Annotated in this window: 115 protein-coding genes, 2 tRNA genes, 2 pseudogenes and 1 riboswitch (2 of these 120 only partly in view); of the genes and pseudogenes, 55 read left to right on the forward strand and 64 right to left on the reverse strand. The window is 62.6% G+C overall.

The window, feature by feature from the left end; genetic code table 11:
* From NIM87_RS15565 to NIM87_RS15585, 5 genes are all read left to right on the forward strand, one after another.
* Positions 1-58, forward strand: the end of a protein-coding gene (locus NIM87_RS15565) for an alpha/beta hydrolase (protein ID WP_254675618.1). 1,652 nt of this gene lie to the left of the window's left edge; the window shows 58 of its 1,710 coding nt (coding positions 1,653-1,710); its start codon lies beyond the left edge, outside the window; it ends in the stop codon at positions 56-58.
* Positions 55-513, forward strand: a complete 459-nt coding sequence (locus NIM87_RS15570) for a nucleoside deaminase (RefSeq protein ID WP_254675619.1) — start codon at positions 55-57, stop codon at positions 511-513. Before NIM87_RS15565 ends, NIM87_RS15570 begins: the two co-directional genes overlap by 4 nt.
* Before the next feature lie 119 nt (positions 514-632).
* Positions 633-1,097 carry a hypothetical protein gene (locus tag NIM87_RS15575; protein WP_254675620.1) on the forward strand — a complete coding sequence of 155 codons (465 nt, stop codon included), beginning with the start codon at positions 633-635 and terminating at the stop codon, positions 1,095-1,097.
* Positions 1,097-1,330 (forward strand): helix-turn-helix transcriptional regulator, encoded by a 234-nt coding sequence (locus NIM87_RS15580; protein ID WP_254675621.1) that lies wholly within the window; start codon positions 1,097-1,099, stop codon positions 1,328-1,330. Before NIM87_RS15575 ends, NIM87_RS15580 begins: the two co-directional genes overlap by 1 nt.
* Positions 1,331-1,341: 11 nt before the next feature.
* A complete protein-coding gene (locus NIM87_RS15585) occupies positions 1,342-2,313 on the forward strand; it encodes an NAD(P)-dependent alcohol dehydrogenase (protein WP_254675622.1) in 972 nt (323 codons plus the stop codon).
* Here the strand turns inward: NIM87_RS15585 and NIM87_RS15590 are convergent, their stop codons facing one another.
* The 4 genes from NIM87_RS15590 to NIM87_RS15605 all read right to left on the reverse strand — a co-directional run bounded on the left by NIM87_RS15590 (position 2,314) and on the right by NIM87_RS15605 (position 6,953).
* The gene (locus NIM87_RS15590; RefSeq protein ID WP_254675623.1) at positions 2,314-3,291 is read right to left on the reverse strand and encodes a patatin-like phospholipase family protein; all 978 of its coding nucleotides are present in this window, start codon (positions 3,289-3,291) and stop codon (positions 2,314-2,316) included.
* Between the two features lie 43 nt (positions 3,292-3,334).
* Positions 3,335-4,606, reverse strand: a complete 1,272-nt coding sequence (gene purD / locus NIM87_RS15595) for a phosphoribosylamine--glycine ligase (RefSeq protein WP_254675624.1) — start codon at positions 4,604-4,606, stop codon at positions 3,335-3,337.
* A gap of 65 nt (positions 4,607-4,671) precedes the next feature.
* Positions 4,672-6,042: a glutamate--cysteine ligase gene (locus tag NIM87_RS15600; RefSeq protein ID WP_254675625.1), complete on the reverse strand. Its 1,371-nt coding sequence runs from the start codon at positions 6,040-6,042 to the stop codon at positions 4,672-4,674.
* A 161-nt stretch (positions 6,043-6,203) separates the two neighbouring features.
* On the reverse strand, positions 6,204-6,953 hold the full coding sequence (locus tag NIM87_RS15605; RefSeq protein WP_254675626.1) for a 16S rRNA (uracil(1498)-N(3))-methyltransferase: 750 nt from the start codon (positions 6,951-6,953) through the stop codon (positions 6,204-6,206).
* Positions 6,954-7,427: 474 nt separating this feature from the next.
* Here NIM87_RS15605 and ubiA point away from each other — a divergent pair, with 474 nt between their 5' ends.
* A complete protein-coding gene (ubiA, locus tag NIM87_RS15610) occupies positions 7,428-8,360 on the forward strand; it encodes a 4-hydroxybenzoate octaprenyltransferase (RefSeq protein WP_254675627.1) in 933 nt (310 codons plus the stop codon).
* Between the two features lie 76 nt (positions 8,361-8,436).
* Here the strand turns inward: ubiA and NIM87_RS15615 are convergent, their stop codons facing one another.
* Positions 8,437-8,952, reverse strand: a complete 516-nt coding sequence (locus tag NIM87_RS15615) for a DUF6101 family protein (protein WP_254675628.1) — start codon at positions 8,950-8,952, stop codon at positions 8,437-8,439.
* Positions 8,953-9,206: 254 nt separating this feature from the next.
* Between NIM87_RS15615 and NIM87_RS15620 the strand changes: the two genes are divergently transcribed.
* Together NIM87_RS15620 and NIM87_RS15625 are read left to right on the forward strand one after the other, a co-directional pair.
* Complete coding sequence (locus tag NIM87_RS15620; RefSeq protein WP_254675629.1) at positions 9,207-10,061, forward strand: 3'(2'),5'-bisphosphate nucleotidase CysQ; 855 nt, start codon at positions 9,207-9,209, stop codon at positions 10,059-10,061.
* Positions 10,062-10,064: 3 nt separating this feature from the next.
* On the forward strand, positions 10,065-10,304 hold the full coding sequence (locus tag NIM87_RS15625) for a DUF4170 domain-containing protein (protein ID WP_254675630.1): 240 nt from the start codon (positions 10,065-10,067) through the stop codon (positions 10,302-10,304).
* Positions 10,305-10,314: 10 nt separating this feature from the next.
* Here NIM87_RS15625 and NIM87_RS15630 read toward each other — a convergent pair whose 3' ends face one another.
* Genes NIM87_RS15630 through NIM87_RS15655 form a run of 6 tightly spaced genes read right to left on the reverse strand, consistent with a single transcriptional unit; the run spans position 10,315 to position 14,934 of the window.
* Positions 10,315-11,469, reverse strand: coding sequence for a glycosyltransferase family protein (locus NIM87_RS15630; RefSeq protein WP_254675631.1), 1,155 nt, complete (start codon positions 11,467-11,469; stop codon positions 10,315-10,317).
* A gap of 2 nt (positions 11,470-11,471) precedes the next feature.
* Positions 11,472-11,693: a DUF2093 domain-containing protein gene (locus tag NIM87_RS15635; RefSeq protein ID WP_254675632.1), complete on the reverse strand. Its 222-nt coding sequence runs from the start codon at positions 11,691-11,693 to the stop codon at positions 11,472-11,474.
* 48 nt (positions 11,694-11,741) lie between these two features.
* Positions 11,742-13,358, reverse strand: coding sequence for an exodeoxyribonuclease VII large subunit (gene xseA / locus NIM87_RS15640; protein ID WP_254675633.1), 1,617 nt, complete (start codon positions 13,356-13,358; stop codon positions 11,742-11,744).
* Between the two features lie 39 nt (positions 13,359-13,397).
* Complete coding sequence (locus NIM87_RS15645) at positions 13,398-13,742, reverse strand: HigA family addiction module antitoxin (RefSeq protein ID WP_254675634.1); 345 nt, start codon at positions 13,740-13,742, stop codon at positions 13,398-13,400.
* On the reverse strand, positions 13,717-13,995 hold the full coding sequence (locus NIM87_RS15650) for a type II toxin-antitoxin system RelE/ParE family toxin (RefSeq protein WP_254675635.1): 279 nt from the start codon (positions 13,993-13,995) through the stop codon (positions 13,717-13,719). Before NIM87_RS15650 ends, NIM87_RS15645 begins: the two co-directional genes overlap by 26 nt.
* Positions 13,996-14,046: 51 nt before the next feature.
* A complete protein-coding gene (locus tag NIM87_RS15655) occupies positions 14,047-14,934 on the reverse strand; it encodes a LysR family transcriptional regulator (RefSeq protein WP_254675636.1) in 888 nt (295 codons plus the stop codon).
* Between the two features lie 159 nt (positions 14,935-15,093).
* On the opposite strand from NIM87_RS15655, the gene NIM87_RS15660 reads away from it, so the two are divergent.
* Complete coding sequence (locus NIM87_RS15660) at positions 15,094-15,357, forward strand: YjiS-like domain-containing protein (RefSeq protein WP_254675637.1); 264 nt, start codon at positions 15,094-15,096, stop codon at positions 15,355-15,357.
* Positions 15,358-15,514: 157 nt separating this feature from the next.
* On the opposite strand, the gene NIM87_RS15665 is transcribed toward NIM87_RS15660, so the two are convergent.
* Entirely contained in the window at positions 15,515-15,760 is a 246-nt protein-coding gene (locus tag NIM87_RS15665) for a PilZ domain-containing protein (protein ID WP_254675638.1), read from the reverse strand.
* Positions 15,761-15,779: 19 nt separating this feature from the next.
* Entirely contained in the window at positions 15,780-16,280 is a 501-nt protein-coding gene (locus NIM87_RS15670) for an invasion associated locus B family protein (RefSeq protein ID WP_408640085.1), read from the reverse strand.
* A gap of 328 nt (positions 16,281-16,608) precedes the next feature.
* Here NIM87_RS15670 and coxB point away from each other — a divergent pair, with 328 nt between their 5' ends.
* From coxB to NIM87_RS15725, 11 genes are all read left to right on the forward strand, one after another.
* On the forward strand, positions 16,609-17,523 hold the full coding sequence (gene coxB, locus NIM87_RS15675; RefSeq protein WP_254675639.1) for a cytochrome c oxidase subunit II: 915 nt from the start codon (positions 16,609-16,611) through the stop codon (positions 17,521-17,523).
* Between the two features lie 21 nt (positions 17,524-17,544).
* Positions 17,545-19,239 (forward strand): cytochrome c oxidase subunit I, encoded by a 1,695-nt coding sequence (ctaD, locus tag NIM87_RS15680; RefSeq protein ID WP_254675640.1) that lies wholly within the window; start codon positions 17,545-17,547, stop codon positions 19,237-19,239.
* 65 nt (positions 19,240-19,304) lie between these two features.
* Positions 19,305-20,234, forward strand: coding sequence for a heme o synthase (locus NIM87_RS15685; RefSeq protein ID WP_254675641.1), 930 nt, complete (start codon positions 19,305-19,307; stop codon positions 20,232-20,234).
* 1 nt (position 20,235) lies between these two features.
* A complete protein-coding gene (locus tag NIM87_RS15690; RefSeq protein ID WP_254675642.1) occupies positions 20,236-20,421 on the forward strand; it encodes a hypothetical protein in 186 nt (61 codons plus the stop codon).
* A complete protein-coding gene (locus NIM87_RS15695; RefSeq protein ID WP_254675643.1) occupies positions 20,421-20,987 on the forward strand; it encodes a cytochrome c oxidase assembly protein in 567 nt (188 codons plus the stop codon). Before NIM87_RS15690 ends, NIM87_RS15695 begins: the two co-directional genes overlap by 1 nt.
* A 2-nt stretch (positions 20,988-20,989) precedes the next feature.
* Positions 20,990-21,826, forward strand: a complete 837-nt coding sequence (locus tag NIM87_RS15700; RefSeq protein ID WP_254675644.1) for a cytochrome c oxidase subunit 3 — start codon at positions 20,990-20,992, stop codon at positions 21,824-21,826.
* 62 nt (positions 21,827-21,888) lie between these two features.
* A complete protein-coding gene (locus tag NIM87_RS15705; RefSeq protein WP_254675645.1) occupies positions 21,889-22,671 on the forward strand; it encodes an SURF1 family protein in 783 nt (260 codons plus the stop codon).
* Between the two features lie 72 nt (positions 22,672-22,743).
* Positions 22,744-24,135 carry a threonine synthase gene (gene thrC, locus NIM87_RS15710; protein WP_254675646.1) on the forward strand — a complete coding sequence of 464 codons (1,392 nt, stop codon included), beginning with the start codon at positions 22,744-22,746 and terminating at the stop codon, positions 24,133-24,135.
* A 51-nt stretch (positions 24,136-24,186) separates the two neighbouring features.
* Complete coding sequence (locus NIM87_RS15715; RefSeq protein ID WP_254675647.1) at positions 24,187-25,449, forward strand: M16 family metallopeptidase; 1,263 nt, start codon at positions 24,187-24,189, stop codon at positions 25,447-25,449.
* A 4-nt stretch (positions 25,450-25,453) separates the two neighbouring features.
* Positions 25,454-26,071 (forward strand): GNAT family N-acetyltransferase, encoded by a 618-nt coding sequence (locus tag NIM87_RS15720; RefSeq protein ID WP_254675648.1) that lies wholly within the window; start codon positions 25,454-25,456, stop codon positions 26,069-26,071.
* 182 nt (positions 26,072-26,253) lie between these two features.
* Positions 26,254-29,133 carry an EAL domain-containing protein gene (locus tag NIM87_RS15725; protein ID WP_254675649.1) on the forward strand — a complete coding sequence of 960 codons (2,880 nt, stop codon included), beginning with the start codon at positions 26,254-26,256 and terminating at the stop codon, positions 29,131-29,133.
* Between the two features lie 189 nt (positions 29,134-29,322).
* Here the strand turns inward: NIM87_RS15725 and NIM87_RS15730 are convergent, their stop codons facing one another.
* Positions 29,323-29,898: a YqgE/AlgH family protein gene (locus NIM87_RS15730; RefSeq protein ID WP_254675760.1), complete on the reverse strand. Its 576-nt coding sequence runs from the start codon at positions 29,896-29,898 to the stop codon at positions 29,323-29,325.
* A gap of 211 nt (positions 29,899-30,109) precedes the next feature.
* On the opposite strand from NIM87_RS15730, the gene NIM87_RS15735 reads away from it, so the two are divergent.
* From NIM87_RS15735 to NIM87_RS15745, 3 genes are all read left to right on the forward strand, one after another.
* Entirely contained in the window at positions 30,110-30,853 is a 744-nt protein-coding gene (locus tag NIM87_RS15735; RefSeq protein ID WP_254675650.1) for a protein-disulfide reductase DsbD domain-containing protein, read from the forward strand.
* A gap of 96 nt (positions 30,854-30,949) precedes the next feature.
* Entirely contained in the window at positions 30,950-31,447 is a 498-nt protein-coding gene (locus NIM87_RS15740; RefSeq protein WP_254675651.1) for a peroxiredoxin, read from the forward strand.
* Between the two features lie 20 nt (positions 31,448-31,467).
* A complete protein-coding gene (locus NIM87_RS15745) occupies positions 31,468-32,052 on the forward strand; it encodes a hypothetical protein (protein ID WP_254675652.1) in 585 nt (194 codons plus the stop codon).
* A 129-nt stretch (positions 32,053-32,181) separates the two neighbouring features.
* Here NIM87_RS15745 and gcvPB read toward each other — a convergent pair whose 3' ends face one another.
* From gcvPB to NIM87_RS15810, 13 genes are all read right to left on the reverse strand, one after another.
* Positions 32,182-33,726 carry an aminomethyl-transferring glycine dehydrogenase subunit GcvPB gene (gene gcvPB, locus NIM87_RS15750; protein ID WP_254675653.1) on the reverse strand — a complete coding sequence of 515 codons (1,545 nt, stop codon included), beginning with the start codon at positions 33,724-33,726 and terminating at the stop codon, positions 32,182-32,184.
* The gene (gene gcvPA, locus NIM87_RS15755; RefSeq protein ID WP_254675654.1) at positions 33,723-35,066 is read right to left on the reverse strand and encodes an aminomethyl-transferring glycine dehydrogenase subunit GcvPA; all 1,344 of its coding nucleotides are present in this window, start codon (positions 35,064-35,066) and stop codon (positions 33,723-33,725) included. Before gcvPA ends, gcvPB begins: the two co-directional genes overlap by 4 nt.
* A gap of 212 nt (positions 35,067-35,278) precedes the next feature.
* Positions 35,279-35,644: a glycine cleavage system protein GcvH gene (gene gcvH / locus NIM87_RS15760; RefSeq protein ID WP_254675655.1), complete on the reverse strand. Its 366-nt coding sequence runs from the start codon at positions 35,642-35,644 to the stop codon at positions 35,279-35,281.
* 9 nt (positions 35,645-35,653) lie between these two features.
* Positions 35,654-36,814, reverse strand: a complete 1,161-nt coding sequence (gene gcvT, locus NIM87_RS15765; RefSeq protein WP_254675656.1) for a glycine cleavage system aminomethyltransferase GcvT — start codon at positions 36,812-36,814, stop codon at positions 35,654-35,656.
* 150 nt (positions 36,815-36,964) lie between these two features.
* Positions 36,965-37,053, reverse strand: a riboswitch (glycine riboswitch).
* A gap of 117 nt (positions 37,054-37,170) precedes the next feature.
* A complete protein-coding gene (locus NIM87_RS15770; protein ID WP_254675657.1) occupies positions 37,171-37,917 on the reverse strand; it encodes a hypothetical protein in 747 nt (248 codons plus the stop codon).
* A gap of 38 nt (positions 37,918-37,955) precedes the next feature.
* The gene (locus tag NIM87_RS15775; RefSeq protein WP_254675658.1) at positions 37,956-38,444 is read right to left on the reverse strand and encodes a F0F1 ATP synthase subunit B family protein; all 489 of its coding nucleotides are present in this window, start codon (positions 38,442-38,444) and stop codon (positions 37,956-37,958) included.
* 5 nt (positions 38,445-38,449) lie between these two features.
* On the reverse strand, positions 38,450-39,100 hold the full coding sequence (locus tag NIM87_RS15780) for a F0F1 ATP synthase subunit B family protein (RefSeq protein WP_254675659.1): 651 nt from the start codon (positions 39,098-39,100) through the stop codon (positions 38,450-38,452).
* Positions 39,101-39,202: 102 nt separating this feature from the next.
* The gene (locus NIM87_RS15785) at positions 39,203-39,430 is read right to left on the reverse strand and encodes a F0F1 ATP synthase subunit C (RefSeq protein ID WP_254675660.1); all 228 of its coding nucleotides are present in this window, start codon (positions 39,428-39,430) and stop codon (positions 39,203-39,205) included.
* Positions 39,431-39,488: 58 nt separating this feature from the next.
* Positions 39,489-40,268: a F0F1 ATP synthase subunit A gene (locus tag NIM87_RS15790; protein WP_254675661.1), complete on the reverse strand. Its 780-nt coding sequence runs from the start codon at positions 40,266-40,268 to the stop codon at positions 39,489-39,491.
* A gap of 18 nt (positions 40,269-40,286) precedes the next feature.
* Positions 40,287-40,682, reverse strand: coding sequence for an AtpZ/AtpI family protein (locus NIM87_RS15795; protein WP_254675662.1), 396 nt, complete (start codon positions 40,680-40,682; stop codon positions 40,287-40,289).
* A gap of 367 nt (positions 40,683-41,049) precedes the next feature.
* Positions 41,050-44,505, reverse strand: coding sequence for an AAA family ATPase (locus NIM87_RS15800; protein ID WP_254675663.1), 3,456 nt, complete (start codon positions 44,503-44,505; stop codon positions 41,050-41,052).
* Positions 44,506-44,529: 24 nt separating this feature from the next.
* Positions 44,530-45,327 (reverse strand): DsbA family protein, encoded by a 798-nt coding sequence (locus NIM87_RS15805; RefSeq protein ID WP_254675664.1) that lies wholly within the window; start codon positions 45,325-45,327, stop codon positions 44,530-44,532.
* A gap of 94 nt (positions 45,328-45,421) precedes the next feature.
* Entirely contained in the window at positions 45,422-45,937 is a 516-nt protein-coding gene (locus NIM87_RS15810) for a DUF721 domain-containing protein (protein ID WP_254675665.1), read from the reverse strand.
* A gap of 166 nt (positions 45,938-46,103) precedes the next feature.
* Here NIM87_RS15810 and mutY point away from each other — a divergent pair, with 166 nt between their 5' ends.
* Positions 46,104-47,192 carry an A/G-specific adenine glycosylase gene (mutY, locus tag NIM87_RS15815; RefSeq protein ID WP_332017533.1) on the forward strand — a complete coding sequence of 363 codons (1,089 nt, stop codon included), beginning with the start codon at positions 46,104-46,106 and terminating at the stop codon, positions 47,190-47,192.
* Here mutY and NIM87_RS15820 read toward each other — a convergent pair.
* The 5 genes from NIM87_RS15820 to NIM87_RS15840 form a co-directional block, all read right to left on the reverse strand.
* A complete protein-coding gene (locus tag NIM87_RS15820) occupies positions 47,185-47,676 on the reverse strand; it encodes a GNAT family N-acetyltransferase (protein ID WP_254675666.1) in 492 nt (163 codons plus the stop codon). The two genes, mutY and NIM87_RS15820, sit on opposite strands and share 8 nt — an antisense overlap.
* 6 nt (positions 47,677-47,682) lie before the next feature.
* Positions 47,683-48,843 carry a GGDEF domain-containing protein gene (locus tag NIM87_RS15825; RefSeq protein WP_254675667.1) on the reverse strand — a complete coding sequence of 387 codons (1,161 nt, stop codon included), beginning with the start codon at positions 48,841-48,843 and terminating at the stop codon, positions 47,683-47,685.
* Between the two features lie 196 nt (positions 48,844-49,039).
* Positions 49,040-50,149, reverse strand: a complete 1,110-nt coding sequence (locus NIM87_RS15830; RefSeq protein ID WP_254675762.1) for a site-specific DNA-methyltransferase — start codon at positions 50,147-50,149, stop codon at positions 49,040-49,042.
* A gap of 109 nt (positions 50,150-50,258) precedes the next feature.
* On the reverse strand, positions 50,259-50,951 hold the full coding sequence (locus tag NIM87_RS15835; protein WP_254675668.1) for a ribonuclease HII: 693 nt from the start codon (positions 50,949-50,951) through the stop codon (positions 50,259-50,261).
* 2 nt (positions 50,952-50,953) lie between these two features.
* Positions 50,954-51,319: a DUF4180 domain-containing protein gene (locus tag NIM87_RS15840; protein ID WP_254675669.1), complete on the reverse strand. Its 366-nt coding sequence runs from the start codon at positions 51,317-51,319 to the stop codon at positions 50,954-50,956.
* Between the two features lie 74 nt (positions 51,320-51,393).
* On the opposite strand from NIM87_RS15840, the gene NIM87_RS15845 reads away from it, so the two are divergent.
* Both NIM87_RS15845 and NIM87_RS15850 read left to right on the forward strand, forming a co-directional pair.
* Positions 51,394-51,975 (forward strand): hypothetical protein, encoded by a 582-nt coding sequence (locus tag NIM87_RS15845; RefSeq protein WP_254675670.1) that lies wholly within the window; start codon positions 51,394-51,396, stop codon positions 51,973-51,975.
* A gap of 9 nt (positions 51,976-51,984) precedes the next feature.
* On the forward strand, positions 51,985-53,028 hold the full coding sequence (locus NIM87_RS15850) for a hypothetical protein (protein ID WP_254675671.1): 1,044 nt from the start codon (positions 51,985-51,987) through the stop codon (positions 53,026-53,028).
* An 8-nt stretch (positions 53,029-53,036) separates the two neighbouring features.
* Here NIM87_RS15850 and NIM87_RS15855 read toward each other — a convergent pair whose 3' ends face one another.
* On the reverse strand, positions 53,037-54,185 hold the full coding sequence (locus tag NIM87_RS15855) for a PA0069 family radical SAM protein (RefSeq protein ID WP_254675672.1): 1,149 nt from the start codon (positions 54,183-54,185) through the stop codon (positions 53,037-53,039).
* A gap of 380 nt (positions 54,186-54,565) precedes the next feature.
* Here NIM87_RS15855 and NIM87_RS15860 point away from each other — a divergent pair, with 380 nt between their 5' ends.
* The gene (locus NIM87_RS15860; RefSeq protein ID WP_254675673.1) at positions 54,566-56,053 is read left to right on the forward strand and encodes an MDR family MFS transporter; all 1,488 of its coding nucleotides are present in this window, start codon (positions 54,566-54,568) and stop codon (positions 56,051-56,053) included.
* Here the strand turns inward: NIM87_RS15860 and NIM87_RS15865 are convergent.
* Together NIM87_RS15865 and NIM87_RS15870 are read right to left on the reverse strand one after the other, a co-directional pair.
* Positions 56,050-56,235, reverse strand: coding sequence for a hypothetical protein (locus NIM87_RS15865; RefSeq protein ID WP_254675674.1), 186 nt, complete (start codon positions 56,233-56,235; stop codon positions 56,050-56,052). The two genes, NIM87_RS15860 and NIM87_RS15865, sit on opposite strands and share 4 nt — an antisense overlap.
* A gap of 100 nt (positions 56,236-56,335) precedes the next feature.
* Entirely contained in the window at positions 56,336-57,238 is a 903-nt protein-coding gene (locus NIM87_RS15870) for a LysR family transcriptional regulator (protein ID WP_254675675.1), read from the reverse strand.
* A 97-nt stretch (positions 57,239-57,335) separates the two neighbouring features.
* On the opposite strand from NIM87_RS15870, the gene NIM87_RS15875 reads away from it, so the two are divergent.
* Complete coding sequence (locus NIM87_RS15875; RefSeq protein WP_254675676.1) at positions 57,336-57,848, forward strand: redoxin domain-containing protein; 513 nt, start codon at positions 57,336-57,338, stop codon at positions 57,846-57,848.
* A complete protein-coding gene (locus NIM87_RS15880; protein ID WP_254675677.1) occupies positions 57,845-58,606 on the forward strand; it encodes an SDR family oxidoreductase in 762 nt (253 codons plus the stop codon). The genes NIM87_RS15875 and NIM87_RS15880 overlap by 4 nt, the downstream gene beginning before the upstream one ends.
* Here the strand turns inward: NIM87_RS15880 and moaB are convergent.
* The 3 genes from moaB to NIM87_RS15895 form a co-directional block, all read right to left on the reverse strand.
* On the reverse strand, positions 58,603-59,139 hold the full coding sequence (gene moaB / locus NIM87_RS15885) for a molybdenum cofactor biosynthesis protein B (protein WP_254675678.1): 537 nt from the start codon (positions 59,137-59,139) through the stop codon (positions 58,603-58,605). The genes NIM87_RS15880 and moaB overlap by 4 nt on opposite strands.
* The gene (locus tag NIM87_RS15890; RefSeq protein ID WP_254675679.1) at positions 59,117-60,439 is read right to left on the reverse strand and encodes an MFS transporter; all 1,323 of its coding nucleotides are present in this window, start codon (positions 60,437-60,439) and stop codon (positions 59,117-59,119) included. Before NIM87_RS15890 ends, moaB begins: the two co-directional genes overlap by 23 nt.
* 173 nt (positions 60,440-60,612) lie before the next feature.
* Complete coding sequence (locus tag NIM87_RS15895; protein ID WP_254675680.1) at positions 60,613-61,419, reverse strand: uracil-DNA glycosylase; 807 nt, start codon at positions 61,417-61,419, stop codon at positions 60,613-60,615.
* 77 nt (positions 61,420-61,496) lie between these two features.
* On the opposite strand from NIM87_RS15895, the gene NIM87_RS15900 reads away from it, so the two are divergent.
* The 3 genes from NIM87_RS15900 to NIM87_RS15910 all read left to right on the forward strand — a co-directional run bounded on the left by NIM87_RS15900 (position 61,497) and on the right by NIM87_RS15910 (position 65,866).
* On the forward strand, positions 61,497-63,149 hold the full coding sequence (locus tag NIM87_RS15900; protein ID WP_254675681.1) for an electron transfer flavoprotein-ubiquinone oxidoreductase: 1,653 nt from the start codon (positions 61,497-61,499) through the stop codon (positions 63,147-63,149).
* A gap of 97 nt (positions 63,150-63,246) precedes the next feature.
* Entirely contained in the window at positions 63,247-64,980 is a 1,734-nt protein-coding gene (locus tag NIM87_RS15905) for a tetratricopeptide repeat protein (protein ID WP_254675682.1), read from the forward strand.
* A 7-nt stretch (positions 64,981-64,987) separates the two neighbouring features.
* Complete coding sequence (locus NIM87_RS15910; RefSeq protein ID WP_254675683.1) at positions 64,988-65,866, forward strand: 4-(cytidine 5'-diphospho)-2-C-methyl-D-erythritol kinase; 879 nt, start codon at positions 64,988-64,990, stop codon at positions 65,864-65,866.
* 99 nt (positions 65,867-65,965) lie between these two features.
* Here NIM87_RS15910 and NIM87_RS15915 read toward each other — a convergent pair whose 3' ends face one another.
* A complete protein-coding gene (locus NIM87_RS15915; RefSeq protein ID WP_254675684.1) occupies positions 65,966-66,220 on the reverse strand; it encodes a hypothetical protein in 255 nt (84 codons plus the stop codon).
* 13 nt (positions 66,221-66,233) lie between these two features.
* On the opposite strand from NIM87_RS15915, the gene NIM87_RS15920 reads away from it, so the two are divergent.
* Positions 66,234-68,369 (forward strand): S8 family peptidase, encoded by a 2,136-nt coding sequence (locus tag NIM87_RS15920; RefSeq protein ID WP_254675685.1) that lies wholly within the window; start codon positions 66,234-66,236, stop codon positions 68,367-68,369.
* 103 nt (positions 68,370-68,472) lie between these two features.
* Here NIM87_RS15920 and NIM87_RS15925 read toward each other — a convergent pair whose 3' ends face one another.
* Positions 68,473-69,537, reverse strand: a complete 1,065-nt coding sequence (locus NIM87_RS15925) for a polyprenyl synthetase family protein (protein ID WP_408640084.1) — start codon at positions 69,535-69,537, stop codon at positions 68,473-68,475.
* Between NIM87_RS15925 and NIM87_RS15930 the strand changes: the two genes are divergently transcribed.
* The 4 genes from NIM87_RS15930 (at position 69,536) to NIM87_RS15945 (ending at position 72,480) form a co-directional block, all read left to right on the forward strand.
* Entirely contained in the window at positions 69,536-70,366 is an 831-nt protein-coding gene (locus tag NIM87_RS15930; protein WP_254675686.1) for a tRNA1(Val) (adenine(37)-N6)-methyltransferase, read from the forward strand. The genes NIM87_RS15925 and NIM87_RS15930 overlap by 2 nt on opposite strands.
* A gap of 46 nt (positions 70,367-70,412) precedes the next feature.
* Positions 70,413-71,255 carry a S49 family peptidase gene (locus tag NIM87_RS15935; protein WP_254675687.1) on the forward strand — a complete coding sequence of 281 codons (843 nt, stop codon included), beginning with the start codon at positions 70,413-70,415 and terminating at the stop codon, positions 71,253-71,255.
* A 12-nt stretch (positions 71,256-71,267) separates the two neighbouring features.
* The gene (locus NIM87_RS15940) at positions 71,268-71,501 is read left to right on the forward strand and encodes a hypothetical protein (protein ID WP_254675688.1); all 234 of its coding nucleotides are present in this window, start codon (positions 71,268-71,270) and stop codon (positions 71,499-71,501) included.
* A 76-nt stretch (positions 71,502-71,577) separates the two neighbouring features.
* Positions 71,578-72,480: a glycine--tRNA ligase subunit alpha gene (locus NIM87_RS15945; RefSeq protein WP_254675764.1), complete on the forward strand. Its 903-nt coding sequence runs from the start codon at positions 71,578-71,580 to the stop codon at positions 72,478-72,480.
* 65 nt (positions 72,481-72,545) lie between these two features.
* On the opposite strand, the gene rnk is transcribed toward NIM87_RS15945, so the two are convergent.
* Positions 72,546-72,953, reverse strand: a complete 408-nt coding sequence (gene rnk / locus NIM87_RS15950; protein WP_254675689.1) for a nucleoside diphosphate kinase regulator — start codon at positions 72,951-72,953, stop codon at positions 72,546-72,548.
* Positions 72,954-73,247: 294 nt separating this feature from the next.
* Here rnk and NIM87_RS15955 point away from each other — a divergent pair, with 294 nt between their 5' ends.
* Entirely contained in the window at positions 73,248-73,805 is a 558-nt protein-coding gene (locus tag NIM87_RS15955) for a LemA family protein (RefSeq protein ID WP_254675690.1), read from the forward strand.
* A 79-nt stretch (positions 73,806-73,884) separates the two neighbouring features.
* On the forward strand, positions 73,885-75,789 hold the full coding sequence (locus tag NIM87_RS15960) for a DUF2207 domain-containing protein (RefSeq protein WP_254675691.1): 1,905 nt from the start codon (positions 73,885-73,887) through the stop codon (positions 75,787-75,789).
* On the opposite strand, the gene NIM87_RS15965 is transcribed toward NIM87_RS15960, so the two are convergent.
* On the reverse strand, positions 75,745-76,338 hold the full coding sequence (locus NIM87_RS15965) for a hypothetical protein (RefSeq protein WP_254675692.1): 594 nt from the start codon (positions 76,336-76,338) through the stop codon (positions 75,745-75,747). The two genes, NIM87_RS15960 and NIM87_RS15965, sit on opposite strands and share 45 nt — an antisense overlap.
* A 130-nt stretch (positions 76,339-76,468) precedes the next feature.
* On the opposite strand from NIM87_RS15965, the gene glyS reads away from it, so the two are divergent.
* Both glyS and NIM87_RS15975 read left to right on the forward strand, forming a co-directional pair.
* The gene (gene glyS, locus NIM87_RS15970; RefSeq protein ID WP_254675693.1) at positions 76,469-78,493 is read left to right on the forward strand and encodes a glycine--tRNA ligase subunit beta; all 2,025 of its coding nucleotides are present in this window, start codon (positions 76,469-76,471) and stop codon (positions 78,491-78,493) included.
* Positions 78,494-78,559: 66 nt separating this feature from the next.
* Complete coding sequence (locus tag NIM87_RS15975; RefSeq protein WP_254675694.1) at positions 78,560-79,546, forward strand: DUF808 domain-containing protein; 987 nt, start codon at positions 78,560-78,562, stop codon at positions 79,544-79,546.
* A gap of 108 nt (positions 79,547-79,654) precedes the next feature.
* Here the strand turns inward: NIM87_RS15975 and rnhA are convergent, their stop codons facing one another.
* From rnhA to ispH, 3 genes are read right to left on the reverse strand one after another with little or no spacing between them, the layout of a single operon-like run.
* Positions 79,655-80,125, reverse strand: a complete 471-nt coding sequence (gene rnhA / locus NIM87_RS15980; protein ID WP_254675695.1) for a ribonuclease HI — start codon at positions 80,123-80,125, stop codon at positions 79,655-79,657.
* On the reverse strand, positions 80,118-80,645 hold the full coding sequence (locus tag NIM87_RS15985; RefSeq protein ID WP_254675696.1) for a GNAT family N-acetyltransferase: 528 nt from the start codon (positions 80,643-80,645) through the stop codon (positions 80,118-80,120). Before NIM87_RS15985 ends, rnhA begins: the two co-directional genes overlap by 8 nt.
* Complete coding sequence (gene ispH / locus NIM87_RS15990; protein ID WP_254675697.1) at positions 80,642-81,613, reverse strand: 4-hydroxy-3-methylbut-2-enyl diphosphate reductase; 972 nt, start codon at positions 81,611-81,613, stop codon at positions 80,642-80,644. The genes NIM87_RS15985 and ispH overlap by 4 nt, the downstream gene beginning before the upstream one ends.
* A 119-nt stretch (positions 81,614-81,732) precedes the next feature.
* Between ispH and NIM87_RS15995 the strand changes: the two genes are divergently transcribed.
* From NIM87_RS15995 to NIM87_RS16010, 4 genes and pseudogenes are all read left to right on the forward strand, one after another.
* Entirely contained in the window at positions 81,733-84,003 is a 2,271-nt protein-coding gene (locus NIM87_RS15995) for a putative PEP-binding protein (protein ID WP_254675698.1), read from the forward strand.
* A gap of 84 nt (positions 84,004-84,087) precedes the next feature.
* Entirely contained in the window at positions 84,088-84,645 is a 558-nt protein-coding gene (locus tag NIM87_RS16000) for a hypothetical protein (RefSeq protein ID WP_254675699.1), read from the forward strand.
* A gap of 840 nt (positions 84,646-85,485) precedes the next feature.
* A pseudogene (locus tag NIM87_RS16005) lies at positions 85,486-85,899 on the forward strand (cell wall hydrolase); the annotation flags it as partial.
* 110 nt (positions 85,900-86,009) lie between these two features.
* Positions 86,010-86,678, forward strand: coding sequence for a DUF2306 domain-containing protein (locus NIM87_RS16010; protein WP_254675700.1), 669 nt, complete (start codon positions 86,010-86,012; stop codon positions 86,676-86,678).
* 7 nt (positions 86,679-86,685) lie between these two features.
* On the opposite strand, the gene NIM87_RS16015 is transcribed toward NIM87_RS16010, so the two are convergent.
* From NIM87_RS16015 to ygfZ, 3 genes are all read right to left on the reverse strand, one after another.
* Positions 86,686-87,141 (reverse strand): hypothetical protein, encoded by a 456-nt coding sequence (locus NIM87_RS16015; RefSeq protein ID WP_254675701.1) that lies wholly within the window; start codon positions 87,139-87,141, stop codon positions 86,686-86,688.
* Between the two features lie 114 nt (positions 87,142-87,255).
* Entirely contained in the window at positions 87,256-87,873 is a 618-nt protein-coding gene (locus tag NIM87_RS16020; RefSeq protein ID WP_254675702.1) for an HD family hydrolase, read from the reverse strand.
* Positions 87,874-87,935: 62 nt separating this feature from the next.
* On the reverse strand, positions 87,936-88,778 hold the full coding sequence (ygfZ, locus tag NIM87_RS16025; protein ID WP_254675703.1) for a CAF17-like 4Fe-4S cluster assembly/insertion protein YgfZ: 843 nt from the start codon (positions 88,776-88,778) through the stop codon (positions 87,936-87,938).
* A 69-nt stretch (positions 88,779-88,847) separates the two neighbouring features.
* On the opposite strand from ygfZ, the gene NIM87_RS16030 reads away from it, so the two are divergent.
* On the forward strand, positions 88,848-90,173 hold the full coding sequence (locus tag NIM87_RS16030; RefSeq protein WP_254675704.1) for a dihydroorotase: 1,326 nt from the start codon (positions 88,848-88,850) through the stop codon (positions 90,171-90,173).
* Positions 90,174-90,198: 25 nt separating this feature from the next.
* Here NIM87_RS16030 and NIM87_RS16035 read toward each other — a convergent pair whose 3' ends face one another.
* The 3 genes from NIM87_RS16035 to NIM87_RS16045 form a co-directional block, all read right to left on the reverse strand.
* Positions 90,199-90,477 (reverse strand): hypothetical protein, encoded by a 279-nt coding sequence (locus NIM87_RS16035; RefSeq protein WP_254675705.1) that lies wholly within the window; start codon positions 90,475-90,477, stop codon positions 90,199-90,201.
* Positions 90,478-90,573: 96 nt separating this feature from the next.
* A complete protein-coding gene (locus NIM87_RS16040; protein WP_254675706.1) occupies positions 90,574-90,939 on the reverse strand; it encodes a TIGR02301 family protein in 366 nt (121 codons plus the stop codon).
* Positions 90,940-90,989: 50 nt separating this feature from the next.
* A complete protein-coding gene (locus NIM87_RS16045) occupies positions 90,990-91,391 on the reverse strand; it encodes an NUDIX hydrolase (protein ID WP_254675707.1) in 402 nt (133 codons plus the stop codon).
* Between the two features lie 75 nt (positions 91,392-91,466).
* Between NIM87_RS16045 and NIM87_RS16050 the strand changes: the two genes are divergently transcribed.
* Positions 91,467-92,207, forward strand: coding sequence for an SOS response-associated peptidase (locus NIM87_RS16050; RefSeq protein ID WP_254675708.1), 741 nt, complete (start codon positions 91,467-91,469; stop codon positions 92,205-92,207).
* A 154-nt stretch (positions 92,208-92,361) separates the two neighbouring features.
* Here NIM87_RS16050 and NIM87_RS16055 read toward each other — a convergent pair whose 3' ends face one another.
* The 3 genes from NIM87_RS16055 to NIM87_RS16065 are packed head-to-tail and all read right to left on the reverse strand — an operon-like array spanning position 92,362 to position 94,947.
* A complete protein-coding gene (locus NIM87_RS16055) occupies positions 92,362-92,922 on the reverse strand; it encodes a hemerythrin domain-containing protein (protein WP_254675709.1) in 561 nt (186 codons plus the stop codon).
* A gap of 55 nt (positions 92,923-92,977) precedes the next feature.
* The gene (locus tag NIM87_RS16060; protein ID WP_254675710.1) at positions 92,978-93,535 is read right to left on the reverse strand and encodes a hypothetical protein; all 558 of its coding nucleotides are present in this window, start codon (positions 93,533-93,535) and stop codon (positions 92,978-92,980) included.
* A complete protein-coding gene (locus NIM87_RS16065; RefSeq protein ID WP_254675711.1) occupies positions 93,532-94,947 on the reverse strand; it encodes an FAD-binding oxidoreductase in 1,416 nt (471 codons plus the stop codon). Before NIM87_RS16065 ends, NIM87_RS16060 begins: the two co-directional genes overlap by 4 nt.
* Before the next feature lie 125 nt (positions 94,948-95,072).
* On the opposite strand from NIM87_RS16065, the gene NIM87_RS16070 reads away from it, so the two are divergent.
* Entirely contained in the window at positions 95,073-95,714 is a 642-nt protein-coding gene (locus tag NIM87_RS16070; RefSeq protein WP_254675712.1) for a histidine phosphatase family protein, read from the forward strand.
* A 49-nt stretch (positions 95,715-95,763) separates the two neighbouring features.
* Positions 95,764-96,879: a chorismate synthase gene (gene aroC, locus NIM87_RS16075; protein WP_254675713.1), complete on the forward strand. Its 1,116-nt coding sequence runs from the start codon at positions 95,764-95,766 to the stop codon at positions 96,877-96,879.
* A 173-nt stretch (positions 96,880-97,052) separates the two neighbouring features.
* On the opposite strand, the gene NIM87_RS16080 is transcribed toward aroC, so the two are convergent.
* Positions 97,053-97,970 (reverse strand): MBL fold metallo-hydrolase, encoded by a 918-nt coding sequence (locus tag NIM87_RS16080; protein WP_254675714.1) that lies wholly within the window; start codon positions 97,968-97,970, stop codon positions 97,053-97,055.
* 94 nt (positions 97,971-98,064) lie between these two features.
* Here NIM87_RS16080 and NIM87_RS16085 point away from each other — a divergent pair, with 94 nt between their 5' ends.
* Positions 98,065-98,679, forward strand: a complete 615-nt coding sequence (locus tag NIM87_RS16085) for a biotin transporter BioY (protein ID WP_254675715.1) — start codon at positions 98,065-98,067, stop codon at positions 98,677-98,679.
* A 114-nt stretch (positions 98,680-98,793) separates the two neighbouring features.
* Here the strand turns inward: NIM87_RS16085 and NIM87_RS16090 are convergent.
* A tRNA-Pro gene (locus NIM87_RS16090) sits at positions 98,794-98,870 on the reverse strand.
* A gap of 172 nt (positions 98,871-99,042) precedes the next feature.
* Between NIM87_RS16090 and NIM87_RS16095 the strand changes: the two genes are divergently transcribed.
* From NIM87_RS16095 to NIM87_RS16100, 3 genes and pseudogenes are all read left to right on the forward strand, one after another.
* A tRNA-Gln gene (locus tag NIM87_RS16095) sits at positions 99,043-99,117 on the forward strand.
* Between the two features lie 121 nt (positions 99,118-99,238).
* A pseudogene (locus NIM87_RS18825) lies at positions 99,239-99,406 on the forward strand (DUF6538 domain-containing protein); the annotation flags it as partial.
* A 12-nt stretch (positions 99,407-99,418) separates the two neighbouring features.
* Complete coding sequence (locus tag NIM87_RS16100) at positions 99,419-101,233, forward strand: site-specific integrase (protein ID WP_254675716.1); 1,815 nt, start codon at positions 99,419-99,421, stop codon at positions 101,231-101,233.
* Between the two features lie 970 nt (positions 101,234-102,203).
* Here the strand turns inward: NIM87_RS16100 and NIM87_RS16105 are convergent.
* Positions 102,204-102,671, reverse strand: a complete 468-nt coding sequence (locus NIM87_RS16105; RefSeq protein WP_254675717.1) for a hypothetical protein — start codon at positions 102,669-102,671, stop codon at positions 102,204-102,206.
* Positions 102,672-102,679: 8 nt separating this feature from the next.
* A complete protein-coding gene (locus tag NIM87_RS16110) occupies positions 102,680-103,102 on the reverse strand; it encodes a helix-turn-helix domain-containing protein (protein WP_254675718.1) in 423 nt (140 codons plus the stop codon).
* Positions 103,103-103,221: 119 nt separating this feature from the next.
* Here NIM87_RS16110 and NIM87_RS16115 point away from each other — a divergent pair, with 119 nt between their 5' ends.
* Both NIM87_RS16115 and NIM87_RS16120 read left to right on the forward strand, forming a co-directional pair.
* Positions 103,222-103,926: a division plane positioning ATPase MipZ gene (locus NIM87_RS16115; RefSeq protein ID WP_254675719.1), complete on the forward strand. Its 705-nt coding sequence runs from the start codon at positions 103,222-103,224 to the stop codon at positions 103,924-103,926.
* Complete coding sequence (locus NIM87_RS16120; protein ID WP_254675720.1) at positions 103,923-104,234, forward strand: hypothetical protein; 312 nt, start codon at positions 103,923-103,925, stop codon at positions 104,232-104,234. Before NIM87_RS16115 ends, NIM87_RS16120 begins: the two co-directional genes overlap by 4 nt.
* A 362-nt stretch (positions 104,235-104,596) precedes the next feature.
* Here the strand turns inward: NIM87_RS16120 and NIM87_RS16125 are convergent, their stop codons facing one another.
* The 6 genes from NIM87_RS16125 to NIM87_RS16150 form a co-directional block, all read right to left on the reverse strand.
* Positions 104,597-105,862: an MFS transporter gene (locus NIM87_RS16125; RefSeq protein ID WP_254675721.1), complete on the reverse strand. Its 1,266-nt coding sequence runs from the start codon at positions 105,860-105,862 to the stop codon at positions 104,597-104,599.
* Between the two features lie 32 nt (positions 105,863-105,894).
* Positions 105,895-106,668, reverse strand: coding sequence for an ectoine/hydroxyectoine ABC transporter ATP-binding protein EhuA (gene ehuA / locus NIM87_RS16130; protein WP_254675722.1), 774 nt, complete (start codon positions 106,666-106,668; stop codon positions 105,895-105,897).
* Positions 106,665-107,357 carry an ectoine/hydroxyectoine ABC transporter permease subunit EhuD gene (gene ehuD, locus NIM87_RS16135; protein WP_254675723.1) on the reverse strand — a complete coding sequence of 231 codons (693 nt, stop codon included), beginning with the start codon at positions 107,355-107,357 and terminating at the stop codon, positions 106,665-106,667. The genes ehuA and ehuD overlap by 4 nt, the downstream gene beginning before the upstream one ends.
* 3 nt (positions 107,358-107,360) lie before the next feature.
* Positions 107,361-108,032: an ectoine/hydroxyectoine ABC transporter permease subunit EhuC gene (ehuC, locus tag NIM87_RS16140; RefSeq protein WP_254675724.1), complete on the reverse strand. Its 672-nt coding sequence runs from the start codon at positions 108,030-108,032 to the stop codon at positions 107,361-107,363.
* Between the two features lie 81 nt (positions 108,033-108,113).
* Complete coding sequence (ehuB, locus tag NIM87_RS16145; RefSeq protein ID WP_254675725.1) at positions 108,114-108,980, reverse strand: ectoine/hydroxyectoine ABC transporter substrate-binding protein EhuB; 867 nt, start codon at positions 108,978-108,980, stop codon at positions 108,114-108,116.
* Between the two features lie 72 nt (positions 108,981-109,052).
* Positions 109,053-110,467 carry the 3' portion of an aspartate kinase gene (locus NIM87_RS16150; protein ID WP_254675726.1) on the reverse strand. It continues 43 nt past the right edge of the window, so the window shows 1,415 of its 1,458 coding nt (coding positions 44-1,458); its start codon lies beyond the right edge, outside the window — the gene reads right to left on this strand; the stop codon is at positions 109,053-109,055.

Genomic DNA, 110,467 nt, shown 5'->3' on the forward strand with positions numbered 1-110,467 from the left:
GCTGGAGGCGCTGAAACTGGCCATCGACCCCGACGACTATGCCGTGATCCGCAAATGACCCCGACCACCTCAGACAAGCCAATGGACCTGGCGCTCTCGCTGGCTGCTGAAGCGGCGGCGCGTGGCGAGGCGCCGGTGGGTGCGGTGATCATGGAGGGCGACCGCGTGCTGGCCGCCGAGGGCAATCGCATGCAGGCGCTGGGCGACCCGACCGCCCATGCCGAAATGCTCGCCATTCGCACGGCGCTCAAAGCGCGCGGAACCGGGCGCCTCGATGGCTGCGATCTCTATGTCACGCTCGAACCCTGCGCCATGTGCGCCGGTGCCATCGCCCATGTGCGGCTGCGGCGCGTCTATTTCGCGGCAGAAGACACCAAGGCCGGAGCGGTCGAAAACGGCGTGCGCCTGTTCGAGCAGCCTACCTGCCACCATCGGCCCGAGGTGATCAGCGGGCTTTCGGCCGGCCGCGCCGAGGCGATGCTGGTGGACTTTTTCAAAAAGCTCCGGGACTAGATCCCCGACCTATCCAGCGCCGGTGTTCGCTCTATATCACGCCATGTAAAAAATCATTGACATAATGTTTGGTGTGATCGATATAGGGGAAACAATATTTTCCATTTGGAGGCTCACACATGACCATGCGCGAAAAAGTGGCCTGGATTTCCGTCGTCGCGTCGCTGGCGACGTTCGGGTGGTATTTCTGGTCGGTGTGGGCGGACTATTCGGTCCGCATGTTCGATGGCGACGCGCTGTTCTGGAGGTTCGTCTGGTGCACTGTCCTCGCCATTGCGATCATGCTGCCCGCAAGCCTGCTGGCGGCCTGGCTGGGCAAGCAACAGTTCGATCCGCCCGCCGACGAGCTGGAAGTCCGCATTGAAGCGTTTTCCAACCGCATCGGACTGGTCCTGCTCGAATTCGCGCTCGTAGGCATCGTGCTCCTGAGCAAGACCATCACCGATATCGCCCGCGCCGACTTCCAGGTTGATCCGGTGGGCGCGACAGCGATCATGCTGGTCAATCTGGTTCTGTTCGCCACCGCCTTTGCCGCAGTGGTGCGCGAGATCACCATCATCATCCAGTATCGCCGGTACGCCTGATGCCGCCCCCACCACCCATTTCAAACACGATACGCCGCCTGCGCTTTGACCATGGCGAAATGACCCAGCAGCAGCTGGCCGACGCCATTGGCATGACCCGCCAGACCGTGGCGGCCATCGAGCAGAACAAATATTCACCCTCCCTCGAAGCCGCCTTCCGCATCGCCGAAGTGTTCGGCGTCGAGATCGGTGCGGTCTTCCAGTGGAAGGCCGACCACAAGCCACAAGCTTAGGAGTGACCCGGATGAAAGCCTGGTTTGCCCGCCATTATGGCGGACCTGAAGTGCTGCGCCTTGAAGAGGCGCAAACGCCATCGCCCAAGCCCCACGAGGTGCTGATCCGCGTTCACGCAACCACGGTCAATTCCGGCGACGTGCGAGTGCGCGGATGTGATTTTCCCTTTGGCATGAAGACGCTTGGCCGGCTGGCGCTGGGCTGGAACGGTCCGCGCCAACCGGTTCTGGGCACAGAATTCGCCGGTGTGGTGGAGACGGTAGGGCAGGGCGTGACGCGGTTCCAGCGCGGCGACGCGGTCTATGCCTTTGTCGGCATCAAGATGGGCGCGCATGCCGAATATGCCCTCGTTTCCGAAACCGGGCCGATGGCGAAGCTGCCCGAGGGCCTGGATTTTCACCAGGCCGCCGCGCTTTGCTTTGGCGGGACGACGGCGCTGCACTACCTGCGCCTGGCAGGTTTGAAGCGCGGTGAAACCATGTTGGTCCTGGGCGCCTCGGGTGCCGTGGGCATGGCGCTGGTGCAACTGGGCAAGCATCAGGGCGCGGTCGTGACGGCGACCACCAGCACGGGCAATCTTGATCTTGTCGCGTCGCAAGGCCCGGATCGCGTCATCGACTACAAGACCACCGATGTCGCCGCGCTCGCTGACCGCTTTGACATTGTCGCCGATGCGGTGGGCGCCATGGATTTCGGCACCGCGCAAAAACTATTGAAACCCGATGGCCGCTATCTCGCCATTGCAGGGGCCATGGCTGAAATGCTGGGCAGCCTGCGCAAGGGGCCCGAGGGTCGGCGGATGATTGCCGGGCCGGCGACGGAGCGGGTGGAGGATGTGGTCGAGTTGGGACGGCTCGCCGCGGCGGGACATTTCCGCCCCCATATCGATCGAGTGTTCTGCTTTGCCGACCTGCCGGCGGCGCATGCCTATGTCGATACCGGTCGCAAGCGCGGCAGTGTGGTCATCGCCGTTGCAGAGTGACTACTTCGGGTTGCTGTCGATGACCGGGATACGGTTCTGGATATAGGCCTCGATCTTGCTCTCCAGCATCCATTTGAACCGGTCTTTTTCCTTGTCGGCATGCCCGATGATTTCGCGCACCCGCCAGAATTCCATGGCGCCGAAACTGGCGACATGGGGCCGGATATAAATATCGGGCGGGTAGGCCGCCATCATGTGCGCCGTCAGCGAGTGCATCATGATCTGGGCTGAACCGAACCAGATATCGATGGCCTTGTGGTCGGTTTTGGTGAGGTTGGCCGAAGGATCGCCGGCCACATCGATGCCAATCAGGAAATCGGTGTCGATGTCGGCCTGGTCGAGCGGCAGCGGATTGACCACGCCGCCATCGACCAGCAGGTGGTTGTCATAAACCACCGGCTTGCAAAAACTCGGGATCGCCAGGGATCCGGCGATGGCCGGTCGCAGGAGACCCGAATTGAACACCACCTGATGCCAGGACTGGAAATCGGTGGCCACGACATAAAGCGGCACCTTGAGCTCGCGGAACTCGAGCGGAAAATTGTCGGGCAGAAAGGCATCGACAATGCTGGTGGCATCAAGCTGCATGGAAATGCCGTTCTTGAGCAGCCCGCCAATGCCCCGCACCTGTGTGGCCCAGAGCTTTGCGGCAATGGTGCGCAGGGTGCCAAGAACCTCGAAGGAATGCTCGCGCAATTCCTTGCCCGACATGCCGGCCGCCCAGCCCGAGCCGATCAGCGCTCCTATGGAGGTGCCCGAAATCACCGATGGCTTGAGCCCCAGTTCATCCATCGCCTCGATGTAGGGAATGTGGGTCAGCCCCCGCGCTGAGCCGCCGCCCAGCGCCACGCCGATCCTTGGTCCACTCGTGGTGTTCATCCTGCCGCGCTCCACACCCTTCATGCGCAGCCGGTCCGCCAGCGCCCGGCCACGCAATTCAAGCGGCGTGGGTGGACGTTGCGGCGGGGCCGCATCCAAGACGGTTCGAAGAGAGCTTAGAGCAGTAAGATTGAAGAATGGTTCAGCTTTCGCGGGCGATTTCACGCCACCCGATGTCGCGTCGGGCAAAGCCTTCTGGCCAAACAATTGCGTCCACGCCTCTGTAAGCACGTTCCTGTGCCTCTTTCACCGATGCCCCGAGCGCGGTCACATTGAGGACGCGCCCACCATTGGCAAGTAAACGTTCGCCCTCGCGCTTCGTTCCGGCGTGGAAGACGGTCAGCGTGTCGCTATCGAGGGTATCGGCGCCGGAAATTTCGCTGCCCTTGCCATAGTCGCCCGGATAACCCTTGGTCGCCATGATGACCGTCAATGCAAACGCGTTTTTCCAGGTCACATCGTGCCCGGCCAGGGTGCCCGTCGCGACGGCATGAAGCAGGGGGACGATGTCGCTTTCCATGCGCAGCATCATCACCTGCGTTTCCGGGTCGCCGAAGCGGGCATTGTATTCGACGAGCTTGGGACCGTTCTCGGTCAGCATCAGCCCGGCATAGAGCACTCCGGCATAGGGCGTGCCGCGCTGGGCCATGCCGCGCACCGTCGGCGCAATGATACGGGCCATGGTCTGATCATAGATGTCGCGGCTCATGATCGGGGCAGGCGAATAGGCGCCCATGCCGCCGGTATTGGGACCCTTGTCACCATCAAAGGCGCGCTTGTGGTCCTGGGCGGTGGTGAGCGGCAAGAGGTCCTTGCCGTCGGTCAGGACGAAAAGACTGACCTCCTCGCCCTCCATGAATTCCTCGATCACCACCGAAGCCCCCGAAGCACCGAACGCGCCGGAAAAGCAATCGATGATCGCTTCTTCGGCTTCTTCGACGCTCATCGCCACGGTGACGCCCTTGCCCGCAGCAAGGCCATCGGCCTTGATCACAATGGGCGCACCCTGGGTGTACAGATAGGCCAGCGCCGAAGCCTCATCCTCGAACCGGCCATAGGCGGCGGTGGGAATATCGAATTCGTCGCACAGCGCCTTGGTGAAGCTTTTCGAGCCTTCCAACTGCCCGGCCTCTTTCGAGGGGCAGAAGCAGGTGATCCCGGCGGCGCGCACATCGTCACCCAACCCCGCCACAACCTGCGCATCAGGCCCGACAACCACGAAGTCCACGCCATTGTCGCGGGCGGCAGCGATCACGGCGGCATGGTCGTTGATGTCCACCGCCAGATTGGTGGCGATCTTTTCGCTGCCGCCATTGCCCGGCGCCACGAACAGCGCCTCAACCAGCGGTGACTGCGCTATCTTCCAGGCCAGCGCATGCTCGCGTCCACCCGAACCGATGACCATTACGCGCATGTGCTGCCTCCGTACCTTGCTGCGCGCGTGATGCACGAGAGCGGCGGGGGAGGCAAGGGGGAAGCCTACATCTCGGCTGCTTTGAAGATCGGCGTGATATCGCCATTCCACTCGCCGTGGAATTTCTCCAGCCAGCGCTCGGCGGGGGACTTGCCGCTGCGGACGGTTTCCTCCAGCGGCGCCAGATAGATGGTTTCGTCCTGGCCCTTGGCATTGAGGCGATTGCGGCGCACGAGGCCGGCTTCGGCAATGCCCACAGCCTGGGCGGCAATATCGAAAATGCTGGAGCGGTCGAACGGGGTGGCGAGGCCGAGGCGCGGAACCTCGCGGCGCAGGTGCTCGCGCTGCTCGTTGGTCCAGTCCTTGACCAGTTCCCAGGCGGCTTCGAGCGAAATCTCGTCGTAGAGCAGGCCCGTCCAGAAGGCCGACAGCGCTACCACATGGGCTTCGTCACCCATGTCGGCGCCGCGCATTTCAAGGAACTGCTTCAGCCGAACTTCCGGGAACAGGGTCGAGAGATGGTCCTCCCAATCCTTGATCGTCGGCTTCTCGCCCGGCAATTGCGGCAGGCGTCCTTCGAGAAACTCGCGAAAACTTTCGCCGGCGACATTGATATATTTGTGGTCGCGAATGACGAAATACATGGGCACATCAAGCGCATGATCGGCATATTGCTCGAAGCCAAAGCCGTGGTCGAAGACGAAGGGCAGCATGCCGGTGCGGTTATCGTCGGTATTGCGCCAGATCTCGCTGCGGAAGCTGAGATAGCCGGTGTCGCGGCCATTGGCGAAGGGCGAATTGGCAAAGAGCGCCGTAGCCACGGGCTGCAAGGCCAGCGACACGCGCAGCTTCTTGACCATGTCGGCTTCGCTTGAAAAATCGAGATTGGTCTGCACCGTGGCCGAGCGATACATCATCGATGTGCCCAGCGTGCCGGTCTCGCCCATATATTTGGTCATGATCGCATAGCGCGACTTGGGCATGGACTTGATCTCGTCCACCGCCCAAAGCGGAGTGACGCCCAGGCCCAGGAAGTGAATGTCGAGCGGCGCCGCGACCTTTTTTGTGACGGCCATATGCTCGGCCAGCTCGGCGGCTGTGCCATGCAGGTCCGCCATGGGCGAACCGCTGAGCTCGAACTGTCCGCCCGGCTCGAGCGAAATGCCACCGGCGATCTCGTTGTTCCTCAGGCCGATTGGATTGTCCCCATCATAGAAGGGGTGCCAGCCGGTCTCCTTTTCGATGCCATCGAGCAGCGCGCGAATTCCCTGCTCGCCCTCATAGGCGACCGGCCGCAGCGGATCGGTGTGGAACACATGCTTTTCGTGCTCGGTGCCGATGCGCCACTGGTCAGCGGGCTTGCAGCCACGGGACATGGCCTCGATCAGGTCTGCCCGCGTTGAGATCTGGGGCGAGTGGGTGTCGGCGCCGGCCATGAAGTCCTCTTGGATGAGGGTTAAGAGCGTTTCCAGAAAAAGTGGCTATCACTTTTTCGGTTCGGAAACGCGACGATCAAAATCGAGGCATTCGCCATTCAGGGGCGGATGCTCCGTTGGGGCGGCAAAATAGCGACAGCAAGGCGGAAAGCAATCGCCTTTTATCGCCAATCACCGATGATCGCCTGAATGAGTGCCATTGCGGCCACCGCAGCGGTGTCGGCCCGCAGGATTCTGGGGCCAAGGCTGATGGGGATAACGAAAGGTTGCGCATGCAGTTTCTCGCGCTCCGCGTCGGAAAATCCGCCTTCAGGACCGATCAACAGGCCAATGCTTTGGCCAGCCAAGCGTTCCAGCGCCGCCACCGGCGATGACGACGCCTCGCCCTCGTCAGCGAATAGAAGCGTGCGGGTGCCGTGCGTTTCCGGCCAGTCCGCCAGCAGCCGGTCGAGGCTGATTTCAGCGGCTATTTCGGGCACGTTGAGCACTTCGCATTGCTCGGCAGCCTCCACGGCATTGGCGCTCAACCGGTCGGGCTTGAGTCGATGCACCTGGGTAAATTGGGTCATCACCGGCTGGATCGTGCCCACGCCCATTTCGACAGCCTTCTGGACAACATAATCCAGCCGCTCGCTTTTGAGCGGCGCAAAGCCATACCAGAAATCGGATTTCGGCGTTTGCGGCGCGATTTGTTCGATGATTTCGAGGGTAACCGATTTCTTGGAATCACCGGTCAACCGGCAGAGCCAGGCGCCGTCACGCCCATTGAACAGCACCACCTCGTCGCCCACGCCCTTGCGCAGGACCGCAGCAAGGTAGAGCGACTGATCCTTCCCCAACGTCAGATTGCCGCCGGCGGCAAGATCGGGTTCGACGAACAGGCGGGCAAGATGGGCATGAGATCGGGGCATGGATATTCGCTGGTTGCTAGTCTGCCCACCATAGTTGCCGTTTTCATACCAGCAACCCCTCATCCGGCGCTGCGCGCACGCCTCTTAATCCTAGCCCGTTTCACGTTTAGCTGAACGCGCTGCCCTCTTTCCTCCCTCCCCCTTGTGGGGAGGGTAGCGACGCTAGGCCGACAGGCCATAGCAGAGCTGGGGTGGGGGTGACGCGACCTCCAAAGGCTCCGAGCAAGAGGACATGCCGACACCCCCACCCTCAGTCCTTCTCTCCTCAAACCTCTCCACCGGAGAGGTTTGCCCTTCGGGACGGGTCGAAGCCCACAAGGGGGAGGGAGGCGATGGAACCGCGTCCGCCTGAGTGTGAAATGATCTAGCCCTCTCGAGGAAAGGGGTGGATCGGCCTTCGGCCGAGACGGGTGAGGGGGTGGCTCCATGAAGCGTCAGGCGCTATGAGGGGCAAAACGCACCAGCAGGTGGACTATGAACACCCCAAATCCCACCGGCACCGTTGCCGACGCGCAGCAGGACAATTGGCTTGATCGTTATGCGCCCGAAGCCGTCAAGCCTTATGGGCGGCTGGCCCGCTGGGACCGGCCGATTGGTTTCTGGCTGCTGTTCTGGCCCTGCGCCTGGGGTGTCGGGCTGGCGGCGGTGGCCGAGCCGCTGTTCGGTTTTGGTTGGGGCGCGGTGCTGCTGATGTTCATCGGCGCCGTATTGATGCGCGGCGCGGGTTGCACCTTTAACGACATTGTCGACCGCGACATCGATATGAAAGTGGCCCGCACTCGCTCGCGGCCCATCCCCTCGGGCCAGGTGAGCGCGGCCGAGGCGACCTATTTCCTTGTGGCGCAGGCGCTGCTGGCCTCTGCGGTATTGTTCCAGTTCAACCGCTTCACGGTCTGGGCGGGGGTGGCGTCGCTGGGGCTTGTGGCCATCTATCCCTTCATGAAGCGCATCACGTGGTGGCCGCAGCTGTTCCTGGGGCTGGCCTTTTCCTATGGCGCGCTGGTGGGTTGGACCAGCCAGACCGGCGCACTGGGCTGGGCGCCGCTGGTGCTCTATGCCGGCACCATCCTCTGGGTTATCGGCTATGACACCATCTATGCACTGCAGGATGTCGAGGATGACGCGCTGGTCGGCGTGAAATCCACGGCTCGCCTGTTTGGCGCTAATGTCCGTCCGGCGGTGGCGACGCTATATGCGGGCGCCTTTGTACTCTGGAACGTGGCCGCGCTGATGGCTGGTGGCGGCATGATCTTCTCGGTCATCTCGCTGGTGGCCGCCGGCCTTCTGGCCTGGCAGCTCTGGACGCTGGACGCCACGGTCCCGGAAAATCCGCTGATCCGCTTCAAGAATAACCATTTCGTCGGTGTGGTGCTGACCCTGGCCCTGCTGGCCGACTGGGTCTGGTAAACAGGCGCCCAAAAGCCAAAAGGGCCAACCGCACCACCGGTTGACCCTTTTAGGGCTTGCTTTGGAGGCAAGTTAATCAGTGCGCGTCGGCCTGGCCGGGCTTGCGGCGATTGAGAAAGCGCGGGCGGCGCGAGGCTTCGGCAGCCAGCTTGCGGCGCGGGGTTGCGCCACCAAACATGACGCCATCGACCTGCTGGCCATAGGGCATATAGGCACCGTCGCCGGCCTTGATGAACAGCGGCAGGCGGAGCTTCTTGCCCCAGTTCTGCCATTCGGCGACGACGTTGTGATTGCCCTCTTCCTCGAACACCTTGTAGTTCAGCTCGGCGTCGGAATGGACCAGCTCGATGGAACTGGTCAGCTGCCCGTCCTCGGAAATGCTGGTGGCCACGGCCACGCCGATAAATTCGGTAACCGGGACCTTGATCTTGACCGCAACGCCGCTGTTTTCCAGCTGCTTGCGAACGGTCACGGTCTTGACCGGATCCTTGGGACCATTGTCGTTGGCCGCGGTAAAGCGGCGCTCGGCCAGAGCCGGGCGGCCGAAGGCCAGAACCACTGACGAACCTTCCATCGCAACGCCATGAACCATTTTTGATGCCTTCCTGTAACTTCGAGAGCTGTTTTTTGCGCTCCGTTTGTATGGGCAATCTAGCGCACCCGCTTACCTGCCCCCTTAATCGGTTCGGTTAAATTTATGTTGTTTTCCCGGAGGGTTAGCAGGGTGTTGCACCTAGTTATGAGCGGTTAACCCAGTCGCTTGGCAGCCTGTTTACCCTGCCATTTTTCCGCCCCGCCCCGCCGCTCTTGTCCAAAGCTCACGCGATGCTCTAAAAGGCGCGCACAATGCCCGCTTACGCTCCACCCTATGATGATGATCTCGAACTGCTCCGCTCTACGGCGGTGGCGGCCGGCATTATCGCATCGAGCTATTTCCGGCGGGATATAAAGAGCTGGACCAAGGAGAACGCTTCGCCCGTGAGCGAGGCCGATATCGTGGTCGACCGGTTCCTGGCCGCCAATTTATTGCAGGCCCGCCCCAGCTATGGCTGGCTGAGCGAAGAAACGGTCGACAATCCCAGCCGCCTGGATTGCGAACGAGTGTTCGTGGTCGATCCCATCGACGGCACGCGGGCGTTTCTCCGTGGCGAGGATTATTGGAGCGTATCGCTGGCGGTGGTCGAAAACGGCGTGCCGGTGGCAGGCGTGGTCTTTGCTCCGGCGCTCGATGAACTCTACGACGCCTATAAGGGCGGTGGCGCCAGGCTCAATGGCAAGCCCTTGACCCGCTCGCGCCGCGCTGGTGATGCGCCATTGATCCCGGCGCCAGGCGCGGTGCATCAGGAATTGCAGGCGTCAGGGCTCGATTATGCCCGCGGACCGGCCTATCCCTCGCTGGCCTATCGCCTTGTGCAGGTCGCCACCGGGCGGCTGGATGCCGCGGTAGCGCGCCGTGGCGCGCAGGATTGGGATATCGCAGGCGCTGCGGTGATCCTCGCCGAATGCGGGCTGGATTTTGCCGATGTCTGCGTCGGGTTCCCTCAATTGAACAAACGAGATGTGCGTCACGGGGCGCTTGCGGCGCTGGGCGACATGAGCCTAAAACCCGTGGTCCATGCGGCACTGCTCAAGGTCTATGGCTGCCCGCCAGCAGACGATGCCGCATTGGCCCAAACCCAATTGCCTCAAACGCGGGACTGACCGATGGCTGACAAGACCGACAAGCAACTGCTGCACCTGGTAATCGGTGGCGAACTTTCGAGCCTGGAAGGTGTGACCTTCGCCGATCTGGACAAGGTCGACATCGTCGGCGTCTATCCCAATTATGCGGCGGCCGAAAAAGTGTGGCGCGCCAAGGCCCAGCAGACGGTGGATAGTGCGCAGACGCGTTATTTCATCGTCCACCTGCACCGCCTGCTCGATCCCGAAAGCGCTGGCGCCTAAGCGTTTGCCTTCAGGCGCTGGATAATCCCAGCGCCCCAAGGATCTCGTCGAGGGCTCCAGGCCCGCCAATGCGCTCGCGGCCAATGGCCCCCAGACGCGCCCGCTCCTCGGCATTGCCGAGGAGATCCCCCAGCGCCATGCTGACATTGCCCGCTTCGGCATCGACCACCACGCGGGCAGCGCCGAACAGCTTTTGCTCATCCTCGAAGCGCGAGCGCCGGTCGCGCGGATTGACGAAAGTAATGACCGGCTTGCCCAGCCCCAGCGACTGAATGCTGGCGGTGCCGGCCTGGCTCAGCACGACATCGGACTGATCAAGCAGATTGCCCATGGCCCGGCCGCGCGCCATGTGGACGACGAGGCCATCCCCGCTCAGCGTGCCCAGGTCATCGGGTTCGCTCGAAAGCATGGGCACGCGCGTGAGGCCCGCGGCTCTCGCCAGCTCCTCGACCCCGACGCTGCCCGCGACCGCCAGGAAAATATCGGGACGCTTTTCGGCCGGCAGGCGCCGCAGGGCCGCGATCTGCAGGGCGAAACTTTCTCCGGTGAGGGCACGGCTGCCGGGCAGGAGCGTTACCGCCAGCGGCTGGCTGCGCCGGCTCGCCGCGTCATAGTCGCCGCGCGGAATGGTATCCATCATCAGGTTGCCAGCGGCCCGGGCGTCGACCCCGCTCTGGCGTAAAGGCACGGTCAGCGCCTCGGCCCGGCAGAACACCAGTGCACAGGCGCGCTTGATGGCCTGCCGCTCCAGCGCCGAATAAAGCCGCGCGGCGCCGGTCTTGTAGACGTCTAGATAGACGAGATCGCGATTGCCGGTGAAAAGGCAGGCGAGCACGCCCACCATATCGCCCACCACGATGATCCGATCATAGCGGCCGCGCATGGCCCGCAGGAACTTCAGGGCCGGTGGGATGGTGCGCAGCCCGCCATTGACCACGTCGCGGCGCAGCGAGCCTTTGACATTGCGCCAGCCTTCGGAAGCCAGGGTCGCGCGCGGCCCGACAATCGGACAGATGCCATCATAGGCCTTGCCGCTGCCGATCATCGGATAGGCTTCGGCGGAAACCTGGGGCGGGAACTGGGCAATCAGCTGGGCTGCAATGGCATCTTCGCCGTGTCCGTTGGAAATGATCAGGAAGCGCTGACGCGACGCAACCTCACTCACCCCTAGTTGCCCCGGCCGAAGCGTTCGAGAGCCTCGTTTGCAACGACCACATCGGCATAGGCCTCCTGCCGATCAACGCTCCAATAGAACAATTCATCAAGTGGGATCGGCTTGCCGGAGATGGCGCAGCGCACGAAGCTACCCGGCTTGAGCACGACATAGTCGCCATCGAGATAGCGTAAACTGGCCTCCGCGGGGGCAAAGCCCTTGTCGAAGATGTTCATGAGCTCACTCCTTGCCTTGGCAATGGGTATAGATGGCTATCGGGCCCATCAAAAGAGACTTTCCTGAGAACCGTTATCCGGGCCTGATCGGCTCGGCTTGCGGCGCAGTGCCGGGGCGCCCGCCACCACAACGCCCACTTCGCCATCGGCAAAAGTCAGGTTCAGCGCATCGCCGGGCCGCGCATTGGCCTGGCTGCTGATCACATTGCCGGCCTCGTCCTGCACCAGCGCATAGCCCCGTGCCAAGACATTGCGATAACTCAGGGTTTCCAGAAGCTTGCCCAATTGCCCCAATTGCTGGCGGCGTCCAAGGGTCAGCTGGCTGCCGGCCTGGCCCAAGCGCTGGTCCAGCGGCGACAACTGGCCCCGGGCATGGCGCAGCTCGGCGCGCAACGGCTGGGCGGAGAGCCGCGGCAACAGCCGGGCGAGGGCAGTCTGCTTGCGTTCCAGCGAGGTTGCGACGGCCCCCGGCAGGCGGCGCGAGGCGGGATCGAAGGTAAGGCGCGCCCGTTCGACGGTTTTGACGAGACCCGACTGCCCCCGGCGCCCCAGATTGATGAGACGCTCGCCCAATTCGGCGTGGCGCTGACGCACCAGGCGCGGCTGCATCGCCGCCGACAGGTTGGAAAAGGCGATGCGGCGGGCCTGGACAAAATGCCGAAGCGCGCCGGAAAGCTCACTCGAGGCAAGGTCAAGGCTCTGGCGCTGCGTCGAGACGAGATCGGCCGGGCGGGGCAGGCCAGCCCCGGCGGCCCGCAAGCGATCCTTGAGCGAAGCGAGGCTCCGCCGCGCCGCCTGGCGCTGGCGGGCGCCCTGGTCATCGACATAGGCGATCAACTCGGCCCGCACCGGCACGGCGGCTTCGGCCGCGGCCGTGGGTGTCGGCGCCCGCATGTCCGAGGCATAATCGATCAGTGTCGTATCGGTCTCGTGACCCACTGCCGAAATGACGGGGATGCCAGAGGCCGCCACGGCCCGCACCACCGCTTCTTCATTAAAGCCCCACAGATCCTCGATCGAGCCGCCACCGCGCGCCACGATCAGCAGATCAGGCCGGGGGATTGGCCCATTGGGCAGGAAGGCGTTGAAGCCCTCTATGGCATTGACCACCTCGGGCGCGCAGGTCTCGCCCTGCACGCGCACCGGCCAGACCAGCACATGGCTGGGGAAGCGGTCGTCGAGACGATGCAGAATATCGCGGATGACGGCGCCAGTGGGCGAGGTGATGACGCCGATGACGCGCGGCAGATAGGGCAGGGCCCGCTTGCGCTCACGCGCGAAAAGACCCTCGGCCAACAGCTTCTTGCGCCGCTCCTCAAGCAACGCCATCAATGCACCGGCGCCGGCCGGCTCGATATTTTCGATGACGATCTGATATTTCGAGGAGCGCGGGAAAGTGGTCAACCGCCCGGTGGCGATCACCTCCAGCCCTTCCTGCGGCTTGAAGGCGAGCTTTGCATAACTGCCCTTCCACACCACCGCGTCGATGGAGGCCGCATCGTCCTTGAGCGTGAAATAGGCGTGACCGGAGGAATGCTGGCCGCGAAACCCCGAGATTTCACCCCGCACCCGCACATGGCCAAACTCATCCTCGACCGCGCGCTTTACCGCCTGGGCGATCTCGGAAACGGTGAACTCGGAGGCATTGGTCAGAAGCTGAGACATGCGTCTCCGGTGCGCCAAAGCGCGGAACGGGTCAAGGCGCTACTCGGCCGCGTCGTTGTGGGTCGGCAGGGTGGGGATCTGGCTCACGTCCACACTGCGCTCAGCATGCCAGGTGTCGTACGCGATTTGCATGCCAACCCAGAGGCGAGGCCCATTGCCAAAAAGTTTCCCCAAGCGCACGGCCATTTCTGCTGATACGGGCTTCTGCTCGGATAGAATGTCATGAAGGTGCTGGCGAGAAATCCCCAGCAACCGAGCTATCTCTGACTTGCTCTTGCCCGTCGCAGGAATGACATCCTCGGCCAACAACTCGCCTGGATGCGGAGGACACCAATCGCCGCGTACAGCCGGAATGGATTCAGTGATATTGTTCGAAGTCGACATCGATCGCATCCTTGTCATCAAATGAAAACGTGATGCACCACGGTCCATTGACGTGAATTGTGTAGCGCACGGGCGGGGCACCGCGCAGGGAGTGAAAGTTGAAACCTGGGACATTGAGGCCCTCGGGGGCAACGGCAATGTCCAGCGCCTGTAGGCGCCGCCGAATGCGGGGCAGCAACTTCTGATCAAGCTTGCCGGACCGGCCACTCTCCCAAAGTTCCGCCAATCCCTTGTGCCGAAAGCTACGGATCATGGATTTGTGTAAGCATTTTGCTTACATCTGTCAACAATCCGCTTACAGTCGCTACTCGGCCGCCTCCGCCTGCTCGGGGCGTTCCAGATTGCCCATGGACTGGACGATGTGATTGGCGAGGGCGTCGTAAATGCCGCCATAGGCGTGGCTGCCGCGCATCAGGGCGATCTGCGCGTCGGCCAGGCGGGGCAGGCCATATTCATCGCCGATCACGCGCATGCCTGGCTGCAGGGCGCTTTCGGGTAAGAACCCGACGGCCAGATCGGACAGCACCGCCGAGGAAATTGCGGTGGCATTGGACGAGGTATAGGCGACGCGATAGTCGAGACCGGTGCGCTCCAGCTGCTCCATGGCGTCCTTGCGCCAGATGCAGCAATTGGGACCGCAGGCAATGGCGAGCGGTTCGCTGGCCAGCGCCCGGCCACCATGGCTCGACACCCAGAACATCTTTTCGGTGCGGAACAGTTCACCGAAATTATGGTCGGTGCCCTGGGTGAAGACGATGAGATCGTAACGCCCGGCGCGCATGCCGGTGAGCAATTCTTCCGACGCCATGCAGGCGACATCCACGGCAATCTTGGGATGGGTGCGCTGGAAGCTTGAGAGGATCACCGGCAGAAGGCGCACGGCATAATCGTCCGGCACGCCGAAGCGGATCGAGCCGGCCAGGTCGCCATCATTGAAATGATCGAGAATTTCCGCATTGGTGCGCAGCATCTTGCGGGCCCGCTCATAGAGCAGATCGCCATGATGGGTCAGGCTGACGCTGCGCCCGTCGCGGGTGAGCAGGGAATGGCCAAGCCGCTCCTCGAGCCGCTTGATCTGCATCGAAACCGCAGACTGGGTCTTGTTCACCCGCCGCGCTGCTTCCGTGAAGCTGCCGCAATCGGCAATGGCGCAGAAGCTTTGCAACTGATCGAGGTCCAACGGGGCTACCATGGTGTCCATCACGCAAATTGATCATTGAGATGAAATCTATTTGTTGGACGAATGGAAGTCCAGCGCGCTATCTCATGATTATCGGTACAACGATGCGCCGATGCTCCGATGCTCCGCCGGTCTCCCTCCGGCGGCTTCCCATGTTTCTGGAGACTTGAAATGGCTCTCTCGCTGTCCGGCGAGCGGTCAGTCGCGGCTGGCTCGCACGTTCATCCCCTTCGTGCCCTGATTGCCTGGTTTGCCCGGGCCAAAGCTGCCCGTGCCCGCCGAACCGCGCTGCGGAACCTGTTGGCCATGGACCCTGCGCGGCTCCGCGATCTTGGCATCACCCATGCCGATATCGCCGACGCCATGTCCGCAGCCAGCGGCCGGACCCCCGGCATGGTGCTGAATGCGGCGCGGGCGCGCAGCGCTCATCCCTGATCCAGATTGCGGCCGTCGTGGCGGCTGCCTCCCCGTTGGGACGAACACTTTTCCCGTGGGCGTCCCATCTCCAGGACCGGTTTTGCCGCCGGTTCCGTTTCCTGACGACTTGCCGGGCCGTGCTGCGCACGCGTCCGGCCTTTTTTTATCTGAAGCTTTAGAGAAAGCGCACGCCGATATCGGTCTCGGTGCGCCAGGCCACTTCGCAGGAGAAGCGGCGACCATCGTGCATGGCCAGCTCGAACCGATTTGGAATCGGCAGCGAACTGGTCACCACCAGCTTGGCGCCGGCTTCCGACATGTTTCGGATGGTGCAGTCAAAGGTGGAGAACCCATCATTGACGACGATCTTGCCGCCCTTGAGGGTGCGATGCCGCTGGCTGTCGCGAGGTTCATCGCTCATTGATTGTCTCCAGCGCTGGTCAGGGCAGGGCGGCAAAGCCTTCGGCAAATCCCTCGAGAGACACCGGGATGCCGACGCCCTCCTCGGGGGTCTTGAACACCACGAAAATGGCGCTGGTCCCCTCGGAGAGCACCTTGATGATGTCCTCGTCCATTTCAACCTCGGCAATGCAGCCATTGGGCAGGCAGCGCACGAAGGCGACGCGGCCCAGGTCGGTGCCATCGACATTGAGCCCCAGGCCATTTGGCAGCAACACCCCGAGCGGCGCCAGCACGCGCAACAGGCGCGCCTCGCGGTCGGCCGTGCGCAAGACGATCACCGAAAGCCCGACATTGGGTTGATCCTCGGCCAGCACATTCTGGATGATGGCGCATTGCTCAAAGCTGGCGCCGGGCGGCGTGTCGCAGCTCATCTGCCAGTCGCCATATTCGGCGCGCACCGTGCCCTGCGCCATGGCCGGAGCCGCCAGCAGGGACATTCCGATCGCACCAAGCACACCAAGCCGCTTTGCCCAGACCATCACTTCTATCATTGCTCCTGCCGAATCGAGCGCTATGCACATGGCTTCGTTTTGTTTCGGACACGTGTCCGACCCTGTCAACCAAAGCCCGGGATTCCGGCAGGTTTTCAAAGGAAACTACGGCACAGGTGAGGCGGTGGCACCCGAAATGGGCACCAATTTGCCGCAGCGTGGAGCGCCAAGGCCGGAATAGACTCAGCCAAAGCAATGTGATTTAGGTCAGGCACGAGTTTTGCGCTCCGAAGTTGAGTCGGGGCGGCGTTCGCTATGCCGCTATAACCCCCTCCAAATTCGGTGCACGCCGCCAGAACATGTCGATAGGGGGTATATGGTGACCGGGCAGTTCTTTAGGAAGATGGGTGCCGTTTCAGCAGCCGCAATGGCGCTGGTGCCGACAATGGCCTCGGCCCAGGACGTTGGTCGCGGCCATCCTGAGCCGGGTCAGTTCCACCTTCAGGAATCGGTGACCCCGATCATGGACTCCATCGTGGCTTTCCATGATGGCGTCTTGATGTGGACGATCACGCTGATCGTCCTGTTCGTACTGGCCCTGATCATCGTCATTGTCGTGCGGTTCAACGCCAAGGCCAATCCGGTGCCGGCGCGCTTCACCCACAATACACTGGTGGAAGTGATCTGGACGGTGGTGCCGATCCTCATCCTGGCGGTTATCGCCATCCCCTCCTTCGGTGTGCTCTCCGACCAGCTGACCGTCCCCGATGGCGAGCGCAAATATCTGGGCGCCAACCTGTTCTCGGCAGAAGTCGAGGTTCCCGAAGCCACTCTGACCGTCAAGGCCTCCGGCGAGCAGTGGTACTGGAACTACGAATATGTGGATCAGGGTGTCGCCTTTGACTCCAACATTCTCTCCGAAGCCGAAATCGCCGAGCTTAAGCCCGGTCAGCCGCGTCTCCTGGCCGTGAACAACGAGCTGGTCGTTCCGGTCGATACCACGGTGCGCATGCAGATCACGGCCAGCCCTTCGGGCGTGATCCACGCCTTCGCGGTCCCGTCCTTCGGCATCAAGATCGACGCCGTGCCCGGCCGCCTCAACGAAACCTGGTTCAACGCCCGCGAAACCGGCCTCTATTATGGCCAGTGCTCGGAGCTGTGCGGCAAGGACCATGCCTTCATGCCCATCGCCGTCCGCGTCGTGAGCGCTGAAGAATTTGCAACCTTCATCGCGGCCTTCGAAGAAAGCCGTGATTACGCCACCGCAGCTGCCTTGCTGCCGGCGCTGTAAGACAGGGTCAGGGGAACAAAAATGGCAAACACTGCAAACCTCGAGGCCCATGCCACCGGGCACGACCACGCCAGTCACGATCACCACACCCCCACGGGTTGGCGGCGCTGGGTCTATTCGACCAACCACAAAGACATCGGGATCATGTACCTGGTGTTTTCGATCATCGCCGGCGTGATCGGCGGCCTGCTCTCGGGCGCCATGCGCCTTGAACTGCAGGAACCCGGCATCCAGATTTTCCACGGCCTTGCGGCCATGGCCTATGGCCTGGAGGGTGACAGCGCCATCGACGCGGGCAAGCACATGTTCAATGTGTTCGTCTCGGCTCATGCGCTGATCATGGTGTTCTTCACCGTGATGCCGGCGACCATGGGTGGCTTTGCCAACTATTTCGCCCCGCTGATGGTGGGCGCGCCCGATACCGCCTTCCCGCGTATCAACAATGTGGCCTTCTGGCTGCTGCCGCCGGCGCTGATCCTGACCGTGCTGTCGATGTTCTTTGAAGGCCCTGCCGGCGCGCTTGGCTTTGGCGGCGGCTGGACCGCTTACCCGCCGCTCTCGACCACCGGCCATCCGGGTCCGGCGACCGACTTTGTGATCTTCTCGCTGCACGTCGCTGGCGTCAGCTCGATCCTGGGTGCGATCAACCTGATCACCACCATCCTCAACATGCGCGCTCCGGGCATGACGCTGCACAAGATGCCGCTGTTCGCCTGGTCCGTGCTGGTGACCGCCTTCCTGCTGCTGCTGGCCCTGCCGGTTCTGGCTGGCGCCATCACCATGATGCTGACCGACCGCAATTTCGGCACCACCTTCTTCAATCCTGAAGGCGGCGGCGATCCGGTGCTCTACCAGCATCTGTTCTGGTTCTTCGGCCACCCCGAAGTGTACATCATGATCCTGCCGGGCTTCGGCATTGTCAGCCACATCGTCTCCACCTTCAGCCGCAAGCCGATCTTTGGCTACATGGCCATGGCCTATGCCATGGTCGCCATCGGCTTCGTCGGTTTCGTCGTGTGGGCGCACCACATGTACACCACCGGCCTGAGCCTTGATGTTCAGCGCTACTTCGTGGCCGCCACCATGGTCATCGCGGTGCCGACGGGCGTGAAGATCTTCTCCTGGATCGCCACCATGTGGGGCGGCTCCATCACTTTCCGCACGCCCATGCTCTGGGCCATCGGCTTCATCTTCCTGTTCACCGTTGGTGGTGTGACGGGCGTGGTGCTTGCCAATGCCGGCGCCGACCGGGCTCTCCACGACACCTATTACGTGGTGGCACACTTCCACTACGTGCTCTCGCTGGGCGCCGTGTTCTCGATCTTTGCCGGCTGGTACTACTGGTATCCCAAGATGTTCGGCTACATGTACAACGAGTTCCTGGGCAAGCTGCACTTCTGGGTCATGTTCGCTGGCGTGAACCTGATCTTCTTCCCGCAGCACTTCCTCGGCCTCGCAGGCATGCCGCGCCGCTACATCGACTACCCCGATGCCTTTGCGCTGTGGAACCGCGTCTCCTCGATTGGCTACTACGTGACCTTCGTGGCGATGATCATCTTCTTCTACGCCACCTGGGAAGCCAGCCGGAAGAAGCGTCCTGCCGGTGACAATCCGTGGGGCGACGGTGCAACGACGCTGGAGTGGACCCTGTCCTCGCCCCCGCCGTTCCACCAGTTCTCGACGCTGCCCAAGATTGACAGCAAGGACGCGCACTAAGCGTCCCGCACACAGACTTCAGCGGATCGCGCTTCGGTGCGGTTCGCTCCTAAAAGGAAAGACCAGTGGCTCTTATTGACGACAGCAGCGAAGTCTCCGCCTATGCAGGCGGTGCGCGGGTCGAGGATTACCTCGCCCTGCTCAAGCCGCGCGTCATGTCGCTGGTGGTCTTTACCGCCCTGGTCGGCATTCTGGTGGCGCCCGGCGGCATCAATCCTCTGATCGGCTTTATCGCCATAGCCTGCATTGCCATCGGCGCCGGGGCCTCGGGCGCGCTCAACATGTGGTACGATGCTGACATCGACGCCATCATGAGCCGCACGCAGAACCGTCCGATCCCGGCAGGTCGCATGACCCCGGGCGAGGCATTGTCCTTCGGGCTGATCCTCTCGGTGTTTTCGGTGACGCTTCTGGGCCTTGCCACCAATTGGGTGGCCGGCGGGTTCCTGGCCTTCACCATCTTCTTTTATGCCGTCGTCTATACGATGTGGCTCAAGCGCTCGACGCCGCAGAACATCGTCATTGGCGGCGCTGCCGGGGCCTTCCCGCCCATGGTCGGCTGGGCCGCGGTCACCGGCACGCTGAGCTGGGAAAGCTTCGCGCTGTTTCTCATCATCTTCCTCTGGACCCCACCCCACTTCTGGGCACTGGCGCTCTACAAGCAGAGCGACTATGGCGCCGCCGGCATCCCGATGATGCCCAATGTCGCCGGCGAAACCTCCACCAAGTGGCAGATTTTCGGCTATTCGGTGGTCCTGGCTGCCGCCAGTCTCCTGCCGAATCTTCTCGGCTTTTCGGGATGGATCTACGGTGTTGTCGCCGCGGTCACCGGCCTCAGCTTTGTCTGGCTGGCGCTACGCCTGCTGCGGGCGCCAAACGATGTGTCCATGCGCCGCACGGCCCGGACTGTTTTCACCTATTCCCTGAGCTATCTGTTCGTCCTGTTCCTGGCGCTCTTTACCGATCACATCGCCATGCGCCTGGGAGTAATCTGAAATGGCTGAACACACTGGCGCCAAGCTGGCCCCCAATGGCATGACCGAAGAACAGGCCGCCGCTTTCCGCAAGCAGCGCCGCCGCCGTTCCATTGCCCTGGCCGCCGCCCTCGCGCTTTTCGCCCTGACCTTTTACGTGCTGACCATTCTCAAGATGGGTCCGGCACTGTTTGACCGGGCAATGTAATGGCTGACGCAACCGCTCCCTTCCACCACCAGCACCAGGGCGCCCGCAACAAGCGGTTGGCGCTGGTTCTGGCCATGGTGGTGGCGGGCATGGTTGGCCTCGCCTTTGCATCGGTCCCGCTCTATCAGCTGTTCTGCCAGGTCACCGGCTTTGGCGGCACCACTCAGGTGGCATCCGACAACCCCAAGGGCGTTATCGCCCGGGAAATGAAGGTGCGGTTCGACGTCAATGTCGATCAGGCACTCGATTGGACCGTGACCCCCGCCGCCTCGATCACCGATCAGATTGGCCGCGTCGATACGGTCAACTACATCGCCACCAATAATTCCGACAAGCCGGTCACCGGCCAGGCGATCTTTAATGTCGTGCCCGAAAAGGCAGGGTATTATTTCAACAAGATCGAATGCTTCTGCTTCACCGAGCAGACGCTGCAGCCCGGTGAAACGGTGGAAATGCCAATCGTGTTTTTTGTCGATCCCGATATCGACGACAACCGCGAGCTCAACACCATCAAAGAGATCACGCTCTCTTATACATTCTACGCTTCAGACAGTGAGGGAAGCTGAACATGTCCGCCATTGAAAAGAACCATGACTACCACATGGTCGAGCCGAGCCCCTGGCCGTTCGTGATGTCTGTCGCGGTCCTGGTCATGATGATCGGCGCCGTCGCCTGGATGCAGGAGTGGACCCCCTGGCTGTTCTTCATCGGCTTTGCCGGCGTCCTCTACAGCTTTTACGCCTGGTGGTCCGATGTCACCAAGGAAGCCAATGACGGCGTGAGCCATACCCCGGTGGTGCAGATGCACCATCGCTACGGCATGATGCTGTTCATCGCTTCCGAAGTGATGTTCTTCGTCGCCTGGTTCTGGGCTTATTTCGATGGCTTCTTCCGTGTCGACGATATCGAGCAATATGCTCGCGTCGGCTTCACCGGGGGACATTGGCCGCCGATGGGCATCGAGCTGTTCGATCCCTTCCACCTGCCGCTGTTCAATACGCTGATCCTGCTCACCTCGGGCACGACGGTCACCTGGGCGCACCATGCCCTGCTTGAAGGCGACCGCCAGGGCGTGAAATACGGCCTCTGGCTGACCGTTGCCCTGGGCATGCTGTTCTCCTTCGTGCAGTTCCTTGAATATTCCCATGCCGGGTTCTCGTTCTCGGGCAACCTCTATGGCGCGACCTTCTTCATGGCGACCGGCTTCCATGGTTTCCACGTGCTGATCGGCACCATCTTCCTGGCCGTGTGTCTGGTCCGCATCTACATGGGTCAGATGACCCCCGAGCGTCACCTGGGCTTTGAATTTGCTGCCTGGTACTGGCACTTCGTGGACGTGGTGTGGCTGTTCCTCTTTGCCTCGGTCTATGTCTGGGGCAGCTGGGGCGTGGCGCTGAGCCACTAGGCCCAGCTCGCAATCGAACAGGGGCGCGGCTTGGCTGCGCCCTTTTTCTTTGGAGACCCTCAATGACCAAGGCTGAAGCGGCGCGCCGATCCCCATTGGGCTGGAGTGACTGGCTGTTCACCGCCCTGATGCTGGCGCTGGCCGTCACCTGCGTGTTTCTCGGCAATTGGCAGATGGCGCGGCTGGAGGACAAGGAAGCCCTGATGCTGGCTGTCGACCAGCGGCTGACCTCCGAGCCGGTGCCGGCGCCCGCCGCGGCCGACTGGACCAGCCTCGATCTCGATGCCTGGAACTTCCAGCCCGTTACCCTCACCGGCGCCTATCGCTACACCCAGACCGTCACCGTCTTCACCAGCCTTTCCAACGCGCGCGGACGCTTTTCCGGGCCGGGCTATTGGGTGGTGACGCCCTTCGTGCTCGACCAGGGCGGCACGGTCTTTGTCAATCGCGGCTTCGTACCCCAGGACTATCAGGAGCAGGCAGCGCTCGGCGACCTGCATGGTGACGATCCCGGCAGCATCACCATCGCCGGCCTGTTCCGTCCGGGCGAGCAGGTCGGCTTCATGGCGCCCGAGCCGAACATGTCCGACCGCGTCGAATGGGTGCGCAACCCCGAACGGCTGGCCGCCATGATCGACCCGGCGCTGGCCCCGGTCGCGCCCTTTTACGTCGATCTGCTGGCCGCTGGCGCGGGCGACATGCCACAGGGCGGAGAAACCGTGGTCAGCTTTTCCAACAACCATTTCGGCTATGCGCTGACATGGTATGGCTTTGCGATTGTCGCGGTGGTCATGCTGGGCGGCTGGCTCTGGCGCCAGTCCCGTCGGGAGCGGACGCATCCGTGATGCTGTCAAAACCTTGCGGCCACGGCACGCTTTGACTAGGTTGCAACAATTCTAAAAGGGCCTTTCCCCTCGATGCAGTTTGTTTCCACGCGCGGCCAGGCGCCTGCGCTCGGCTTCTCTGATGCAGTTTTGGCCGGTCTGGCCGCCGATGGTGGGCTTTATGTGCCCGCATCCTGGCCCCAGGTGAGCGCCGACGAAATCGCCAGCTTTGCCGGCAAGCCCTATGCCGATGTTGCCTATGCGATCATCTCGCGCTTCACCGAGGGTGAAATTCCAGCGGCAAAGCTCAAGTCCATCCTTGAGGAGGCCTATGCCACCTTCCGTCACCCGTCGGTGACGCCGCTGCTGGAGCTGGAGCCGGGCCATTTCGTGCTTGAGCTGTTCCATGGGCCGACGCTGGCCTTCAAGGACGTGGCGATGCAGTTCCTGAGCCGCGTCATGGATCATATCCTGCTCGAACGCGGCCTCAAGGCAACCATCGTCGGCGCCACCTCGGGCGACACCGGCTCGGCGGCAATCGAAGCCTTTCGCGGCCGCGATACCACCGATATTTTCATCCTCCATCCCAAGGGGCGCACCTCCGAAGTGCAGCGCCGGCAGATGACCACGGTGCTGGACGACAATGTCCACAATATCGCGCTCGAGGGCGCGTTTGACGATTGCCAGGACGCGGTGAAGGCCATGTTCAACAACCACGCCTTCCGGGATCGCGTGCGCCTTTCGGGCGTCAATTCGATCAACTGGGGCCGCATTGTCGCGCAGATCGTCTACTACTTCACCGCCGCGGCGGCGCTCGGCTCGCCTCACCGCAAGGTCAGCTTCACCGTGCCCACCGGCAATTTCGGGGACATTTTTGCCGGCTATTGCGCCAAGGCGATGGGCTTGCCCATCGAGCGGCTGGTCATTGCCACCAATGCCAATGACATCCTGCGCCGCACCCTCGACACCGGCCGCTACGAGATGACGGGCGTCGCCCCCACCATCAGCCCATCCATGGATATCCAGATCTCCTCAAATTTCGAGCGGCTGCTGTTTGAAAGTGCCGGTCGCGATGCCGATGCGGTCAATCGCATGATGGCGGGGCTCAAGCAGTCCCGCGGCTTTGACCTGCCGGAAACCTCCATTGCCGCCATTCGTCGCGACTTTGCTGCCGGTACCACCGACGAAGCCGCGACCAGGGCGGTGATTGCACAGACGCACAAGGCCTCGTCCTATCTGCTTGATCCACATACTGCCGTGGGCGTGGGCGTCGCGCGCAGCCAGCCGCATGACGGCACGCCCATGATTACGCTGGCGACAGCGCACCCAGCCAAATTCCCCGCCGCCGTGGCGGAAGCCTCGGGCATTGAGCCGGCTCTGCCGGCCTGGCTCGGCAATCTCTACGAACGACCCGAACGGGTCACGGTTCTGGCCAATGACCAGCGCCTGATTGAGGACTTCATCGTGGCCCGCAGCCGCGCTTGAACGACACGAAAGGGGCCGCGGTCGCAAGGCTAGCGGTTCGGGAGGACCAGTGTGAGCGTAAGATCAACGACCCTTGAGAATGGCATGGTGGTCCTCACCGATGACATGCCGCATCTCGAAAGCGCTTCGCTTGGTGTTTGGGTAAAGGCCGGCGCACGCTCCGAGCGCAAGTCCGAACATGGTGTTTCGCACCTGCTTGAACACATGGCCTTCAAGGGCACCAGCACCCGCTCCGCGCTGCAGATCGCCGAGGCCATCGAAAATGTCGGTGGTGATCTCAACGCCGCCACCTCCATCGAACACACGGGGTATTTCGCCCGCGTGCTCAAGGAAGACGTGGCCCTGGCCGCCGACATCCTGGCCGATATCCTGCAGAATTCGACCTTCGAGGACGATGAGCTGGCGCGCGAAAAACAGGTGATCGTCCAGGAAATTGGCGCCGCCCGCGACAATCCTGATGATCACGTTTTCGATCTGTTTCAGGAAGCGGCCTACCCCAGCCAGCCCATCGGCCGCACCATTCTGGGAACCGTGGATTCGGTGCGCGCCTTTACGCCCGAGACGGTGCGCAAATACATGCGCCGCAACTATGTGGGCGACCATATGGTCATCGCCGCCGCCGGCCATGTCGATCACGATAATCTGGTACAAGTGGCGCGCGAGCGCTACGCTGACCTTGCGCCCAATGGCGCCCCCGATCCGCAGCGCGCCGAATATCGGGGCGGGCAGGAGCGGCTGATCTCCGATCACGAGCAGGCCCACATTGTCCTCGGCTTCGAGGGCAGGGCCTATAACTCTGATGGCTTTTACGCGGCCCAGGTGCTGGCCTCGATCCTTGGCGGCGGCATGAGCTCGCGCCTGTTCCAGGAAATCCGAGAAAAGCGCGGCCTCTGCTATTCGGTCTATTCCTTCCATTGGGCCTTTGCCGACAGCGGCGTCTTTGGCGTTGCGGCGGCGACCGGCGAGGACGAAGTGAGCGAACTGGTGCCCGTGGTGCTCGACGAACTGCGCCGGGCCACCGAGACCATCACCGATGAGGAAGTGGTGCGCGTGCGCAACCAGATCCGCGCCGGCCTGTTGATGTCGCTTGAAAGCCCCTCGGCCCGTGCCGGCCAGTTGGCCCGCCAGCAAATCCTCTGGGGCCGCCCGATCCACATGGCCGAGACGGTCGAACGCATCAACCGCATCACCGCCCAGCGCGTGCGCGATGTGGCCGAGCAGATTTTCACCTCCGGCACGCCAAGCCTGGCGGGCATCGGTCCGATCAGCCGCCTTGCCGATGTGGAAAGCATCGGCGAGACCCTCAAGCGCTGACCTCATGCTCTGGCCCTGGTCGTCGCCGGCGCCATTGGTAACCCTTAAAGGGCAGCGCGTGACGCTGCGCCTGCCGCAGATGCACGACTATCCGGCCTGGTACAGCCTCCGGCGTGCCAGCCAGGATTTTCTGCGGCCCTTCGAGCCACGCTGGACCGAACTCGACCTGGCCCGCCGCGTCTATGCCATGCGCGTGCGCCGCGCCCGCCAGGAAGTCGAGGAGGGCTCGGACTATACCTTTTTCATTTTCTTGACTGTCGGCGGGCGCGAGGAGCTGGTGGGCGGCATCACCCTTTCGAACATCCGCCGCCGCGCCGCCCAGCATGTCAATCTGGGCTATTGGATGGGCCAGATGCACGCCGGCAAGGGCCTGATGAGCGAGGCCGTGGGGGTGACGCTGCCCTTCGTGTTCCAGACGCTGGACCTGCACAGGGTGCATGCCGCCTTTCTGCCCACCAATATCGCCTCGCGCCGGGTGCTGGAAAAGAACGGCTTTATCGAAGAAGGATTTGCCGAGCGCTACCTGCAGATCAACGGCCGCTGGGAGGACCATGTGCTCATGGGCCTGACCGAGGAACGCTGGTCGGTAAACCGGCTCGCCGGCCGATCACGGATCGCTTGAACGGGCAATTGTCTGTGTGTTGCACACCGGCAACAGCCCACAGCGCTTGTCGCAAGCGTCAATCTCCCGTACCAGTTTAGCGCTCCGCTGGAGGATCAAGACGACAAAGGCTTGTCCGGGCTTCGCGCATGTACCGAGACTGCCGCCATAATGAAGCCTAGCGCAGGATTTAACTGCCCCCGATGCGTCACTTGTTTGCACTCGCGATCTGTCTTGCGTTCGCGCTGTCCGGCCTCGCGCCCGCCCAGGGTTTTGAGGTCATTTCGGTCCCCGAAGATGTCAACGCCGTCAACCTGTCCGAGGTGGTCGAGGTTGTGCCGGGCCAGGATGGCCGCGTGCAATTGTCCACCGCGCCTGACGCCGACGGCATCATCCGCCGCATCGAAGTGCTGGCCAGCGACACCGAGACCAACCCCGCCTTCGCGCTGATTGCGCTGCGCAATGACAGCGACCAGCAGATCCAGCGCCTGCTTGTTGCGCCCTTTTTCCGGCTGCCCGGCTCCGGGGTGTTCCAGCCTGACCTTGGCGAAAACCGCATCACCGCCGTCACCCCCAGCGCCGGCATCCGCCCGGTTCGCCTGACCGACCCCGAGGCCGATGTATTCGAGGTCACCCTCGACCCCGGCGCCACCATGACCGTGATCGCTGAATTGGCGACCGCCGATCTGGCCGAACTCTACCTTTGGGAGCCAAGCGCCTATCGCGACTATGTCAACTCCTTCACCCTGTTCCGCGGCGTGGTGCTGGGCGTTGCCTCGCTGGCAGCGGTGTTTCTCACCATCATGTTCGTGGTCAAGGGGCGCGGCGTATTCCCGGCTACGGCGGCTTTTGCCTGGGCGGTGCTGGCTTACCTGCTGATCGATTTCGGATTGCTCGGCCGCATCCTCGGCCTCTCGGCCAGCGGCATGCAGCCCTGGCGAGCGGCGGCTGAAGCGGGCATAGCAACGACCCTTGCCGGGTTCCTGTTCATCTATCTCAACCTCCACCGCTGGCACCTGCGCTTCATCCACCTCGCGCTTGGCCTGGCCGCGCTGTTCCTGGCGCTGTTCCTGTTTGCCTTCTTCGAACCCGCCATTGCCGCCACCATCGCGCGGCTGGTGCTGGCGCTGCTCGGCGTTTCCGGTTTCTTCCTGATCCTTTTGCTGGCGCTGCGCGGCTATGACCGCGCCGTGTTGCTGGTGCCCACCTGGATCATCTTCATCGCCTGGCTGTTCTATTCCTGGCTGGTGATTTCGGGGCAGGTGACCAATGACGTAGCCCAGCCCGCAGTGGGCGGGGGCCTCGTGCTCATTGTCATGCTGCTGGGCTTCACTGCGGTGCAGCACGCCTTTTCCGAAGGACAGGTCTCCATCGGTACGCTCAGCGAAGTCGAGCGCCGGGCGCTGGCTCTCACCGGCTCGGGCGATTTCGTCTTCGACTGGAATATCGAACGCGACCGCGTGACGGTGAGCGATGAACTGGCGACCCGCCTCGGGGAAAAGCGCGGGGCTCTGCGCGGCGCCATCAAGCGCTGGCTCGACCGCGTCCATCCCGACGACCGCGACCGTTTCCGCACCGCCTTCGATACCCTGGTCGAACTGCGTCGCGGCAAGGTCTCGGCCGATATGCGGGTCTCCGGCCACGACGGCAATTTCCGCACCTTCCGCATGCGGGTGAAGCCCGTGCTGGGTGGCGACGGTCAGGTCAACCGCATCGTCGGTACCCTGCAGGACGTCACCGAAGACCGGGCGGCGCGCGAGCGGCTGCTGCATGATGCCGTGCACGACAGTCTCACCGGCCTGCCCAATCGGCAATTGTTCCTCGACCGGCTGGAGCGCGCCCTGGTGCGCGCCCGCACCCCCGGCGGCACCAAGCCGGCCGTGTTTCTCATCGACATCGACCGGTTCATGGAGCTCGAGGAGCGCATCGGCCACTCTGCCGCCGATTCGGTCCTGCTGGCGATCTCCCGCCGCATTTCGCGCATCATGCGTCCGCTCGACACGGTGGCCCGTATCACCGGCGACCAATTTGCGGTGATCCTGTCGTCCGAACAGGCGGCTGCGAAAATCGCCGAAACCGCCGAACAGATCCGCAAGGCGCTCAAGGCCCCGTTCAATTTCGGTGATCGCGACCTGGTGCTGACCGCCTCCATCGGGGTCACCATCTATGACAGCAATCCCTCTCCCGCCACCGATGTGCTGCGCGACGCGGAACTGGCCATGTACTACGCCAAGCGCTTGGGTGGCGACCGCATCGAGGCCTATCGCGCCTCGGCACGCTCCATCGCCTCCTACAACAAGGCCAGCGAGGAAGACCTCGAACGTGGCCTCAAGCAGGGCGAGTTGCATGTGCAGTTCCAGCCGGTGATGGACATCCATTCCGGTCAGATCGCGGGGGCCGAGGCGCTGATGCGCTGGACCCATCCGACGCGCGGCATGGTCACGCCCGACGAATTCGTGCCGCTGGCCGAACGCTCGGGTCAGATCGAGAAGCTCGGACGCCTGGCCTTTGAACAGGCCGCCGCCCAGGCCAAGGACTGGATGGCCACCATCGGCCTGCCCGAGGGGTTTTTCATCTCGGTCAATCTTTCGCCCAGCCAGCTGGCGACCGAAACCCTGCTCAACGACATGCGCAACCTGGTCTCGCAGGACAGCGCACTGGCCGGGCACCTCAAGCTCGAAATCACCGAAAGCCAGGTGATGACCAATCCCGAGCATTCCGCCTATATGCTCGAGGCCTTGCGCAATATGGGTCTGGGACTGGCGCTGGACGATTTCGGCACCGGCCATTCATCGCTGAGCTATCTGCACCGCTTCCCCTTCGACACCATCAAGATCCCGGCGCCCTTCGTGCGGCTGGGCACCGAAAGCGGCATTGCCCATACCCAGGCGCCGATCATCCGCGCCATTGTGGCGCTGGCCAATGATCTCGACCTGATGGTGATCGCTGAAGGCGTCGAAAACCTCGACGAAATCGAGCGCCTGCGCCAGCTCAACTGCCGCTACGCCCAGGGCTTCGCCTTCGGCGCGGCCATGGTCGGTTCTGAACTGGGCAAGAAACTCGCCGCGCAGATGGGCAAGTAATCTTCTGGCCTGACGGGGCCGTCGGCGCCTGCGCCCCCTCGCCCCTCAGGGGAGAGGGTTGGGGTGAGGGTGCGACCCACTGGTGGGGCCCAATGCTGAACCCCTCATCTGGCCCTATCGGGGCACCTTCTCCCCTCAGGGGAGAAGGGAGCTCTGTGCCTGGGCAAGTTTGCTGACTGTGTCGCTGCGTTATCCGTGCCCGGCCTCGGTGCTGAGGCTGGCGCGGGTGATCTTGAGGACGGCAAGGGCCTCGTCGTATCGGCGCTCCACGGGGATATCGAACAGCAATTCATGGCTGAACGGGATGGTCAGCCAGCCATTGGCGCTGATCTCGTTTTCCAGCTGCCCCGGCGACCAGCCGCAGCAGCCCAGCGCAAAAAGTGCCGCCCGCGGCGCCGGCCCGAAGGCCATGGCCTTGAGTACGTCCAGCGTGGCGGTCAGGCCGATATCCTCGGTGACCTTATAGGTATTGCCGCTGTGATAATCGCCCGAATGCAGGACAAAGCCGCGTCCCTTTTCCACCGGCCCGCCACGCATGACGGCGCGGTCGCGGATGGCATCGGGCAGGCGGATGACCGCATCAGGATCGCCCAGGTCCAACTCGTCGAGAATGTCCGCGAAACGGAGATTGGCCAGCTCGTGATTGACCACCAGGCCCATGGCGCCCTCATCGCCATGGCCAACAATCAGGATCACGCTTTCGGCAAAGCGTTCATCCGCCATGTCCGGCATGGCCACCAGGAATTGTCCTTCGAGACTATTCATGGCCCAATTGTAGGCGGCAGGGGACGGCCTGCCAAGCGGCGCCGGCGCACCCACGTTCACGAAGGCCTGAAGGGGTGCTATATGGTCGTTCATCAATTGCTGCGTTAATGCCCTTGTCATGCGTATCCTGCCGATCCTAGCCCTATCCTTGCTTGCCCCCGTCTCATCCGCTTTGGCGGGCGAAACCGCGTGGCAGGAGGTCGCCCCCGGCGTGTCGATCCGGTTGATCAGCGCCGGTGCGCCCGATGCCGCCGGCAAGGCGCTGTTCGCGCTTGAAATCGACATGCCCGAAGACACCAAGACCTATTGGCGGGTGCCCGGCGAAACCGGCCTGCCCACCGAGCTGGATTTTTCGGCGTCCACCGGCATTCGCGGGCACGATCAGCTCTGGCCCTTTCCGCTGCGCGAGTTCAGCGGGGGCTATCTCGACTATGTCTATTTCGGCCACACCGTGCTGCCCATCGAGCTGAACATTACCGACCCCGCTGGCACGGTGGACCTCGAGGCGACGCTGGGCATCTGTTCGGACATCTGCGTGCCGGCGCAGGCGCGGCTGACCCTGCCGGCATCCGAAGACCATCCCGATGCCGTCAATGCGCTGCGCATCAGGCAGGCATTGGCCGATGTCCCCCTCGCCTGGGACGAGGGCAGCGAGCCGGCTGGCACGGTGCGCCTGCTTAACGATGGGTCGGCCATTGCGGTCGAAATCGACAGCACGCGGCTTGATCCCGCCAGCCTGATCGTCGCCGGAGGGGCCGACGGTCCTGTGTTTGGGGCGCCGCAAAAAAGCCCTCAAGCCAACCTAGTGCTGCTTCCCATCATGGGTAAAACCGACAATAGTGCGCTTGATGGCATGGAGGTCGAACTGTCCTTCATGACCCCGATGGGTGCCTTTGAGGTGAGCCGGACTATAGAAGCCGGTACCGATGCGACTGTGGATGCGCTGGGCCAATAAGTCCGCGGACTTGTGCCTTTTGGAAAAGCCGCATATCGCAGAGACAGAGTTTTGGAGTAGGCGGCCAGGCCGTCGAGAATGGGGCAATTTCCAATAATGATCGAACGCGGCAATCCGGTCCCATCCGTCGGGATCAAGCTGGTGACTGCGGCCGGTGTCGAGGACACCACGAGCCAGGCAGCGCTGGGGCAGGGCACCGTTGTGCTGTTTTCAGTGCCCGGCGCCTTCACGCCCACCTGTCATGTCAATCACTTGCCCGGTTTCGTGGCCAATGCCGCCAGGCTCCGCGCTGCCGGGGTTGACCGGATCGTCTGCGTGGCGACCAATGATCACCACGTGATGAAGGCCTGGGCCGAAACCACCCAGTCGCTCGACGATGTCGAGTTTCTGGCCGATGGCAATGGTGCGCTGGCCGAGGCCATGGGCCTTGCCAAGGATTTTACCGCCTCCGGCATGGGCATGCGCTATGCACGCAGCGCCATGATCATCCGTGATGGCGTGGTCGATGCGCTGTTCGTCGAAGACGCACCGGGTGTCCATGCCAGCGGTGCCCCCGCCATTCTGATGGCTCTTGAAGCCAGTGTTGCCGCTTGATCGCCAGGAGCCAATCGCACATGACCCTGTCCCTGACGCCAATCCTTCGCCTTTCCGCCCTCAGCGGGCTTGCCGTGTTGCTGGCAGGCTGTTCCATGGGCTCGATGTTCGGCGGCGGCACCAGCGCCAATGCTGACCTCCAGAACGCCACCGCGACACCCCAGGCGGTCGCCCAGGCCCAGACCAATGCCCTGCCGGTGATTGCCACGGAATGCCCGCCCATCAAGGTGCGGCTCGGTGGCGAGGCCATGTATTATTACGGCAATGGCCGCGTGGGCGATCCCAAGGCCCTGCAATACCAGGGCGTGATCGACGAGACCTCGCGCAACTGCGTGGTCTCCAATGGCCAGATTACCGTCAATATGGGCGTGACTGGTCGGGTCTTGCTCGGCCCGGCTGGTACCCAGACCACCGTCAATGCCCCGATCCGCTTTGCCGTGGAACGCGACGGCCAGGCGATCTTTTCGGAAAAATACACCCTGGCCGTGGCTGTCACCCCGCCGGCCCAGACAACCGAATTCGTCAAGGTCGTCGAGAACGTCACCGTGCCCTATCTCGGCGGCGAGAGCATCACCATTTGGGTCGGCTTCGACACCAGGGGCTGAGAGCGTCGCCGGCGGTCCGCACCGCGGATGAATGGCTCCGGTGGAGCCATTCAGGCCAAGAAGGCCATGAGAGCTATGCTCGAATGGCGGAGTACTGAAAAAGGCCCGGAGCTTCCTCCGGGCCTTTTCTTATTCAGCCGCCTTGGGGGTTTCCACGGGCATTTCCCACTTGAGAATGGGCAGGCGGGCGGCGCGGGTTTCGTCCAGCCGGCGACGCGGCGCCTTCATCGGGGCGCTGGTGAAGCGCTCGGCATTGCCAGACTTTGCCTCGGTCGCCAGTTCCGCCATCACATCGCAGAAATGGTCGAGCGTCTGCTTGCTCTCGCTTTCGGTCGGCTCGATCAGCATGGCGCCATGCACAACCAGCGGGAAATACATGGTCATGGGGTGGAAGCCCTCGTCGATGAGCGCCTTGGCAAAATCGAGCGTCGAGACATCCGTGCCCTTGAGGAAGCTGTCGTCAAACAGCGCCTCGTGCATGGTCGGATAGTCGGGGAAGGGCACGCTGAACACATGCTCGAGCCGCGCCTTGACGTAATTGGCGTTCAGCACGGCGTCTTGCGCGGCCTGCGCCAGCCCGTCGGCACCGTGGCTGAGCATATAGGTCAGTGCGCGCACATACATGCCCATTTGGCCGTGGAAAGCGGTGACGCGCCCAAGGGCCTCGGCTTCGACATGCTCGACCAGTTCGAGGCCATTGCTCCCCTGGCGCACGAAGGGCACCGGCGCGAAGGGCGCCAACGCCGCAGAGAGCACCACCGGACCCGCGCCCGGCCCACCACCGCCATGCGGGGTGGAGAAGGTTTTATGCAGGTTGATGTGCATGGCGTCGATGCCAAGGTCGCCCGGCCGCACCACGCCCATGATGGCGTTGAAATTGGCGCCATCGCAGTAGAAGAACGCTCCGGCGTCATGCACGGCCTTGGCAATCTCGATGACTTGGGGCTCGAACAGGCCACAGGTATTGGGATTGGTCAGCATGATCGCGGCGACCTCGGGCGACAGCGCGTCCTTGACCGCCTGCACGTCCACGGTGCCGTCAGTGCGTGCCGGGATCGGCTTGACGCTATAGCCCAGGAATGCAGCGGTCGCCGGATTGGTGCCATGGGCGCTTTCGGGCACCAGCACGATCTTGCGATGGCTCTGCCCTGCGGCGTCCTGCGCGGCCTTGATCGCCATCATGCCGAGCAGTTCGCCATGCGCGCCTGCCTTGGGCGACAGCGCCACGGCAGCGGTATTGGTCAGCGTCATCAGCCAGTGCGACAGCTGGTTCATCAGCTCCAGCGCCCCCTGCACGGTCGAAACCGGCTGCAGTGGATGAATGTCGGCAAAGCCGGGCAGGCGCGCCATTTTCTCATTCAGGCGCGGGTTGTGCTTCATCGTGCACGAGCCGAGCGGATACATGCCGCTATCAATCGAGTGGTTGAGCCGTGACAGACGCACATAGTGGCGCATCGCCTCAGGTTCGGTCAGCCCCGCCAGGTCGAGCTTGCTCTTGCGCCCGAAGCCGCCAAGACGGTCGGCCGAAAGTGTCACATCGGGCAGGTCGACGCCCGAATGCTCGGTATCGCCGATCTCGAACAGCAACGGTTCATCGGGCAGTAGCGCCGAGCCGGAAGCCGAGGTGCCGGTGGTGCCCACGCCGGTGGGGCGGCCTTGGGTATTCATGCTCATGCCAGTTCCTCCGTCAGCGCTGCGGTGAGGGCGGCAATGTCGCCATCGGTGGTGAGTTCGGTGGCCGCCAGAATGATGAGATGGTCGACATCGGGATCGCCCGGCAGCAGGCGGCTCGCGGGAACACCGGCGAGAATGCCACGCCTTGCCAGTCGCTCGACCAGGCTGACTGCCGGCTGGGTGACGCGAATGGTCATTTCGTTGAAGAACGTCTTGTTGAGCACTTCAACACCCGGAACGCTGTCCAGCGCATCGGCGAGCTTGATCGCGGTCGCATGGTTGAGGCGGGCGAGGCGAGTGAACCCGGCTTCCCCTAATAGGCCCATGTGAATGGAGAAGGCGAGCGCGCAGAGCCCCGAATTGGTGCAGATATTGCTCGTCGCCTTTTCGCGGCGGATATGCTGCTCGCGGGTCGAAAGTGTCAGCACGAAGCCGCGATTGCCGTCGGCATCCACCGTTTCGCCGCAGAGCCGCCCTGGCATCTGGCGGATGAATTCCTTGCGGGTCGCCATAAGGCCCAGATAGGGCCCGCCGAAATTGAGCGCATTGCCAATCGACTGGCCCTCGGCCACCACGATGTCTGCGCCCAACGCGCCCGGCGCTTCGAGAAGACCCAGCGACACCACTTCGGTGATCACCACGATCAGCAGCGCGCCCTGCGCATGGGCTGCCTCGGCGGCGCCCTTGAGGTTGCGCAGATGGCCGTAGAAATCGGGGGTCTGGATAACGATGGCGGCGGTATTGCCGTCGATATGGTCGAGAATGTCGCCCTGGCCCTGGGGGGAGGGGGAAAGGCACACCAGGTCCGCATCGTCCTTGAGGTAGGACTTCACCACATCGCGATAATGCGGGTGAAGGCCACCCGACAGCACGATCTTGTTGCGGCGGGTCAGGCGGCGCGCCATCAGCACGGCTTCGGCGGTACCGGTGGAGCCGTCATAAAGCGAGGCATTGGCCACGTCCATGCCGGTGATCTTGGCCACCTGGGTCTGGAATTCGAACAGCATCTGCAGGGTGCCCTGCGAGATTTCAGGCTGATAGGGCGTATAGGCCGTCAGCCATTCCGAGCGCTGGATCAGATGATGGACCGTAGCCGGCACATGGTGACGATAGGCGCCTGCGCCGACAAAGAACGGGCCATTGCCGGCCGCGTGGTTCTTGTTGGACAGCGCCCGCAGATGCGCCTCGACCAGGAATTCCGGGCTATGCGCCGGCAGGTCGAGCGTGAAGGACTTAAGCGCCGATTTCGGCACCGCGCTGAACAGCGCATCGATATTGGCAGCGCCGATGACGCCCAGCATCTCGGCGCGTTCATGGTCTGAATGGGGAAGGTAGCGCATGGATGGGAGGTTCCAGTTTGCTGTGAAATCAGGTGCCCGGAGGCAGGAGCGATAATCGGGTTGTCGCCCCCTCGCCCCTCAGCGGGGGAGGGTTGGGTGAGGGGGTGAAGACCGTTCGGCAAAACCGCGACGCCGAACCCCTCATCCGGCCTATCGGCCACCGTCTCCCCTCAGGGGAGACGGGAGAGCGGCGCGCGACAGGTTTTGGCCAACTAGACGGTGAGCTCCGCATAGGCCGCGTCGTCGAGCAGGGTGTCGATTTCGCCAGCGTCGCTGATGGCGATCTTGTAGATCCAGCCGCCGGCTGTCGGGTCGGTATTGATCAGGCCCGGCTCACCCGAGAGCGCGTCGTTGACTTCGGTGACGGTGCCCGAGACCGGGGCATAGATCTCGGAGGCGGCCTTGACCGATTCCACCACGGCGGCTTCGTCGCCCTTCTTGAGGGCCTTGCCGACGCTGGGGAGTTCGACAAACACGATGTCGCCCAGCTGTTCCTGGGCATAATTGGTGATGCCAACCACGCCGGTGGTGCCTTCGACGCGGATATATTCGTGATCAGGGGTGAATTTGGTGGTCATGAGTGGGCCTCAGGCTGACTTGCGGAAATAACGGTGTGGGACGAAAGGCGTGGGCACGATCTCGGCGGATTGGGCGCGGCCGCGCACCGAAACCTGCAGTTTCGCGCCGATGACGGCATGCTCCGGCGGCACAAAGCCCATGGCGATGGCCTTGCCCAACGAGGGCGCAAACCCGCCGCTGGTGACAACGCCAATGGGCGCGCCCGAAGCATCAAGAATTTCCGCGCCTTCGCGCGCCGGGGCGCCTTCAACGACAAGGCCGACGCGCTTGCGCGTGAGCTGGCCTTCGCGCTCGGCGAGAATGCGCTTGGCACCGGGAAAGTCGGCGGCCTCGCGGCGACGCTTGGAAACGGCAAAGCCCAGGTCCGCCTCGATGGGCGACACGCTTTCGTCCAGGTCATGGCCATAGAGCGGCAGCCCGGCTTCGAGCCGCAGGCTGTCGCGCGCCCCAAGGCCGATGGGCTTGACGCGCGGATCGACAAGCAGTTCGTCCCAGAGCGCCACCGCCATATGGGCGGGCACGAGAATTTCAAAGCCATCCTCGCCGGTATAGCCGGAGCGCGAAATGATGAGCGGCACGCCGTTCCAGTCGAATTCCTGCACCTGCATGAAGCCGAGCTGTGTGGCCTGGGGCACCAGAGTGGCCATGATGTCGACCGCCTCGGGACCTTGCAGGGCAAGCAACCCCCCACTGTCAGCGCGCCGCAGGACGGCCTTGTCGCCAGCAGCTGCCGCGATCAGTGCAAAGTCATTTTCCTTGGTGCCGGCATTGACCACGACATAGAGCGATCCGGCGCGGTCGGCCTGGCGCCCTACCATCAAATCGTCAATGGTGCCGCCCTCGGCATTGAGCAACAGCGTGTAGCGCATCTGCCCCGGCTTTAGCCCGGCAATGTCACCGCAGACCAGCGGTTCGATGATGGCGGCGATAGCGGCGTGGTCGGTTTCTGCGTCACCGCTTGGGCTGGTGAGCATGAGAAAGCTCGGACCCATGTGGCTGACGTCGAACAGGCCTGCCTGTTCGCGCGTCCATTTATGCTCGGCCATGATGCCGCTCGGATACTGCACCGGCAGGGCATAGCCGCCGAACGGCACGATGCGTCCACCGGCAATGCCATGGCGCTCGAAAAGCGGGGTCTGCTTGAGGTCTTGGGAGCTGGCTTCGGCCATGGGCAATCCTGGGGTTCAAAGGCGACACGACAAGGCACCGCCTTGCGGCGGGTATGCGTGCCCCCTCTGTCCTTGCCCTGAGAGATTTCCCAGCTGAGCGCCGGTTGCTCCTTCGGAGAGGCCGTTGCCAGCCTGCTTTCCAGAGTGTTTGACCCGACTGCGGTCCGTTGGCCTGAGAGTTTCCGGGGCGGTTGCTCCTTCGGCGCTGGCGCATGGCCAGTCTCTCCCGCAGTCCCCGGCACCATGGTGGAGTTTCCGGGGGGCGTCAATTAGCCATGATGCTTGTTGCACAACCAGCAATAGATGTTCTTAGCCTGCGGGCGTTCTCGACGACCTATCCTTCAAAGGCCGCGCCGCTATCCCCAGCGGGCGGCGGGTGTCCAATCTGGGTCGCGGGACGAGAAGACAATTGTTAGCCTAGTTTCGTTTCCCCATCCGTCGGGATTTGATAGTTCAACGGGATCCAACCCGGCAACCTGTAGCGCCACCCTTACCTTGGCGAGAAATTCCCGCTTGGTTGCTTCCCAGAAGACCAGCGTTACGCCGCTGTTGGGTGGGTTCTTTATTCCCAAAATAGTATTGCTTTCTACTTCCAAACCGGCCGCGCGAAAGATGCTTATTGTTTGTCGATAGAGTCTGTCGGCGTCAGAAGAGTCCCCATGCCTTACGATCTTCACGGCTCCAGACAATCCGGCCAAAGTCGCTTTCATGCGTTCCTGAGACTCGCTGGACAGCCCGTAGGTCGCAAGAGCATTTATCTCCTCGCGAAGTTTCGCAATTTGCGCCTGAGCCTCGTCCGGCGACTTGCCGTTTAATTTGTCTTTGTAGTCGGCGACCCGCTCCTCAGCGAGCTTAATGCGTTGGTCCTTGGTGTCATGGGAGCCGGCCCCAAGCAGCACAGCAAACCCAAACCCTACAGCTCCGGAAAGAATCATTAATCCAATTACGGTTGGCCACGCATCCTTGAGCGTGGGTAGTGATGCAATGAATTCATTCCATATTTGCTCTAGTCCCATGAGTTCTTCATAGCAGTAAGAATCCTCTTTGAGGAACGGTTTGTGATTGAGCGAACAAGAGTATGTAAAAACAAAAAAGGCGGGCATCGCTGCCCGCCTTCATATTTCGTCAGACCGGAAAGGCCCTAGTTCAGCTTGCTGCTCACATCGGCGATGGCGGCGTCGATGACCTTGCCACCCTGCTTGCCCATCTGGTCTGCCAGCACCACGCGGGCCGCTTCGATGGCGATGTCCGCGGAGCGGGCCCGCACCTCGGCGACGGCCTGAGCTTCGGCCTGGGCGATTTTGTCTTCCACGGCCTTGGTGCGGCGGGCAACCAGATCAGCCAGCGACACCTGGGCTTCCGCAGTCAGGCGCTCGGCCTCTTCCTTGGCAGCCGCGACAATGCCTTCGGCTTCCTTTTCAGCGGCCACGCGCTTCTGCTCGTATTCGACCAGCAGGGCGGCAGCCTCATTGCGCAGGCGCTTGGCCTCGGCAATGTCGGTCTCGATCTGCTTGATCTTGCCGTCGAGCATCTTGGCGATGATCCGGGGCACGCCGAAATACAGCATCAGGCCCAGGAAGATCACCAGGCCGACCATGGCGAAGAAGCTGTTATCCAACCATTCTGGCATGGCGCTTACCCCTTAACCTTGGCAACGGCAGCGCGAACGCTGTCGGCCGGAACGTCACCGACGAGCTGGCCAACCACGGCCTGGGCCGTTTCGGCAGCAATCTCGTCGACATGGGTGAGAGCCTCGGCCTTGGTCTGGGCAATGCGGGCTTCCGCAGCGCTGACCTTCGAGCTGAGATCGGCTTCGGCGGCGGAGCGCTTGGAAGCCAGATCGGCCTGGATGGCCTCACGGTTCTGGTTGGCGATGCCCTGTGCCTTGGCCTTGGCTTCCGCCAGGGCCGCTTCATAGGCAGCAATGGCAGCGTCGGTTTTCTGGCGATCCGCGTCGGCCGCAGCCAGATCGGCATCGATCAGGGTCTTGCGGTTTTCAAGGATGCCACCAATGCGGGGCAGGGCCAGCTTGCTCATCAGGATGTAGAGCGCGCCAAAGGAAATGGCGAGCCACAGCAGCTGGCTGGGGAAAGTTGCCGGGTCGAAAGGCGGAAACACGTCCGAATGGGCTTCATCGCCATGGGCTTCGGTCGTGGCATGCGTGTCGGCGGTCGGATCGGCGTGAACGCCTTCCTCGACATGCATTGCATCGGCGGCGCCCGCGGCTTCTGTGCCGTGGTCGTCTGCCGGGAGTTCCGCTTCTTGAGCGTAGGCTTGCGTTACCATCTGGTCGAGGTCCCGTTAAATCCGATCATCCAGCCGATAGGGCCAGAGAATAGATCGCAGCCGGGAAGATCCCGGCTGCGGCATATCTGTGCAGGTCGCGAATTAGGCGACGAACAGCAGGATCAGGGCAACCAGGAACGAGAAGATGCCCAGAGCTTCGGTCACGGCGAAACCAAAGATCAGGTTACCGAACTGGCTCGGCGCAGCCGACGGGTTGCGCAGGGCACCCGAGAGGAAGTTGCCGAAGATGTTGGCCACGCCAATGGCGGCGCCAGCCATACCGAAGGTTGCGATACCGGCACCGATGAACTTTGCGGCTTCAGCTTCCATTTTAATGTCCTTTCAAGCGACTATTAGGTTCCGGCGGGCCATCCGCCGAGATTGGTGGTTAGTGAGACGGGTGGATCGCGTCGTTGAGATACATGCAGGTCAGGACCGCGAAGACATAGGCCTGGACTGCACCGACGAGAAACTCGAGACCGGTCAGGGCGATTGCCATCAGGATGGGCAGGATGGCAGCGGCCCAGCCGAAAGCGCCAAGGGCCGCAATCATCATCACGGCAAAGCCGGTGAAGACCTTGAGGGTGATGTGACCGGCAAGGATATTGCCGAACAGACGGACCGAGAGGCTGATCGGGCGCGAGAGGAAGGAAATGACCTCGATCGGCGTCACGATGGGAAGGATATAGCCCGGCACACCGGCAGGAACGAAGAGCTTGAGGAACTTCGGGCCGTTCTTGACGAAGCCGTAGACAATGACCGTGATGAACACCAGCATCGACAGCGCGAAGGTGACGATGATGTGGCTGGTAACGGTGAAGAAATAGGGCACCATGCCAAACATGTTGGCAAACAGGATGAAGGTGAAGAGGCTGAACACCAGCGGGAAGAACTTCATGCCGGCCGTGCCGGCGGAGCTTCGCACCATCCCCGCGACAAACTCATAGAGCAGTTCGGCGGTGAGCTGGGCGCGGGTGGGGATGAGCTTCTTGCCCGAGGTCGAGAGCAGCAGGAAACCGGCAATGGTCGCCACCGTCAGCACCATGAACAGGGCCGAATTGGTGAAGGCGAACGTGGTGCCCGACCCTTCGGTGCCGTCGCCGCCAAGGGTGAACAGCTCGAAGATGTCAGTGATGACAAACTGGTGGATCGGGTCAGTACCGGCCATGGAGCCCTCTAAGCGTCATCAATTCTCTGTCCGCTCATCGTCTTCCGCTTCGGGTCCGAGATCGGCACCCTTGGGGGCAGGCGAGGCGGCATTCATTTCCGCCACCACTCGGATGACGTTCAGGATTCCAGCGGCAAAGCCCATCAACAAAAGGATGAGCAAGCCCCAGGGGCTGGTTCCCAGGCCAAGGTCGATGAGATAGCCGATACCGGCGCCCACCAGAACCGCGGCGATGAATTCGGTGCCGATGCGCAAGCCGCGCGCCATACCGGTCATCTCCGGGGAAGCATCCCGGTCGGATCTGTTGTCCTCCCGCTCGCGCTCCCGCTTGGCAGAGGCAATACGCGATGCAAGATCGTGCGTCACCCCCTTGGCGCTATTTGGCTGGCCCTGGTCGTCTGGCGAACTGGTCATCCGCTGCTCCCTTGTGGCCGGCCAATTTCCCCCGTTGGAGGGCGCCCTTTTTAGTCGCGCGCAACATAGTGGTGGCCCTATTTGGTGTCAAGGCAGGCGCGGGCTGCGTAAGGTATTGTAATAAAATGAAAATCCGCTCCGCGGCAGGGGTGCGGCATGCTGTCCACATGCCGAGCGCCACAGAGTCAGGGCAGGGGCGGGGGATTCTGTGGTTTCCTCAGATGCCGCGCCAAGCTCGGAACCGTCCTCGGCGCTCTGGCGGAGGGTGTGGATAAAGGCTCGCGGGACGGGCCCAAGGGCTGCATGGCGTGCTTGGACTTGGATTAACGGCTAAAGCAGACTTCGCCGGGGACGGAATGGCGACAGGCTAAACGGCTTCCCGGAAGCTCTCCGCCGTGGTCAGGTCCACCGACACCAGCTGGCTAACGCCGCGCTCGGCCATGGTGACGCCGAACAGGCGATCCACCCGGCTCATGGTGATCGGATTGTGGGTGATGACCATGAAGCGCGTATTGGTCCGCTGCCGCATCGAATCGAGCAGATTGCAGAAGCGCTCGACATTGGCGTCATCGAGCGGCGCATCGACTTCATCGAGCACGCAGATCGGTGCCGGATTGGTCAGGAACACCGCAAAGATCAGGCTCATCGCCGTCAGCGCCTGTTCGCCACCCGAGAGCAGCGTCATCGTCTGCGGCTTCTTGCCGGGCGGCCGGGCGATGATTTCGAGGCCCGCCTCGAGCGGATCATCGCTTTCCACAAAGGTCAGTTCGGCGGTGCCGCCACCAAAAAGGGTCGTGAACAGCTCCTGGAAATGCGCATTGACCTTGCCGAATGCCTCGTTGAGGCGGGCGCGCCCTTCGCGGTTGAGCGAGGCGATGCCGCCGCGCAGCTTGGCGATGGCTTCGATGATGTCGTCGCGGTCGCGCACCATGGTGTCGCGCTTTTCCTGGACCTCTTCGGCTTCCTTTTCGGCAGACAGGTTGACCCCACCAAGCCGTTCCCGCTCCGCTTTCAGGCGATCCAGCTTTTGCTCGGTCGCGTGCTCGGGCGGCAGCGCTTCCTCGGGGCGAATGCCGGAGGCTTCGAGCGTTTTGCTGGCGGGGATGCCGAGCGATTCTTCGATCTGGCGTTCGATCTGCTGGCGCTGGACGATCACGCCTTTGAGGCGTTCCTCGATGCGCGTCAACTCGATACGGATACCATTGAGCGCATCGCCGGCGGCCTTGAGCGCCCGGTCGGCTTCGCGCCAGGCTGTCTGCGCCTGGTTGAGGCGGTCGCCCGAGGCCTGATGGTCGATCCGGGCCATATCGATCTGCTCGTCAAGCTGGGCTTTGCGGCTCTTAAAGCCCTCGGGGGCTTCAGCCAGATTGCCAAGCTGCGCTTTGACCTCGGCCATGCGCTGATCGAGCGTTGCCAACTGGCCCTGAGCCCCATCGCGGCGGCGTTGCCAGGCGGCGCTGTCGCGGCTCAGCTGATCGAGCCGGGCGCTGCGCATGCGCGCCGCCGATTCCACCGTGCTCAATTTGAGGCGCGCCTGATCAGCCTTGTCGCGCAGGGCGGCGAGGTGCTGCTGCGCCGCGCTGGCCGCTGCCGCCATTTCGGTTTCTTCGCCCGCCGCGCCCAGCGCGGTCTCGGCGTCGCTGCGCATGGCGTCTGCTTCAACAAGGCTCGCGGCCAGCCGGGTCTGTGCCTCTTCGAGGGTCGAGCGCCGGGTGGCGAGATCGCCCATGGCGCGGGTGGCCTTGTCGAGCTCGGTCTGAGCGGCGCCAATGGCGTGCTGGGCTTTACGCCACTCCTCGCGCCGGGTCCGTTCGGCGTGCCGGGCGGCATCGAGGGTCGCCGTCAGCGCCTCGACATCGCGTTTCCAGCCATTGCGCTCGCCCTTGGCGCGCAGGATTTCCTCATCCAGTTCAGCCAGCCGGTTGCGCTGGGCGAGGCGCTGCGCGGCAGCGCTCGGCGCATCGGCCGCCGCCACAAACCCATCCCAACGCCAAAGCGCGCCCTCCAGCGTCACCAGCCTTTGGCCGGGCTTGAGGGCCTTCATCAGCGCCGGACCATCGACCGCATCGACCAACCCGATCTGGTCAAGCCGGCGCTTCAGGAGCGGCGTGCCGGTGACATGGCGCGACAGCGGTTCTGCGCCCTGCGGCAGGGCCGGATCATCATAGCCATCAATGGCCACCGACCAGTGCATGGGCGCGCCTGCATCCGATGAGGCCTCAAGATCATCGCCAAGCGCTGCACCCAGCGCCGTCTCGAACCCCGGCTCGACCGAGAGCTCATCGACTACGGCAGGCCAGAGACTAGCGCCGGTATTGAGCATTTTTCCCAGCGTCGACGCCTCCGCCTCAAGCCGGGTCACCAGCGCATCAAGCTCGGCAAGACGCGGCCGCGCGTCGTCGAGCTTGCCTTGGGCGGCGCTGGCCTCTTCCTCAGCGGCAAAGGCCGCAGTCTCGGCGGCGCCAGCCTGGGTCTGGGCGGTCTCAAGCGCTGCGCGGCGGGCCGTCAGGGTTTCGTCGGCGTCGAGCGCCGCGATCACGCGGGCTCTGTCGGCCTCCACTTCGGCCAATTGCTGGGCGAGCCGCTCGCGGCGGGTGCGGGCATCGGCCAGGTTCCGCTCCGCCTGCATGCGGCGGGCCCGCAATTGCGCCAGGGCATCTGCGGCTTGCCTGGCTGTCTCGTCGGCCTCGCCCACGGCGGCGCGCGCGGCGTCAGCCTCACGCCGCGCGGCGTCGAACTCGGCCTGGGCGGCATCCTGTTCGGCGCTGAGCTGGGCCTGTTCCTCCCCATAGGCCGCAAGCGTTGCCTCGGCCTCGCCCACCAATTCGCGCTCGCGACTGCCATCGGCAGCGATCTGGCGCAAACGATCTTCCAGCTCCGTGCGGCGCTGGGCCATGCGGCGCGCTTCTTCGGCCAGCTGTTCGGCAAGAATTGTATAGCGCTGCAACACCGCCCCGGTGACGGCCTCGCGTTCCCGCAAAGGCGTTAGCGCGGCTTCGCTGGTCTCGACCGTCTTTTGCGCCACCAGTTCGGCATGGGTGGCATCGGCCAGCTGGCGGATGAGTACAGCCTGCGCCGCTTCGGTTTCCTTTTCCGCCACGCGCGTTGCGACCCAGCGAATGTGGAACAGCGTGGCCTCGGCGCGGCGGATTTCGCCCGACAGGCCGCGATAGCGGGTGGCGAGGCGCGCCTGCCGCCTGAGCGTTTCGAGCTGGCTTTCGACCTGGGCGATGACATCGTCAACGCGCTCGAGATTGCCTTCGGCAGCCCGCAGGCGCAGTTCGGCCTCATGGCGGCGGGAATGCAGCCCGGAAATGCCGGCGGCTTCTTCGAGAAGGGCCCGGCGGGCTGTGGGCTTGGCGGCAATCAGCTCGCCGATCTGCCCCTGGCGCACCATGGCGGGCGAATGCGCGCCGGTCGAAGCATCGGCGAACAGCAATTGCACGTCGCGAGCGCGCACTTCCTTGCCATTGACACGATAGACCGAGCCGGCCTCGCGCTCGATCCGGCGGGTGACCTCGAGCACATCGGCGGTGTTGAGTGCTGCGGGTGCCGTGCGGTCGGAATTGTCGAGAACGAGGGTAACTTCGGCGGTATTGCGCGCCGGGCGATTGCCGGAGCCCGAAAAGATCACATCGTCCATGCCCGAGGCGCGCATGGCCTTGTACGAGCTTTCGCCCATGACCCAGCGCATGGCTTCCACGAGATTGGACTTGCCGCACCCATTGGGCCCGACAATGCCGGTCAGTCCCGGCTCCATGACCAGCACAGTTTCATCGGAGAACGATTTGAAGCCGTGCAACTTCAGGCGGGAGAACTTCATGCGTTCACCCGCCTGGAGGCTGTATTAGTTGGCAGGGGCCATCGCGTCGGTTGCCGGAGCCATTGCGTCCGCAGCCGGGGCCATAGCGTCAGTCGCAGGTGCCATTGCATCGGTCGCAGGCGCCATGGCGTCGGTGGCAGGCACTTCGGTAGTTGCTGCGGGAGAGACGAAATCGGCAGGCACGAGCGGGTCGATTTCGGCAGCGAGCTGCTCCAATGTCTTGCCCCCCGAAAGCGTCTTGCCATTGACATAGAATGTCGGTGTCCCCGTCAGGCCGAACTCGTCGAGGGCCTGGTCGCGCTGAGCTTCAATCGCGGCGAACACCTCCTGATTCGTCAAGGCCGCCGAGAAGCTTTCCTCGGTAAAACCGAGCTGCTGGGCCACCGTAAACAGCGCATCGCGCGGTTTGTCGGACATGCCCCACTCGTTCTGGGTCTTGAAATAGGTGGCAACGACATTGTGGTAGTTTTCTTCGCCGGCCGCTTCAGCCAACAGGAAGATCGCGGCATCAAGGGCATTGCGCGCGAAGGGGCGGACGATGAACTTGACCTTGCCGGTTTCCACATAGGCTTCCTTGAACGGTTCATAGACCGTGTTGTGGAAGACCGCGCAGTGCGGGCAGGTGGGCGAGGCATATTCGATAACGGTGACCGGTGCGTCGGCATTGCCTTCGACCTTGTCGACAAGGCTACCGGCGGGCGCCATCAGCTTGGCCACATCGATCATGTCGCCTTCGGCAGCCTGTGCGCTCGAAAGGCCCGAGAGGCTCACTGCCGAAGCGGCAGCAGCCAGGATGATTGTCTCGCGGCGGTTGAACTTCACGTCTGACGCTCCTGAATTTATAAAATGCTGCGCGACACTACACATGGCGATGATGTCGGCAAGTGGGCATGGCCATCACTTGGGGGTGAACGGTCTATTCGGCCTTTGGTTTCGACCTGCCGGACAGCGCCAGCCCCAGGGCTTGCAACGCTTCCCGCAGATCGTCGTCTTCGACCATTTCGGTCGCCTTGCCGACCTTTGCGATTTCGCTCTGGCTCGGTTGACGTGGTTTTTGCATCCGCTGGCCTGAACCGGGGGTGAATGGCTCTGCCGACAATCTGACATCATTGACCAGCAGATAGCCAAAATAGCGATTGACTGCCGCGGCAATAGCGGGGGCCTCATGCTGGGCAAAAAGCGCCTGTCCCGGCGCACACCGCAGATAAAGCGTCGCCCCTTCGGCGCTGCGCTCAGCGCGCGGCCAGCTCAATTTGTCGGGCTGCGTGGTGGCGTCAAACGGCGGCGGTGCAATGGAACGCCAATGGGTGATGATGTCCCGCCCGGCAAAGCCGCGCTTCTTGAGCACCGGATCAAGCGCCCCCGCCAACGCGTCGGCAACCGACAGCGTCTTGTTCCGGCGTTTTGGTTCGGGCAGGTCGTCCTTGGCCATGAGGCTGGAGTAGCGCTGTGGGGGAGCGGGGGCAAGAAGATTGAAAAGAGACCCCCACCTAGCCTCCCCCTGAAGGAGGGGCAGGGACCGATCGAGTTTGCGACGATGGCCGAGCGCACCCGGTGCGCTCTCCCCCTCTTCAGGGGGAGGTCGGGTGGGGTGCCCCTTGTCGCCCAAGGGAATAAGACGCTATCCCTCCCCCATGCTACTCGCCCATCCCCATCCCATCGACGCCCCGGCCGTGCTCGCCTGGTACGACCGCCACGCCCGGGACCTGCCCTGGCGGGTGTCCCCTGCGGATCGCCGCGCCGGGGTGCGGCCCGACCCCTATCGGGTGTGGCTGAGCGAAGTCATGCTCCAGCAGACCACAGTGGCGGCAGTCAAAGCCTACTTCCTGCGCTTCACCAGCCTTTGGCCGACAGTTGACGACCTTGCGGCGGCGCCGCTCGATGCCGTGCTGCGCGAGTGGGCAGGGCTTGGCTATTACGCGCGCGCGCGAAACCTCCATGCCTGCGCTGTCGCCGTCGTGCGTGACCATGGCAGCACCTTTCCAGACACATCGGCCGCCCTGCAAATGCTGCCCGGCATCGGCGCCTATACCAGTGCTGCCATCGCCGCCATTTGCTTTGACGAGCGCATTGCCGTGCTCGACGGCAACCTCGACCGCGTCCTGGCGCGCTACTACGCCCTCGAGGTGCCGGTGCGCGACGCCAAGGATGCGTTGCGCGGCGCCTTGCAGATCGCAGTCCCGGAACGGGCTGGCGATTTTGCCCAGGCGATGATGGACCTTGGCGCCACCATCTGCGCCCCCCGCGCGGCGGCGTGTCTCGTCTGTCCGCTGCAATCGGACTGCTTCGCCACAAAGCAGGGCGATCCCACGCGCTACCCCGTCAAACCGACCAAGCCCGAGCGCCCTGTGCGCAAGGGCCATGCCTTTGTCATGCAGGACGCTTCAGGCGATGTGTTCCTGCGCAGCCGCCCCGCCAAGGGGCTGCTCGCCGGCATGAGCGAAGTGCCGACCTCGGACTGGGCCGCCACCCTCGCCGACCCCGAGTTTCCATTGGCTGCCGAATGGCGTCATCGCGGCCAGGTGGTGCATGTGTTCACCCATTTCCGGCTCGAACTGGAGGTGTGGACAGCCGCGGTCCTTCCCGACGATTTCGATGGGGGCTGGTGGTGCGAACCCTCAGCGCTGGCCGGCGAAGCGCTGCCGACGCTGTTCCGCAAGGTGCTGGCCACAGCCGGTCTTAGCTGAACAACAGCCCCATCATCACGATATCCTCGTGGCGCCCATCACGATGGAGCGCGGCGCGCCGCCGGCCTTCATGCACAAAGCCCGCCTTTTCGTAGAGCGCAATCGCGGCAATGTTGGAGGCATAGACATCCAGCTCGACACGGTGAAATCGGCCGCGGGCGGCATCGAGCGTTGCTGCAAGCAGATTGGCACCCAGCCCACGGCCGCGATGGCTGGCCAAAAGCCCCATGCCCAGCGATCCACAATGCTCCGAACCGGCCTCGCCGCTTTGGCAAATGTCGCACCAGCCGACGAGCATGTTGCCATCCAGTGCCACGAACTGCGGATTGCCCGTGGCAATATTGCTGGCGATGAAATCGTAGGTGCGCTCAATCGCCGGCGCCTCGGTCAGCCGCAAAAAACGCCGCTCCCGCGCCACGCTGTCGAGCGCGGCGTGAAAGGCTTCGGCATCGTTCAGGGCAATCGGGCGAATGGTGATCGGCATGGACGCTCAGGCAACCTGGCGCGGCGTCTGGGCATCCGGTGTGGCCGGGGGATGCTCGGCTTCCACCCGGTTTCTGCCATTGCGCTTGGCCTTGTAGAGGGCCCGATCGGCAGCAGCAAAGGCGGTTTGTGGTGTTGCATCGCCGGTGAACGCCGCGACGCCGAAGCTGGCGCTGACCCGAGTGTCGTCGTCAAGCGCTGCATGCGTGGTGTCCTTGAAGCGGGCGCGGAACATTTCGGCCAGATCCAGTCCCTCGCGCAGGGACCCATCGGGCACGAGAATGGCAAATTCCTCACCCCCGATGCGGCCGGCCGGATAGCCGGTCTTGCCAATGATGCCCGCCAGCGAACAGATCACGTCATCGCCCGCCTGATGCCCGAAGCGATCATTGATCTGCTTGAAATGGTCGATGTCGCAAAAAATCACGACACCGCCCTCCAGCGCCGGCGTGCCGGCGAGAATGTCAAAGGCGCGGCGGTTGAGCAGTCCCGTCAGGCCGTCGCGTTCCGACTGGTGCCGGAAGGTCGCGATGGTTTCAGCAATGATGGCAGCGATCACGAGGGTGATGATGCCCAGGGTAAGAAGACTTTCCCCCGCCAGCAATGCGAGTTCGAGGGACGAGCCGTTGAACTCGGGAAAGGTCAGCTCAGGCCCGAAATACCAGATCAGCAGCGGAATGCGTGCAGCCCTGAGGAGGGCCAGAACAATCACTGAGATCAGCAGGGACGCGTCGAGCAGCCGCCATTTCACGCCGCTGACAATACGCATGGCCGCATCGAGCATGGCCAGCGTGCAGGCCATCTGAACGAACAGGACCTGATAAAAGAACGGCGCGCCCACTGCAAAAAGCACAATGGCCACCGCACACAAGCCGCCGAAAGCGACGCCGAATTGCCGCCGCCAGCGTTTCTCGGCCATGAGCGAATGGATGGCATTGTTGGCGAGCCAGAATCCCAGCGGCGCCATCGCCATGGCCGAGATGAATTCCAGGACGCTGCCCTGGGCATAGGTGACGATCAGCGTCTGCATAGTCCCGACGGCCAGCCCGCCCGCCAGCCAGGCGAGCGGCACATTGCGCCGCAGGCTGAGGCTGGCAATGGCGCAAAGCAGCGCCATCAGTCCCAGCGCAACAGCGATGACAATATTGAGCCCCACAGTGGCCGTCACGGCAGCAGTCCCTCGGCTGTCTATTTGGGAATGCTGGACCGGGGCGGGTTAATATCGCGCTTCCAGCCGCTTAACATTTCGATCGCATGAGATCATCGTTAAGGGAGCCTTGGCGCCGGAGCCGCATACAAAAAGGCCGCCGGGGCAAACCGGCGGCCAGTGGTCTAAGAGCCTGAAGTGAGATTGGAGGTCAGGATCAGGCAGAAAGCAAATCAAGTTTTTGACGAATATCGGCCCGAAGCACATCGATCGGTTCGACACGTCCTGATTGTTCGTGGTGCCAGAAAGTCCACCCGTTGCATGACTCGGACCCCTGAACCAATGCGCCGACCTTGTGGATCGACCCCTGGTGTGGACCCGAGACGAGCGAGCCGTCTGCACGAACCATGGCCGAGTAACGTTTGCTCGCGTCGAAAAGTTGCGTGCCCACGTCCAGAACGCCCTGTTCAACCAGCGAGCCGAAGGGAATGCGGGTTTCCTTGCGCTTCGGCGTTACCGATTGCAGGGCCTCAAAAACCCCCGGACGGATCGAGGCGATACGTTCGCGCGCCCCGGCAATATAATTGGCTTCGCGCTCGATGCCGATGAAGTGACGCCCCAGCTTGCGCGCCACCGCACCGGTAGTGCCGGTGCCGAAGAACGGGTCGAGCACGATGTCGCCCGGCTTGGTTGTCGCATTAAGAATGCGGAACAGCAGCGCTTCGGGCTTCTGCGTCGGGTGCAGCTTGCCGTCGTCCTCGTCCTTGAGGCGTTCCGAGCCGGTGCAGATGGGAAACAGCCAGTCGCTGCGCATCTGCGTATCGTCATTGGCCAGCTTCATGGCTTCATAATTGAAGGTGACGCGGCTCTTCTGACTTTTCGCGGCCCAGATCAGCGTTTCATGCGCATTGGTAAAGCGGGTGCCCCGGAAGTTCGGCATCGGATTGGCCTTGCGCCAGACGACGTCATTGAGCATCCAGAAATCGAGGTCCTGCAGCGCCGTGCCGACCCGGAAAATATTGTGATAGGAGCCGATGACCCAGATGGCGCCATCCGGTTTCAGCAGTCGCCGCGCGGCCTTGAGCCAGCCGCGGGTGAAAGCGTCGTAATGGGCAAAGCTGTCGAACTTGTCCCAATCGTCGTCCACCGCATCGACCTTGGATTGGTCGGGACGGGTCAGACCCTGTTCCAGCTGCAGATTATACGGGGGATCTGCGAAAATGAGATCGATGGAGCCGGCCGGCAAACTATTCATGTGGTCGATGCAATCGCCCACAAGGATAGTATCGATCGGAAGGCGTGTGCCTTCCCTTTCCGCATCGGCCATACGGGCCGTACGCGCGGTACGCAACATACACTTAACCCTAACGCAGTACTAACAAGACCGTTATAGCGGTGGCAGGTTAATGGAGCGTTCGTAAGGGGTTAGCGAGGAGTTAACCGGCCACTTTAATGCTGGTGCGGCGCAACAGCAGCGCGGCCACCGGGGCAAATTCATTGCGGTGATGGCGGCATGGGCCATGCAGATCCAGCGCCATGAGATGGGCCGCGGTGCCGTAGCCTTTGTGCCCCGAAAAGCCGAAATGAGGCGCGTCGCAATCCATGATTTCGCACATCCGGTCGCGCGTGACCTTGGCAATGATGGAGGCGGCAGCGATCGAAAGGCTCCGCCCGTCTCCGCCGATCAGCGCAATGCCGGGGCAGGGCAGGCCGGGCGGCACATCGCGCCCATCCACCAGCACCCGGTCAACCTCATGGGGCAGGGCCTGCACAGCCCGCGCCATGGCGGCCAGCGTCGCGCCCCGGATATTGCGCAGCACGATTTCATCGGGGGGTGCCGAAACCACCGCCACCTCGGCACTGGCCATGATCGCATCATACAGCGCATCACGCCGTTCGGCCGTCAGCTTCTTGCTGTCATTGAGGCCCTGGGGGATGTTCTTGGGGTCAAGCCGCACCGCCGCAACTACCACCGGCCCGGCAAGGGGACCGCGCCCGGCCTCGTCGACACCTGCCACCCGGCGAGCGCCCCGCGCCAGCAGCATGGCTTCATGGCTGAAATCGGGGACACTGGCCTCCGGCGCGAAGAGCTCGCCAACAGCCGGATCTGATTTGACCCTGCGCGCCACGGCTAATCCTTCCGCCCCAGGCCGGCTGCCAGCGCCGCCCGGTCACTGGCGAACAGGTGATGCCCAATCCGATTGGTTTCGCCCACGAAGTCGCGCAATGCCTTGCTGGCCGCCAGTGGCGCCGAAATATCGCCCAGAATGGCCAGCCGCATCTGGTAGTTCTGCAATTTCTGGAAGAAATGCCCGGCCAGGCGTGTGCTGAGATCGAAAAATTCCGGCGCAAAGCGCTCGACCGGCACCACGATCATGTCCGTCGTTGTGCCATAGGTTTCGCCCAATAGATCAAGCGCATCCTGTTCGCTGCAAAGGCTTGGGCCCTGTGCAGCGACAAAATACACATTGATCCCATTGAGCGGTTCTATGCTCATGCCGACCTGATTTCCTTGTTCCTCCCGTGCTGATACAAGAGTCTGGCCGGGGGGCAAAGGCGAGAGAGACTTTGATGCGAAAAGCAACCAGCCTTGTGGCTTTTCTGCTGCTGTCCGGCCCAGCCATGGCCGAACCCTTCCACCACCCCTTTGGCGAATGGCGCGAATACAATCGCGATTGGCTTGCGGCCTGCCCCGATGCCATTGTCGAAGGGTCTGGCGATTTTTATGGCTATTCCTGCTTTGCCAGCACCGGAAGCCAGGAACTGAACGGCGCCAACCTGCCAGCTTACAAGCTGACCCTCATCCGCAACCGGCTCGATGGCACGCTCGACCTCGCCATCACGGTATCGCCCGAAACCGGCGAATACGATCCGGCCCGGCCGATAACACTAAGCTTTGGCGGCGAGCCGCCGGTGAACCTGGCAATGGGCACGGACATCGAAACCCGGCACAATACCATCAACCAGTTCTTCATCGCCGACGCCGAGCAACTCGCCGCGATCATCGACACCATGAAAGACCGCAATGCGGTTACCCTAAGCGTGCCTCTGGTCGGCCAGGATGAGCCGGTCGAAACCTGGCTATCGCTCCGCGGCGTCCTCGCCTCGCTCGATTTCATGGAAACCTATGCCCGCAAGGTGGCGCAGTATTAGCAGTGCGGCATGGTCAAGGGAGCGACATCCTCAACCATGGCAGCGGTGCTGACCTCGGCCCCGCTTGACACGCCGCGAGAGCGGGACGGTAATGCCGCCTATGGTGGGGAGGTTGCCATGGCTATTGCCACACTGATCCTGCGTCTTGTCGTGCTGCTTTTGGCTTTGGCGCCCGCTGGCCAGGTTTTGGCGCAGGAGGCCGAAACCGAATTTCTCCACTACAAGTTTGACCCGCCACTGGGAACCGACATCATCCAGTCCGTGGAGACTGCGAGTGTGCTGACCACGCCTGACGCCAAACGCATGGAGAACTGGACCCATGAAGTGGTGATCCGCCTGGAACGGCGCGATGGAGACGAGTTCGCCGGAACCTTCCAACTGCGCAATGTCGTCAACCTCCAAAATGCCGAGGATGATGTCTACTATCTGATCGCCAAGGCCCTGGAGGACCAGATCTATTCCCTGCGCATGGCCGATATTGGCCTGGCAATCGAGGTAGATTGGTCAGCGATCCGTCCGCGCATCGAAGAGCAGTTGCCGCGCCTCACCGATCCTGCCAAGGCCGCCGCCGTCAAAGCGGTCCTGTCCGCTTTCAGTGATCACACCCAGGCCGTTCTCCGGCCCATCAATGCCGCAGCACAGTCCTATTTCCTGCCATTCCGTCGCGACGGTGGGCTCAGCGAAAGAGATGATTTCGGCCCGGCCACATATTTCGCACTGGACCCGGCAAAGGTGGAGGTCGTCGGCGGCCTCGACCAGGAGGCGAATGCCTTGATCCTCGACTGGCTGGTGACGTCCACTCCTGAGGTCGCAACTGCGGCGCTCGGCACACAGATGCGCTCGATCGTCTCGCTTGCGGACCCTCAAAGCACCACCGGCGGCTCGAACATCATCGAGGCGGCCATCGCCGAGGGGGTGGAAGCCGCCGAGGATGGTTACGCCATCTACGAGCCCGAAAAAGGGATGATGCGCGAAGTGAGCATCAACGCCGTCATGGTTGCCGGCGATTTCGCCCATGTCACCGCATACAAGCTGATGCGCCTGTCGCCATAAGGCTTCTGTCAGAAAAGACTCATCTGCGGGCTGTCCACCTTGGGCGCCTCGAAGAGGTCGGCCCGAAGCGGCGGCAGTTTTGCCTCGAGGCCATAGCGCTCGCGCGCTTTCTCGAAGCGCTGGCGCAGCAGCGTCGCGTATGGGCCCTCGCCGGTCATGCGCGTACCCCAGCGCGAGTCGTAGTCCTTGCCGCCGCGCGTATCGCGCACCAGCGAAAGCACATGGCGGACCCGGTCGGGGAAATGCCGCAATAGCCATTCGCGGAACACGTCGCGCACCTCGCCCGGCAGGCGCAGAAGGATCATTGAGGCGCTGACCGCGCCCTGCGCCTTGCCGGCGTCGAGGATGCGTTCAAGTTCCATGTCATTGATTGCCGGGATCATTGGCGAGGCAAAAATGGCTGTCGGGATGCCGGCTTCTGACAGAAGCCGGATCGCTTCGAGCCGCCGTGCCGGCGAGGATGCGCGCGGCTCCATCTTGCGGCTCAGCTTGTGATCCATCGAGGTCACCGAGATCGCCACCTTGACCAGGCCCAGCTTAGCCAGTTCGGTCAGCAGGTCGAGGTCGCGCAGGATCAGCGCCGATTTGGTTGTGATCATCACCGGATGCCGGGTTTCCAGCATGACTTCGAGAATACCGCGCGTCAGCTTGTGCGTGCGTTCCGCCGGCTGGTAGGGGTCGGTATTGGTGCCCATGGCGATGGGCTTGGGCCGGTAGTTCTTCGCCGACAGTTCGGCCCGCAGGGCCTCGACCGCATTGGCCTTCACATAGATGTCGCGCTCGAAATCGATCCCTGCCGAATGCCCCAGATAGGCATGGGTGGGCCGCGCGAAACAATAGGAGCAGCCGTGCTCGCAACCGCGATAGGCATTGATCGAGCGCTCGAAGCCGATGTCGGGACTGTCATTGGTGGTGATGATGGATTTGGCGCGCTCGATATGCTCGATCGTCTCGAGCACCGGCATCGGCTCGACGCTCCCCCAACCATCGTCGAAGCTGTCGCGCTGGTGCGGCTCGAACCGGCCCACGCGATTGCTTTGGGCGCCGCGTCCGCGAATGCGGTCGGGCTGCATCAGCTCGCGCCGCGCCAGATCGGCGTCGCGGCTGCGGCTCAGGCGTTCAAGGGCTTCAAAAGAGGGGGCCTGATAGGGGGCCATGGTCCTGTCTCCTGGCTGCGCGCCGGACGGAATCGACTTTCCTCCAACGCCTCGGAATGCTATCAGGTTGCCGAGAACAGAACAAGAACACAACTACGCTATTCGCTCTTGTTGACCCCGATATCGGCATGGCGCCCATGCATTACAAGACTTTACGGCGCGCCCCTTCGGGCGTAGACAACCGCGCCCCGCCCGGCTCATTCAGCCTATTGCACATCGCGCTCCCGGCCTCGTCTCCAGCACCCGAGCGGCCCGCGCGCCAGACTATTTATTCGCTGCTGACAGTGCCTGTCGCAGAAAATTCGGACACCAGATGTCGAAACGCGGCGGCCCGACCCGTCGCATGGTCGACACGCTATTCGTGATTGAGGGAATTGAAGATGACAATGGAAGCCACCATGGATGCCGTGCCCGACACCGCACCGCACCATCCTGCCAACGCCGCGCGCAACAAGCTGGTGATCGCCATTTTGCTGGTGTCCACCTTCGTGGTGTTTCTCAACGAAACCATCATGAGCGTAGCCATTCCCCATCTGATGAAGGACCTGGGGGTCACTGCCAGCGCCGCTCAGTGGCTGACCACGGCATTCCTTCTGACCATGGCCGTGGTGATCCCGATCACCGGCTTCCTGCTGCAGCGCCTCAATACGAGGCCCATCTTCCTCCTGGCCATTTCCATCTTCACGCTGGGCACGCTGATCTGCGCGCTGGCGCCGGGGCTGGAGCTGTTGGTGGCCGGTCGCGTCGTTCAGGCCGTCGGCACCGCCATCATGATGCCGCTTCTCATGACCACCGTCATGACCCTGGTGCCGCCGGAGTCGCGCGGCAAGACCATGGGCAATATCTCCATCGTCATGTCGGTGGCCCCGGCCATCGGCCCGACCATTGGCGGGTTTATCCTCGCCAATTTTGACTGGCGCTTCATGTTCTATTTTACCCTGCCGATTGCCCTTGGCGCGCTGCTGCTGGGCGCCACCCGCATTCGCAATGTGTCGACTCCGCGCTATGCACCGCTCGATTATCTCTCGGTCGTGCTCTCGGCGCTGGCTTTTGGCGGCCTTGTCTATGGGCTTTCCGGCCTTGGCGAGAGCTTCGTCCATGTCGGCGAACCCAGCGCGGTGCCGGTCTGGGCGCCAATTGTGGTGGGCGTCGTCGCCATGGCCATTTTCGTCTGGCGCCAGTTCGTGCTGCAGCGTGACGACAAGGCGTTGCTCGACCTGCGCGTCTTCGCCTCGCGCAATTACACTGTCTCGGTCTCGATGATGCTGATCGCCATGATGGCGCTGTTTGGCACGGTCATTCTCCTGCCCATCTATACCCAGAACGTTGTCGGCCTTGACACGCTGCAAACCGGCCTGCTGCTGCTGCCCGGTGGCCTTATCATGGGTCTGCTCGGTCCCGTGGTCGGTCGCCTGTTCGACCGCGTCGGCCCGACCGTGCTGGCCGTGCCGGGCGCCATTCTGGTCTCGGCCGTGCTTTGGGCGCTGACCACCGTGGGGCAGGACACCTCGCCCTGGGCGCTGCTGGCCGGCCATGTCGTGCTCAGCGTCGGCCTGGCGCTGATCTTCACGCCAGTCTTCACCTCGTCCATGGGCTCGGTGCGCGCCGAACTCTATTCTCATGCCTCCGCCGTGCTCGGTTCGGTACAGCAATTGGCGGGTGCGGCGGGCATCGCCCTCTTCATCGCGCTGATGACCATCCGCACCGCGGCACTCAGCGCAGAGGGGATTGATCCGGTCGAGGCTCTCGCCGGCGGCATTCGCCTCGCCTTCCTCGTCGGCGCCATCATCTCGCTGTTCGCCATTGTTGCGGCTTTCTTCATCCGCAAGCCCGAAGGCGGCATGCCGGGGCACGGCGGCGGGCACTAACCAGCCGGCAATTCAATGATCAGGGCGCCGGAGCCATCCGGCGCCCTTTTTTTGGCGGCCTGGCCCCGGCCAACAATTTGCATTGACGTCTCGTGCTTGCCTTCCGGCGCGATCGCCGTGACGCCGGCGTGCTGATGATCAATATCCATGTCTTCAAGCGGGCCAACGACACCCATTGCCATGCCAAGCGCTTTTACGAAGCCAAGCCCAGCGGCTGGTGGTCGTCGCCGATGCCCCCCGCGAATCGGTATCCATGGCGGCTTAGGACCATTCTTCAGCGGGTCACGAATGGGCGCCAAGCGCATGGCGAATGAACTCGATTGTGGCGCGCACACGCCTGGGTTGGTAGGCACGGGCCGGATAGACCAGCCATGCCGCGCTTGCCGTTGGGCCGGGCGACAGGCGGTGCTGGGGCAACAGGCTCGCAAGCCGTCCCTTCTCGATGTCCGCATCGACCAGCCAATCGGCGAGCAGGGCGATGCCCGCACCGGCAAGGCAGGCGCCGCGCACGGCCAAGGGCGAACTGAGGGACAGCGGGGCGGCAATCGTGAATGCCCTGGCGGGCGCATTGGGCAGCACTTCGTACCAGCGCCGGGTGAGGTCAGGCAGGGAATAGCTGATGCAGGGCATGGTGGTCAGCTCGTCGACGCTCGCTGGTGCTCCGTGCCGCCTGACAAATTCTGGCGCGGCGCAGACCCGATAATGCGTGGGGTGCAGCCGCGCAGCCACGACATCACTCTCAATTTCAGGACCATGCCGAATGGCAAGATCAATGGCTTCGGCAACCAGATCGAGCCTGGCATCGGTAAGGATCAGATCCAGCTCAAGTCCGGGGAACTGCTCTCGAAACAACCCGAGCAGAGGGGCAATCCTGCGCTCTCCATAGGCCACTGAAGCGGACATTCGCAGGCGCCCGACAAGCGCGGTTGTGGCCGCTCCGGCTGCATCCTTCATGACCTCCAGTTCTGCGAGAACCTGCCTTGCATGTCCAAGAATCTGATGGCCGACTTCGGTCAGTGCGACGCTGCGTGTGCTGCGCTGGAACAGACGGGCGCCCAGTTGCCGCTCCAGCGCAGCAATCTGGCGCGACACTGTCGAGGGATCCGTATCGTGGTCTTCAGCGGCGGCGGCAAAGCTCAGCCGTTCCGCCACGGTCACAAAAAGCTCAAGAGACTGCACATTCATTGCTGTAAATCTCGCAATAGTGTGGTTCCTTTTCAGTCATTTATACCAAAAATCGCATGAAATATACACGGGGCCTCAACCTTCGGAGCCTCATTTCATGTCCCACATTCCACTTCTCCCCGGCCAAATCCCGCCCGCCATTACGCTGGCCCTGAATGGAGGCGGTCAGGTTTCGTTCGCCGCGCCGGGGTGGCGATTGTTTGTCGTCTATCGGGGCGCCCATTGTCCGATGTGCCGTGCCTACCTTGCGCAGGCCGAGTCGTTTCGCGCCCACTTCGCTGCCGCTGGCATAGAACTGGTTCTTGCATCCGCCGATACTGCAGAGCAGACCACCGCCCTGATGGCGGAAACGGGTTATGCCGGCCCTGTTGCGATCAATCTCGCGCCTGAACATATGGCCATGCTCGGCCTGTTCATAACCGACGCTGGCGTGGCGGGCGCGCCCCGGCAATTTGCTGAGCCTGCGGCCTTCGCCGTAGACGGGGACGGGCGGCTTCACGCGATTCAGATCAGCAACGCACCCTATGCTCGACCCGATCTGCAGGCCTTGCTGTCCGGTCTCGTTTATGACCGGGACAACGGTGTGGCCGCACGCGGTGCCATGCGATGAGCACTGCGGCGGCGGGGAGTTTTGCTGGCAGGGTGGTGCTGATCACCGGAGCCAACAGGGGCATAGGGCACGCAACTGGGCGACGGTTCCACGACAGTGGCGCCAAGGTCGTGCTGCTCAATCGGAGTGCAAGCGTGCCTGCGATGGTCCTCGATGGAGCAGTCGAGTTGATCTGCGACGTGGCGGATTGGGTCGCTGTCGATCGGGCAATGACCCAGGTCGCGGAGCAGTTCGGGAGGTTGGATGTCGTCGTCAACAACGCCGGGACCATCGAGCCCATCGCCAGGATCGAGCAAAGCGATCCCGCGCTCTGGGCGCGCGTCATAGCGACAAACCTGGTGGGTGCCTACAATGTGGCGCGCGCTGCAATACCCATCATGCTGGACGGTGGCGGCGGAACCATTGTCAACATCAGCTCAGGTGCGGCGACCAGTCCATTGGAGGGCTGGAGCCATTATTGCGCGAGCAAGGCCGGGCTGCGCGCCCTTACGGCCTGTCTCGATCTGGAGTTGCGCGGCAAAGGCATCCGAGCGCTTGGCCTCAGCCCAGGAACGGTGGCAACCGATATGCAGGTCACCATCCGGCAATCGGGAATCAACCCGGTGAGCCGTCTGGCGCCGGACAGTCACATTCCGCCCGAGTGGGTTGCCCAGTCGATTGCCTGGCTGACCACCAGGGCGGCTGATCCGTTCCTTGGAACAGATTTCTCGCTCAAGACGGCAGAAGGGCGCGCCACGGTTGGATTGCCGGCGGTTTAGCGTTCTGCCAGGCGCGGCATCAGCTCGACGAAATTGCACGGCTTGTGCCGGTAGTCGAGCTGGTGGGTGAGAATGCCTTCCCAGGCGTCGCGACAGGCGCCGCGCGAGCCGGGCAGGCAGAAGACGAACGTCGTCCCGATCAGCCCGGCCGTGGCCCGCGATTGCAACGACGACGTGCCCACGGTGGTCGCCGAATATTGGTGGAACAGGACCGAAAAGCCTTCCATCCGCTTGTCGAACAGCGGCTCGACAGCTTCTGGCGTAACGTCACGTCCCGAAAAACCGGTGCCGCCGGTGGTGAGGATCACATCGACCCCAGGATTGGCCACCAGGGCCTGCACCGCAGCGCGAATGAGTTGAATGTCGTCACGCACCACCTGCCGCTCGAAACAGCTGTGACCATCGGCCTCCAGCAGCGATTTCAGCAGCGCGCCACCGGTATCGGTTTCAAGCGTGCGCGTGTCGGAAACGGCGATGACGGCGATGGAAAGCGGCTTGAATGCCCGGTCCTCAAAGCTTGCCGTCTTGAACATCGCCGTGGTCCTCACTTGTTTCGATCAGCTCATCCGGCACCGGCGCTTCGCCGCCAATGGGATAGTCCTCGGCTTCACTATCAGCGCGCGGGTCCAGAGCAAAGCTCTCCGGCGTCGGCTGCTTGTCGCTCATGGGCTGGAAGGGTGCCTTGGTCGTATCGGGGCTCTTGCGCACGCGCATGCGCAGATATGCCGTGCCGCCCAGCGCGCCATGGAAGGTGGCAGTGACCACGAACAGGCCCACCGGCTGCCAGGCGCCCATGATCAGCGACGCGACGGCCGGACCAATGGCGAGGCCAAGCCCCAGGATCAGCAGCATGCCCCCGGCGATCTTGGCAAAATCGCCATCGCGGGCAAAGTCATTGGCGTGGGCCACGGCCACTGCATAGATGGGGTTGGCGGCAAAGCCATAGGCTGCGAACAGCACATACATGCCCCAACCGGCCTCAGGATTGATGATGGCGATCAGCGCCCCCACCACAGCGGCAAAGCCGGAGAGCCCGATCAGCACCAGCCGCCGGTCTATGCGGTCGGAGAGGCGCCCGAACGGCACCTGTGCCACCGCGCCCAATATGGCGGCAACGGCAAACAGCAGCGCAATGCCGCTGGCGTCCAGCCCCCGTTGATATCCATAAACCGGCGCCAGGGTGCCAAAGGCGCCATTGGCCATGCCGCAGGAAAAGGCCGCAATCGCTGCCACCGGCGAGGTGCGATAGAGTAGGCCCAGATCAAGCTTGGCCGATTGCAGCGGTCGCGGCTGCGGGCTGGACGTCAGCGCCGTCGGCAGCACCGCGCAGATGAAGCTGATGGCCCCCAAAACGAACGGCAGATAGCCGGCTGTTCCAGTGACCGACATGGCGATCTGCCCCAGCGTCGAAGCGGCCATATTGATGGTCACATAGATCGAAAAGACCGTGCCGCGGCTTTTGTTATCGGCCACTTCATTGAGCCAGCTCTCGACAATCATGGCGGCGCCGGCAAAGCAGAAGCCGGACAAGGCGCGCAGCACGATCCAGCTGACATCGTTGATCCATAAAAGGTTGAGCAGGATCGTAATGGTGCCGATGGCCGCCATGACCGAAAAAGCCCTGATATGCCCCACTTTGCGCACCACGAGGGGCACCGTCAGCGATCCCGCCACGAAGCCCACCGACCAGCCGGTGCCGATCAGACCCAGGGCCAGCAGCGAAAATTCCTCCTCGGCGCCGCGCACGGAGAGCAACAGACCCTGAAGTCCCCCACCGAACATGAGCAGGGCGGAACCGAGAAACAGGGCATAAATCTTGATGACGGAAGCCATGACGCAATGGGCCTTCGCTGCAGCATGCCTCCCGAAAAGGATCGCCGGTTTCGGGACAGAGACATGGTATAAAACAGGACCTGAAACGCGTGCGCTTCAGGGGTCGAACAGATGCAAATCACTCGAACGCGACCATAGCGCGTGAAGTTGCGCTGGATAGCCACCAATTCGCATCAACCCAGCCCCAGGCTCTCCATCTTGACCCGAAAGCTCAGCAGATCCTTCCAGGCCTGCTGCTTGGCGGCAGGGGTGCGGAGCAAATAGGCCGGGTGGAGGGTGGGAAGCGCCTCGAACGCGTGGCTGCCGATGGTCAATTCCTGCCACTTGCCACGCATCTTGATGATGCCATTGCTCGATTTGAACACGGTCTGCATGGCCGGACCGCCCAGCGTCAGCACCAGTTTTGGCGCCACCAGTTCCACCTGCCGGTGCAGGAAGGGCAGGCACAGCTCCATTTCTTCGGGCGTCGGGGTGCGATTGCCCGGTGGCCGCCAGGGCACCGTGTTGACGATATAGACCGAGGTGCGATCAAGGCCGATGGCGCCCAGCATGCGGTCGAGTAATTGCCCCGAGCGGCCCACGAACGGCTTGCCCTGCCGATCCTCCTCGGCGCCCGGCGCTTCCCCGATCAGCATGATCTTGGCCTCGGGATTGCCATCGGCAAACACCAATTGGGTGGCGCGGAATTTCAGCCCGCAGCCATCATATGCTTCGAGCATGCCGCGCAACTCATCGAGCGATTGCGCCGACGCGGCCAGCTGTCGCGCCTCGGCCGGATCGCCGCCAATGGGCCCGGTCGGTTGCGGCACGGGCGCAACAGGCGCGGCGCTGGCCCGCTGCACCATGGCAGCGGCGGCGGGCGGCTTTTGCGCAAAGCGATCCACCGGCTCGTCCAGCACGGCCAGATCAACCCCGGCAGCGCGATACCAGTCGAGCACCGATACCAGTTCGGCATTGTTGAGCGGGCGATCTTGAGACATTGCCCCCGTTATGTCACACCGCGTTTGAGGCGACCAGTCGCCATTCCCGAAGCCTTCGCTCCAAAGGTCAGTTATCCATGGCAGATGCCGGCAATCGTGAAACGCTCGCCACCGATGTGCTGATCGTCGGCGCTGGTCCTTCGGGCCTGGCCGCCGCCATCCGCCTCAAGCAGCGTCATCCCGAGCTGGCCGTCACTGTGGTGGAAAAGGCGGCCGAGGTGGGTGGACACATCCTGTCCGGCGCCGTCATGGACCCGGTGGGCCTCGATGCGCTCATCCCCGACTGGCGGCTGAAGGGCGCGCCGGTCGGCCCTGATGTCACCCGCGACAGCTATCATTTCCTGACGCAAAAGGCCGACTTCGTCTTTCCTCATGCGCTGCTGCCCCCGCAGATGCGCACGCAGAACGGCGTCATCGTCAGCCTCGGCGATCTCGTGCGCTGGCTGGGCGAACAGGCCGCTGAACTGGGCGTCGATATTTTCCCGATGACGGCGGCGGTTGACGTGCTGCGCACTGGCGACGGCCCGGTGCGCGGCATTATCACCGGCGATCTCGGCCTTGATGCCCAGGGCAATCCCAAGCCCGGCCATGCCGAAGGCATTGCGCTCGAAGCCAAATATACGCTGATCGGCGAAGGCGCGCGGGGCTCACTGGCCAGGAAGATCATCGGCGACTTCGATCTCGCCAGGAACGCCAGCCCCCAGAAATACGGCCTTGGCATCAAGGAAGTCTGGGAAATTCCGGCCGAACGGCACCAGCCTGGCAAGGTCGACCACTATCTCGGCTTTCCGCTCGACAACGCCACCGGCGGCGGTGGCTTCGCCTATCATGCCGAAAACCGGAAGCTCTATCTCGGCCTGGTCGTCCACCTCGATTATGCCGATCCCACGCTCTCGCCCTTTGGCGAGTTTCAGCGCTTCAAGACCCATCCCGCCATTGCCCCGCTGCTCGAAGGCGCGACCCGCCTCAGCTATGGCGCACGGGCGCTGACGGCGGGCGGCCTCCAGGCAATCCCCGACCTGGCCTTTGCGGGCGGCGGGCTGATCGGCTGCGCCGCCGGGTTCATGAACGCGCCGCGCCTGAAGGCCATCCACAATGCCATCCTCTCAGGGATCGGCGCCGCTGACGCCGTGGGTGAGGCCATAGCCGCCGGCCGCCAGCACGACCGGATCGAGAATTTCGGCCAGCACGTGCTCTCCACCGGCATCGGAAAGGAACTGAGCGGCGTCCGCAATCTCAAGCCACTCTGGAGCCGCTTCGGCACGCTGCTCGGTGCCTTGCTTGGCGGTGTGGACATGTGGTGCCAGACCGTCCTCGGCTTCTCGCCCTTCGGCACGCAGCGCTGGTCAACGCCCGATCGTTCCAAGCTCAGGCCGCTTGCTGAGGTGACCCCGCGCCAATACGCCCGCCCCGACGGCAAGGTGACGTTTGATCGCTCCTCCTCGGTGTTCCTCGCCAATCTGGCGCATGACGAAGACCAGCCGGTCCATCTCCGCCTGACCGATCCGGCCGTCCCCATCCGCGAAAACCTGCCGCGCTATGGCGAACCGGCGCCGCTCTATTGCCCAGCTGGGGTCTATGAGGTCGCCGAGGAGGGCGGGGCGCCAGTCTTCCGCATCCACGCCGCTAACTGCGTGCATTGCAAGACCTGCGATATCAAGGACCCGGCGGGCAACATCACCTGGGTCCCACCTGAAGGGGGCAGCGGCCCCAACTACAGCGGAATGTGACCCGCCTGCAGGTTGCCCGACCTTGCGGCGCAGTCGCAAAACGGACAATCTTTGCCGCCAAACGCTGCCGGTATCGGCAAAGGGAGAAATTGAGCACGTGACCCTGCTTTCCAATCGTCGGACATGGCGCCTGACCATGGCCGCTCTGCTTGCCCTGCTGGCAACGCCGCTGGCCGCCCAGACCGGCGCCAGTCTTTCCGTCCAGCAGGTGGCGCAGGACATGCTCAAGCTGTTCCGTCCCAGTGTTACCGGCGCCTATATGGCCGGCCAGCAGGCCCTCAAGGATCTGCGCACTGACGAAGCCGCGCGCTATTTTGCCGATGCCGCCCAGGCCGATTGGGACAATCCGTTGCTGGTCGAACGCGCCTTCGTCGCGCTTGCCGCCGATGGTCAGATCGGCAAGGCGGCCTCCACCGCCCGCCGCATGCTCGAGCTGGACAGCACCAATGAGCTGGCCGAGCTGGTGGTCGCCACCGAAGCGCTCAAGGAACGCCGCTACGGCGCTGCCTCGCGTCAATTGGGCAAGGTTTCCCAGGACAGCTTCAGCGGCATTACCGCCGGCATTCTGCGCGCCTGGGCCAAGGTTGGCGACAATCGTGGCGAGGAGGCCCAGGCGCTCATGGAGGAGCTGGGCGCCAATGGGCTGGATCAATTCCTGGTGTTTCACCGGGCGCTGATGGCCGAGGCCGCGGGCGATACCGAACTTGCCTTGGAACTGGGGGCCCGCGCCTTCGAGGCCGAGCCCTATGTGGCGCGCATGGCCGAAGTCTATGCCCGCATGCTTGCCAATGCCGGCGACTTCGACGCGGCGCGCGATGTGCTCGACGCCTTTGAGTCCGAGGGCCTTACCCACCCAATCATTGAAACCGTCCGCGAAATGGTGGAAGCCGAACGCCGCCCTGGCGTCTTTGCGTCCAATGTGCAGGTCGGCGCCGCCGAAATGTTCCACGGCATTGGCGTTGCCTTGTCGCGTGATGGCAGCGCCGATCTCGCGCTCGTGTTCCTGCGCCTCGGCATCTATCTCGATCCGGGCGCCGATGTGATTTCCATGGCGCTGGGGCAATTGCTCGATCAGGCCAGCCAGCACGATGCGGCCAACCAGATTTACGACGCCATTCCCGCCAATTCGGCGCTGAAACCCATGGCCGTCGTCCGCATCGCGCAGAACCTTGACGCCACCGGCGATCGTGCCGAGGCCATCCGGCGGCTGCGCAATATTGTTGCCACCCGTCCCGACGACCTCGACGCGGTCTCGGTGCTGGGCGATCTGCTGCGCTATGACGAGGACTACCTTGGGGCCGCCGATGCCTATAGCCGGGCGCTGGCCATTTCTGGCGGCGACGCGCCGGCCGATTGGCGCTTCTACTATGTGCGCGGCATCGCCAATGAGCGGGCCAAGCTGTGGCCCCAGGCCGAGGCTGATTTCCTCAGGGCGCTCGAACTCAATCCCGACCAGCCGCAGGTGCTCAACTATCTCGGCTATAGCTGGATCGACCAGGACATGCACCTCGAGCGGGCGCTTGGAATGATCGAAAAGGCCGTCGAGGCGCAGCCCCAGGATGGCTACATCATCGATTCGCTCGGCTGGGCCTTCTACAAGCTCGACCGTATGGAAGAGGCGGTCGAAACCCTTGAGCGCGCGGTCATGCTCCTGCCCAACGATCCAGAGATCAACGATCACCTGGGCGATGCCTATTGGAAGGTCGGGCGCAAGCTTGAAGCGCGCTTCCAGTGGAACATTGCCCGTTCGGTCGATGATATTGGCACCGTGGCCGAACGCGTTGGGCCAAAGCTGGCCGACGGCCTGACCCCGGCAACCGAGACCAAATAATCGGGGCATGGGCGACGCCATTACCCAGACCGCACCGGCCAAGATCAATCTGGCCCTGCATGTGACGCATCGGCGCGAGGACGGTTATCACGACCTCGAAAGCCTCATCGTCTTTGCCGATATTTTTGACGACCTTGAAGCCGAACCGGCGCAAGAGGACAGCCTGACGATATCGGGGCCCTTTTCGTTCGGCCTGGGGGCAGGGCCGACCAACCTGGTGTTGCGGGCAGTCGCTGCCTTCCGCGCCCGCTGGCCCGACTGGGCGCCGCCCGGCTTGAAACTCCATCTGGTCAAGAACCTGCCGGTCGCCGCCGGCATTGGTGGCGGTTCTGCCGACGCCGCCGCCGCCCTCCGCATCATGGCGGCCTTGGCCCCCGAGCCGGTGCCGGTGCCCGAATTGGCCGATCTGGCCGCAGCCCTTGGCGCCGACGTGCCCGCCTGTCTGCTGTCCCGCCCGTTGGTGGCCCGCGGCGTCGGCGAAATCCTGTCTCCACTGCGTGAATTTCCGCCGCTCTATGTCACCCTCGTCAATCCCGGCGTAGCCGTGGCCACCGCCGATGTGTTCCGGCGGCTGCGGGCGCATGACAACTACCCGCTGCCCGCGCTGCCCGAACCGCTCACCCGCCCCGCCCAACTGGGTCTTTGGTTGGGCGAAACCCGCAACGACCTGCAACCGCCCGCGGTCAAGCTGGTGCCCGAGATTGGCGTGCTGATCGACGAGCTGGCCGAAATTCCCGGCTGCATGCTCTCCCGCATGTCCGGTTCCGGCGCCACGACCTTTGGCCTCTTTGGCTCCGAAGGTCAGGCCCATGATGCAGCCAGCCAGATGCGTCGCCTCCACCCTGATTACTGGGTCGGCGCCGCACCACTGTTGGGGGTGGGCTAACCTTCGGCCTCGACTGGCCTTTCCGAAAAGTGATCGCGAACGGATTTGGTGACGTTGGTCATGCCGGTGTGATTCTGCTACTTCGTTCGGGGGGTGCACTTAATTGGAATCGGCGCGGCGATGGGTTTCGCCGAACCACAGGTTGTGAGCCTCTTTTACTTTGCCAAATTTTCGATGCTTGAAGGCCTCGGCGGCTGTCGCGCTGACGCTGCTGGTGGCTGCCTGTTCAAGCGGCGGCTCGTCCTCTTCCGGGGGTGGATCGAGCGCGTCCAGCGACAGTGGAGCCAGCGCGTCTGCACCGGTTAGCGTTTTTACGCCGGCACCGAGCGCGACATGGTCTGCCCGCAGCGTCACCTTTGACGCAGCCTTGGCCGCAACATATGCCGCCTCCGCCGAATTCCGCTCCGCGGACGCCAGCTGCGCAAGCGTTGGCTGTGGGGTCGTCGCAACCGGCACCCAATCGAGCCCGTTTCAACTGCACAATGTGCATTGGGCCCATTCGGCAGGACTGACCGGCGCTGGCACAGTGGTGGCCATCGTCGATGATGGCTTCCGCCTGACCCATCGCGAGTTTTCGGGCAAAACGATCAGCCAGACCGGCACGCTGCCGCTCGAGGGGCATGGAACGTTCGTCGCCTCGCTTGCCACGGGCAACAAGGATGGTCTTGGAATGCACGGCGTCGCCCCGGACGCCGATCTGCACCTGACCTCCTTCCAGCCGACCGGCGCCGGCTTCAGCATTGCCAATGTCACCACTGGAACACTGGCGGCCGCTGGGCTTGACGCGGTGGCTCAGAATAACTCCTGGGGTTTCGACGTCTCGGCCAAAAATCTGGAAGCCTATCTGGCCACCAACACAGGCGCCTCTGTTGCCCAGGGCCTCGATGCCCTGCTCGGCTATGGCTCTGGAAATTGGCAAAGCTATATCAATGCGCTGGATACCTTCCAGGACACGGGCGTCGTCGTCTGGGCACTCTCGAACAACGAGAACTTGGCCAACGGCGATGTCTTGGCTGCCCTGCCGCACTTTGAATCCCGGCTTTCTGAAGCCTGGATTGCTGCGGCGAATGGCTACTTCCAGGTCAATAGCAGCGGCGATATCACGCGCGCCGTCAGGCTCTCGGCCGCCTGCGGGCTCGCGGCCCAGTTCTGTATCGCGGGCGATGGCATCGCCACCGGCGCGTGGAGCAATAGCGACACAAGCTATGCCAGCGGCTATGGCACGTCCTTCGTGGCGCCACAGGTTGCGGGCGCCGTCGCGCTTCTGGCCGAGGCCTTCCCGGACATGACACCCTCGGAATGGGCCCAGCGCCTGCTCGCCAGCGCCGACAACAGCTGGTTCGCCAGCCAGGGAGTGCCGCTCGCTGGCACGATTGATTATGGCAATGGGGTATCGCATGCCTATTCAACCGAATGGGGCCACGGCGTCATGGATATCAAGGCCGCGCTCAGCCCCATTGGCTCCGTGTCGGTACTGAGCGGCGACAGCGTCACCACCGCTGAAAGGCATAGCCTTGCGCAAAGCACCATCGTTGCGCCGGCCAGTTTTGGCGACTCGCTGACGCTTGCACTGGCTCCGCAACAGATGGCGGTATTCGATGCCCTCAATCGCTCCTACTCGGTGTCGCCCGTATCGGCTGTTGCCACTGCACCAGCAGCTGTAATGCCGACAATGCCCGGACAGGCCAGTCTCGATCAGGCCGGGGACGGGCTGAACCTTCTCTACACCGGCGATCTCGCGAGTGCCGTTGGCGGATTTTCAGGACGTGGGGGGCGGTCTTCGGTCCTGTCCATGGCGGGCGAAAGCCTCCTTATCGCCTCCAATGCGCCCGTAGGGTCCGTGGCCGAACTAACCACCTTTGGTTTTGCCGCCGAGCATGGTGCCGTTGACAATGGCCATTTGGCAGGGGGCGGGGTCGCACTGACATTACCCGCCGGCAACGGCAACGTTCGATTTGGGGCGACCCTTGCAAGCGAACAGGGCGGCGTCATGGGCCTTGATGGCGGGACGGCGTTCGATTTTGGCGGGGGCAGTACAATCGGGGCCGTCAACCTCGGCCTGGAGCAAAACCTGGCTCCGGGCCTGTCCCTGTTCGGCCAGATCGAATATGGCGCGGCCGCCAGGCAAGGAAGTACCAGCGGGCTCGTGGCGGATATTTCCGGCTTGACCTTTTCAGGCATGGAAATCGGCGCCAGTTTTGCCGACACTTTGGTCGCAGGGGACCGGTTGAGCCTCTTCGTCTCCCAACCCCTGCGCATCGAGACAGGCACCGTGGAACTCAACCGGCCCGTGGCGCGGCTCCAGGACGGGAGCCTGGTCAACGAGACATCGAGCGCGGACCTCAACTCCACTGGCAGGCAGATCGATCTGGGATTGGCCTATCAAGCGAGCTTGCCCAATGCGGCTTCATTGAGCCTGGGCGTCAAGCATGCCGTCAGCGCCGGTCATGTCGCGGGCCAAAGCGGCACGGGCGTAATGCTCGGCTACCGTCAGGGCTTCTAGAGCGCTTCTAGTAAAAGTGACCACGGCTTGTGGTTCGGAAGCGCGGCAAAACAAAGACTTAGATAGCTTCATGGTTTCAACGAAACGGTGAAGGTATACAGGTTTAGCTCGCCCGGCTGACGCTATGTACGACGACATCGGCGAGGATCGATTTCATCTCGCTCCCGGGCAGTTCGGCCAGTGCCGCAATGGCGGATTTGGCATGGTCCTGCGCCTTGGCCAGGGTCTTGCCCAGGGTGTCGTAGCGATTAAAGATCGCCACCACCTGGTGCACTTCGAGATCGCTCGCTTCGGCATTGCCCAGCGCCGAGGCGATGATGGCGCGTTCGCTATCGGTCGCTGACTGCAGCGCCAGAATGACGGGCAGCGTCATCTTGCCCTCGCGCAGGTCGTCGCCGACATTCTTGCCCAGCGTGCCGGCCTCGCCGCCATAGTCGAGCGCGTCATCGACCAGTTGGAAGGCATTGCCCAGTTCCATGCCATAAAGCGCCAGCGCCTTGCGACCGGCCGCATCGGCACCTCCCGACATGGCGCCCACCTCGCAGGCTGCCTCGAACAGCACGGCCGTCTTGGCGCGGATCACTTCGGCATAATCGGCCTCGGTGGTATCCAGGTCGCCGGTCTTGGAAAGCTGGAACACCTCGCCTTCGGCCATCACTGCCGATGCCGACGACAGGACGCCCAGCGCATCCACGTCGCGGGTTTCCACCATCATCATGAAGGCCTGGCCGAGCAGGAAGTCGCCCACGAGAATGGACGCCTTGTTGCCCCACACCATGCGGGCCGCCGGCTTGCCCCGGCGCATGTCGCTCTCATCCACGACGTCGTCGTGCAGGAGCGTGGCATTGTGCATGAACTCGACCGCCGCAGCGAAATTGATGGCGCTGCCCTGGCCCTTGCCGAACAGGATCGCCGCAGCCACCGTCAACATGGGCCGCAAGCGCTTGCCGCCGCTGTCGATGAGATAGCGGGCCAGTTCTGGCACCATGTCGACATGGCTATTGGCGCGATTAAGGATCAGCGCATTGACGCGAGCCATGTCCTCAGCCGTGGCGGCCATCAGCCGCTCGACCGGGTTCATCGCTGGCGCTTCCTTGATCTGGGGCAGAACTGACACCGCCGTAAAGTCCTTGTTGCCTGAGCTGGCAAATCGGGTTGAGACCGCCATGCGACCCCATGTAAGGTCGCACGAAACCAGCCATCCGGGTGCGATGTCCCTAGACCAGCCTGTCCGCTTTGTAAAACACCAAACCGTCACACGCGATGCCTTTTTGGGCGGGCGGCTCACTCTGTCGCAGCCCCGCACCGGCTTTCGTGCCGGTCTCGACAGCGTGTTGCTCGGCGCGGCGGTGCGCGCGGGCACCAGCCGCCTGCTCGACCTGGGCGCCGGCGTCGGCACCGCGGGCCTTGTGGCACTGGCGCTGGGGCTGGCGGAACAGGCCGATCTGGTTGAGCGCGACCCACCAACACTCGACCTCGCCAGGGCCAATATCGAGGCCAATGGCTTTGCCCGAAGCGCCAACGCCCTGGGCCTCGACATTGCCGCCAAGGCCGCCGAGCGCCGGGCCGCCGGACTGGCCGACAATGCCTATGACGTTGTGATCGCCAATCCCCCGTTTTTCGGCGCCGGGCAGGGCACGCTGGCGCCCGAAGCCAGCCGCGCCGCCGCCCGGCACATGGGCCTCAGCGAGCTCGACCTTTGGGTGCGCCGCGCGGCGGGATCGGCAAGGGCCGGCGGCACGGCGATCTTTGTCTACCCCGCCCATGGCCTTGCGACGCTGCTGGGCGCCTTCGAGCAGCGCTTCGGCGCCATCGTCATCCTGCCGCTCTCGCCGCGTCCGGGCGAAGTCGCCAGCCGTATTCTTGTGCGCGGGATCAAGGGTTCACGCGCGCCACTGACGCTTTTGGCAAGCCGGGCCATGCACGGGACCGAGGGACATGGCTTTGCCCCCGATTTCGACGCCATCTTCCGCGGCGCGGCGGTCCTCGACTGGTAATCCTTGTCCCCACTGCCTAAATGCACCGATGAACAACGGAGTGGACATGACAGAAACGCCCGCCCCCAGGCGCAATTGGCTGAGCCGCGTCATGCGCCGCCCGCCGACCATCCCCGTCGTGCGCCTCCATGGCGTCATTGCCGCCGAGCAACGTCCGGGGCGGCTCAATATCGCTTCGGTCGAGCCGCTGCTGGCCAGGGCCTTCGCGATGAAATCGGCGCCCGTTGTGGCCATCGTCATCAATTCGCCCGGCGGCTCGCCCGTCCAGAGCCGCCTGATTTCCAAGCGCATTCGTGACCTGGCCGATCAGCACCGCAAACCCGTCCTCGTCTTTGTCGAGGATGCGGCTGCCTCCGGCGGCTATTTCATAGCCGTAGCCGGCGACGAAATTCTGGTCGATCCATCCTCCATCGTCGGGTCCATTGGCGTCATCATGGCGACGTTCGGGTTTGTCGGCGCATTGGATAAGCTCGGCATCGAGCGGCGCGTGCATACGGCCGGTCGCAACAAGTCCACGCTCGATCCCTTCCTGCCCGAAAAGGCCGAGGATGTGGACCGCATCAAGCGCTTCGAGCTCGACATCCACCAGGTCTTTATCGATCACGTCAAAGCCGCCCGGGGCAACCGCCTCAAGGCCGATGACGACACCCTGTTCACCGGCGAGTGGTGGACCGGCCTGCGCGGCGTTGAACTCGGCCTCGTCGATGGCATCGGCGATCTCCACGCCACCTTGCGCCAGCGTTTCGGGCCCGACGTGGTACTCAAGACCATCGCGCCAAAGCGCCCGTTCTTTGCCTTGCCCCGGCTGGGATTTTCCGCCCAAGGCGTGGTAGATGACGTCTCCAATTCCCTCGAAGACCGCGCCTGGTGGGCGCGTCTCGGCCTCTAACCCGGATCTGACATGCTGCTGCGCATTCTGATTTTCATTGTCCTCGGCCTGCTGATCTATTTCGGCGTTCGCCGCATCTGGAAGGACTGGTCCGGCAAGTTCAATGCCGACGCCGAAGAGGCAAAGCGCCTCGCCCGCGAGCGCGATCGCGCGGAGCGTCAGCGCCCCGACGTCATCGAATTGAAGCGCGACGACGATGGCACGTTCCGGCCCCGCGACAAGGACGATGCCGACAAGCGGCATTGACCCTTTGGGTCCACCTCTCTAGAGGTTTGACCGCCTTCATACCCAGGACTGTCTGATGACCGCTCGCCCCGCCCATATGGACCCGAAGAACTCGTTCCAGGGTCTGATCCTGACGCTGCAGCAATTCTGGGCCGAGCAGGGCTGTGTCATTCTGCAGCCCTATGACATGCAGATGGGCGCGGGGACCTTTCACACGGCCACAACCCTGCGCGCGCTTGGTCCCAAGCACTGGAAGGCCGCTTATGTGCAGCCCAGCCGTCGCCCGACGGACGGACGCTATGGCGAGAACCCCAATCGGCTGCAGCACTACTACCAGTTCCAGGTGATCCTGAAGCCGTCGCCGGACAATATTCAGCAGCTCTATCTGGATTCGCTGGCCGCCATCGGTCTCGACCAGTCGGTGCACGATATCCGTTTTGTGGAAGATGATTGGGAAAGCCCGACGCTGGGCGCCTGGGGCCTCGGGTGGGAGTGCTGGTGCGACGGCATGGAAGTGAGCCAGTTCACCTATTTCCAGCAGGTCGCCGGCTTTGAATGTTCGCCGGTGCCGGGTGAGATCACCTATGGCCTCGAACGCCTCGCCATGTATGTACAGGGCGTCGAAAACGTCTATGACCTCAACTTCAACGGCCGCGAAGGCGCCGAGCGGGTGAGCTATGGCGACGTGTTCCTGCAGAACGAGCAGGAGCAGTCCAAGTACAATTTCGAGGCCGCTGACACCGAAATCCTGTTTCGCCATTTCGCCGATGCCGAAAAGGAATGCCGCGCCATTCTCGAAAAAGGCGCCGAGGCCAATCGTCAGACCATGGCCATGCCGGCCTATGAACAGGTCATCAAGGCCTCGCACAATTTCAATATGCTCGACGCCCGCGGTGTGATCTCGGTCACCGAGCGGCAGAGCTATATCCTGCGCATCCGCGAATTGGCCAAGGCCTGCGGCGAAGCCTGGCTCCAGACCGCCGGCGGCGGCGCGGAGTAATCTGCCGCCAAGGTCCTTCTGCCTCCCTCCCCACCATGGGGAGGGAGGCGATGGAACTGATCCATCTACACGCTGACTGAGGCGTCCACCTTCACAATGGTCAGCTTGTGGCGCTTGTCGGCGCGGTCGTGCCAGGTAATCGACTGACCGGCCTTGAGCCCGATCAAGGCCGCGCCGATGGGCGTCATCACCGAGATACGCCCTTCAGCAATATCGGCGTCCACTGGATAAACCAGCGTCACAGTCTGCTCCTGCCCCGAATTGGTCTGGTAGGTAACGCGGGCGCCCATGCGCACCACGCCCTCGGGCAGCTTGGCGTCATCAACCACCTTGGCGCGATCAAGCTCCGTCAGCAGAATTTCGGCCAGGTTGGCATTGCGGTCCAGTCCTGCCTCGGCCAGCGCGGTCAGCTTGGCGTGATCGTTCTTGCCCAGGGTCAGGGGTGGGGTGAGGTCGCGACGGATTTCGGTCATTCTTTTTGTCCTTGATGGCGTCCGGCGCGCGCAAACATGCGGCGCTCGTGGATGGTCATGCGATAATGTGGAAATGGGCGCCGACGAAGCACGTGAGCCCTAAACAGGCTCCGGCGTGAGCATGCCTAGGGCGTCTATCCTTCGGGGAGGATGATGCAGCGATGGCTGGGGCGCATATTCATGCTTGAAAGCTAGGGATTGGCTGGCCGAAGTCAAGTGCTTGCCCTCTCCGGCGTTGCAAACAACGGGCCAAACTGCCAGTCTCCGGGCCGAAATCGCTTGAGGGAGCGCACAATGTTCGGTTGGGTCATTCTTGCCCTGGTGGTCGGCATCGCCGGCTATGCCATCGTCATCTACAACAGCCTGGTTTCGAACCGGCAAATGGTGCGCGAGGGCTGGTCGGGCATCGACGTGCAATTGAAGCGCCGCACCGACCTCATCCCCAATCTCATGGAGACGGTGAAGGGCTATATGGTCCATGAGCGCGAAACGCTCGACGCCGTGGTCAATGCCCGCGCCAAGGCCACGAGCGCTGCTTCATCTGGTCCCGCCGCGCGCGCCCAGGCGGAAGGCGAGCTGTCCTCGGCGCTGGGGCGCCTCCTGGCGGTGGCAGAGGCCTATCCCGACCTCAAGGCCAACACCACCTTCCTTGAATTCCAGTCGGCCCTGCAGGGCGTCGAGGACGAAATCCAGATGTCTCGCCGCTACTACAATGGCGCGGTGCGCAACCTCAACATTCAGGTGGAAAGCTTCCCCTCCAACGTCGTCGCCAATGCTTTCAAATTCGAGCAGGCCGAATATTTCGAGCTCGAGAACGAAGCCGACCGCGCCGTGCCGCAGGTGAAGTTTTAGCATTCCGACGGCCATGTCCATCGGCGGTCACCCCGACCAAGGGGCGGGGTGACATCGAGTGTGGGGACGCAAACCAGACATGATCATCACGGGTTTCACGCGGTTACTCGCCATTGTCGTCGCCTCGCTCGCCCTCGCGCTGCCCACCGTGGCGCGCGAGGAAATCCGCGCCTTCGCCAGTGATGTCGAGCTGCGCACCGATGGCTCGGTGGCGGTGCTCGAAACAATTGACGTCAATGCAGAGGGCAGTCAGATCCGGCGCGGCATCTACCGCGATATTCCGGTGACCATGCAGGGCGCCAGCGGCAACAAGATCCGCATCGACCTCGACGTCCAGGCGGTGACCCGCGCTGGCCAGGCCGAAATGTTCCGGGTCGAGCGCATGGGCGATTTCCAGCGCATCTGGATTGGCGATCCCGACGTTCTGATCGGGTTTGGCGTGCATCGCTACACCATCAGCTACACCATGGATCGCATGGCCCGGCCCACCAAGAAGGGCGACGAACTCTATTGGAACGCCACCGGCAATTATTGGGATTTTCCCATTCTGACCTCGGTGGCGCGCGTGCGCCTGCCCGGGGGGGCGGTGCTCAAGGATATTGCCGCCTACACTGGCGTTGTCGGCTCGACCGAAAGGGACGTGGCCATTACCCGCGAAAGCGACACGACCGCCATCTTCCGCACCCAGCGCCCGCTGGCTTCGGGCGAGGGCATGAGTTTTGCAGTCTCGTTCCAGAAGGGCGTCGTTGCCTATCCCGAGGGCATGGCCGCCCTGTTGCAGGCCGCTTCCGACCTGCGCGAAGTCTGGCTACCGGTTCTCGCGGTCATTTTGCTGCTGGTCTACAGCTTTGCCGCCTGGATGCGTGTGGGGCGCGATCCGCCAAAGGGCACGATCATCCCGCTGTTCCATCCGCCGCGCGATTTCTCGCCGGCCCTGACCCACTATGTCAATAAATGGGGCTTTGCCAATTCCGGTTGGACCGCAATGACGGCGGCAATTTTCAATCTCGGGGTCAAGGGCCTCGTCACCATTCGCAATCCCGACAAGACCCTCACCGTCGCCACGACCGGCAGGAAGCCGGACACCAAGCTGCCGGTCGGCGAGCAGGTTCTGTACGGCTATTTCAGCAGCCGCGGCGCGGTCACCTTTGACAAAGCCAATGGCAGGGACCTCGACTCCAAGCGTACTGAGTTTGTCGGCGCCATCGAAAGTGAAAACCGCAAGGTCTGGTTCAACCACAACTGGGGCTTTGCCGGCTTCGGCTTCGTCCTTGCCGCACTGATGATCCTTGGCATGGTGGTGCTCGACGTCCTCGAACCGATCTGGCTGTTCGTGGCCCTGTTCGGCGGGGTTTTTGTGGGCGTCGTCGCCGGGGTGCTGTTCAGCACCATCAAGTCGGGCGGGCTGTTCCAGCGCTTCATGACGATCATCTTTATTGGCGTTTTCGCCTTCAATATGGGCGGCGGGCTGCTGGAAACCTTCACCGGCGTCACCATCAATTCCGCCGCCTTGGCCGCCGGTTCCATGGTGGTGATCTGCGTGATCTTCACCGTGCTCATGCGCGCCCCCACCGTGCAGGGCCGCAAGGTGATGGACGAGATCGACGGTTTCCGGCTCTACCTCGAAACCGCCGAGAAAAACCGGCTCAACATCGTCGATGAGCCACCCATGACCATCGCGCGCTTCGAGCGCATCCTGCCCTATGCCATCGCGCTCGAAGTGGAAAAACCCTGGGCCGAACACTTCGAGGCTGAACTGAAGCGCAATGCCGTCAGCGACGAGCAGGCGAGCTATTCGCCGAGCTGGTATTCGGGCAGCCGCAATTTTTCCTCGGGTGGAATTTCCCGGGCCGTGGCTACCGCTTCGTCCGGCATGGCCGCCGCCATGGTCGCGGCGCAACCGGTGCAGGCCAGCTCTTCCGGCTCAGGCGGCGGTGGTTCATCGGGCGGCGGCGGTGGCGGTGGTGGTGGTGGCGGCTGGTAAGGTCCGTTCCACAATTGTCACAGGCATGCCTGAAATGGCCTTGAGCACGCGCAGATATTGGCGGAATGGCCGCGAGTCGTAGAGCAGCAGCTCGATTGGCCGCCACAGGGCAACCCAGCCGGCAATGATCAGGCCCTCACTGAAAAGGCGCTGGACGAACGCTGGCAGCCAGGCAGTTGCCGAAAACATGCTCGACAGCGCCATGCAGCAGGCCAGAAAACCCAGGCCAAGCCATAGGGCATCGCGTCCGGCATGTAGGGTGCGCCCCAGGGAGCGGGTGACCTCCGTGATGCGCGCCTGGGTGTATCCGGCCAGTGCGTCACCGATACGCTGGCTCAGCTCCGCATGTTCGGGCTGCGGGGGCACTGTAATAGTGATCCGCGCCTGCGCCCGGTCCTGCGGCGGCAGCATCCTGGTCAGCTGTTCAATCCTGTGGACGCCTGAGCTGGTTTCAAACCGGCCGGCCAGCGGATCAGCAAGCGGCGGCGTAAAGAGCTCATCGAGGGTCTCAAGCTCTATCGCAATGGTCGGCGCACCCGCGGTTGACATGGCATCCCCATATGGTTGGGCTTCACAATAGATCGCAGGCGCTCATCTGGCGACTCCGCGCGCCAGCCCCATGGACTTTGGGCCGTTCGGTTGCTAGGCAAACGACGCCTGAAAAGAACCGGTTACCACCATGCCCGAACTGCTGCTTGAACTCTTCTCCGAGGAAATCCCCGCCCGCTTTCAGCGCCGTGCGGCCGAGGACCTCAAGAAGGCTGTCACCAATGCTCTGGTTGATGCAGGTCTGGTCTATGAGGGCGCCAAGGCCTTTGTGACCCCGCGCCGCCTGGCGCTGTCGGTGTCCGGCCTGCCGGCGCGCTCTCCCGATACGCGCGAAGAGAAAAAAGGCCCCAAGCTTGGTGCGCCACAGCCGGCCATCGATGGTTTCCTGCGCGCCGCGGGCCTCTCGTCCATCGACCAGGCCAAGGTGGAAAGCGATCCCAAGAAGGGCGACTTCTATGTGGCAGTGATTGAAAAGCCGGGCGCCGATGCGGTCGACCTGCTTTCGGACATCCTGCCAAAGGTGATGACCGATTTCGGCTGGGCCAAGTCGATGCGCTGGGGCTCGGGGAGCTTCAATTGGGTGCGCCCGCTGCGCGCCATTACCGCCACCTTCGGCACCGAGAACGACGAACCTGTTCAGATTCCGTTCATGATCGCAGGCCTGGAGGCCGGCCAGACAACGTTCGGGCATCGGTTCCTTGCGCCAGACGCCATCCGCGTCAAGCGTTTCGACGACTACCAGATCGCGCTCGAGCGCGCCAAAGTGGTGCTCGACATCGACCGCCGCAAGGATATCATTCGCACCGACGCCGATAATCTCGCGTTCGCCCAAGGACTTAGCGTTATCCATGACGAGGGCCTGCTGGAAGAAGTTGCGGGCCTGGTCGAGTGGCCCAATGTGATGATGGGTTCGTTCGATCCCGAATTCCTCAAGCTGCCCGAGGAAGTCATCATCGCCACCATCCGCGCCAACCAAAAGTGCTTCTGCCTCCGCGATGGCTCCGGGAAGTTGGCTCCCAATTTTATTATCACTGCCAACACTATACCCGCCGACGGCGGTGCCGTTGTAGTAGCTGGCAATGAGCGCGTTATTCGTGCGCGTTTGTCTGATGCGGCCTTTTTCTATCAGGGTGACCTTGCTATTCCGCTGGAGCACGGCCTTCCCAAGCTCGAAGACATGGTGTTCCACGCCAAGCTGGGCACTCAGTTCGCCATGGTCGAACGCCTGGTGCACCTGGCAGCCGAAATCGCCCCCCAGGTGGGCGCCGATGTCGAGATGACCCGCCGCGCCGCCATGCTCGCCAAGGCCGATCTCGTCACCGGCATGGTCGGCGAATTCCCCGAATTGCAAGGCCTCATGGGACGCTACTACGCAACCGCTCAGAAGGAACCGGCGGCCATCGCCCATGCCCTCGAAATGCACTACAAGCCAGTCGGCCCTTCCGACCGCGTGCCGACGGAGCCAGTGTCGATTGCCGTGGCGTTGGCCGACAAGCTCAATGTACTCTCTGGTTTCTGGTCGATCGACGAAAAGCCCACCGGCTCGCGCGACCCATTCGCTCTGCGCCGCGCGGCTCTCGGCGTCATCCGTATCATCACCGAGAATGGGCTGAAATTCCCGCTCAAGGTCGAGCCTGATCTGCTGGCCTTCTTCCATGACCGCCTCAAGGTGACCTTGCGCGACGCCGGCGCCCGCCACGATCTGGTGGACGCGGTTATCGCTTCGGACAGCAACGATATGCTGCAGATCACCCAGCGCGCCGAAGCCCTGTCGAGCCTGCTTGCCAGTGATGATGGCGCCAATCTTTTGGCTGGTTACAAGCGCGCCGCCAATATCCTGGCGGCCGAGGAAAAGAAGGACGGCAAGACCTTTGCCGGCGCTGTCGATCAGGTCGCGCTCAAGCTGCCCGAAGAAACCGCGCTGGCCTTTGCCGTTGACGCCGTCCATGCGGCTGTGGCTGCACATGTCGCCAAGGATGACTACAAGGGCGCCATGGCCGAGCTGGCAACGCTGCGCGCGCCGGTCGATGCCTTTTTCACCGCGGTGCTGGTCAATGACGCCGACCCGGCAGTCCGCGCCAACCGCCTCAATCTGCTGGCGCGCCTGCGCGACACCATGCATCTGGTGGCCGATTTCGGAAAGGTCGCTGGATAAACGAGAGACCTGCCTGCAGCGCCTGCGGGTCTCGCTGTCGTTTCCTGTTCAATCCTGGGGTTCAGCATGAGCGTAGGCCTAATCGCCCTTCTCGACGATGTCGCGGGCCTTGTGAAAGTGGCCGCTGCGTCCCTGGACGACGTTGCGGGCCAGGCGGCCAAGGCGGGGGCCAAGGCTGCCGGCGCGGTTATCGACGATGCCGCTGTGACACCGAATTACGTCCATGGCTTTTCGGCCGAGCGCGAACTGCCCATTGTCGCCAAGATCGCCCGGGGCTCGATCCGCAACAAACTGCTGTTCCTGTTGCCCGCTGCGCTGCTCCTCTCGATATTCGCCCCATGGCTGATTACGCCCCTGCTCATGATCGGCGGGGCCTATCTCTGTTACGAAGGGGCGGAAAAGGTATTTCATCTCGTCGCGCCTCACCAGGCCGAGGTTCATGAAGCCGCGCTCGAGCATACCGCCATCGCGCCCGCTTCGCTTGAGGAGCAGAAGGTTGCCGGCGCCATCAAGACCGATTTCATTCTCTCGGCCGAGATCATGACCATTATCCTGGCTGCGGTGGAGGCTCCCGATTTCTGGACGCGCGCCGCCGTGCTGGCCATGGCGGGCATCGGCATTACCATCCTCGTCTATGGGGCCGTGGCGCTGATCGTCAAAGGCGACGATTTCGGCGTCTGGCTGGCCCGCAATGCGCGCACTAGTGCGGGCCGCGCCACCGGCCGGGGTATTGTCGTTGCCATGCCTGTCCTGATGCAGGCGCTCAGCCTTATCGGCACTGCCGCCATGACCTGGGTCGGCGGCAGCATTGTCGTGCATGGTCTCTACGAATTTGGCCTCGATTGGCCTGAGCATCTCATCGAAGCCGCAGCCCACTGGGCGGAAAGCGCCTTCCCGGCCATCGCTGGCTTTGCCGGATGGTTTGCCACGGCAGGCTTCGATTTCCTCTTCGGCCTGGCGCTCGGCGCTCTGCTCATTCCTGTCGTGGGCTATGTCGTGACGCCGGTATGGAAAGTGATCAAGTCGGCGCTACCGATGCGGCGTGCGGCCTAAACTCGTCACGCTCGAAACGTCGGCTCCAGCGGCCGCTCGCGCTTCGGGCGAGGGGCGTGGCGAGCGTGCAGGTCTCTCAAAGGAACAGATGGCGATCCTGGGTCCCTGTCAGACAGGTGGCGTCAGCCCGGCGACCTTCTTGCCTTTGAACGGCGCCATACCTTCGCGCGCCAATTCGTCGGCGCGCTCATTCAATTCGTCCCCGGCGTGGCCTTTGACCCAATGCCAGGAAATCTCGTGACGTTTCGTCGCCTCATCCAGCGCCTGCCATAGCTCGACATTTTTCACCGGCTTCTTGTCGGCGGTGCGCCAGCCGTTGCGCTTCCAGCCATGAATCCAGCTCTGGACGCCGTTTTTGACATATTGGCTGTCGGTGTGCAGATCCACCGCGCAGGCGCGGGTCAGGGCGTTAAGCGCCTCGATGGCCGCGGTCAATTCCATGCGGTTGTTGGTGGTTAGCGCCTCGCCGCCCTTCAGTTCCTTGCGGTGCGCCCCAAACTGCAGGATAGCCCCCCAGCCGCCCGGACCCGGATTTCCCGAACAGGCGCCGTCGGTGTGGATTGTGACTGAGTCAGACATGGACGGGTAGCCGATAGATATGGAACTGGCATGTGAGCCCGAGATGGTCGACCTCGACATGGGTTTTTTCCATGCCGATTTTCTCGAGGATCGCGAGGGAAGGGGCGTTGCGGACATCGGCCATGCCGATGAAGTGCTCGCCTTTGTTATTGGCGAAGAACCAGTCACGCAATCCCAATGCCGCTTCCTTGGCATAGCCTGCCCCGTGATAGCCCTCGAACAGGGCGTATCCTAGTTCCGGTTCACCGGTGGGGGGATAAATGCCGAAGCCGGCCCGGCCAACAAAGGCGCCGTCGGATTTGCGGGTGAGCCGCAACTTGCCCAATTGCCGGGTCTCGAATAGGTCGATCCAATGGGCGACGGACTTTTCTGCCTGCTCTCGGGTCCATGGGGCGCCGCTCACCGTCAGGTAGCGCGCGACATTGGGGCTGCCGTGCAACGCCACCAGATCATCGAGCTGATCCATGCGCCAGCCTGAGAGAACGAGGCGCTCGGTCTCGAAAAGCTCGAGACCGCTCATCGGGCAGAGTTCGCTTCCAGGTCGCGCAAGACGCGGGGGATGTTGAAGGCAATGTTCTCTTCGGCTGTGGTCTTGGTTTCGACCGTGACCGTATAGCGCTCGGCAAAGGCGTCGATTACCTCCTCCACCAGGCTTTCCGGCGCCGATGCGCCCGCGCTGACGCCCAGCGAGGTGAGGTTGCCATAGAGTGACCAATCAATGTCGCTGGCCCGGTCCACCAGGGTCGCGACCTTGCAGCCACTCCGCAGGGCCACTTCCACCAGCCGCTGTGAATTGGATGAATGGGGCGAGCCCACCACAATCATCGCATCGACCAGCGGCGCCACCGCCTTGATTGATTCCTGCCGATTAGTGGTTGCGTAGCAGATGTCTTCCTTGTGTGGGCCATTGATGGCGGGGAAGCGGGCACGCAGGGCAGCCACGATTTCGCGCGTGTCGTCGACCGACAGTGTTGTCTGGGTCACGAAGGCCAGCGTTTCTGGATCTTTTGGGTTGAACGCATTGGCGTCAGCCACTGTCTCGATCAGTGTCACCGCGCCCACCGGTAGCTGGCCCATGGTGCCGATCACTTCGGGGTGACCGGCATGACCGATCAGCACGATTTCATGGCCTTCCTCGAAATGGCGCGAGGCTTCCACATGGACCTTTGAGACCAGTGGGCAGGTCGCATCGAGGAAAAACATGTTGCGGCTCTTGGCATCGGCCGGCACGCTTTTGGGCACGCCATGGGCAGAGAACACAACGGGCGCCTCGGTCTCGGGGATTTCGTCGAGTTCTTCAACAAACACGGCGCCCTTGGCCTTGAGCCCTTCCACCACATATTTGTTATGCACGATGGCGTGGCGCACATAGACCGGCGCGCCATATTTCTGGAGCGCCAGCTCCACGATCTGTATCGCGCGGTCAACGCCAGCGCAGAATCCGCGCGGTGCGCAGAGCAGAATGTCGAGATGCGGCCTTTTTTCCATGCAGATCAGATGCTTTCGTCGCCCCTGCAAGTCAAGTCCTGTTGCAGCCGGGGCAGGGCATGGGCAATATGCAAGTGATAGTATGACCAGGACGGTTCCAGGTGAGTTTGGCGCAGGAAATGTTTGCGATTGCCCCAGCCATGGGGAAGGCGAACCTGAGCGCTGGCCAATTGAAGCTGCTTACCGGCAAGGCGCGATGGATCTTTCGAGTCGGCGAAGCTGGTTTCCCGACAGTGCCGACTATCGCCATCACCCGCGCCGCCTGGGAGGAGTTGCAGTCGGAACGGTCGCGGCAGGACACGCGATTGCGCACCCATTGGGTGGCCTGCCTCTATAAGCTCGTCGCCAAGGACGGCAATCCGCCTCAACTGGTCGTGCGCACCTCCGCATCGGCGCACAATAGTGGTCTGGCACCAGCGCGGCTGGGTATTGCTGCTCCCACCGCCCCCGAAGACGCGGTCGACCCCAGCCGCCCGCTGGCCAAGGCGATCAAGCAGGCCTTTGAGAGTTATGGCTTTTTCGGGCGCGGCTGGACCGGCCCGCGCCACGAGGACGACCGCGGTCGCCAGATTGTGCTAGTACAGGCGCGCATGGACGGCGAAATTGAGCAGTTCCTGACGCGCAATGCGACCACCGGGAGTTTGGGGCCGGCGCCCCTCAATGGCAGCCCTTTGCCGCGCCTGCCCGAGGGTGTCGGCGCACTGATCGAATTGCTCGATGCCAAGGCCGGACGGCACATGGCTTGCCTCGTCGCGATCAACAAGAAACAGGTGACCTTCCTCTCCGCGCGCCCCGTGCAGGCCGGCGCCGGGGCCGAGTTGGAAGCGGCCGTGGACCGCGTCGAGCGCAAGATATGGACGCCGCACAATGCGGTCAGTCGCGTCGATGCCAGCCGGTTGGCGTTGATGCTGCATCCGCGGCTGAAGTCCCCCGAGGAGGTGACGCCGATAGCCATGGGGCTCGGAGTCTCGCCGGGCGCTGCCAGCGGCATCATCACCTTCAGCGCCGACGACGCGGCGCGGCTGCGCGCCCGGGGCAAGCATTGCATTCTCGTGGTCAACGAAACCGGCCCCGCCGATATCGAGGGCATGAAGGCGGCCACGGGCATTCTCACCGCACGGGGCGGCATGTCGAGCCACGCGGGCGTCATCGCCCGCATCACCGGCAAGCCCTGTGTCGCCGGCGTGCGTAGCCTGACTGTGGATACGCTGGAAATGGTGTGCCGCATCGGTGATCGCGAGTTCCGCGCCGGCGATCGGTTGACCATCGATGGCACCGATGGCGCGGTGTATCTGGGCAATCTGCCGTTGGCGCAGCCGCAGATCGGCGGTGCCATCAGCAAGCTCCTGAGCTGGTCTGATGCCAGCCGCAGAATTGCCGTGCGCACAAATGTGGAGACGGTCGAATCGGCGCAGACGGCACTGAGTTTTGGAGCCGAGGGCATTGGCCTGGCGCGCTCCGAACACATGTTCTTTTCGCCCGAGCGCATGGTGGCGCTGCGGCGCATGATCCTCTCCGAGGACGAGGATGCGCGCTCCCGGGCGTTGGCCGGGTTGGTGGACTTCCAAACCGGCGACTATTCGGCGCTGTTCTCGGCCATGCGGGGATTGCCGGTCACGGTACGCCTGTTCGATCCCCCCCTGCACGAATTCCTGCCACGCACCGACGAGGAAATCGAAGATACCGCAGCGTCGCTCGGCGTCGCCGTGAGGGCGCTTCGCCTGCGACTTGAACGCATTGCCGAGATCAATCCCATGCTTGGGCACCGCGGCGTGCGCCTTGCCATCACCTATCCCGAAATCCTGCAGATGCAGATGCAGGCGGTGCTTGCCGGTGCCCGCGCCGCCAGTGAGCGGCAGGCCGAACCAGTCGTTATTGAGGTCATGGTGCCTTTCGTTTCGACGGCAACGGAAGTCTCCTGGGTCCGCGAGCGGGTATTTGCCATGCTCGAGAATTCCGGGCTCACTCGTTCGGACCGTGTGCGGTTCTCCTTCGGCACCATGATTGAATTGCCACGCGCCTGCCTGCGCGCTGGGGACATTGCCTCGATGGTGGATTTCATCTCGTTTGGCACAAATGATCTGACCCAGACCACCTTTGGTATTTCGCGAGACGACGCGCCTGCATTCCTCGCCGCCTACCATCGCAAGGGCGTCTATGAGCGCGATCCCTTCGTCACCATCGACGAGAAGGGCGTGGGCGAAATGATCACCATTGCCATCGCACGGGGCAAGGCAGCCAATCCCCGCCTCAAGATCGGCATTTGCGGCGAACATGCCGGCGATCCTACCTCGCTGCAGTTCTTTGCCGGCCTGGGCGTCGACTATGTCAGCTGCTCACCCTATCGTGTTCCGGTTGCCCGGCTGACCTTGGCCCAGGCGTCCGCTTAAATAGATGGCGTTCCGTACCTATATCGGAATGGCGGAAGAACCAGCCGGCAAGAAGCCGGGACCTTGGGAAGGGGCATTGCGTTCGTGAAAAGACTTATTTTCCTCCTGGCATTGCCTGTGCTCCTCGTGTTGGGTTTGCCGGCCGCCGCGCAATCGGGCGCACAATGCGCCACCATCGACGATGATACCGAGCGCCTGACCTGCTACGACGACCTGTTCAGAACCGGCACTCCGGTGGGCACTGAAGGACCCAGTGTCGTCCTCCAGTCCGAGCAGCTCATCCCGGCGCGTCCCAGCGGCAGGGCGCCGGCGACCATCACGGTCTATTGTGAGGCCGACATGCTCAAGGTCGCTTTCGGCTTTGCCGGCAATTCGATGTCGGCGCTGGGCCGAGATACCGGCATAACCCTGCAATATGACCTGGCACGGGCCCGAAGCTCCACCTTGCCCGTCAATGAGGATAATACGGCCATTCTCATCGACAATACGGCCGACGCACGGACCTTTCTCGATGGGCTGATCGGGGCCACCAATCTGACGGTGCGCGTCACCCCGGCCAGCACGCGGTCGCTGTCGGTCCGCTTCCGGGTCGCATCCTTTGCCGATGAAGTGGCTCCAGTGATCGCCGCCTGCGGGCAGTAGAACACTGCGTCCACCTGCCGCACCGCGGCTGTGGAACCGCCCCAACCCCGCCACATCCGCGCCTTTTGGGCGCCCTGAAGCCCATTTACCCAGCGCTAACCTTAATAACCGATCATCATGACCGTCGGCATTTGAGCGTCACATTTGCCGAGCGTAGTTCGTGTTGCGTAGCGTTGAGTATTATTTATGGTCCTTTCCCACCGGCCAGTGGTGCGTTCGCGCCCGGTCAGAGCGGTTAGCCGAGGCATTGTCCTCGCCAGGACGCTGGCGATGGCAATCGTGGCTCCCCTTGCCTATGTCGGCCTTGCCGGCGCGGCTTTCGGTCCCGGCTCGGCCCCCTTGGGGACGATGGGCCTGCCTGGCAGCCAGGTTCAGCCCGTTGCAATCGCCCAGGCGAACCTGAGCTATTCAGGCATCGACCCGGTCATTACCGGCAATGTCGATCATCTCTTCGACAGCGTTAGCTTCACCGGTCCCAATCGCGCCGCCAAGACCGACCGTGTGCGTCCGGCGGTGGATGCGCTGGCCATTTCCAAAAGCTTCGAAGAAGCGCGGCTGCAGATCGCGGCTCTGCGCGCTCCCGCGGATCCGGCGGCACTGGGTCAATCGAGCTTCGCCCAGGCGGATGCGGCCCCCAATGAGGCCGGCCCGCGCATGTCGGTTGCCGCACTGCATCCCAATGCGGCAGCGGCACTGGATGCTATTGCCGGCATTGCGCCCAAATCCGACGAGACACTTTCGGGCGTGACTCTGCCCGAGGCCGTCCCCGAGCAACTCGCCTACGCTCGCGCCACTACGCCTGCAATCGGCAGTGCCGCCAGGGGCGACGCGATGGAAGTGTCCGACAAGGAACTGTGGTGCCTGGCAACCGCAATCTATTTCGAGGCGCGCGGCGAGACCTATCGCGGTCAGGTGGGTGTGGCGCAGGTCGTGCTCAACCGGGTCAAGGATCATCGCTATCCCGACACGATCTGCGGCGTAGTGTTCCAGAACCAGAACCGTCGCAACTCCTGCCAGTTCTCATTCGCCTGCGACGGCATTCCCGAAACTGTCACCGAGCGAGAGCCTTGGGTCCAGGCCGAGGAAATCGCTTCAAAGGTGACAGCCGGCGAGCTTTATCTGACGGAAGTGGGCGAAGCGACGCATTATCACGCTACTTATGTGCGGCCCGCCTGGGCACCGCGCATGACCAAGCTCACCCAGATCGGGCTGCATGTTTTCTACAAGTTCAAGTCGGGCTGGCTGTTCGGATAACCCGTTTGCAGTCCGATAGTGCATTTGTGCATATGACTTCGTCGGCTTTCTGCAATTTCGTTTGAATTGGTTTCGTGGTCTTTTTAGGCGAGAAGACCACGGAGACCTTCATGTCGAGTAGCACCAGCACCACCGGGAATCGGCTTTCCCTGGCTGCATTGATTGTCCTCGGGCTTTTGCCACTCCTGCCGGCAATCGGACGCATGGTGCTACGCTTTGCCGATGTGGAAGTGCCGCCCGAAGTGGTTGCCGATACGGCCCGCTTTTTCACCATGCCCGTGCCGGTGGTGCTGCATATCGTCGGCGGTTGCCTGTTCAGCCTGCTTGGTGCACTGCAATTCTCGCCCGCGCTGCGGCGGCACTCCTGGCACCGGATGTCCGGACGGATTCTGGTGGTGTCGGGGTTGGTTGCGGCGCTGTCGGCCCTTTGGCTCACCCAGTTCTATCAGCATCCGCCCAGCGAAGGCCCGTTGCTCTACTGGTTCCGCATCCTTGCCGGGTCTGCAATGGTGTTCTTTCTGCTGCGCGGCTTCCTGGCGGCAAGGGCGCGGCGGTTTGATCGGCATATGGCCCATATGACGCGCGCCTACGCAGTTGGACTGGGCGCCAGCACACAGATGCTAATCGGCATACCCTGGCTGCTGCTTTTCGGCGAGCCATCTCCCATTGTGGGCGATTTGCTCCTGGCCATGGGCTGGGTCATCAACCTGGCAGTGGCGCAATGGGCGCTGGGGCGGCGCCAAGGGCATCGCCTCCGGGCGCTACCGGCCACCGCCTGAGTTGAACTCAGTAGCCGACGGTGCGCCCGGTCAATCTCAGGACTGAATTGCCGGAACGGCTCGAAAAGTTGAACCAGCTGCCGTTGCTCCAGAACCGCATCCAATTGGCGCGATTTGGAGCGACTTCGGTGACGTCGACGCCTGGATAGAGAACGTGTTTTGAGGTGAGGCCATCGGTGGAATAGGTGCCGGTTGCAGTGGTGGAGATGCTGACATAGCTCACCCTGCCGCCTTCGATCTTCTTGACCGTGGCGCTGGACAGCGGGTCCGTAGAGACCCAGTCCGCATAGTCGACCTCGTAGTCGCGTCCTTCGAACTTGACGAGCTTATCGGTGTCGAAGCCGGCCGGCATCTCGTCGGCGATGGCTTGAAGCACGAAGCCGGGTCCAATGGCAGCGATGGTAGTCGCGCAAACGGCGCCAAGGGTCATGCCCATCAGCATATGGCGAGTCGGCAGGTTCATGGCGGACGTCCCGTTCTGTTCCAATTCGGCACAGGTGCCTTAACGGATCAGTAACCATGATTGTTCGATTGCGGAACGGCTAAATCACCTTAGGGTTAATCTGCACAGGCGTTCTCAGGCGTGCGGGATGGAGCCGCTAATGGTTTCAAACGCTTCGATAAAACGCTCATGCGCCTGCTGCGTGGGCCAAGGACGGATGAGCCGGTCAAAAGCATCGACGTCAAACGCTGACTGTCCCGGTTCGCCAAATAGGCGTCGCGCTTCGCTCGGATCAAAACCGGCCAGATGCGTCGCCTCGAAAAAAGCGGCCTCGCGGTCGGCTTTCTTGATCAGCTTGGCCAGTGCCGCCGTCATCGTGGCCGGCAGCGAAAAGCGCAGGAAAATGGCCGACAGCAGGCGGTTCTCGACATCCTTGTAATTGCCGCCCATTGCCGCCTTGAACGGGGAGATGATGTCGCCCATCACATATTCGGGGGCGTCGTGGAGCAACGCCTGTAGCCGGGCCGCCGCGCTGGCGTCGGGGTTGGACGCGCGAAACAGCTCAAGCACCAGCACAGAATGTTGGGCCACCGAGAACGGATAGTCGCCCTGCGTCTGCCCGTTCCAGCGAGCAACGCGCGCCAGCCCATGGGCGATGTCGGACAGCTCCACATCGACGGGGGACGGATCAAGAATATCAAGACGGCGACCAGACAGCATACGCTGCCAGGCGCGGGCACTTTGGCGGGACATCGGCAATCAGACGGGCTAGCGAACTGTTGTCACCAGCAATAGTCCGATTCGAGACAGTTCAGTCACTCGTCTTCTGCAATCACTTCGCCCAGACGGTATGTCGCCCAAACAGGCAAAGCGATATCGACCGGCTTGCCACCGACTGTCACCGCCGCCGGATCCGTGATCCGGTCAAGGCGCACGCTGGCAAGCGCAGTTCCGTCTACCACCTGTCCGACGATACCGGCCTCGCGCCCGCCGGCCATCACAGCACTACCCGCAGGCGCGTCAATGCCGGAGAGGATCACCGGGCGTCGGCGGGCCGTACCGCGATGCTTCATGCGCGAGACGACTTCCTGTCCCACATAGCAACCCTTGGCAAAATCGATGCCCTCGAGAATGTCTAGGCCAATATCATGGGCGAAAGCATCATTGGCCGGGAAGTCGTTGCCCTGATGCATAATGCCCGCGCCAATGCGTTCGCGATGGTATGGCGCGTCGTCCTGAACCCATTCGTCAGTTGCGTCCACCGGCGATATCGCCCGCCATCCCATGTTGATTGGCCCCAACCGATCTGCGTGGCGAATACCATCGGGTTCCGCATCCTGCGCAAAACCGACACGATGGGACTCACGCAAATCGTCGATCACCACCTGCGCTCGCAGGCGATACATCTTCATCCGCTTGAAGAAATCGTCGGCCACCGATTGGTGCACGTCGAGCCAGAGCGCGCCTTCTGCATGTCCCGCCAAGCCCTCGGCCAGAATCTTGCCTTGCGGCGATAGAAGAGCCCAAGCGGCAGCCTTTTCCCCATCGCCGTTTCCGGCGCTGGGAATTTCGCCCGTGACCACATCGTTGAGCAGGCGGTGCGCATCGGGACCGGAAAACCGGAACAGCGCGCGGTCGGGGCGCAGATGAATGGTCATGGTGGCTTGCCTCGTCGGACGCCCATGCTAAACCGGCCATGAGAGATGACCAGCAGCGGGACCCGAGACATGGCGCAGTATGATACGATTTTCAAGAACGCCACCGTGGTCAATCAGGACGGCGAAGGTCTCGCAGACATTGCGGTGACCGGAGGCAAGATCGTCGCGCTGGGCCGAATCGACGGTAGTGCAGCCGAAGTCGTCGATTGCAAAGGCCTGCACATCCTGCCCGGCGTCATCGACACCCAGGTGCATTTCCGCGAGCCGGGCCTGACCCACAAGGAAGACCTCGAGAGCGGTTCGCTCGGCGCAGTCATGGGCGGCGTTACGGGTGTGTTTGAAATGCCAAATACCAATCCGCTGACCACCACCCGCGAAACCTTTGAGGCCAAAATCGCCGCGGGCACCAACCGCATGCACTGCGATTTCGCCTTCTATATCGGCGGAACCCACGAGAATGTGGACGAGCTGCCTATGCTCGAAAAGCTGCCCGGTTGTGCGGGCGTAAAGGTGTTCATGGGCTCGTCCACCGGCTCGCTGCTGGTGCAGGACGACGCCGGCGTGGAAGCCATTCTTCGGGCCATTTCCCGACGCGCTGCATTCCACTCCGAGGACGAATATATGCTCGAGGAGCGCAAGCATCTGCGCGTTCCCGGCGATCCGTCCAGCCACCCAGTCTGGCGCTCGCCGGAAGTGGCGATGAGTTGTACCACGCGGCTGGTCAACCTCGCGCGCAAGACCGGCAAGCGCATCCACGTGCTGCATATCTCGACCAAGGAAGAGATCGTCTATCTCGCCGATCACAAGGATGTAGCCAGCGTCGAGGTGACGCCACATCACCTGACACTCGACGAAACGGCCTATACCCGCCTGGGCACCTATGCCCAGATGAACCCGCCAGTGCGCGACAAGTCGCACCGGGAAGGTATCTGGAAGGGCGTGGCCAATGGTGTCGCCGATATCCTCGGCTCAGACCACGCGCCCCATACGCGGGAGGAAAAGGACCATGCCTATCCGGCCAGTCATTCAGGCATGACCGGGGTGCAGACGCTGGTGCCGACCATGCTCGACCACGTCAATGCCGGGAACCTGTCGCTGCAGCGCTTTGTCGATATGACCAGCCACGGCCCCAATCGCCTGTTCGGGATTGCAGGCAAGGGCCGTATCGCCGTCGGTTATGATGCCGACCTCACCATTGTCGATATGAAACGGCGCGAGACCATTACCAATGAGTGGATCAGGAGCCGCGCCGGCTGGACGCCCTATGATGGCGTGACCGTCACTGGCTGGCCGGTTGGCACCATTGTGCGCGGCAACACGGTAATGTGGCAGGGCGAACTGGTGACCCCGAGCCAGGGTCAGCCGATGCGCTTCCTGGAATCGCTGGCGGGGTAGGGGCAGGCAGCGAACCGCGGGCTGGCTACTGCAAGATCCGGTCGAGATTGTATTCGCCGTTGCGGATGCGCTCGGGGAGCTGTTCGATCAGATCGGCCGTGGCCTCGTCGCCATGCATCTTGACGAAGGTGGCGAGCGCCGCAAACAGCGAGGCATGCGCTAACGACGCGGATTCGAGACCGTCTTCCTCGGCGCTGTTCCAGGCTTCCGCCAGATATTCGAGGGCCAGCTGCCGCTCCGACTGGTTGCGGTCGAACGGGCCGATCCCCGACGCGGGCGAAAAAAGGGATTTGGTCGTGCTCATGGGTCCGGGCATAGCATGCCCCGGTCTCCGCTCAATGGAGGAAGTAAGCCGAAGGTTAACGGCGGGTAGGCAATTGCATGGACTGACCCGCGTCGCCTATTCGGCAAACCGCGTATGAATGTCCCGCGCCAGCCGCTGTGCCTCGCTCAAAAGCCGCGCCAGCGCCTCCTGTGAAGCCGGGGTGCAATGGCGGTGAAACCTGGAAAATGCGGTGTATCCGGTGTTAAATGCGCCGGCCAGGCGCTGCCGCCGATCCTCGTCAGGTTCATCGAGATCGATCAGCTCGGCGGCCTGTGCGCGCCAGTCCTCATCGCCGGCCTCGCATAGCGGCTGCAGGAAGTAGAGGCTCCCCATGATCTCGGCCAGCCGCTCCATCTGCCGCTGATAAGGCGGGTCGACGGCGAGGGCGGGATTGGCCAGGGACAGGGCCAGGACCGCCAAGATGAACGCGCGTTTCAGCATTTAAAGGGAACCTGAACGGGTCTGTGAGGTGGAACCATCATGCCCACTTCCTACCAGCTTAGCCCCAGGACTTTGAAGCACTCTCTGATCACGTCATCGAGGCGAGACGTGGTGCGCAACGCCAGGAGCATGCCGGGGTCGGCCCATTTGTGGTCGCTGATTTCGTCGGACGGCCGGATCGTGCCGGAAAAATCGGTGGTGGCAAACACGGCCAGCCGATAGGTGCCGTCACGCCCCAGCGCCTGCACCAGGGCCTGCTTGGGGTTACGGATGGCAAGGCCCAGCTCCTCCTGCACCTCGCGGATCGCGCATTGCTCCACCGTTTCGCCGGGGTCCATGCGCCCGCCCGGGAAGGTCCACAGGTTTTGATAGGGCGCATAGGCGCGCTTGATCAGCAGAACCTTGCTGTCACGGACAAGCGCGACGCTGGCGGCATTGGGAAGTTCGGTCATGGCCGGGAACGGTTCGACTGGTTTGCGATTCGGGTAATCTGAGACTACCTCTGCACTGGTAAAGGAGACACGCCCATGTGTGGACGCTATGCCTCGACCCTGCCACCCGAAATGATGGAAGAGCTGTTCAAACTTCTGAACAGCGTCGAGATCGTGCCGCGCTACAATATTGCGCCGACCCAGCCCATCGTGGCCATATGGGAGGCCGAGGGACGGCGCGAGGCCCATTTTGCACGCTGGGGCTTCGTGCCCGGATGGGTCAAGGACCCGCGCGAGTTTCCGCTATTGGTCAATGCACGCGCAGAGAGCATGGCTGAAAAGCCGGCTTTCCGCGACCGGGTGAAACACGGCCGCTGCATCGTGCCGGCCAGCGGTTATTACGAATGGCACACCGGTCCTGACAAGAAAAAGCAGCCCTATTACATCACCCGTGCCGATGGGCAGCCGATGGCGCTGGCGGGGCTCTATTCAACCTGGATGGGGCCCAATGGCGAGGAGATCGACAGTGTTGCCACCATTACTGTCGCCGCCAACCCGCAGCTGTCAGTAATTCACGACCGCATGCCGGCCATTCTGATGGGCGAAAATCAACAGGACGACTGGCTCAATGTGCGCGACATCCGTAGTGCCGAGGCGGCCCAGATGGCGCTGCCGCTGGAGGATGGGGTGCTGAAATTCCATCCCGTTTCAACACGGGTCAATTCGGCCCGAGATGACGATCCGGGGCTGATCGAGCCAGTATCGCTGGACAAGCCGGAGCGCCCGGCGGCGAAGCCGAAAAAGGTGGCCGGCGGCGGGCAGATGGATTTGTTCTGAGGCAAAGTGCCATTCCTCTCCCCCTCGGGGAGAGGTGGCCGGAGCCAAGCGCAGGTCGGTGGGGGGTAACGCTCCATATTCGCTGAAGCATCCCCCTCATCTGGCGCTGCGCGCCACCTTCTCCCCGATGGGGGAAGAATAGAGGGGTGTCCCCTCACATGATCTCGTAATAGCCCAGCGCGTCGCCGATGGCGTCTTCTTCGTAGTGGAGATGGCTGAGCAGCACCTTTTCGAGCGCCCGAAACACGGTGACCGCGGTCTCAAAATTGTCAGCCCCCGGCGCATCAGCCAGGGCAACGAGCGCGTCGATCAGCTTTTCGAGGAGGGTGTGAACCACCACATGCTCGGCCTGCAATCGGTCGGCAATGGCCTTGAAGGCCGGGCCTTGCGCGGCAATGGCGGGGAACACCGCCTGATCCTCGATAGAGTGGTGGCCATGGACGAACTGGCAATATTGTCCGCAGAGCGTTCCGAAGCGGCGATAGTTCGAGACCATGACGAGGTCAGCGGTTTCCGCTTTTACCTCTTCGGCCGTTGCCTTGCCTTCGGAGGCGCGGGCGATCAGGCGCCCGAGCACCACCATATTGTCGCGCAGATGATCATGGATCTGCTTGAGGTGTTCGCCCGGCGCTTTCTGCGCATCGGTCAGGCCCTCAAGTCGGGGGATCGGAGGACGCGTGGCGTCGTCAAGAAATTGAATGTCTTTGAGCAGCATGCAGGAACAGATGGGCTGTGTTTGAAACCGGTGCAAGAAGGCACACAGGAGTGACCTAAAACTCACCCAGGAAAATCTTGTGCTCCGCTGCTGCTTCTTGGGATGCGTCGAGTATCTCGTCTAAGGCCAAACATAAATCTCTCAGGTCGCAAAACGACATTGGGCCCCTATCGGACTTAAAGAATAATACCGGCTTAAGCCTGTAGAGCTCCCTGTTTGTGATCATTTCAAGGGTGGAGGTGAAGTCAATATTGTCCTTCATCTGATATGAAAAGCTAAAAATCTCGATGAATGACGAGTGGATGACTTTGTTCAATGTATCGTGCAAAGTCTGATCTTCGGGCTTGGTCTTTTCGTCTGCCCATAAGGTGTCTGGAGAAAGAGCCGATACGCGCCGTGTCAGCGAGAGGTTCCGGAGCGACAAGGAGTCAATCAGTCGCCTGCATGCGATCGCGACATTTAGGACATCGTCTGTAGCAAGCTGTGCTTGTCTAAATGTCACTTCGTACGAGTATCCTCCAACCTCTCCGGTCTCTGCGAAGCAGGCGAGTCTCGCAAGGCGCACCGCGGTTTGCTCATAGGCATGTCGAACGATGGTCTCTTTTGGAGTCATCCAAGCATCTTCCCCGGGTTCAAAATCCCGTGCGGATCAAGTGCAGTCTTGATGGCGCGCATCATTTCCAGCGCCACCGGGTCCTTCACCTGTTTGAGCAGGTCCACCTTGAGCTGCCCGATGCCGTGTTCGGCCGAGACCGAACCACCATGGCGCAAGACGACCTCATAGATTGCCGCGTGCATGGCCTCGTCATATTGCGCCATGAAGGCCTTGGGATCAGCGCCCACGGGCATGGAGAAGTTGAAGTGGATATTGCCGTCGCCCATGTGCCCAAACGGCACCGGGCGGATGCCGGGCGCGATCTTTTCGGCAGCGGCCGTGCCTTCGGCAATCAGCGCCGGCACCGCAGCGATGGGCACTGAAACGTCATGCTTGATCGAGGCCCCCTCGCGGCTTTGGCACTCGCTCATCTGTTCGCGGAAGGCCCACATGCGGGTGCGCTCGGCCAGGGCCTCGGCGATGGTTGCGTCGGCTATCAGCTCTTCGTCGAAAGCCGCTTCCAGCGCCGCTTGGAGGGAACCTGGCTCGGTGCCGGCCATGCGGGTCAAGTCGATCAACGCGTACCAGGGCGAGGCGCTGGCGGTGGGATCGGCATCGAGCATGCCGTGGCGCAACTGGATGTCGAGGCCGATATGCGGGATCAGCTCGAAGGCGTTGAGCCGCGATCCGACGCGCTGGCGCATCAGTTGGAACAGGTCGAGCGCCGCTTCGGGCGAGGCGACATTGACCAGGGCCGTCTCATAGTCTTCGGGCAGGGGATAGAGTTTGAGACTGGCCGCCGTGATGATGCCCAGCGTGCCCTCGGCGCCAACAAGCAGGTCCTTGAGGTCATAGCCGGTATTGTCTTTTTTGAGGGCATTGAGGCCGTTGTAGAGCCGCCCATCGGCCAGCACCGCCTCGACCCCCATGGTCAGCTCGCGCGCATTGCCATAGGCCAGCACATTGACGCCCCCGGCATTGGATGAGAGCACGCCGCCTATGCGCGCCGACCCCTGCGAGGCCAGCCAGAGCGGAAACATGGCGCCCGCGGCCTCTGCGGCCCTGTGGGCGTTCTCGAGGATGACACCGGCCTCCGCCGTCATCACCCCGGCGGCTGTGTCCACCGAGCGGATGCGGTCGAGCTTGTGGAGGCTGAGGATGACTTCATTGCCCAGAAGCGGCACCTGCGCGCCGACCAGCCCGGTATTGCCGCCTTGGGGGATGATGCCGACGCGATTTTCGTTCGCCCAGCCCATCACCGACTGCACAGCCTCCACGCTGGGCGGCGTTACCACCGCGGCGGCGCCTTGATGGAAGCGCTTGCGTGGTTCGTTGAGATAGGCGCCCATTTTGCCGGCATCCGTCACCACCGCATCGCTGCCCACGCGGTCAACAAGGGCGGCGGCGATTTGAGCGGCGGTCAGGGGCATGGCAACAATCCAGAACAGATCAGCATTGAGTGTGATGCGCTTGCTCGCGCGACCTCCCATGTGCCACAAGCGGAGCGACGACTCCAGACTTGCAAAGGCCGCGCCTTGCCTGCGCGGATGTGACCATGACCACCCCCGACTGGCCTGATTTCTATTTTGCGCGCCACGGTGAAACCGACTGGAACCGCGAGCAACGCTATCAGGGCAGCCGAGATATCCCGCTCAACCGCACCGGCCAGTTGCAGGCAGACGCCAATGGCGTGCTGTTGCGGCAGCTCCTGGAGCGCGACGGCGTCGATCCGACCTCGCTCAACTGGTTTGCCTCGCCGCTGAGCCGTGCTTCGGAAACCATGGACCGCATGCGCGCTGCCTTCGATGTCGCGCTGCCACCGGTCATCCACGACAAGCGCCTGATCGAGATTTCCTTCGGTACATTCGAAGGACGCCTGCATGCGGAAATCGCCAGCCAACATGCGGCGCTGGCGCCCGGTGAACGCGACGAAAGCTATTGGAAGTTCCGGCCCCAGGACGGCGAGAACTATGAAGACGTCGCCGAGCGCCTCGTCGACTTTGCCCACGCCCTGACCCATCACGCCGTGGTCGTCGCCCATGGCGGCGTCTTGCGGGTGCTGCGGCACCTGGTGGAAGGCGCTCCACGCAGCGACGTGCTCAACTGGCCACCGCCACAGGGCGCAATCGCCCATTTCGTCGGTGGCCGGATGACGCTCCACTCCGCGACCAACACCTGGGATGCCGAGGTCGATTGACCTGGCGCCCAGCCCTGCCTAGAAAGCCCTCAACCCAAGGGGCTGCGCTATGTCTTTCAATACGTTCGGGCATCTCTTCCGTTTCACCACCTGGGGCGAAAGCCATGGTCCGGCGCTGGGCGTGGTGGTGGACGGTTGTCCGCCCGGCCTGACGCTGACGCCTGAGATGATCCAGCGTGATCTGGATCGTCGCAAGCCTGGTCAGAGCAAGTTCACGACGCAGCGCCGCGAGGCCGACGCGGTGAAAATCCTCTCCGGCGTCTTCGAGGACGAACGTACCGACGGGCCGCGCACCACCGGCACACCGATTTCGCTGTTGATCGAAAACACCGACCAGCGCTCGAAAGACTATTCGGAAATCCGCGACAAATATCGTCCGGGCCACGCCGACTATACCTATGACCAGAAATACGGCATCCGCGACTATCGTGGCGGCGGCCGCACCTCGGCGCGCGAAACCGCGGCCCGCGTTGCGGCAGGCGCTGTGGCCCGCCAGGTGCTCGCTGGCGTGACCATCCGCGCCAGTCTCGTGCAGATGGGACCGCACAAGATCGATTATGCCAATTTCGATTGGGAGACGGTCGGAACGAACCCATTCTTCTGCGCCGACGCGAAAGCAGCCGTTCTGTGGGCCGATTATCTCGATGCGCTTCGCAAGGAAGGCAATTCGGTGGGTGCTGTCATCGAGGTTGTCGCCGAAGGTGTGCCCGCAGGTTGGGGCGCGCCCATCTATGGCAAGTTGAGCGCCGATCTGGCCTCCGCCATGATGAGCATCAATGCAGTCAAGGCGGTCGAAATCGGGGCGGGGTTCGAGGCGGCAGGCCTCACGGGTGTCGAAAACGCCGACCAGATGCGGGCGGGCGAGGGCAAACCCTATTTCCTCTCCAACCACGCCGGCGGCATTCTGGGCGGTGTGTCCAATGGCGATCCGGTTGTGTGCCGCTTCGCGGTCAAGCCGACCTCATCCATCCTCACCCCGCGCCAGACGGTCACCACGGCCAATGAGGATACCGACATCATCACCAAGGGCCGGCACGACCCCTGTGTCGGCATTCGCGCCGTGCCGGTGGGCGAAGCCATGATGGCGCTGGTGCTGGCCGACCACATGCTGCGCCACCGCGGCCAGACGGGCCGCGAAGGGGCGGTTGGGTTTCAAAGGAATTAAGTCTAGCAACCAAGCCCGCGTTCATCGCCTCCCTCCCCTTGATGGGGAGGGAATGAGGGTGGGGTGTCACACGCACACGGGCCCCTGAACGAGGCCACCCCAACCAGCTTTGCTACGGTCCTGCGGACCGAGCGACGCTACCCTCCCCATCAAGGGGAGGGAGGGGCCAGAGTTCAAGCGAGCTCCAACCGCACTCCGAATAGTCCGCGCTTCACGCGCAGGAGCGCCAGCCCTTCCAAATATTCCACATGCGCCATGATCGTCATGCGCGCCGCGATGCGCACCTTTACCGGTTGGGTCGGATAGATCGCATCGGCTACCGCGCCGATCCTGTGCGCACCATGCCTGACCGCTGCGAGCACCTGTTTATTCCGCATCTGCCGGTGCGCCCACAACGCCCTGGCATGCGCCTTGCCATCGGCAATGGGGCCGCCATGGGCGGGCAGATAGCGCGAATAGGGCAGGGCGATGACCTTGTCGAGCGAAGCCAGATAATCCGCCATGGAGCCATCCGGCACCGAGACAAGCGTCGAATTCCAGCCCATCACATGGTCTCCCGAGAGCAGGTTGTCGGTGCCGACAATCCCGAAGGCAAGGTGATTGGCGCAGTGTCCGGGCGTTGCATGCACGGAAAGCTCGAGATCGCCCGCAGCGATGATTTCGCCATCAAGCAGCGTGCGGTCCGGCACCAGGTCCCAGTCGCAGGATTTGCGAATCGGGTTGCGCTCAAAACGGCGCAGCGGCCGCGACAGCCGGTGGGGGCCACCAAACCAGAGTGGTGCCCCCAGCCTGTCCCCCAGACGGCGCGCCGAGGCGCTGTGATCGCGATGGGTGTGGGTGAGCAGGATTGCCGTCACCGCGCGCCCGTCCATGGCGGCCAGCAGCGCCGTTTCATGGGCCGCATCCAGTGGTCCGGGATCGACCAGCGCCAGCCGATCATGCCCCACAAGGAAGGTGTTGGTGCCCGTAAACGTATAGGCCGAGGCATTGGGTGCCGTGACCCGCACAACGCCAGGCAATTGCGCGATTGGCTCGCCCGTTTGCGGCAAAAAATCGGTGTCGTAGTGCGGGGTCGGGGAGGTGGTTGCCATTGCGCTGCTGGTAACGAGAAAGTAAGAAGCTGGGGTCGGAACAGCGCTCGCCATGAGGGACGACGCGGTTCACTTCAAGCATGGAAGGTATGAAATGGCTGTGACTTTGACCACGCCCAACACGCTGCTCGGTGCATTCCAGCCCAAGAGCGACGTTGCCAAGCTGGCAACCAATGCTGCAATCGTGCTGCTGGGCACGATGCTGATCGCCGCTGCCGCCAAGGTCAACGTGCCGGTCTGGCCCGTGCCGGTGACGCTGCAGAGCTTTGCCATCGCCGCCCTTGCCGCTGCCTTTGGCATGCGCATCGGCGTTGCTACCGTTGCCGCCTACCTGCTTGAGGGCGCAATGGGCTTGCCGGTCTTCGCCACTGGCGGCGGGCTTGCCTATCTCGTCGGCCCCACCGGCGGCTTCCTGATCGGCTTCCTCGCCCAGGCCGCTATCATCGGCTACGCCGCCGACCGTGGCGCCTCCAACCGCCCCTTCACCCTGTTCGGCGCCATGATGGTGGCCACGATTGTGCTCTATGCCTTCGGCTTTGCCTGGCTGGTGGCCATGGCCGGTCAGGCCGCCTGGGTTGACCAGACCAACGTCGTCGCTTCGGCCTTCGCCAAGGCCGTCCAGCCCTTCCTCGTCTGGGACACGCTGAAGATGGCCTTCGCGGCCCTTTCGGTGACCGGGCTGTGGGGCCTGATCGGCTCCAAGCGCTAAGCGCGACCCGCAGATTGTGAAAAGGGCCGGTGGAAACGCCGGCCCTTTTTTCATGCTGGCATGCCGACCGTGTCGGCATAAAAAACCCCGACCTCGCGAGAGGCCGGGGTTGATTGGTCGGAGTAGAGTGATTCGAACACTCGACCCCCTGCTCCCGAAGCAGGTGCGCTACCAGGCTGCGCTATACTCCGTCAGGGTCGCGACATGTCGGGAAAACCTGGGCGGTCAGAAATCCGCCCCCGTCACGATGTGGCGGCTTTATAGCTGCGGTCCGGGCGCTGTTCAAGCGGTTCCCACAACCTTTTCTCTGGCCTCAGATCGAGTTGCGCAGTGCCGCCGAACGGTGTAGGAACCGCGCCAAGTTGGGGCGTCGCCAAGCGGTAAGGCACCGGTTTTTGGTACCGGCATTCCCAGGTTCGAATCCTGGCGCCCCAGCCAGATTTCTCGCTCCCGCCCCGTTGCCCCTGCGTTTCAAGCTTTTGCGTCCTATTGGCGCGCCAAGCCGAAACTTGGATTCGCAGTAACTGGGGTACAGGCCTGCACTACTAAGGCAGGTATCATGGGTCGTGGACCACACCTTTGTCGTCGGGGCGCTGTCTACTACTGGCAGCGCCGGTTGCCGACTCATCTCGCAAACCGCTTGCGAATCTCTCATGTCAAGGTGAACCTCAGAACCAAGGACGTCGCCATTGCGCGCCGGCTGGTCCCGCCACTCGACGCGCTGGCGATGGAGGTTTTCATGAATGAGACGCAGCAGTTGAGCCGCGAACAGATGGCCGACATCTTCAAGGCCGCGCTCACCGAGCATCAGGCCAAGCTTGGCCTTCTGGCGGATATCGAACGGGCGAACCCCACCGCCGAGCGATCGGTGCTGCTCGAGGACGAAGTCGCGCAGGGTATTGCCTATACGCTTCTGGCCGAACAGGGCGCGAGCGCGCGGTTTCCACTGCCCGAGCAGCAGAAATGGATCAAAAACGGCCACGATACCGGTTTCCTCGTCAAGGTCTTCGAACACCTCGAGCGCCTGCGGGACGACAGGGGCATTAAGATTTCGCGGCAGCGTCTTGCCGGTCATGTGATGAACGCCGGTGCTGAGGCTAACGCCGTCAACCTGACACGGGCCCAGCCGATCTATCTGCGCGCCTTGGGGGCCGCTCTGCTCGCCGCCGGGGATCGATATGGCGACGCGGTCGCATCCGAACTGGATTTCGCCGCGCTGATCGAGGAGGTTCGGAACGCCGGTTCCGATGGTGCGGTTGGTCCGGCGGACCCGCCAATACCATCGCTGGATCATGCGCAGTTGCAAGGAGCCCTTGCAGCGGGCGTGCCACCGGAGGGAACTCCGTCGGCGAACGTAGAGGCAACCGTTGAAGCTGCTGCGGTTGGTACCTCAAGCACCATTGCCTTCGTGTCGGCCGCGCTCGAAAGCAAGCGCCGGCAGGATAGTGAGTGGGACGACAAGACCTGCCGCCAGGCGCGGTTCATCTTCACGCTTTTCGACCGCTATCTCCGTGAGGTCCATGGCCTTGACGACTTATGTCTGGTGCGCCAGCCGCATCTGGCTGGGTTCGATAGCTTTCTGCGCGGGCTGCATGCGAATTTCGGGAAAAGCATCAGGGACACCGAGCGCTCGATCACGGAAATCCGGTCGCTTGCAGGAGCGCAAGTGCCAAAACACGGCGCCCTCCAGGGCGCCACGCGCAACCGCCATCTGACCTTCTTGGGCCAGTTGATCGTCTATGCGCGCACCGGCCTGGGTCTTGCCATCGATCCATCGCTGTCGACGACGGCCTTCCGCGCGCGCAGGAACAAGCGCGGCCGCGACCAGCGTGCAGTCCCAGACAAGGCGGCAGTCGAAAAGCTGTTTCTGCGGCCGATATTCACGGGATGCGCAAGCTGGGACGATATTAATACGCCCGGCCCTGAGTTCTTTCACCGGGCGGAATTCTTCTGCTCGCTGCTGGCCACCTACGCGGGGGCGCGGCGCGAGGAATATTGCGGTTTGGCTGTCGACGATGTCATCACCGACAATGGCGACATTCCTTATATCCACATCGCGCCCAACGATTTCCGCCGCATCAAGAATTTGCAATCGGTGCGCAATCTGGCGCTCCATCCCGAGATCGTTCGGCTTGGTTTTCTCGACTATGTAGAGGCAATCAAGGCGCTCGGTTACCGGCGTCTGTTTCCTGACCTCTTCTCGCCGTCTACGAAAAGCCCCTTGGGCGACCGGCTTTACGACCAGATGCTGCCGTCCTTGCGTGCTGTTGGATTTACGCCGCATCAGATCCGTCATTTCTTTGGAGACGAGCTGAAGCAGGGGGAAGTGCTGAAAGAATTCCGGGCGGACTTACTTGGTCATGGCGGTGAATCGGAAACGACAGAGCGCTACTGTAATCCTCTGAGCATCAAGGGGCAGATGCCCCATCTTCTCAAGCTGCCCATGGTGTCCGCCCACATTGAGCGTCGCCCAATCCGGTTGTTGCCTTGGATCCTAACTCGGGACATCGCGCCGTGGTCCAGGGCAGCGAAGACCGGGAGCGGAAACCCGTAAACGGCCTTTTGTGGCCCTTTTCGCGCCGATGTTCGCAGAAATCGAAAGAACCAATTTTAGTGAATTGCAGGTGGATCGGCACATGACGCAGTGCATTGCCGGTCTTGTAGCCACGCGTACCGTCTTCTTGGTTCGCATCCTCCGCCAACTCCAATACCAGGGTCGGGCGACCGCATCAGTCCTGTAGCTGACCGAATTCGAGAAGACCGATCTCGGTCACCCACATGCCAGTATGAACTGTGGCAAGCGGCGCCCAATAGGGGTGATCATCGGCAAAGATCTTTTTTCCGACGAGTAGCGATGGTGTCGACTGGCGCTGCCACTTTAGACCGGCAGGAGGTGATAGCGGTGATCTCGGCGTCGTCGAATGGCGACAGCGCAAGCTGACTTTTCGTTCGTTTCGGGGCTTCTTCATCTAGACCTGTCACGATGCGCATATCGATCCATACACCATCTTGAAGACGATTGGTCGCGACGAACGCACCGAGGTTAAGATCTCAAAGGTTCATCGCGGCTATCTGCGCAAGGACCGGACTCGCGACGAGGTCGGCGGATCGACAAGGTCGTCTTGCCGATCGGACCGTCATGGCGGTTAAGAACCGGTTGAAGAGCCAGGGCCGAGTGCGTTCGGCCGATGTGCCATCTGCGGGTTGCTTGGTCGCTCCAAGTTTGTCCGGCGAAGAACGATCAGACCATCGACGCCGGTGTAGCGCGTCAATCGGGAGCGACCATCACGCCGAGCTAGTGCCTATTCCGCGTGTGTTCAGACCGTTCTTTCCGACTCGGGAGCCCGCGATCTTGGTTCTGCCGCCTCGCATGTGCCGCCTCCTTCTCCGATGCCTTCGCATCCACCATGCTGGCTTCGGCAATCCCTCCGGCTGTCGATATTGCGCACCCGGTGACATTTTCTTTTCGACACCCCCGTTACCTCCTCGCACCCGGTGATCGCACCGGGCGCGATGGCAACGCGTTACTGATTCAGTTCCCGCAGCTGTTTTACGACCGCTCGGCTGAGCTTTTGACGGGTCCGGAGATACCAGGCAGCGCGAAGGTCTTCTAGCTCGTCCATGAGTCGCTGGAACGCTATGTGGCCCTCCGCTTCGTCGTAGCCCGCCTCCAATAGTTCCCTGATTGACAAGGCACGAAGGATGGCGGCGGCGTCCCCCTTGTCGCGGACCAGAGTCAACAAAACATTGGACGCGGCAATTCGGACCGCTTCGCTATCGGGTGCGAGCTGCAACGCCTGGGTCTGCTTATAGTGGGCAGTGCGGGCATTATGTTTTTCTCGAGCCTCGTCCCGGGCGGGTTGATTGGGCAAGTCTAGATCGACATAGGCGAGGGCATCATCCCCCAACAAGACCTTTAGACGTTTTCGAAGCTCGGTCGGATCGTGCTTGCCGGGTTTGCGGTCGGAGCCTGAGTTCGCAGTATTTGTCATTTCTGTCCTCAAGCCTCCGCCGATCTGGGCTGGCCGATAGTCTGGACGATCTCGGGTGCCAGGACGAGGTCGAGTTCGTAGAGTAGGTTCTTGCCCCGCTCGGAAACGGCGACGTATCGGTTACGTCGATCCTTGGGATCGCTCTGCTTTTCAAGCAAGCGCAGCCCCGGGCGGCTTTCAGTGCCATCGCAAAGCTGATCGATCTGTCTGGCTATCGTCGGATACTTCTGACCGGGAGCATGAGCCACGACGTCCGAGACGGAGACAAACTGCCCTTCCCTGTCCGGAACCAGCCCCACACGCAATAGCGTGGATAGCTGCCCCAGGCTCATGGTCGGATAGCGGAGTTGAACAATGTGGAGCGCGTGCGCGACGTTTTCCAGTTGGGGACTGTCGAATGGCTCGCGGGCGCCGAGAAACAAGAAGAACATGATCGCGCTTGACTCCTATATGTGCTTGCTTAATCTTATATCGATTAAGAATAATATCAAGAGGTGCCTTTGTGCGTCGACCCATCTTGTCCCAATTGGCTTTCGGGACCGGTCTGCCCATGGCGCCCGGCCATCGGGCCGTTGACATCATCAACGCCCGGCGCAAGGCCGGCTCCATCGTCGCCGTCATCGCAAATGGGAAGGGTGGGTGCGGGAAGTCGACCCTCACAATCAACATGGCGATCGGTTATGGGCTACGGAAGCAGCGGGTGCTTGTCGTGGATGCAGATATCGAACAGAAGACGGTAAGCAAGTGGCCGAGACCTGCAGGGCTCATGGGTCCGAAGGTGGTGACCTGGCCGACGGTCGAAATTCTCGACAAGCTGGCTGAGGTCATCGGACAGTATGATGTCGTGCTCATTGACATGGCGGGACGCGATGACCGTGCCGCAGCACCCGTGATGGCCATCGCGGACATGCTGATTTCTCCAGCCAAGCCTTCACATCAGGATTTGTCGGAACTGGATCGTTTCGTGAGGGTCGCGAAGGTAAGGAATATTTCGCATCTCGTGGTTTTCAACGAAGCTACCCGTGAGATGACAGGTGAACTCGGCCAACTCGTAAAAGAGTTTGCGCGGTTCAAACCCTTCCTGCCGACCGCGATTCAGCAGTTGGCAGGCTATCGCCGCGCCTATGCCTTTGGGCGCGGTGTGCTCGAGTATAAGGGCGCTCATCCGGCCAAGGAGAATTTTGACCGCGTGTTTCGGCAGATCGACATGGCGATCCAACAGGCCCGCGCAAAATCGGGATTGGTACAGCCATGACGCGAGAACCCAAGACAGAAACAGATCAGCCAAGCCTGTTCAAGATGCTGAAGGCAGCCATGGACGCCGAAGTCGACATCGTTCCGGCTGCCATCGATGACGATGCCATCGCCCGGACCAGTTGCCGCATTCCCCGTGCGGTCCTGGCAGAAGTGGCGGCATTGGCCCAGGCCAATCGGATGAGCGTGAGCCTGCTCATCAATCTCTTGCTCGACACTTATCTTGTGGGGCAGGGACGTCCGGGTTATGCGGTGCTGGCGCCGGAATATCCAGACTTCGTACTGCGCAAAAAGACGCGGACAGACTAAGCATTTTTAGTAAATCCTATTGACGCGGCAGGGCGAAGCGCCAACCCTTCGATGCCGCGATGCCGCGATGCCGCGATGCCGCGATGCCGCGATGCCGCGATGCCGAATAGAACGCGTCTTTCTTGCGAAGACTGCTACCAACACTGTTATGAGCGGACCCGAGGTGGAGCTGAAATTGCTTGGCGAGCCTGAAGCCCACACCATAGGCCTCGATACTGGCGACTAAGTTCAACGCGCAGCTTTGGTCTCAACTCACGGCGTTGGTGGCGCCTGCTACAGCACCAAACGCTCTAAAAATCCTAGAATTTTTCGCCATTTGGACGGACGACGACTTGCTCGTGCTACTTTGCACGAAGTCAAAATCAGTTCGGCTCATGCACGACGAGATCACTGAGGTGCACAGCGTCCTCATCACCGACAACGGACACGGCGGCGCTCGTGCCAAGGTCGAACGTCTGTTTTTCCTCGATGCGAAGCCCTTCTCGGCGACTGAGCCTGAAGCCGACATACCCCATCAGCACGATCTGGATTACCGCATTGGCCATGAAAAACCCTGGGTTGCCTAGAAGTTCCATGCTGGCCGAGGACAGCAGTGGGCCGATAGTTGAACCTATGCCATTGAGCAGCAGCAGACCCGCAGAGATTTCGACGTAATCGGATCGATCTGCGAAATCAAAAACGTGGGCAGCCGCAATGGCATAGCTCGGCAGGAGACCGGCTCCAAAAGCTGCCGCCAATGCAAACCAGGCGAGCTTGGTGCCTGACGTGAGCCAGAGCGCAGCCCCCACTGTGACGCAAAGTAGCGCGAGGCCGATAAGGACTTTGCGGCGATCCACGTGGTCGGATATTCGGCCGGCCGGCAGCTGCGCTATCGCGCCGCCCAGGACAGCCGCACTCATGAACCAGGCTGCGTCGCTGATGTCGCCGCTGACAGTGCTAGCATAGGCTGGGGCCAAGGCCCAAAACGAACCCGTTGCCAGTCCGATAATGAAAATTGCGACAGTTCCTGTTGGCGATAGACGAAACATCTGCATCGGACGAAAACGAACCACGGTAACTGGAGGCGGCTGGCTTGATCGGGTCATGACAATGGGCACCGCGGCGAGCGAGACCAGAACCGAAGCGATGGAGAATAGGATAAATGAGGAGGGAAGGAACAACGTGACCATCATCTGCCCGATGGTGATGACCGTGAAATTTACCGTCACGTAGGTTGAGATAAGACCCCCGCGTGTTTCATTGGTGGCCTGGTCGTTGAGCCAGCTTTCAACCACTAGGTAGAGGCCGGCTAAACAGAAGCCGGTGATCAGCCGAAGGATGATCCAGACAATCGCCTCGACCGCCATCGGATAGCCCAGTGCAGCCGCAGACGCGATTGCCACCAGTGCCGCGAAGGTGCGGATATGACCCACCCGCATGATCATGCGGGGCGTGAAGGCGCAACCGAGCACAAATCCAAAGAAGTAGCCCGATCCAAGCAGGCCGATCTGGAGAGCGCTGAATCCCTCCAAGCCGCCGCGAATGGGCAGGAGCATCAGTTGCAAACCATTACCCATAATTAGAAAAGCGACGCTCAGCAGGATCGAAAAAGCCGCCAGTACCGGCGCTGGCCTGACGATGGATTCCATGGCAGTTCGCTCCTGTCCCTATACTGCTTGCATCAACTCAGCACAGCCTTGAGAAACTCGCGCGTGCGCTCTTCATTGGGATCGGTAAACAGATCTTCGGGGGCGCCTTCTTCGCGGATGCGGCCTTGGTCAAAAAAGCAGACCCGGTCAGAGATTTCGCGGGCGAAGCGCATTTCATGTGTCACCAGCAGGATGGTCAGGTCGTGCTCCTCGGCGAGTTTGCCGATGACATTGAGCACTTCACCCACCAATTCCGGATCGAGCGCCGAAGTTGGCTCGTCAAACAGGAGGACATTTGGGCGCATTGCCAGAGCCCGGGCAATACCGACGCGCTGCTGCTGCCCGCCCGAGAGCTGGTGCGGATATTTCTGCGCCTGGTCGGCAAGGCCAACCAGCTCCAGCAATTCCTCGGCGCGATCTTTTGCGTCCTTCTTTGACAGGCCGAGCACCTTGGTCGGCGCCTCGGTGATGTTGCGCAGCACGGTCATGTGCGGGAACAGATTGAACTGCTGAAACACCATGCCCAGCTGTGCCCGCATCTTGCGCAGATGCGCCTCGCTCGCGGGGACCAGCGACCCGTCTGGCCCTCTTTCATGCCAGAGCGGTTCGCCGGCCACGGTGACCACACCGCCATTGATGCTTTCGAGCGTCATCAGAATGCGCAGCACGGTTGACTTGCCGGAGCCCGATGGTCCGATGATCGAAACCTTCTCGCCGCGATTGACTTCGAAATTGAGCTTGTCGAGCACGGTCAGCTCGCCAAAGCGTTTGACGACATTATCGAATTTGATGATCGGATCGGTCATTTCAAGGGAATCCCCTGTTTGGGCAGCCAGGTGTCGAGCAGACGTACACCGGTCGAGGCAACCAAGGTCATGATGAGATAGAGCGCGCCGACCATGGAAAGCGGCACCAGATAGTCAAAGGTGCGGTCGCCGACGATCTTGGCGACGTTGAGCATTTCGAGCACCGTAACCACCGAGAGCACGGGCACGTCCTTCATGATCGAGACGAGGTAATTGCCCATGGCCGGCACGATGCGCGGCGCCGCCTGCGGCACGACGATATGGGTGAAGGTGCGGGCCGAAGAGAGGTTGAGCGCCCGCGCCGCTTCGCGTTGGTCAGTGCCGACGGCTTCAAGGCCCGCCCGGTACACTTCCGACGTATAGGCGCTGTACTGGATGCCCAGAGCCAGGGCACCGGTCATGAAAGCGGGCAGCACGATGCCGTATTCGGGCAGCACGTAATAGAGAAAGAACAGCTGCACCAGGAGCGGCGTATCGCGGATGAACTCGGTGACGACCTTGGCCGGCCAGGAGATGAAGCGCGACGGCGCCGCTTTGAGGACGGCCCAGACAAGCCCCAGGACCAGCGCGACCAGAAAGCCGAGCACTGTAGCCTGGATGGTCACGACCATGCCGGTAAGCAGGATCGGCAGGATGGAAACTGCAAAGGCGAGGGGACTGGAAAGGTCCCATTGATATCCAAACAGCATGGGTCAACTCCTCGCCGTGCGCCAGCGGCTCACATAGGTTTCGAGCCCGCGCATCACGGCGGTCAGCACCAATGCCATGCCGAAATAGGTAACCAGCAGCATCGAATAGATGGTGGTGCTGTCTTGGGTGAAGTTGCGGATCTGTTCGGCACGGAAGGTGAGGTCGCCCAGGCTGATTAGTGAGACCAGCGCGGTGTCCTTGAGATTCTGTACGGCCAGATTGCCGAAGGACGGCATCATTTCGGGCACGGCCTGTGGAATGGTGACGTTCCACAGGGTCTGGCGCGGAGTGAAGTTGAGGGCCCGCGCCGCCTCGTGCTGGTCGGTATGCACCGACTGAATCGCGCCGCGCACCACTTCGGCCCCATAGGCGCCGATATTGAGCCCCAGAGCCAGAACCCCGGCAAGCACCGGCGGCAACCTGAGGTCGATACCGATGGCTATGCCGGCCAACGGCAGCGCAAAATAGAGCCAGAACAGCTGCACCAGCAGGGACGTTCCGCGGAATACCTCGATATAGGCAACCGAAACACCCTTGATGGCCCAGTTGGATGACAGCTTGCCGATGCCGAAGACAAAGGCCAGCGCAGCACCCAGAATGGTCGAATAGACCGTGAGCTGTATGGTGACCCACGCCCCCTCCATCAGGGGCGGGAAATATTCAGTCCAATGCATGCTTGGTTTCCGTGCAGTGGTTGAAACGCGCTGAGGGCGGGCGCCGGAGCACCCGCCCAGATACGCGCTGAAAAGGCCGGATTATTCGGCCGCGCAAAGCTCTTCGGTGGTCCGCTGATCCGAGCCGTCGACGTCCGACTGGGTGAACCCGTAACCCATCAGGGTCTCGGACCATTCGGGGGTCTGCTTGAACTCGGCGAGGGCCTCGTTCACGGCGTCGCGCAGGTCCTCGTTGCCCGAAGCGAAGGTGAAACCACCCCAGCTACGCACTTCCTCGCCATCAATGACGGGGTCGGTGAACTCACCGGCCACTTCCACACCATCGTTCTGGCCTGCAAGACCGCTGGCGGTGAGGCTGGTGGCTGCATAGGCGTCGGCACGACCGGTGGAAACAGTCGAAATAGCATCCGCATTGGCGGCTATGGTGACGAGATTGGCTTCGTCAACGCCCAGCTTCTGCATCATTTCGAGCTGGTCAGCGCCAGCCATGATGGCGACCTTGAGGTCGGGGTTTTCTACGAAATCCGAATAGGCATGGATGTCCTTGGGATTGCCGGCAGCAACCAGCAGGCCTTCACCATAGGACGTGTTGGGCTCGGAAAAGAGCACCTGCTGGCAGCGGTCCGGCAGGATGGCCATTTCGGCGGCAACCATGTCGAAGCGATCAGCCTGCAGGCCCGGGATCAGCGAGGAGAAATTGGTGGTGACCCACTCGATGTTCTCGACGCCCAGCTTTTCCATGATGGCCTTGGCCACGTCTGGACCCGCACCCATGGCTTCGCCATTGGGATCGACATAGCCGTAGGGAATCTCGTTCGCCACGGCGATGCGGATGGAACCGGTATCCTGGATTTCGGCCAGCGTTGCAGCGCTGACAGCGGTGGAGGCAAGAGCCGAAGCGGCAATGGCCGACAGTGCCATGACTGCGGTTTTTCCGATTTTGGTCATGTGTGTTCTCCTGTTTCTTGGTCTTCGGGCGATTGAAGCCGACGGCTGCCCATCCCTGCTGCCGGCCATGGATCAGGCCGCCGCGTGCAATCTCTGTTGCGGCGCGACATCCCAGTCTTCGATCAGGCCCTTGTGCAGGGCCGCGATTGTGGCTTCGAACTGCTCGGGTTCGACGATGACCTGCAGGTCGACCTTGCGAAGCAGGTCGTGCACGCCGAGCGGCTCGATGCCGGCATCGGACAGGGCACGCATGGCTTGGGCGAGTACCCGGGTCGAGCCCAGGTCGCGGCCAATGGCCGAGACCAGCGCGATCTTGCGCAGCGAAATTTCGGCGCTCTGAAAGACCGACGACAGGTCGGCCTCGACCCGCTTGATCGCCTTCATCGAGCCCTTGAGAAAGTGAGTGATGGTATTGGCGTTCGAGGTCTTGGCTATGATCCAGACCATGTGGCGCTTGAGCGCCTCGAGGATTTCGACGTCATAGCCTTTCACTCCGACCATGTTCTGGTCGTAGAATTCGAACGCATAGACATTGGACAGGCCGGTGACGATCTCCACCTGCGGCGCCTGCGCGTCGAGATCGGAACGGATGACGGTGCCCGGATGCTCGGGCTCGAAGGCATTCTTGACCCGCAGCGGTATGCCGGCCTGTCGGAGGCTCTTGGCGGCCCAGGGATGGATGGCCTCCATCCCCATGTTGGAAAGCTGGTCGGCCACGTCGTAATTGGTCTCGCCGATGACGCGCACCGCGTCGGGAGATACCAGACGCGGATCGGCGCTCGAAAGGTGAAACTCCTTGTGGATGATCGCCTCCCGGGCCCCGGTAACCACTGTCAACCGCGACAGCGTCACTTCGCTGTAACCCCGGTCATAGGTGCCCATCAGTGCCTCGCGGCATTGGGTATAGCCGGTGACGATCGGTAGCTCAGCGCTGAGGTCGACATCCGCCAGTGCGCGCTCGATGGTCTCGTCGAGTGTGTATTGGGCCTCGTCGCGCCAGCCGGTGAGATCGATCATGCGGGCCCGCACGCCGTTGAGGTTGAGCAGCAGGCTGGTGTTGAAGGCCGATTGGGCCTCCCCTAGCGAGGCGAGCATTTCGCGCACCGTCAACAAATGCTGCTGCAGCTGGAAGTGCCCGAAGGAGCACAACCGCGACAGGTCGATAAGGCAGGAGCGAACCCCCTCGATCCGCTCGCGCGCGAAACGGTTGGCCGACTGCCGCGCGCCTTCGTCCGAAAAGATGCACTCATTTTGGGCATACATCTTGTCGGCAACAGCGGTCAGCGCGTCGCCCCAGGCCCAGCCACTTTCGGCGCTGGCAAAAAGCGCGTAGACGCCGGGTTCGCCCGATTTCTTGTGCTCAAGCAGATCGTCCGTCATTCCGGCATAGGCCGAAACAACGAAGATGCGCTGATAGAGATCCGCGCCTTTGCGGTCGCCAATCAGAACTGTCTCAAGCAGTTCCTTGGTCCGGGACATCGACGTGC

The sequence above is a fragment of the Devosia ureilytica genome (genome assembly GCF_024273195.1).
In the GTDB taxonomy this organism is placed as follows: domain Bacteria; phylum Pseudomonadota; class Alphaproteobacteria; order Rhizobiales; family Devosiaceae; genus Devosia; species Devosia ureilytica.

Coding starts and splice junctions, on each gene's coding strand:
- NIM87_RS15570 (WP_254675619.1), top strand. CDS start 55: ATGACCCCGACCACCTCAGACAAGCCAATGGACCTGGCGCTCTCGCTG.
- NIM87_RS15575 (WP_254675620.1), top strand. CDS start 633: ATGACCATGCGCGAAAAAGTGGCCTGGATTTCCGTCGTCGCGTCGCTG.
- NIM87_RS15580 (WP_254675621.1), top strand. CDS start 1,097: ATGCCGCCCCCACCACCCATTTCAAACACGATACGCCGCCTGCGCTTT.
- NIM87_RS15585 (WP_254675622.1), top strand. CDS start 1,342: ATGAAAGCCTGGTTTGCCCGCCATTATGGCGGACCTGAAGTGCTGCGC.
- purD (WP_254675624.1), bottom strand. CDS start 4,606: ATGCGCGTAATGGTCATCGGTTCGGGTGGACGCGAGCATGCGCTGGCC.
- NIM87_RS15600 (WP_254675625.1), bottom strand. CDS start 6,042: ATGGCCGGCGCCGACACCCACTCGCCCCAGATCTCAACGCGGGCAGAC.
- NIM87_RS15605 (WP_254675626.1), bottom strand. CDS start 6,953: ATGCCCCGATCTCATGCCCATCTTGCCCGCCTGTTCGTCGAACCCGAT.
- ubiA (WP_254675627.1), top strand. CDS start 7,428: ATGAACACCCCAAATCCCACCGGCACCGTTGCCGACGCGCAGCAGGAC.
- NIM87_RS15615 (WP_254675628.1), bottom strand. CDS start 8,952: ATGGTTCATGGCGTTGCGATGGAAGGTTCGTCAGTGGTTCTGGCCTTC.
- NIM87_RS15620 (WP_254675629.1), top strand. CDS start 9,207: ATGCCCGCTTACGCTCCACCCTATGATGATGATCTCGAACTGCTCCGC.
- NIM87_RS15625 (WP_254675630.1), top strand. CDS start 10,065: ATGGCTGACAAGACCGACAAGCAACTGCTGCACCTGGTAATCGGTGGC.
- NIM87_RS15635 (WP_254675632.1), bottom strand. CDS start 11,693: ATGAACATCTTCGACAAGGGCTTTGCCCCCGCGGAGGCCAGTTTACGC.
- xseA (WP_254675633.1), bottom strand. CDS start 13,358: ATGTCTCAGCTTCTGACCAATGCCTCCGAGTTCACCGTTTCCGAGATC.
- NIM87_RS15645 (WP_254675634.1), bottom strand. CDS start 13,742: ATGTCGACTTCGAACAATATCACTGAATCCATTCCGGCTGTACGCGGC.
- NIM87_RS15650 (WP_254675635.1), bottom strand. CDS start 13,995: ATGATCCGTAGCTTTCGGCACAAGGGATTGGCGGAACTTTGGGAGAGT.
- NIM87_RS15655 (WP_254675636.1), bottom strand. CDS start 14,934: ATGGTAGCCCCGTTGGACCTCGATCAGTTGCAAAGCTTCTGCGCCATT.
- NIM87_RS15660 (WP_254675637.1), top strand. CDS start 15,094: ATGGCTCTCTCGCTGTCCGGCGAGCGGTCAGTCGCGGCTGGCTCGCAC.
- NIM87_RS15665 (WP_254675638.1), bottom strand. CDS start 15,760: ATGAGCGATGAACCTCGCGACAGCCAGCGGCATCGCACCCTCAAGGGC.
- NIM87_RS15670 (WP_408640085.1), bottom strand. CDS start 16,280: ATGGTCTGGGCAAAGCGGCTTGGTGTGCTTGGTGCGATCGGAATGTCC.
- coxB (WP_254675639.1), top strand. CDS start 16,609: ATGGTGACCGGGCAGTTCTTTAGGAAGATGGGTGCCGTTTCAGCAGCC.
- ctaD (WP_254675640.1), top strand. CDS start 17,545: ATGGCAAACACTGCAAACCTCGAGGCCCATGCCACCGGGCACGACCAC.
- NIM87_RS15690 (WP_254675642.1), top strand. CDS start 20,236: ATGGCTGAACACACTGGCGCCAAGCTGGCCCCCAATGGCATGACCGAA.
- NIM87_RS15695 (WP_254675643.1), top strand. CDS start 20,421: ATGGCTGACGCAACCGCTCCCTTCCACCACCAGCACCAGGGCGCCCGC.
- NIM87_RS15700 (WP_254675644.1), top strand. CDS start 20,990: ATGTCCGCCATTGAAAAGAACCATGACTACCACATGGTCGAGCCGAGC.
- NIM87_RS15705 (WP_254675645.1), top strand. CDS start 21,889: ATGACCAAGGCTGAAGCGGCGCGCCGATCCCCATTGGGCTGGAGTGAC.
- thrC (WP_254675646.1), top strand. CDS start 22,744: ATGCAGTTTGTTTCCACGCGCGGCCAGGCGCCTGCGCTCGGCTTCTCT.
- NIM87_RS15720 (WP_254675648.1), top strand. CDS start 25,454: ATGCTCTGGCCCTGGTCGTCGCCGGCGCCATTGGTAACCCTTAAAGGG.
- NIM87_RS15725 (WP_254675649.1), top strand. CDS start 26,254: ATGCGTCACTTGTTTGCACTCGCGATCTGTCTTGCGTTCGCGCTGTCC.
- NIM87_RS15730 (WP_254675760.1), bottom strand. CDS start 29,898: ATGAATAGTCTCGAAGGACAATTCCTGGTGGCCATGCCGGACATGGCG.
- NIM87_RS15740 (WP_254675651.1), top strand. CDS start 30,950: ATGATCGAACGCGGCAATCCGGTCCCATCCGTCGGGATCAAGCTGGTG.
- NIM87_RS15745 (WP_254675652.1), top strand. CDS start 31,468: ATGACCCTGTCCCTGACGCCAATCCTTCGCCTTTCCGCCCTCAGCGGG.
- gcvPB (WP_254675653.1), bottom strand. CDS start 33,726: ATGAGCATGAATACCCAAGGCCGCCCCACCGGCGTGGGCACCACCGGC.
- gcvPA (WP_254675654.1), bottom strand. CDS start 35,066: ATGCGCTACCTTCCCCATTCAGACCATGAACGCGCCGAGATGCTGGGC.
- gcvH (WP_254675655.1), bottom strand. CDS start 35,644: ATGACCACCAAATTCACCCCTGATCACGAATATATCCGCGTCGAAGGC.
- gcvT (WP_254675656.1), bottom strand. CDS start 36,814: ATGGCCGAAGCCAGCTCCCAAGACCTCAAGCAGACCCCGCTTTTCGAG.
- NIM87_RS15770 (WP_254675657.1), bottom strand. CDS start 37,917: ATGCCCGCCTTTTTTGTTTTTACATACTCTTGTTCGCTCAATCACAAA.
- NIM87_RS15775 (WP_254675658.1), bottom strand. CDS start 38,444: ATGCCAGAATGGTTGGATAACAGCTTCTTCGCCATGGTCGGCCTGGTG.
- NIM87_RS15780 (WP_254675659.1), bottom strand. CDS start 39,100: ATGGTAACGCAAGCCTACGCTCAAGAAGCGGAACTCCCGGCAGACGAC.
- NIM87_RS15785 (WP_254675660.1), bottom strand. CDS start 39,430: ATGGAAGCTGAAGCCGCAAAGTTCATCGGTGCCGGTATCGCAACCTTC.
- NIM87_RS15790 (WP_254675661.1), bottom strand. CDS start 40,268: ATGGCCGGTACTGACCCGATCCACCAGTTTGTCATCACTGACATCTTC.
- NIM87_RS15795 (WP_254675662.1), bottom strand. CDS start 40,682: ATGACCAGTTCGCCAGACGACCAGGGCCAGCCAAATAGCGCCAAGGGG.
- NIM87_RS15800 (WP_254675663.1), bottom strand. CDS start 44,505: ATGAAGTTCTCCCGCCTGAAGTTGCACGGCTTCAAATCGTTCTCCGAT.
- NIM87_RS15810 (WP_254675665.1), bottom strand. CDS start 45,937: ATGGCCAAGGACGACCTGCCCGAACCAAAACGCCGGAACAAGACGCTG.
- NIM87_RS15820 (WP_254675666.1), bottom strand. CDS start 47,676: ATGCCGATCACCATTCGCCCGATTGCCCTGAACGATGCCGAAGCCTTT.
- NIM87_RS15830 (WP_254675762.1), bottom strand. CDS start 50,149: ATGGCCGATGCGGAAAGGGAAGGCACACGCCTTCCGATCGATACTATC.
- NIM87_RS15840 (WP_254675669.1), bottom strand. CDS start 51,319: ATGAGCATAGAACCGCTCAATGGGATCAATGTGTATTTTGTCGCTGCA.
- NIM87_RS15845 (WP_254675670.1), top strand. CDS start 51,394: ATGCGAAAAGCAACCAGCCTTGTGGCTTTTCTGCTGCTGTCCGGCCCA.
- NIM87_RS15850 (WP_254675671.1), top strand. CDS start 51,985: ATGGTCAAGGGAGCGACATCCTCAACCATGGCAGCGGTGCTGACCTCG.
- NIM87_RS15855 (WP_254675672.1), bottom strand. CDS start 54,185: ATGGCCCCCTATCAGGCCCCCTCTTTTGAAGCCCTTGAACGCCTGAGC.
- NIM87_RS15860 (WP_254675673.1), top strand. CDS start 54,566: ATGACAATGGAAGCCACCATGGATGCCGTGCCCGACACCGCACCGCAC.
- NIM87_RS15865 (WP_254675674.1), bottom strand. CDS start 56,235: ATGGCAATGGGTGTCGTTGGCCCGCTTGAAGACATGGATATTGATCAT.
- NIM87_RS15870 (WP_254675675.1), bottom strand. CDS start 57,238: ATGAATGTGCAGTCTCTTGAGCTTTTTGTGACCGTGGCGGAACGGCTG.
- NIM87_RS15875 (WP_254675676.1), top strand. CDS start 57,336: ATGTCCCACATTCCACTTCTCCCCGGCCAAATCCCGCCCGCCATTACG.
- NIM87_RS15880 (WP_254675677.1), top strand. CDS start 57,845: ATGAGCACTGCGGCGGCGGGGAGTTTTGCTGGCAGGGTGGTGCTGATC.
- moaB (WP_254675678.1), bottom strand. CDS start 59,139: ATGTTCAAGACGGCAAGCTTTGAGGACCGGGCATTCAAGCCGCTTTCC.
- NIM87_RS15890 (WP_254675679.1), bottom strand. CDS start 60,439: ATGGCTTCCGTCATCAAGATTTATGCCCTGTTTCTCGGTTCCGCCCTG.
- NIM87_RS15895 (WP_254675680.1), bottom strand. CDS start 61,419: ATGTCTCAAGATCGCCCGCTCAACAATGCCGAACTGGTATCGGTGCTC.
- NIM87_RS15900 (WP_254675681.1), top strand. CDS start 61,497: ATGGCAGATGCCGGCAATCGTGAAACGCTCGCCACCGATGTGCTGATC.
- NIM87_RS15910 (WP_254675683.1), top strand. CDS start 64,988: ATGGGCGACGCCATTACCCAGACCGCACCGGCCAAGATCAATCTGGCC.
- NIM87_RS15930 (WP_254675686.1), top strand. CDS start 69,536: ATGCGACCCCATGTAAGGTCGCACGAAACCAGCCATCCGGGTGCGATG.
- NIM87_RS15925 (WP_408640084.1), bottom strand. CDS start 69,537: ATGGCGGTCTCAACCCGATTTGCCAGCTCAGGCAACAAGGACTTTACG.
- NIM87_RS15935 (WP_254675687.1), top strand. CDS start 70,413: ATGACAGAAACGCCCGCCCCCAGGCGCAATTGGCTGAGCCGCGTCATG.
- NIM87_RS15940 (WP_254675688.1), top strand. CDS start 71,268: ATGCTGCTGCGCATTCTGATTTTCATTGTCCTCGGCCTGCTGATCTAT.
- NIM87_RS15945 (WP_254675764.1), top strand. CDS start 71,578: ATGGACCCGAAGAACTCGTTCCAGGGTCTGATCCTGACGCTGCAGCAA.
- rnk (WP_254675689.1), bottom strand. CDS start 72,953: ATGACCGAAATCCGTCGCGACCTCACCCCACCCCTGACCCTGGGCAAG.
- NIM87_RS15955 (WP_254675690.1), top strand. CDS start 73,248: ATGTTCGGTTGGGTCATTCTTGCCCTGGTGGTCGGCATCGCCGGCTAT.
- NIM87_RS15960 (WP_254675691.1), top strand. CDS start 73,885: ATGATCATCACGGGTTTCACGCGGTTACTCGCCATTGTCGTCGCCTCG.
- NIM87_RS15965 (WP_254675692.1), bottom strand. CDS start 76,338: ATGTCAACCGCGGGTGCGCCGACCATTGCGATAGAGCTTGAGACCCTC.
- glyS (WP_254675693.1), top strand. CDS start 76,469: ATGCCCGAACTGCTGCTTGAACTCTTCTCCGAGGAAATCCCCGCCCGC.
- NIM87_RS15975 (WP_254675694.1), top strand. CDS start 78,560: ATGAGCGTAGGCCTAATCGCCCTTCTCGACGATGTCGCGGGCCTTGTG.
- rnhA (WP_254675695.1), bottom strand. CDS start 80,125: ATGTCTGACTCAGTCACAATCCACACCGACGGCGCCTGTTCGGGAAAT.
- NIM87_RS15985 (WP_254675696.1), bottom strand. CDS start 80,645: ATGAGCGGTCTCGAGCTTTTCGAGACCGAGCGCCTCGTTCTCTCAGGC.
- ispH (WP_254675697.1), bottom strand. CDS start 81,613: ATGGAAAAAAGGCCGCATCTCGACATTCTGCTCTGCGCACCGCGCGGA.
- NIM87_RS15995 (WP_254675698.1), top strand. CDS start 81,733: ATGTTTGCGATTGCCCCAGCCATGGGGAAGGCGAACCTGAGCGCTGGC.
- NIM87_RS16010 (WP_254675700.1), top strand. CDS start 86,010: ATGTCGAGTAGCACCAGCACCACCGGGAATCGGCTTTCCCTGGCTGCA.
- NIM87_RS16015 (WP_254675701.1), bottom strand. CDS start 87,141: ATGAACCTGCCGACTCGCCATATGCTGATGGGCATGACCCTTGGCGCC.
- NIM87_RS16020 (WP_254675702.1), bottom strand. CDS start 87,873: ATGTCCCGCCAAAGTGCCCGCGCCTGGCAGCGTATGCTGTCTGGTCGC.
- ygfZ (WP_254675703.1), bottom strand. CDS start 88,778: ATGACCATTCATCTGCGCCCCGACCGCGCGCTGTTCCGGTTTTCCGGT.
- NIM87_RS16030 (WP_254675704.1), top strand. CDS start 88,848: ATGGCGCAGTATGATACGATTTTCAAGAACGCCACCGTGGTCAATCAG.
- NIM87_RS16035 (WP_254675705.1), bottom strand. CDS start 90,477: ATGAGCACGACCAAATCCCTTTTTTCGCCCGCGTCGGGGATCGGCCCG.
- NIM87_RS16040 (WP_254675706.1), bottom strand. CDS start 90,939: ATGCTGAAACGCGCGTTCATCTTGGCGGTCCTGGCCCTGTCCCTGGCC.
- NIM87_RS16045 (WP_254675707.1), bottom strand. CDS start 91,391: ATGACCGAACTTCCCAATGCCGCCAGCGTCGCGCTTGTCCGTGACAGC.
- NIM87_RS16050 (WP_254675708.1), top strand. CDS start 91,467: ATGTGTGGACGCTATGCCTCGACCCTGCCACCCGAAATGATGGAAGAG.
- NIM87_RS16055 (WP_254675709.1), bottom strand. CDS start 92,922: ATGCTGCTCAAAGACATTCAATTTCTTGACGACGCCACGCGTCCTCCG.
- NIM87_RS16060 (WP_254675710.1), bottom strand. CDS start 93,535: ATGACTCCAAAAGAGACCATCGTTCGACATGCCTATGAGCAAACCGCG.
- NIM87_RS16065 (WP_254675711.1), bottom strand. CDS start 94,947: ATGCCCCTGACCGCCGCTCAAATCGCCGCCGCCCTTGTTGACCGCGTG.
- NIM87_RS16070 (WP_254675712.1), top strand. CDS start 95,073: ATGACCACCCCCGACTGGCCTGATTTCTATTTTGCGCGCCACGGTGAA.
- aroC (WP_254675713.1), top strand. CDS start 95,764: ATGTCTTTCAATACGTTCGGGCATCTCTTCCGTTTCACCACCTGGGGC.
- NIM87_RS16080 (WP_254675714.1), bottom strand. CDS start 97,970: ATGGCAACCACCTCCCCGACCCCGCACTACGACACCGATTTTTTGCCG.
- NIM87_RS16085 (WP_254675715.1), top strand. CDS start 98,065: ATGGCTGTGACTTTGACCACGCCCAACACGCTGCTCGGTGCATTCCAG.
- NIM87_RS16100 (WP_254675716.1), top strand. CDS start 99,419: ATGAATGAGACGCAGCAGTTGAGCCGCGAACAGATGGCCGACATCTTC.
- NIM87_RS16105 (WP_254675717.1), bottom strand. CDS start 102,671: ATGACAAATACTGCGAACTCAGGCTCCGACCGCAAACCCGGCAAGCAC.
- NIM87_RS16110 (WP_254675718.1), bottom strand. CDS start 103,102: ATGTTCTTCTTGTTTCTCGGCGCCCGCGAGCCATTCGACAGTCCCCAA.
- NIM87_RS16115 (WP_254675719.1), top strand. CDS start 103,222: ATGGCGCCCGGCCATCGGGCCGTTGACATCATCAACGCCCGGCGCAAG.
- NIM87_RS16120 (WP_254675720.1), top strand. CDS start 103,923: ATGACGCGAGAACCCAAGACAGAAACAGATCAGCCAAGCCTGTTCAAG.
- NIM87_RS16125 (WP_254675721.1), bottom strand. CDS start 105,862: ATGGAATCCATCGTCAGGCCAGCGCCGGTACTGGCGGCTTTTTCGATC.
- ehuA (WP_254675722.1), bottom strand. CDS start 106,668: ATGACCGATCCGATCATCAAATTCGATAATGTCGTCAAACGCTTTGGC.
- ehuD (WP_254675723.1), bottom strand. CDS start 107,357: ATGCTGTTTGGATATCAATGGGACCTTTCCAGTCCCCTCGCCTTTGCA.
- ehuC (WP_254675724.1), bottom strand. CDS start 108,032: ATGCATTGGACTGAATATTTCCCGCCCCTGATGGAGGGGGCGTGGGTC.
- ehuB (WP_254675725.1), bottom strand. CDS start 108,980: ATGACCAAAATCGGAAAAACCGCAGTCATGGCACTGTCGGCCATTGCC.